Source organism: Arthrobacter cupressi (assembly GCF_900099975.1).
Lineage (GTDB): Bacteria > Actinomycetota > Actinomycetes > Actinomycetales > Micrococcaceae > Arthrobacter > Arthrobacter cupressi.
In genome coordinates this window covers 1-112,284 of sequence record NZ_FNEI01000013.1, presented here as the reverse complement: position 1 = coordinate 112,284, position 112,284 = coordinate 1, and the positions used below count along the sequence as shown (strand labels likewise).

Here is a 112,284-nt window from a genome sequence, read left to right as displayed (position 1 = left end):
CGATCGCCATCGCCGCCCTGGAGAAGGGTATCCACGTCCTGAGCGAGAAGCCGATCGCACGCAACGGGGTCGAAGGCCAGGCCATGGTGGACGCGGCCCGCAAATCCGGCCGCGTGCTGGACGTGGCCTTCAACCACCGCCGCCGTGGCGACATCCAGGCACTCAAGTCCGTCATCGACCAGGGCGAACTCGGCCGTCCGTACTACGCCAAAGCCGCGTGGCTGCGCCGCCAGGGCATCCCTACGCTCGGCAGCTGGTTCACCAACCCGGAACTTGCCGGCGGCGGGCCGCTGGCCGACATCGGTGTCCACGTCCTCGACTACGCCCTGCACCTGCTGGGCGAGCCGAAGGTGCTTGCGGTCTCCGCCAGCACCCACGCAGAGCTTGGCCCGCGCGGCCTGGGCGGCAACGCCAACTACAAGGCCACCGCCAATTCCAACAAGTTCGAGGTGGAGGACTTCTCCTCCGCGTTCCTGCGGCTCGAAGGCGGCGCCACCCTGGTCATCGAAGCGGGCTGGGCCAGCTACCGGCACCCGGACGACGAGATCAACTTCCTCGTCTACGGCACCGACGGCGGCGCCGAACTCAAGGTGGCCGGCTACGCAGAACCGGAGAAGAACCAGCTCCACGTCTTCAAGGACAACGGCGTGGAGAACGCCGACTACGTGCCGAAAGTCGGCCGCGACGGCATGCATCAGCAGGTGGTGGAGGACTTCGTGGCCGCGGTCCGCGGCGGGGAAGCGGAGTGGGGCCGGCACGACGGCTCGCTGGCCCTGAACCGTGCGCTGATCATCGACGCCTGCTACCAGTCCGCGCTCGAAGGCCGGGAGGTCCGTCTCTGATGGCCGACCGCAAACTGAACATCGTCGTCTGGAACGAGGGCGTCCACGAGGCCAACAACCACCCGGCCACCATGGCCGAAATGTACCCGGAGGGCATGCACGGGGCCATCGCGGGCGGCCTGCGGACCTTCTACCCGGACGCGGACATCACGACGGCGACCCTCGCCGACCCGGAGCACGGACTGTCCGAGGAGGTGCTCGCCCGCACCGACGTGCTCCTGTGGTGGGGCCACATCGCCCACGGCGACGTCAGCGACGAGGTGGTGGAGCGGGTGCAGCGCCACGTGCTTGGCGGCATGGGCCTGGTGGTGCTGCACTCCGGGCACTTCGCGAAGATCTTCACCAGGCTGCTTGGCACCACCTGCTCCCTGAAATGGCGCAACGACGGCGAGCGCGAACTCGTGTGGACAGTCAAGCCATCCCACCCGATCGCGGCAGGCATCGAAAGCCCCATCGTCATCCCCAAGCAGGAGATGTACGGCGAACTCTTCGACATCCCGGAGCCCGATGACCTGATCTTCATCAGCTCCTTTGAAGGCGGCGAGGTGTTCCGCTCCGGCGTGACCTTCTCCCGCGGCAAGGGCCGGATCTTCTACTTCAGCCCGGGCGACCAGGACTACCCGGTCTACCACCAGCCGCAGATCCAGAGGGTGATCGCCAACGGCGTGGGCTGGGTGGCGCAGCCAGAACATTTCCGGGAGGCTCCGGAGGTGTCCAACCCGCAGCGCGGCTGGTACCTCGGCCCGGACAACTAAGTCATCCGCGTCGTCTTGGACAGCGTGATTTTCGACAACGGCGCCCCGGTTTTCGCAACCGGGGCGCCGTTGCCGTGATAGCAAGAAGAGTGATCGAAAAATGACCGGCTTGTTCTCACGCGTCCCGCGCAGCTGGGTGGTCCTGGCCTGCATCGCCCTGATTTCGCTGTGCATGCGCGGCCCGATCGTCTCCGTGGCGCCGGTGCTGGACACCATGCAGGCCGAACTCGGCTTCCCGCCTGTGGTCCTGGGCCTGCTGACCAGCATCCCCGTCCTTTGCTTCTCCCTCGCTTCGCCGGCCGCCGCCGTGGCCGGGCGGAAGTTCGGTGCAGAGTTCGCCGTCACCCTCACCCTGCTGGGCGTCCTGGCAGGCGTGGTGCTGCGCTCGGCCGGGGCACCCGCCGTCGTACTCCTGGGAACCGTGCTGATCGGCCTGGCGATCACCGTGGGGAACATCTGCATTCCGCTGATCATCCGGCGCGACGTCTCGCCGAAGCGGCAAGGCACCGCGATGGGTCTGTACTCGGCGTTCCTGAACGTCGGCGCCTTCCTGACCTCGGTGGTCACAGCACCCATCGCGGAAGTGGTGGGCTGGCGGCCGGCGCTGGCCGCCGTCGGGATTTTCGCGTTGGTGGCGACGGCGGCGTGGGCCATGGCGTTCGGGCCGCGGCGCGCGTTCGTTCCCGTTCCGCTGCCGCCGATGCGGGCGGCCGGCGCCGTGCCGGTGATCGGCGTCTTCTGGATCACCGCCGGGCTGACCGTCGGCTTCGCCGGCCAGGCCTTCTCCTATTACGGCGTCACCACCTGGCTGCCGAGCTTCCTGGGCGACACCCTCGGGATGACGGCCACCCAGGCCGGCGCCGGCGCCTCGATCTTCCAGGTCCTGGCGATCGTGGGATCGCTCGGGGTTCCGCTGCTGGCCAAGTATTGGAGCCCGACGGCGGTGGCCCTCACCGTGAGTGCGCTGTGGGCGACCATTCCCGTGGGCCTGCTGCTGGCGCCGTCGTGGTGGTGGCTGTGGTGCATCGGCGCCGGGATCGCGCAGGGCGGCGGCTTCACCATCATCTTTTCTGCCCTGATCAAAGTGGCTCCCGACATGGCAACGGCCGGCCGGATGTCGGCCCTGGTGCAGGGCGTGGGCTACTTTTTCGCGGCCATCGCCCCGAGCGCCGTGGGCTTCGTACACGAGCAGGCCGGCAACTGGACGCCGCCGCTGCTGGTGATCCTGGGCTCCGTGCTGGCCTTCGCCATCTGCACCACCCTCTCGGTGCGGAGCGCAGGCAAGCGCCGCCCCTCTTAAACCCAAGCGCGAACTGGCAGCAGATGCCCTCTGAATTGGGTCTTAGGGGCATCTGCTGCCAGTTCGCGCTGTATGAAAAGGGTGGTTCCGCCGCCGGGCTGCCTCCCCGGCCTTCGGGGTCACTTGTTGCGAAGAGTGCAGGCAGCCCGGCTGACGGAAATTTCTAGGCGGCGATCAGTTCTTCCTCGCTGGCTTTTTCCTTGGCTTCGGTGAGGAAGCGGGCGTAGGCCGGGATGGTCAGGAAGGTGGGGAAGTCCTCGGCGAGGGTGACTTCTTCGAAGATGCTGCGGGCATCGGTGAAGCGGTCGTCGTCGAAGCGTTCCAGCCGGGCGAACTCCTCATCCAGCAGTTCCTCCACCCATTCGCGGGTGATGATGTCGCCGTGTTCGGTGATCGCGTGGGAGTGGATCCACTGCCACAGCTGGGAGCGGGAGATCTCCGCGGTGGCGGCGTCCTCCATCAGGTTGTGGATGGCCACGGCGCCGTTGCCGCGCAGCCACGATTCGATGTAGCGGATCCCGACCTCGATGTTGATGCGGATTCCCTGCTCGGTGATGTTTCCCTCGGTGGTGGAAATGTCGATCAGCGCGCGGTCGTCGGGTGTGACGTCCTCCCGCGAGCGGTCCAGCTGGTTCTGTTGGTCGCCGAGGACGCCGTCGAACACTTCACGGCACACCGGCACCAGGTCCGGGTGGGCAACCCAGGAGCCGTCGAAACCGTCGGTGGCCTCGCGGGTCTTGTCCGAGCGGACCTTCTCGAAGGACGCCGTGTTGGCGGCCTCGTCCTTGCGGTTGGGGACAGCGGCAGCCATGCCGCCGATCGCCATGGCGCCGCGGCGGTGGCAGGCGCGCACCAGCTGCTCGGTGTAGGAGCGCATGAACGGCTGGGTCATGCTGACCTGTCCGCGGTCCGGCAGGACGAAGCGCGGCCCGCGGGTCCGGAAGTTCTTGATCAGGGAGAAGATGTAGTCCCAGCGGCCGGCGTTCAGGCCTGCGGCGTGGTCGCGCAGTTCGTACAGGATTTCCTCCATCTCGAACGCGGCCGTGATGGTCTCGATCAGCACGGTGGCGCGGATGGTGCCCTGCGGGATGCCGAGCAGGTCCTGGGCCAGCACGAAGATGTCGTTCCACAGCCGGGCCTCGAGGTGGTTCTCGATCTTCGGCAAGTAGAAGTACGGTCCGCGGCCCTGGGCCAGCAGGCGCCGGGCGTTGTGGAAGAAGAACAGGCCGAAGTCCACGATGCCGCCGGCGATCGGCTTGCCGTCGATCAGCATGTGCTTCTCCGGCAGGTGCCAGCCCCGCGGCCGGACCACGATGGTGGGCAGCTCCTGGTCATCGCGCAGCCGGTACTCCTTGCCCTCCGGGGAAGTGAAGTCGATGCGGCGTTCCAGCGCGTCGGTCAGGTTGAGCTGGCCCTGGATCACGTTGCGCCACGTGGGGGTGGAGGAGTCCTCCATGTCCGCCAGCCACACCTTGGCGCCCGAGTTCAGCGCGTTGATGGTCATCTTGCGGTCCACGGGGCCGGTGATTTCCACCCGGCGGTCCTCCAGGCCCGGCGCCGGGGGAGCGACGCGCCAGTTCGGGTCGTTGCGGATGCCCTCGGTCTCGGGCAGGAACCGCGGATCCTGGCCCGAAGCAATCTGTGCCCGGCGCGCGTGCCGGGCCTGCATCAGCTCCTGGCGCCGCTCCGCCGTCGCCCGGTGCAGCTTCGCGACGAAATCCAGGGCGTCCGGAGTAAGCACCTCGCCCTGCCGGCAGATCGGCTGCGCGGTCAGGGTGATGCCATTGATGGTGAAGCTGTCGGTGAAGCTGTTCATGTCGATCTCTCCTCTGAGAAGCAAATGTTCGACGGCGGCTCGGTTGGCTTGGGTGCCGGGCAAGAGCGATCCTCCGCGTGCTATTCCCCATCCCCGTCCTGGGGCCTCGCAAGGCTCGGCCGAGGACGGGGACAGGGCCCCTTTTACGCACGCTTCCGGATCACTTTTGCCCGGCCGCCGGAAAGGCGCCTTACGCACGAGGCCGGAGAGGCCGGTATTGCGGCAGCCTGCGTAAAAGGGGCCCTGCGTCCCGGTCCGTCCTCGCTCAGCGAGGTCGAAAACCGGGACGTGGGGAATAGCAGGCAGAGCAGTGCCGGTCCGCAGGCCGGACGCGAGGCGCAGAACGCAACCAGCCGTCGTCGGAAGTTGGTTAGTGGAACTGGCCTTCTTCGGTGGATCCCACCAGGGCCAGGGTGCTTGCGTTCGGGTTGAGCGCAGTGGCGATGTCGTCGAAGTAGCCGGTGCCGACTTCGCGCTGGTGCTTGGTTGCGGTGTAGCCGCGGGATTCGGAGGCGAATTCCTTTTCCTGGAGTTCGACGTAGGCGCTCATGCCTTCGCGGGCGTAGCCGTGGGCGAGGTCGAACATGGAATAGTTCAGGGCGTGGAATCCGGCCAGGGTGATGAACTGGAAGGTGAAGCCCATGGCGCCGAGCTCGCGCTGGAACTTGGCGATGGTGGCGTCGTCCAGGTGCTTGCGCCAGTTGAACGACGGCGAGCAGTTGTAGGAGAGCATCTGGTCGGGGAACTCTGCCTTGACGGCCTCGGCGAACTTCTTGGCCAGCTCGAGGTCGGGGGTGCCGGTCTCCATCCAGATGAGGTCGGAGTACGGGGCGTAGGCCTTGGCGCGGGCGATGCAGGGTTCGATGCCGTTGCGGACCTTGTAGAAGCCTTCGGCCGTGCGCTCGCCGGTGATGAACTCGCGGTCGCGTTCGTCGACGTCGGAGGTGATCAGGGTTGCGGCCTCGGCGTCGGTGCGGGCGATGACGACGGTGGGGGTGCCGGCGACGTCGGCAGCCAGGCGGGCCGCGTTCAGCGTCCGGATGTGCTGCTGGGTGGGGATGAGGACCTTGCCGCCCAGGTGGCCGCACTTCTTCTCGGAGGCCAGCTGGTCCTCCCAGTGAACGCCCGAGGCGCCGGCGGCGATCATGGACTTCATGAGTTCGTAGGCGTTCAGCGGGCCGCCGAAGCCGGCCTCGGCGTCGGCGACGATCGGAACCAGCCAGTCCTCCACGGTCTGGATGCCTTCGGCGAATTCGATCTGGTCGGCGCGCAGCAGGGCGTTGTTGATGCGCCGGACAACCTGGGGGACCGAGTTCGCCGGGTACAGGGACTGGTCCGGGTAGGTGTGGCCGGAGAGGTTCGCGTCCGCGGCGACCTGCCAGCCGGACAGGTAGATGGCGCGCAGGCCGGCCTTGACCTGCTGCACGGCCTGGTTGCCGGTGAGGGCGCCGAGGGCGTTGGTGTAACCGCCCGTTGGAGCCTCTTCAGTGAGCTGCTTCCACAGCTTTTCGGAGCCGCGACGGGCCAAGGTGTGCTCTTCGGAGACGCGGCCGCGGAGGCGGACGACGTCGGAGGCCGAGTAATCACGGGTGACGCCTTCCCACCGCGGGTTGGCAGCCCATTCGAGTTCCAGCGCTGCGGCCTGCTGCTCAATGTCTTCCTTGGAGGAGGTGGGCGGGGTGGTCTGCTCTGGTTCAAATGCTGCGGTCATGGTCTGTCTCCTTTGACGCTGACTGGGTTTCTTGCCGTGGAACTTTTCCGTGACAACTACTTTTCTGGACTTTCCAAGGGGTTTCCAGAGGAAAATGATGGAAAGAAACGCAGTTCTTCGCGTATCCTCAAAAAATGTCGCCTGCGAGCTGGAACCGCGAAGTTGCCGTCCCGCCGTCGTCCGCTGCCACTACGGAAGTGGACGTCATCAGCCTGGGCCGCCGCGTGCGGCATCTGCGCAAACAGGCCGGGCTCACGCTGGACGAACTGGGCGCCGCCGTCGGGACCGCCGCCAGCCAGTTGAGCCTCATTGAGAACGGCAAGCGGGAACCCAAACTCGGCCTGCTGCAGGGCCTGGCCGGAGCGCTCAACGTGAGCATCGAACAGCTGCTCGGGGCCGAGCCGCCCAGCCGCCGCGCGGCCCTGGAAATCGAGTTGGAACGCTACCAGCGCGGGCCGCTGTACGAGTCCCTCAACCTGCCGAAAATCCGCGTCAGCTCGCGGCTTCCCCTCGATGTGCTGGAGGCGCAGGTGGGGCTGCTGCATGAGCTCGAACGGAAGATGAACGAGCAGGTGGCGACGCCGGAAGAAGCCCGCCGCGCGAACGGCGAGCTGCGTGCCATGATGCGTGAGCGCGGGAACTACTTCCCCGAGTACGAGGCCGAGGCGCAGAAGGTCCTCACGCAGGTGGGGTACAGCGGCGGGCCGCTGAGCCAGCACGTCATCGCGGACATCGCCGAGAAGCTTGGATTCACCCTGCACCATGTGGGTGACCTGCCGCATTCCACCCGCTCCGTGACGGACTTGAAGAACCGCAGAATTTACCTCACGCAGAACCAGCGCCAGGACCACGATCCGCGCTCGGTGTTGCTGCAGGCCCTCGGACACTACGTCCTGGGGCACGAGACGCCCCGCAACTACGGAGATTTCCTGGCCCAGCGGGTGGCCACCAACTACTTTGCCGCCGCCCTGCTCCTGCCCGAACAAACCACGGTGGAATTCCTGCAGCGCGCGAAAGCTGCGAAGGAGATCGCCGTCGAGGACATCCGGGACGCCTTCGCGGTGTCCTATGAGACGGCCGCGCACCGCTTCACCAACCTGGCCACGAAGCACCTGGGCATCACCACGCATTTCCAGAAGACGCACCAGAGCGGCATCATCTACAAGGCCTACGAGAACGACGGCGTGAACTTCCCGCAGGACCACACCGGGGCGATCGAGGGCCAGCCGTCGTGCAAGGCCTGGACCTCGCGAGCGGTGTTCGACGTGCCGGACAAGTTCAGCGCCTACTCCCAGTACACGGACACGCCCTCCGGCACGTACTGGTGCACCGCACGGACCGAGCGCTCGGCGTCGGGCCAGTTCTCGCTGTCCATCGGCGTGCCGTACCAGCACGTCAAGTGGTTCCGGGGGAGGGAGACGACGGCGCGCGCCACCTCGACCTGCCCGGACCCGGTCTGCTGCAAGCGGCCGCCGGCGGCGCTCGCGTCCGAGTGGGCCGGAAACGCCTGGCCCTCGGCCCGCGCGCACTCGCACTTGCTCGCCGCGATGCCGCCTGGCGCCTTCCCCGGTGTGGACGAGACCGAGGTGTACGCCTTCCTGCAGGCCCACTCGGGGTAGCTCGTCTTCGGACGGCGATTCGCGCGAACTGGCAGTTGTTGCCCTTAAATCCGCGAAAACAGGGCATTATCTGCCAGTTCGCGCGGGGGATGCAAAGGGAAGCTCCCGTTTGTACGGCGGGTGCTTCTTTCACATAGGATGCCGTGTGCCCTCCGGGCGCTGCACTCCCCAAAGAAAGAAGTACCCATGTCAGCCGACACCTCCGGCGCAAAAAGCCACGGACCCAAGAAGCTCCGTTCCAGACACGTCACCATGATCACCCTCGGTGGCATCATCGGTTCCAGCCTCTTCGTCGGCTCCGCCAACGTGATTCACGCGGTGGGTCCCGCCGCCGTGATCTCGTACCTGATCGGCGGCCTGCTGGTCTTCCTTGCCATGCGCATGCTGGGCGAAATGGCGGCGGCCCGTCCCGCCGTCGGCTCCTTCATGGAGTACGCCCGCGTCGGCCTCGGCGACTGGGCCGGCTACTTCGTGGGCTGGCTGTACTGGTATTTCTGGGTGGGCGTGATCGCCTACGAGGCCGTGGTGGGCGGCTCCATCCTGCACGGCTGGGTCCCCTCGATTCCGCAGTGGATCTTCTCGGTCCTCCTGCTCCTGGTCTTCACCGGCGCCAACCTGGTGTCCCTGCGCTCCTTCGGCGAAACCGAATTCTGGCTGGCCAGCATCAAGGTGGCAGCGATCGTGGTCTTCCTGGTGGTGGGCACGCTCTTCGCCCTCGGCCTATGGCCCAATGCCCAGTTCGCCGTCCCTAACCTCTGGGAGCACGGCGGCTTCATGCCCGAAGGCTTCGGCGCCGTGATCGGCGGCGTGGCGATCGTGATCTTCTCCTACTTCGGCACGGAAATCGCAGTCATGGCCGCCTCCGAATCCGAGGACCCGGCTAAGGGCGTCCGGCAGGCCACCAGCACGGTGATCTGGCGGATCCTGATCTTCTTCGTCGGCGCTGTGCTCCTGATCGTCACCATCGTGCCGTGGAACCAGCTGCCCGACCCCAAGGAAAAGGCACCGTTCGCCCACCTCTTCAGCCTCTACGGCTTGCCCGGTGCCGACGTCGTGATGAGCGCCGTCATCCTCACCGCCGTGTGTTCCGTGCTGAACTCCGGCCTGTACTCGGCGGCCCGCATGTTCTCCTCCATCGCCCAGCAGGGCTACGCTCCGAAGATCATCGCCCGCAAGTCCGCCGGCGGCATCCCGGTGGCCGCCGTGATCGCCTCCACGCTGGGCGGATACGCCGCCGTGATCATCAACTTCGCGGCACCGGATTCGGGAATCTTCGACTTCATCATGAACTCGGCCGGCCTGGTGGCACTGTTCGTTTACGCCTTCATTGCCCTGACCCAGCTCCGCACCCGGGCCCGGATGACCCCTGAGGAAACCGCGGCCCTGAAGCTGCGCATGTGGCTGCACCCCTGGCTGGGCATCCTGGTGATCGCCGCCGTCGTCGGCATTGTGGTGGTCATGCTCTTCTCCGGCGATTCCGGACGCACGCAGGTGTGGACCTCCCTGGTGTCCGTGGCCGTGCTGGCCATCTTCTGGCCGCTGGTGAACAAGAAGCTCAAGGCCCGCCGCGCCGCGGCTGAAAAGGACGAGGCGGCCGAAAAGGACGAGGACCCGGTGGGCGCCTCGAAGTAACGATGGCGGGCCGGGGTATGCGGAATTGCAAGCGAAGCGAGCCGCAAACGTGACCGGCTTTCCATGGCCTCGCCGGGTGGTGGCTGCTTGACTGAAAGCAGCCACCATCGCGGGAGGTCCACCATGAAAACCAAGCCCTTTGCCAGGCTGCTCGCCTTGGGAACCGCAGGGTTGCTTACCGCAGCGTTGCTGACCTCCTGCGCTCCGCCGTCGGCCCCGGCGCTGCAGAAGGCCGACGTCGGGAGGGCCGCCGTCAGCAGTTCCGCGTACCCCGGGGAACTGGCCGCCCACCGCGCTTCCTCGCTGAAACTCGGCACCACGCTGATCGCCGACGGCGGCGAGGAACGCAACGGCAACGTCGTCTCCTCGCCCGGCAGCCTGCTGATCGCCCTGTCCATGCTCCGCGCCGGAGCGTCAGGGGCCACCGCCGCGGAGATGGACACGGTGCTCGGGCTGCCCGCCGCCGCCCGCGACGAGTCGATGAATGCGCTGCTCGCCTCCCTGGAAAAGTACGACGGCGATCCCGGCTCGGTGGACGAGGACAACCCGCCGCGCAAACCGGTCATGCATGTGGCCAACGGACTGTTCATCCACAAGGACACCCCGACGGGCCAGGCCTACCTGGACACCTTGGCCCGGCACTACGGCACCGGGGTCTACCCTGTGGACTTCCGCAACGCCGCGGTGACCGAGTCGGCGATCGATGCCTGGGTGGACAAGAACACCGGCGGACGCATCAAGAAGGCCCCGGTGAAGTTCGACCCGGAGGACACCTTCAGCCTCCTGAATGCCGCCTATTTCGCCGCGGCCTGGAACATGCCGTTCGACCCCGAGAACACCCGTGACCGCCCCTTCACCAAGGCCGGCGGCGAAATGATCAACGTGCCCACCATGGAAGGAACCGTGAACGTGGCGTACGCGAAGGACACGGGCTGGCAGGCCGTCGACCTGCCCTACGCCGAGGGCTTCGCGATGCGGCTCGTGCTGCCGGATGCCGGCACGCCCGGGCGAACAGCGCTCCCTTCAGCCACCCTCGACGCCGGGACGCTCGCCGAGGTAGCGGCGGCACTGGAGCACGCATCGCCGTCGCCGGTTGAGGTCAAGCTGCCCAAATGGGACCACAAGAGCAAGTTCGACCTGAAGAAGATGCTCATCCGGATGGGGCTGAAGGAAACCTTCAGCACCGACACCGGCTTCAACGCGATCCAGGCGGGAATGTTCCTCACGGCGGCGGCGCAGGCGGCCAACATCACGGTGGCCGAGAAGGGCACGGTTGCCGCGGCCGTCACGCAGATCAACGCCCGGGACTCCGCCGCCGTGATGCCGCCGCGCAGCATCAGCTTCGACCGGCCGTTCCACTACCAGATCGTGCACCTCGAAACGGGCCTGCCCCTGTTCATGGGTCAGGTGGCGGACCCGCGGTAGCCCGCGTGCCGCTAGCGCGCGCCGCCCGGTTTCAGCCGTGCAGCCTACGGTACGCGCGCTCCGCCGCCGGGTGCAGGGGGATGCCCGCCGTGTTGATCAGGGTGTCCGGGCTAAGGAACTGCACTCCGGCGCTGGTCTGCGGGACAAGGCCGGCAGCGTGGTTCACGAGCAGCTCCACGGTCCGCTCCACGGTGCGGCTGTCCAGGTCCTGCCGGCAGAGCAGGAGGTTGGCAACGCCCACGGTCCACACCCCGGGGGCACCGGCGTAGCTGTTTTGCGGGATGAGCACGCGGTCGTAGAAGGGTCCATAGCGGGAGCGCATCGGACGGATGAGCGCCGAGAGGTCCAGGAAGGACAGGCCGAGGTCTTCGTTCAGTGCCGATATCGCCGCAGTGGGTACGCCCCCGGACCAGAACAGAGCGTCCACCGTTCCCGCCCGCAGCGCCGCCAGACCCGTGTTCAGCCCCAGGCTCCGTTCCGCGGGCGGGTGCTTCGAAAACGCCTCCCGCCCGGCGCCTGCCCCGAAGGTTTCCAGGATCCTGCGCGCCGTCAACGACGTCCCCGAACGGGTCTCGCCCGTGCCTACCGTCCTGCCGGCGAGCTCGCCAAGGCTCCGGATCCCGCTGTCCTGGCGCACGATGCAGTGCACGTAGTTCTCGTAGACCTTCCCGACGGCGGCCATCGCCTCCGAGGTGTCCGTTGCGGGGGCGGTTTGGGCGGCGGCGTCGGCCAGGGCGACCGCGAACGTCGCCTTCCCTGCGCGGAGCAGTTCCAGGTTTTCCAGGCTTCCTCCGGTGACGAGCGGTTCCGCCTCTCCGGCCACGCCTTCCCGCCGCAGGGCAGCGGCCAGCAAGGTGGCGAACTCAAGGTAGAAGCCGCCGCTTTCGCCGCCGGCCACCGTGATGTTTTGCAGTCCGCCGCCCGGGGTGCAGGCCGCGAGCGCGGGTAAGGCCAGCCCGGCCAGCCATGCGGAGAGGCCGGCCCTGAGCGCAGTTCGCAGCGCGGCCCGGCGGGACATGTCCGCTCGTGGTTCAGGCGTTGTTGGCTCAGCCATCGCCGGCCCCTGAATGTGATGCCGCCCCCGGGAACTCAAGCCGCGCACGGAGCCCGCCGCCGGGGTTCTCCTCCAGCACCAGCCGGCCGCCGTTGGCCTTCGCCAGCCGGTCCACGATCGTCATGCCCAGCCCGGTGCCGCGGACGCCCAGGTGCTCCGGCGACCGCCAGAAACGCGAGGTGGCAGCAGCCCGGTCTTCGGCACTCAGGCCGGGGCCGCCGTCGGACACCTCGATCGAGACCGCACCGTCCCGCCTGTTCAAGGCCACCGTGACCGTTGACCCGGGGGCGTATTTGATGGCGTTGGCGAGGAGTTCGTCCACCATGTGCGCCAGTTCGGCGGGCTTGCAATGCAGCCTCAGCGCTGGGCGGTCCAGTCCGGGGCCGGGGTGCAGGCGCAGGACGACGCCGGCCGCTTCCGCGGCGGGCCGCGCCCGGTCCGTCTCTTCCTGGAGCACCGCGAAGGGATCGATGTCGGGGACCTCCGCGTCCGGCCCGGCGGAAGCGGCGCCTTCCGAGGCCCGGTGTTCGGCGGACGCGAGCCGCAGCACGCCGTCGAGGATTTCCTCCACCCGTTCCAGTTCGGCGGTGACGTCCGCCGCGGCGGCCTGCTCCTCGGCTGAGCGGAGCTTGAGCTGCAGGAGGTCCAGGCGCAGCCGCAGGGCGCCCACGGGATTGCGTAACTGGTGCGAGGTGTCGGCGATCAGCAGCCGCTGCGACTCCATGCTCTCGCTGACGGTCTGCGCCATCCGGCTGAAGCTGCGGCTCAGCTCCCGCAGTTCCGGCGGTCCCGCCTCGGGCAGCCGCTCGGTCTTCCCGCGGGCGGCGAGTTCCTGCGCGGCGGAGTTCAGGCGATGCACCGGACGCAGCACCCAGGCTGTCACCCGGGCGGCGCCGAGCAGGAGCAGCAACCAAAGCACCACCGCGCCCAGGCCCACCAGGAGGTACCGTTCGCGCAGCTGCTGCCGGGCGGCGTCGAGCTTCACCTCCAGCACGGCCTCGCCGAGCACCTGGCTCGCCGGCCCGAAGGAGCGGGAAATGTACGCCGGGCCCGAGCCGAAGGCTTGCACCGGCGGCAGGGTGGTGTGGCTGAGGTTCAGGCTGGCCTGCCCGACGGCGTTGCGCACCTCCGCCCGGTCCTCGCCGAGGCCGCCGGACTGCAGCGTTCCGGACGGCAGGCGGATGAGGACACCCTCGCCGTACAGGGCCGAGTAGCGGTCCATGTCGCCCTCGAGTTGGCTGGAATCGCCGTCGAGGGCGGCGTCGTAGGCGAGCTGGGCGAAGCGGTTGAGCGCCGACACCCGGTTGATCTGCACCTCCTGGGCCAGTTCGCGGCTCGCCGAGCTCAGGATCGCCGCGGCGACCACTACCACCAGGAGCGCGGCCAGCACTCCCAGGGTGCCCAGAACCCGCAGCCTCACGCCGGTTCCGCCTCGATCCGGTAGCCCACGCCGCGGACGTTGATGATGAAGCCCGGCAGCCCCAGTTTGGAGCGCAGCCCGGTCAGGTGCACGTCCAGCGAGCGGGATGAGGCGAGGAAGGCGTCGCCCCAGAGCGCGTCGAGGATCTGTTCCCGGGTTACCACCGAGCCGGCGTTCCGGGCGAGCAGTGCCAGGAGGTCGAACTCCGTGGCGGTCAGCTGTAGTTCGCGGGAGCCGACGACGGCGACGCGGCGGTCGAGGTCGACGTCGAGTTCCCCGATGACCAGGGAATGCGGACGGGTGCCGGCCGCCCGGGCGACCCGCCGGGTGACGGCTTCGATGCGGGCCAGGAGTTCGACGAGCTTCACCGGTTTCACAAGGTAGTCGTCGGCGCCCAGGCGCAGGCCCAGGACCACGCTGCGTTCGTCGTCCCGGGCCGTGAGGATCAGGATGGGGGAGTCGGTCACTTGACGGAGCTTGCGGAGCAGCTCGAGGCCGTCGATGTCCGGCAGGCCCAGGTCCATGAGGATCACTTCGTAGTCCCGGTGGACCAGGAGCGCGTCGGAGCCGCGCGCCACGCGATGCGGCTTGTGCCCGGCGGAAAGGACGGCCGCGACCAGTGCCGATGCCATCGCATCGTCGTCCTCGACGATCAGCACGTGCATTGCCTGGGTCCTCTGTATTCGGGTGGTTTTCCGCGGATTCTTCCGCAGGGCGCTCCGTTTGGACCTTACCCCTTCCGCTGCGTTTTCGCTGCCGGGACGGTGGACGTCCGGGCTGGCGGCGATTCCTAAGGAAGTGTTAGGAAAAGCCCTCCGGCGTTGGATGTGCCCGGAATCACGCACTAGCTTGGCGGATGGACTTAAGCAGCAAACGGTTGCCGATGGCGGCGCCAGGCAAGGAAGGTTCATCGATGAGCACCCAGCACACAGCGCCCTTAGGCGAATCGGCGCAGAACGAGTCGGCCCAGAACGAATCGGCACAAACCCGCCGCGCCGTTGGCAACATCCTCAAAGGCTCCGCGGGCAACCTGGTGGAGTGGTACGACCTGTACGTCTACACGGTCTTCGCCGCCTACTTCCAGGCCCACTTCTTCAACTCCAAGGACGAGCTGCAGGCGGGCCTCGAAGCAATGGCGGTCTTCTCGACGTCGTTCCTGATGCGTCCGATCGGCAGCTGGTTCTTCGGCCGTTACGCCGACCGAAAGGGGCGCAAGGCCGCGCTGACCCTCAGCGTGACCATGATGTCCATCGGTTCCTTCGGCATAGCCATCCTGCCCACCACCCAGGAAATCGGCATCTGGGCCCTGGTCCTGCTGATCTTCATCCGGGTGCTGCAGGGCTTCTCGGTGGGCGGCGAATACGGCACCAGCGCCACCTACATGTCCGAGGCCGCCACCGCCAAGCGCCGTGGCTTCTTCTCCAGCTTCCAGTACGTCACCCTGGTGGGCGGCCAGATGCTCGCCCTGCTGGTGCTGGTGATCCTGCAGAACACCATCGGCAAGGACGCCCTCACCGAATGGGGCTGGCGCGTTCCGTTCGCGATCGGCGGCGTGGCAGCGCTCGTGGTTCTTTGGCTGCGCCGCTCCATGGAGGAGACGGTCTCGGCCGATCAGATCCGTGCCGCGCATGTCCGGGTGGAGGGCGAAGCCCAGCCCGGGACCATGAAGCTGCTGTTCACCAGGCACTGGAAGCCGCTGCTGGTCTGCATTGGCGTCACCATGGGCGGCACCATGGCCTTCTACACCTACACCAACTTCATCCTGAAGTTCATGAACGATACCTCCGGCATCGCCAAGACGGACACCTCGGTCATCAACTTCTGGGCCCTGTTCATCTTCATGCTGCTCCAGCCGGTCTACGGCCTCATCTCGGACAAGATCGGCCGCAAGCCGCTGCTCGTGTGGTTCGGCGTGACCGGCGTGCTCTTCACCTGGCCGCTGCTTTCCACCCTGGCCGGCACCAAGGATCCGTTCACGGCATTCCTGCTGATGATGGGCGGGCTGCTGATTGTCGGCGGCTACACCTCCATCAACGCCCTGGTGAAGGCCGAACTCTTCCCGGCGTCCATCCGCGCCCTCGGCGTCGGCCTGGGCTACGCGATCGCCAACTCGCTCTTCGGCGGCACGGTTCCGCTGATCGGGGCCGCGTTCCAGAAGACCGGCCGCGAGGACCTCTTCTTCACCTACGTGACCGTGGCGATCTTCCTGTCCCTGCTGGTCTACGTCTTCGCCCTGAAGAACAAGAAGTCCACGCACCTGGACGCGGAGCAGGGCGAGGCCTTCGGTGCGCGTTCCGGCCGCAGCGACGGCGTCCGCGACGGCGACGACGACAAGAAGGATCTGGTCAACGCCTGAGTGGGGTCCGAGCGCTACTCTACGGTGCCGTTGTCCGGGCTCCCTTGCCCCAGGTCGTCCGCCACCTGGTGAAGGTCCCGAACCCAGCCAGGAGAGCGACTCGGCACCCCCAGTCCGGCTTCAAAGTTCGAAAGGGCTTCCGCGATCCTCTCCAATGCCTCTGAGAGATTGGCCTTGACCGCGGCATAGCCTTCATCCGAACGCGGATCAGACGACGCAAGGCGCAGCTGTTCCGCACCGGACTTGATGATGAGTGAAGCTTCGTACTCATTCACGCTCTTATCCCCCGTGTTTTCGATGGTGGCCGCAGCGCGGACTACCGGCCGATAGTCAGTCGAAGTGGATTTCCGCGGCAGATGAGCGCAGCGCTTCGAGGCGGTGTTCCTCGATAAGGCTCAAGGCATCCAGTTCCTCTGCCCGGCTGATCCGTTCAAGCAAAGCCTGTTCGGAAATTTCGCGGAGAATGGTGCCCACAAGGCGTGCCAAGCCGGCCTTGAGCTCCTCCAGGTTGGTGTTGGTTATAAGGAGCCGCCGGTCCGAGACGAGCAGTTCGACGTCACCGTAACCGGATTCGTCGAGGCGCCGGGACACGTCAATGCCGTGAAGAAGGTCCAATTCCCTGGGCTCCGGCCGACGGGAGAAAACCGCCGGGACGGTGTAGAGGGCGGGGCCCTTCGCGGTGCCGAGGTCATGCGGCAGGGCCGAAGCGAGTACGCCGCTGAGGCTAAGGAGGCTGGCGGATTGAACGGGCTGGGACTGGGTGGTGGTCATGGCTGCGCCAAAGTTTCTCTGGGATGCGCTGTCAGATCCGCGAAAACGTGGGTACGGCGGCGGCTTCAATTAGGGGTCCGAAGCCGGACCACTTAGGGGAGGGCGCCACCCTTAGGTCGTTCAGCGGTTGCTGTACGGTCATGGCCGCCTTCGTTGTCCCAGATTTCCACAGCGTCCTCATTGATGTGACCGGAGGTCTCATCAATGGTCTTCACGGGCGCATTTTTAGGGCCGGGCTCATTGCTCGGGGAACCGGATGTTTCGTCGCGACGTCCCGACATGTACCAAGTCTACTCTTCGAATGCCGCGCGTCCCGCCGTGGAGTTGGTCAGAGATATTTGTGTGTTTTGGACGCCCTTCAGAATAGGCATACGCCGCTCTTCCCCGGCTGGGCGAACAGGGAGACAATGAACTGCGCCGTAACGTTCAAGCGTGCAGCTCAAGCAAATCGCTTGTGGACCATTCCAGCCCGCAGAACGGAGACATGATGCAAGCTGATCAGGAGCACCCGGTGGTCATTTTGGACGCGGCCGAGTCATGGGATCTGCTGGCCGGGTCAGAACTTGGCCGTTTGGCTGTCAGTGTCGGAGACCAGCCGGAAATCTTCCCTATCAACTATCTGGCTCATGACGGAGTGGTTCTCTTCAGAACGGCCCAGGGCAGCAAACTCGTCAGCCTGACAATCAACCGTTATGTGGCGCTTGAGACCGACGGCTACACCGCAGATACGGCTTGGAGCGTCGTCGTCAAGGGAACCGCGCGTGCATTGGACCGGGATATTGACATTGACGTGGCGGCGAAGCTGCCGCTGCATTCCTGGATCCCCACGATCAAGTATGTCTTTGTCGAGATCACGCCGGATCAGATCACCGGCCGCAGGTTTGCCCGTGGGCCGGAACCTTGGCGGTGAAGCACCGTCCGGCACTTCCCGTCCGGTGCGGTTTGACCGGATCGTCGTGATATTCAATCCCGCCAGTGGCCGTGGTTCGGGACATCTGGCCGGAGCGCTGTGCGAGGAGCTGGCTCGCAGGCTGCCCGGGATGCCGCTCAGCCTTGAGGAGACGGCCTTCGCCGGGCATGGGAGGGTGCTGGCACGCGAAACAGCTTCCTCAGGCCGTCCCTTGATCGTCTCAGTCAGTGGCGATGGCGGGTATAACGAGGTAATCAATGGCGTGATGGATGCCGGTGGCAGTGCAGTTTGCGCTGTCATGGCCGGCGGCAATGCCAACGATCACCGCCGTAGTACCCGCCAGATGCCGCTGATCGAGGCAATCGTTGCCGGCGAACTGCGCCGGATCGATCTTCTGCGGTTGTTCGTGGGGGAAGGGCCTGAGGCATGGTCGAGGTATGCCCACTCGTATATCGGATTTGGACTGACGCCGGCGATGGCCATTGGTATGAAGGAAGGGAGCAAGGGAAGCTTCAGGGAGCTGGTCTCGGTGATTCGTTCCTTTTCCGGACTGAGGCCCGTGGAGATCGGCCGCATGGATGGCGCCCGCGCCAGTTTCGATAGCCTGGTTTTGGCCAACATCCCTCACATGGCCAAATACGGCAGGATCAGCCAGACGGCCGAATCCAACGACGGAAGATTCGAGGTCATCATGCTGCCGCATGCCCGCAAGTGGCGGATTGTCCTGATGGCTCTCCGGGCAGTCACGATCGGCCTGGGTGCGCAACAAAGCGTCAGCCGATACGAATTCGTCACTCTTGATCCGATTCCGCTCCAGATCGACGGTGAAATCCTGCAGATCGACGCCAACACATCCGTACTGATCGAGGCCCGGTACCAAGCCTTGCTCACGCTAGGGTAGGCCACCCGCCCCGTCGTCGGCCCAGGGCGCCAGCCCAGCGAACGGACTTAGTCAAAGGAAATCTCGTGCGCCAATGCCTCGATTTCCTTCCGTCTGGCATCGTCAGCCTTGCTCTTCAATAGGGCTGCGTCGTCGCGTTGCTCCTGCTCAAGTCGCATCTGATCACTGATTTCCCGGACAAGGGAGCCAAGCACGGAAGCCAAGCCGGACTTCAGCTCTTCCAGGCTGGTGTTTACGATCTCCAGCCGACGGTCATCGATCACGAGGCTGATGTGACCGTAGCCCAGCTCCGCCAGCCGCTCGTGCGTGGTCGGACCTTGAATCGAGCGGGCCTCAGCCGGATTGACCCGCCGGGAAAAAACCGCCGAAACGGTGTACCTTGGCGGAACCTCATGCCCATACACTTCCCGGGACACGGCCACCACCGATGTGAGCCGCAGTGTTGATCCCGGCGAATCGTCCTTCGTTTGCCCCTGCGTTGAAACGTTAGTGTTCATTGCTCATCTTCTCCTGCCAGTACGTGCAACTTTCGCGGGTTAAGGAACTGCCTCAGCACCGAGGGTGTTTCCAAGGCTGGCTCCATGAACAGGGCTTAGCCCCGTTTGTGGAGCATCCGCACTTTGCGGGCGTTGGAGCGGAGCTGGATGATCCGTGCTGCGCCGGCGATGGCTACGAGTATCCCTCCGGTGACGCTTGCGATGAACAAGGCCATTCCCACGGAGAGGCTGCCCTCGAGGCCGAGGAACATTATCCTGGCGGGCTCCTGGTTCTGCAGGATAAAGATGATCAGCAACACCAGCAGGATCAGCGCGGTGACGACGGCCACCCAGACCACTCCGAATCGGGTTGGTTTGGGCCTTGCCTCGGAAGAACCAGGAATGGCAGTCTCTGGCGGCGATCCCTTTGGAGGTGTCCGCTTCGGTGGCCTCCGTCCAGGCGTGACCGGTTCCGATGCCATGATTGATCACTTTCCTCTCAGTGCAGTCGGTCCTTTGCTGCAACGTGGCGGATACTGTCTTGCCGGGCTTAGCGTGGTCTGGAGCTGCCGGCCGCGGGACATTCGAAGGGACCGCCGGCGAAGAGGCCGACGGAGTTCAGGTAGCGAACCACGATCACGTAGGAGCCGATGAGGCTTGTTTCGGTGTAGGGGATTCCGAGCTGCCTGCAGGTGGAACGCACGAGCGCCGAGGCGCGGCGGAGGTACGGGCGCGGCATATCCGGGAACAGGTGGTGCTCTATCTGACGGTTCAGCCCCCCCATGAGGGCGTCCATGAACCAGCCGCCGGAGATGTTGCGTCCGGTGAGTACCTGCCGCTGGAGGAAGTCTGCCCTGCTGGATGCCGCCAGGATGGGCATGCCCTTGTGGTTCGGAGCGAACGAAGCGCCCATATAGAACCCGAAGACACCCACTTGGACGCCCAGGAACGCGAACGCCATGCCCAGGGGCAGCATCAAGAAGACCAACACGGGAACCACCAGCAGCCGCATCACGATGAGCGGGATCTCGACCCAGCGGTGATCCACGCTCCCGCGGCGGAAAAGGTACTTGAGCGAGTCGACGTGAAGACTCAAACCAAGGAAAAGCAGCAACGGGAAAAGCAGCCACCCTTGCCTGCGCGTCACCCGAACCATGAAACCGTACCGGGTAGCCGCGGTCTGCGGATGGAAAGCGATCGCTCCGGTGCGGATATCCGGATCCTTGTCGATCATGTTGGGGTGGTTGTGGTGGCGGGTGTGTTTCTGCGTCCATATGGCGTAGCTGATTCCCACCAGCCCGGTGCCGATCAGTCGCGCAGACCATTCATTCATGATCTTTGATGCGAAGATCTGACGGTGCGCGGCCTCATGCGCCAGGAATCCAAATTGGGTCAGCACCACTCCCATACCAGCTGCAGTCAGCAGTTGGAACCACGTGTCCTCCAGGAGAATCAACCCGACCCAGGTGCCGGACCACGCGGCCAGCAAGGTGATGAACAGGGCGATGTAGAAGCCCCGCCGGCGCCGTAGAAAGCCGTCGTGCCGAACCTGTTTCAGGAGCGTGACGTAACTGTTGACCATGTGGTTCGGGGACTGGCGCCAAGGATCATCGGCCCGGGAAGGTGTCTTTTCCATCATGTTCACCCGATCGCGGGGCAGTGCGACACTCTGCAACTTGCACTTCTTACCCCTTCCCCAAAGGATACGCCCGCGAGGATTCGGGAGGAACGGTCCGCCGTTTTGGCGGCGGACCTTAGGGCCGGATCCTTTTGTGCCACATCCCGGGGCGCACAGTAACCTTGGGACGTCCAGTGCTAATACAGCGGGGCGCCGTGACGTCGACCGGTGCCTGCGCGAACCACTACGAACGGATATCCAGTGACCTCGCCTTCCGGCAATTCCTCCTTGAACAGCCCTGCCCCGAGCATTCAAGCAAAAGCCTCGCCGCGCTTCGCCTCGATCGGTTCCCCGTATTTCGCCATCATGCTGGCGGTCATGGCCGTGGTGCTGATCCTGTCGAACATCGGCGCATCCAAGGGCGTGGTCCTGGGCCCGATCGTCACTGACGGCGGCTTCTTCCTGTTCCCGCTGGCCTACATCCTCGGTGACGTGGTGAGCGAGGTGTACGGCTTCAAGGCTGCCCGGAAGGCGATCATCACCACCTTCGCGCTCTCAGTCTTCGCGTCCCTCTGTTACTGGATCATCATCGTCCTGCCGGGTTTCGGTGACGAGTACGGCACAGCCAAGCAGGCCGCCATTGAAGGAGCGCTCGGCCCCGTGCCGCTTCTCGTGCTCGCCTCGCTCCTGGGCTTCTTCGCCGGACAGACCATCAACTCCTGGGTCCTCGTGAAGATGAAGGAACGCAGCGGCGAAAAGTCCCTGTGGGCCCGGCTCATGGGGTCCTCGGGTGCCGGGGAATTCGTGGACACCCTCATCTTCTGCAGCATCGCGGCGTCGGTGATCGGCATCGCGGACTTCGGCACGTTCACCAACTACGTGGTGGTGGGCTTCGTCTACAAGACCGCCGTCGAGTTCCTCTTCGTGCCGGTAACCTCGCTGGTGATCCGCTGGGTGAAGAAGCGCGAACCGAGTTACGGGGCCGCTTGATTCCCCCGTTGAGGGCTCACTCGTGGCGGCCTATTCCGGGAAGAACCCGCCACGAGTGAGCACTCAGTGGTAGTACCTTGCCAGGGTCTCGGCCTTGAACTCGAAGAAGTCGCCGGATTCGATGGAGTGGCGGGCGTCGTCCACCATCCTCACTACGAAGCGTTCGTTGTGGATGGAGATCAGCGTGGCCGAGAGCATTTCCTTGGCCTTGAACAGGTGGTGGATGTAGGCGCGGCTGTAGTTCTGGCAGGTGTAGCAGTCGCAGCCGTCCTGCAGCGGCCCGAAGTCCGCCTTGTACTTCGCGCCGGACAGGTTGAAGCGGCCGTCCGCCGTGTAGAAGGCGGAGTTGCGGGCCACCCGGGTGGGGGAGACGCAGTCGAAGGTGTCCGCGCCGTTTTCGATGGCCGTGAAGATGTCGTCCGGCTCGGAGATGCCCAGCAGGTGCCGCGGCTTGTTCTCCGGCAGTTCCTCGTTGCACCAGCGCACGATCGTGCCCAGGTTCTCCTTCTCCAGGGCGCCGCCGATCCCGAAGCCGTCGAAGTCCATGGCACCGAGGTCTCGGCACGCCTTGCGGCGCAGGTCCTCGTACTGGGCGCCCTGGATCACGCCGAACAGGGCCTGGTACGGCTTGCCCGCGCGGGACAGCGTGAGCCGCCGATGCTCAACCACGCAGCGCTCGGCCCAGCGGCGGGTGCGTTCCAGGGACTCTTCCTGGTAGGCGCGGGAATTCTGCAGGGTGGTCAGCTCGTCGAAGGCGAACATGATGTCCGCGCCGATCTGGTGCTGCACCTGCATGGAAATCTCCGGCGAGAAGCGGTGCTTGTCTCCGTTGAGGTGGCTCTTGAACCAGACGCCCTCCTCATCCACGTGGGCCAGGCGTTCCTTGCCGGGTGCCACGGCGTCGTCCGGGCCGGCGGCGTCCACGGACTTCATGTCGATGACCTTCTTGAACCCCGAGCCCAGGCTCATCACCTGGAAGCCGCCGGAGTCCGTGAAAGTTGGCCCGTCCCAGTTCATGAACGCGCCCAGGCCGCCGGCGGCGTCCAAAATCTCCGGGCCCGGCTGCAGGTACAGGTGGTAGGCGTTGGCCAGCACGGCCTGCGCGCCGAAGCCGCGGATGGACTCGGGCAGCACGGCCTTCACCGTGGCTTTGGTCCCGACGGCGATGAACGCCGGTGTCTGGATGGTCCCGTGCGGTGTGGTGATGGTTCCGGTGCGGCCGAGGAATTCGCCGCCGTTGGCGTCGCGCTGCTCCGGTGACGGTGCGCAGCTTTCGGAGAGGCGCGTGCCGACCGTGAACGAGAACGCTGACTGGTGCTTCGCGAACGGAACGGACCCCATGGAACCGTGGGCGGGAGACCCATGAGCAGGAGAACCGGGGACGGCGGGGGCGTCGGGCAGGACGGAATCGGTTGGCACCGTTACAGTCTGCCAGCCGATTGCCGGGAAGTGTCAGTGCGCGGGCACCTCTGTGGGGTAGTTCTCAGCCTTCCAGGCATCCCAGTGGGAACGGATCGATTCCAGCTGGCGCGCCCCGAGGTCGTACGTGGAGGCAATTACCAGCGCGCCGCCGTCGGGCCTCTTCTCCGGGATCGCCTGCTGTTCGGCCACGATCAGCAGGCCGTCTCCATGCTCGGCGTAGCCGTGCACGGTGACCCCCACCTGGTGGCGGGTGCGGAACCAGACCTTGCCGAAGATTGCCTCTCCGGTGGGCAGGGTCAGGTCGTACTCCTCGCCCGGTTTGGGGAGTTCGTTCAGGCCAAGCTTTTCGATCGCCGATCCGCCGCCGCCCAGGGTGACCACATGGGTGCGCCGGTGCCCGTGCGGGTGCCGTTCAAGGGCGAAACGCAGCTGGTGGAGGAACGTCAGCCACCCTTGGGTGATGTCCTCGTCCCAGTCGGCCCACTCGGAATTGTGGTCCAGGGCGGTCCGGGTGACCCGCACTTCGGTGCCGCCGGAGACCGGGTGCAGCTCGAACTCGTCCCCGCCGTTCACGGTGAGGCTGGTGTGGTCCGGGCCCTCGACCACATCGGGGCTGAAATAGATCTGGTTGATCTCATCGCTGAGTTCATCGCTTTCCCAGCCGTGCCACTGGGCTACCCGCGACGGTTCGCGCAGCATGGTCCAAACTTGCTGCGCGTCGGCATTAACCACAACGCTCAGATTGTTCGTCATGGCCCCGAATCTACTCCCGATCCGGTGGCGGCAACAGCCTTGACACGGCCGCCGGGGTAGCCCGGCCTGGCATGAGCACGGCTAGGTACGGACAGCTTCGAGCTCGTTGGCGAGGCGGTGGTCCAGTTCGCTCGGCCGCAGCGTCTCCGAACCTCCGTGGGCCCGCAGGAACAGCAGCGATTCGAAGCGCAGCAGGCGCCATTCGCGTTCGGCTTCGCGGTTGCCGTTGTCGATGGAGCGGAAGATTTCTTTGTCGTACAGGTTCGGCTCGTTCAGCGCCCGCTGACGGACGCGCGCGGCGATCCTGGCCCGGAAAGGATCGGTCTCCAGCGAATCCGGGACCTGGAGCAACTGGGCGTAGACCGCGGCGCGTTCCTCCTGCCCGAGTTCGCGGCAGATGAAGCTGGACAGGGCCAGCGCACGTTCCACCGAGGCCCAGCGGTCCCGGTTGCCGTCGAAAGGCAGCACGTTCAGCAGGTCAGCAACGGCGAGGGCGTTGTCCGGATCCTGGAGCTGGATGAACAGATCGTGCGCGAGGTCGCTGATGTCGCGCAGGCAGCTGCCGGACTTGGTGTTGACGCCCTTGACCAGGCGCTCGCTCAGCACGGCCACGCCGTTCCGGCCCGGGTGCGCCTCGGCCGCGGCGGCGATCACGGACTCCGGAGTGCCGGAAGGTGCCGGGATCAGGGCCAGCTGAGCCGCCGTCGGGCCGTTCAGCGACGGGGGTGCGGCCGGAAGCGGCGGGACGACGACGGCGGTCGCCGAGTCCGCGGTGAGCCCATCCTCAGGTGGGTCGTCCCCGGGAGCCTCGCTGCCGGCGTCGGGCGCCTCACCGGCGGGTTCGTTGACAACGTCTGCGGACCCGGTGACAACAGTGCCAGCGGAAACAGTGCCGGGTTCGTCCACCGGGACGGCCGAGCCGAAGGCGATGCGGGTGCGGACCCCGTCCGCGGTGGTCGCGATGACGAGGGCCGGCACGCCGAAGTCGTCGTGTTCGAGCTCGATGCCGGTGATCTCCTCCGCGGGGCCGTTGCCCGGGAGGTAGAGGTAGTCACCGGTCTGCAGGGCCCCAGCCTGCTTTTCACGGTATTGCTGATCGGCCGGGCTGTGGGTCATCGCCAAAAATCCTTTGCTTGGGGTCCGCCCACCAGTCTATAGAACGGGCACCCCCGGGCGCGGGAGGCTTTCCGGCCATGTGGAAAGCCGCGGAAATGGGAGGGGCGGCGGTTAGAGCCCGACCCCGGCGAAGGCGAGGGCCTGGCGCACCAGGTTGCCGCGGCCGCCCTCGAACTCCTGCTGGACTTCCTCGCTGAGCACTTCCTCCGGCGTCATCCAGGTCAGCTCGAGGGCGTCCTGGCGGGGATCGCATTCGCCGGTCACCGGGATCACGTAGACCAGGGACACCGCGTGCTGTCGGTCGTCGGTGAAGCCGGTCTGGGAGGGGGCGGGGAAGTATTCGGCCACGGTGAACGGCACGGGGCTGATGGGCAGCTGAGGGAAGGCCAGCGGGCCCAGGTCCTTTTCGATGTGGCGCAGCAGCGCGGCCCGGATGGTTTCGCGGTACAGCACACGGCCGGAGACGAGGTAGCGCACCATGTTGCCGTCGGCGTCGCCCTGCAGGAGCGTGCCCACCTCGTTGACGAAGCCCAGCGGATCCAGCCGCACCGGCACCGCCTCCACGTAGACCATGGGGAGGCGGCCGCGCGCCTCGAACAGGTCCTCGTTGGACAGCCAGCCGGGGTTGGGGTCAGGGGTGCGCACGCTCATGCTTAATTTCTACCGTATCCGCCGCCCGGCGGGCCGTGTTTGGCGGCAGGCCGTGCCGAAAGCGAACGGTCTTGGGGGGGCCATGCCGTCAGTCCTGCGGGGACGCCGGGAACCCGTCAGCGGAGAGACGCTTGGCCAGGCGGTGCTCCGCGGCGGTGAGTTCCGCTGTTTGGCTTGTCAGCAGGGTCCACCGGGACTGGCTGCCGTCGGGTCCTTCCATGGTGCCTTGGCGCAGGGCCCTTTCGATCAGGCGCCGGACTTCGTCTTCATGTGCAGGCTCGGTGGTGAAGACCGTCCGCAGCCGCAATCTCGGCCCGTCCAGGTCCTGGCTGGTGTGATGCGCGGCAAGCGGGCACGGCGGCGGATGCTCCCACCGTCCACACAAGGCCACCGTGATCTTCGCTCCCGGTGCTCCCGTATCCGAATCTGAACTCAGCATCACGGTGGCTTCATGGACGAAATGTCCCGTCATGGGGAAACGGTCCTAGACCTGGGTGGAGAGTTCGTGCCGGGTCAGGCTCAGGTACGCCTTCCCTTCTTCGACGCGGCTGATGGTGTCCGCAGCCGCGTACGCATCGCCGGCCAGGAAACCGCGGGCATCAATCTTGATGTAGCCGGAATGGAACAGCCGGCGCGCCATCAGCTCAGGGACTTTGGGCTCCCGGCCGAAGACGGAGTTCAGCCCGAGCGTGAGCAAATCCGGCTCGGAACTGACCACGGCTTCTTCGAACAACTCCGCCTTCTCGTTGGGCGGAACGATTTCCTCGACCCGGCCGATGACCTTCCCCGAGCCATCAACCACCGGCATCCCCTTCGAAATGGAATCCAGTATGCCCACGATCGTCCTCCTCTGCTGCCCGCATGGCACCCTCCGCCATGGTTGCCACGCGCGCCACAGGGATCCGGTGCCGCACCGTGGACAATTTCATTACGTCACCGCCACGCCGGATGGTCAAGGGCCCGCGGAGCCGTTCCAGCTCTCCGGCGATGGTGCTGGCGGTTGTCCTCATGCCCGCGCCGTTTCGCGGACGCGGACCAGCTTCCGGTTCACGAATTCGTCCATTCCGTAACGGCCCAGTTCGCGCCCGACGCCGGACCTCTTGACGCCGCCGAACGGCAGTTCCGCCGAGCTGCCGCCGGCCTCGTTGATGTGGACCATGCCGGCCTCGATCCGGTCCGCCACCAGGGCCGCACGGTCCTCGTCCACGGAGTGCACGGAGGCGCCCAGGCCGAAGGGGGTGCCGTTGGCCACCCGGACGGCCTCGTCCTCGTCGCGCACCCGGAACACCATGGCCACGGGACCGAAGAGTTCCTGCCGGTACGCGTCCATGGACTCGGTGACACCTGCCAGGACCATCGGCTTGAAGTAGGCGCCGGGCCGGTCCTGCCGCCCGCCGTCCAGGAGCACTTCGGCGCCCTGCAGCACGGCGCGGTCCACCTGGACCTGCAGGGACTCTGCGGCCGCCGCGGAGGACAGGGGGCCAAGAGCGGTTCCTTCATCCGTGGGGTCGCCCGGCTCCAGGGCGGCGGTAGCGGCGACGAAACGGGACACGAACTCGTCGTACACCTCGTCCACCACGATGAAGCGCTTGGCCGCGTTGCAGGCCTGTCCCGCGTTGAAGGTCCGGCTGCCCACGGCGAGCTTGACCACCTGGTCCAGGTTGCCGCCGTCGAGCACGATGAACGGGTCCGAGCCGCCCAGCTCCAGCACCACCTTCTTCAGCTCCGCACCGGCGGCCGCGGCCACCGCCGCACCGGCCCGCTCGGACCCCGTGAGGGACACGCCCTGGACGCGGGGGTCCGCGATCAGGGCCGCCACCTGCTCATTGCTGGCGAAGAGGTTCACGTACGCGCCGTCCGGGGCGCCGGCGTCGCGGAAGATCTCCTCCATGGCCAGCGCGGACTCGGGGCATTGGGGCGCGTGCTTGAGCAGCACCGGATTGCCGAGCATCAGGTTGGGCGCCGCGAAGCGGGCCACCTGGTAGTACGGGAAGTTCCACGGCATGATGCCCAGCAGCACGCCCAAGGGTTCCTTGCGGACCACGGTGCGGCCGCCGGCCACGGCGTCGATGGACTCCTCGCTGAGGAAGCCGGGGCCGTTGTCCGCGTAGTAGCGGTAGATCGACACCACGATGTCCACCTCGCCGCGGGACTGGGCGATCGGCTTGCCCATCTCGCGGGTGATGATGGACGCCAGCTCCTCCCGGCGCTCGGCGTGCAGCCCGGCCACCCGGTGCAGCAGTGCGGAACGCTCCGCAGGGCTCAGCGCCTTGAGCGGACCCCGGGCAGCCTCGGCGCGCGCTGCGGCTTCTTCGATCTGGGCGTCCGTGGCGGACGGGTAGACGGCTTCCACCGTTCCGGTGGCGGGGTTGGTCACCTTGTACATGCTGGTTCCCTTTCGTGAGGGGGTTACGGTGCTCATGGTGCTCTGTCTCACGGCGCGCTGAATTACGGTTCCAGGAGGGCCTGGTCGGCGACGACGTGGATGAGGGCGCTCACCCGGCGGGTCAGCACGGCGTCCAGGGCGCGTTCGACGGCGTCTGCCGCCTCCTTGTCGCTGCGCACCGTTTCGCCGTGGCCGCCGAAGGCCCGGGAGAGGGCCGCGAAGTCGGGGTTCGCCAGTTGCGTGCCGCTGACCCGGCCGGGGAAGTGCTTTTCCTGGTGGGCGCGGATGGTGGAGTACTGGCTGTTGTCCAGCACGATGGCCAGCAGCGGCGCTCCGTACTGGGCGGCGGTAGCCAGTTCCTGCCCGTTCATGAGGAATTCGCCGTCGCCACAGACGGCCACGGCCAGGCGGTGCGGGTTTTCCAGGACGGAGGCGACGGCGGCGGGGATGGAGTAGCCCATGGAGCCGTTGCGGGTGGCCAGCTGGGAGGGGAACACCTCGGTGGGGAAGAAGCGCTGCGCCCAGAGGGTGTGGTTGCCGGCACCGAGCGTGTTGACGGCGTCATGCGGCAGGCGCGCGACCAGTTCCCGCATGACCGTGCTCATGTGCGCGGTGCCTTCGGCGGTGGGCGGCAGGGCGGCGTCGTCCGCGATTTCGGCGTAGGCGAGGTGCGCCGCGTGCCCGGCGCCGGTCCAGCCCGCCCAGTCGCCCCGGCGGCCCAGATCCGCGGCGTCGCCGAGTACCTCCAGGGCTGCAGCGACAGCCACCGGGGAGGCGAGGACGTGGGAGCTGATCGCGCCGGAACGGCCCCGGAGGGTGGAATCGATGGAGACGAGGTGGTTGACGGCGTCGGGACGCTGGCGGAGGGTGAAGCCGTCCGTGGCGACGTCGCCCGGCACGGCACCGATTGCGACGACGACGTCGGCCACTTCGAACATGCGTGCCACCGTGCCGTTGCGGCTGTAGCCGAGCGAGCCCAGGTTGACGGGGGACGAGAACGGGATGCGGTCCGAGGCATGCCAGTCCTGGGCGACCGGCAGGCCGTTGCGCTCGGCGAAGGCGGTGATGGCTGCGGCGGCTTCGGTGGTCCAGCGCTGGCCGCCGACGAAGAGAAGGGGCTTCTCCGCGCCACGCAGGGCGTCCAGGAGGGTGCGCAGTTCGGCGGGGGAGACGGCGCCTTCGGCCACCGGGACCGGCGGGGTCAGCGCTCCGCTGAACTCCTTGGTGATGACATCCTCCGGGAGGCCGACCACCACGGGGCCCGGCCGGCCTGACTTCGCGGCGAAGAAGGCCTCCGCCACCACTTCGGAGGCCCGTCCGGGCTCGTCCAGGGTGAAGACGCGCTTGGCCTGGGTTCCGAACCATGCGTTGGGGTCGAATTCCTGGAAGGACTCGCGCATGCGGTCGGCGATCGGCACGAGGCCGACGAACAGGACCATCGGCGTGCCGTCCTGCCACGCGGTGTGCAGGGCGATGAAGGCGTTGGCGGCGCCCGGGCCGCGGGTCACCATGGCCACGCCCGGCTCGCCGGTGATCTTGCCGTGGGCCTCGGCCATGTAGCTGGCACCGCCCTCCTGGCGGACTACGACGGTCTCGATGTCCGCGCCGTGCAGGCCGTCAAGGACAGCGAGGTAGCTTTCACCGGGAACGGCAAAGACGCGCTTGACGCCGTGCAGGGCGAGCGAATCGACGATCGCCTGGCCGGCGTGCTGGGGTTTGGGGCTCACGGGGTTCTGCTCCACATCACTGGGGGAATGCTTGTTCCCAACCAGTATCTGGAGCCGCAAACCATGCCGTCCAATACCTATTCCGCAGGGTTTTCATGCCTGTTTGGCATGAGACCGGGCTTCTAGAACATCGATTGCTCCGTCAGTGTCGTTCTGAGGGTCCAAAACGACAGTTACGGAGCAATCGACGGGGGAGGGGCTCACGCGCCCAGCGCGATCCCCTCGGCTTGGAGGAAGTCGCGGATGCGCAGGGCGAGTTCCTCGATGACGGCTTCGGCGTAGTGGCCCGGGAGCCAGGCCACGTGCAGGGCCAGGCCAAGGGGGCGGGCTCCTGAGTCATCGTCGTCGAGCACCAGGATGGGGTGCGCGCCGTAGAGCGGCCGCTCGGTGGAGAATCCGACGCCGTGCCCGGCCACGGCGAGCGCCATGATGCTTTGCCCGTCGTCGCATTCGGTGACGCTGCTGAAAGTGACGTCGTGCCTGCTCAGGGCGTCGTCGAGGAGGAAGCGGCTCACGCTGTGGTGCGAGGTGAGGATGGCGGGCACGCCGGCGAATGCGGACAACGGAAGCTGCCGGACGCCGTCGCGCGCCCATTCATGGTCCTTCGAGACATAGGCGCGCACCGGCATCCTGCCCAGGGGAACATGCCGGAGGTCGCCGTCCGGCGCCTGCGGGGACACTGCGAAATCACAGCCCTGGCGGAGGGACTCCGTCATCTCGAAATGGCTGGTCTCCCGGGCCACCAGCTGCGGATCAGCCGGCGTCATGGTGGCGATGAACGGAGCCAGGAAGGTCCGGAGGGAGGCGCTGGTTGCCGCGACGGTCAGGCGTTCCACCTTGCCGGTCCGCAGCAGGGTGGCGGCGCTTTCGAAGTCCAGGGCCTCCACCACCAGGCGGCGGGCGGCGGGCACCAGGGCCCGGCCCGCCGCCGTCAGGGCAAGGCGGCTGCCTTGGGGTTCGAAGAGCTCCAGTTTGAGTTCCCGTTCCAGGGTCTTGATCTGGCGGCTCAGGGCGGGCTGGGCCATGTGCAGCTTGTCCGCCGCCCCGGTGACCGTGCCGTGGTCCACCACGGCCAGGAAGTACTGCAGCCGGCGAAGATTCATGAAGCCCATCTTGCCTCAGCCCGCCGCTCAGGTGGCCAGCAGGCCATCCAGTGCCTCCCCGGAACGGATCCGTGCGAGCAGGTCCGGCTCCGCGGCGTCGGACGCTTCGGCCAGCGGCAGCACCCCGGACAGTACCTCGGGCGGTAAAACCGCCACGCCGTTGTCGTCCGCGACGACCAGGTCGCCGTAGGCGATCCGCACACCTGCAATTTCCAGCTCGACGCCGGACGTCGAGCCGGTGGTCCCGTGCCGTTTGGTGGTGAGGCAGCTGGTGCCGCGGGCGTGGACGCTCAGGCCGGAAGCCTTGAGGTCGGCCAGGTCGGTCACGGACCCGTCCACCACCACGCCTACGGCGCCTTGCGCGCCGATCGCGGCCGCCGTGACGGCACCGAGCGGGGCGTGCCCATGGTCGCCGGACATGTCCACCACCAGAAAGTCTCCGGGCTGCAGGCCCAGGATGGCCCGGTTCACGGCGAGGGCGTCCTGCCCGGCAATCCGCACGGTCCGAGCCCGGCCGGCCACCGTCCCGCGTCCTGCCAAGCGGCGGATCACCGGAGGCAGGAAACCATCCTCCAGGAAGTGCCCCAGGGTGGGGACGCTGATGCGGGACAAGCGGTCCAGGAACTCCGCGGTCATGCCGCGCCCCCGCTGCCCGCCCGCACGGCGCCCGCCTGCACGGCCACGCAGTCGATCTCCAGGGCGACGCCCCAGAGGCTCACGCACACGGTGGTCCGGGCGGGCCGGTGCCCGCCGAAGAACTCGGCGTAGACCCGGTTGTAGGGTTCCAGCTGTTCGGGGGCGGTCAGGTAGCCGTTGCATTTGACCACGTGTTCCAGCCCGGATCCGGCCTCCGCCAGGACGGAGCGGAGGTTCTCCAGGGTCCGCCGGACTTGCGCCTCGAAGTCCTCCGGCTGGTCGGCCAGGCCGCCCGGGCCGGAGGGCAGCTGCCCGGTGACGAACACGAAGCCGTTGGCGGCGACCGCCTGGGAGAAGGGGCCGACGGCGGGCGCGAGCCCGGGTGTCCCGGTGACGCGCTGCATCAGGCTTCCTGCCTGGCGGCCGGGGCTTCGTCCACGGCGTCGATGTTGCCGTAGCGGGTCTCGCTGAGGATGAACAATGCCACGAGGGAGAGCCCTGCGGCGGCCAGGATGTACCAGGCGATCGATGAGCTCTGGCCGGTCAGGCCCAGCAGCCAGGTGGTGATGAAGGGCGTGGCAGCCGAACCCAGCAGGCCGGAGAGCATGTAGGCAACGGACAGGCCCGAGTAGCGGACCTTGGAACCGAAAAGCTCCGCCAGGAAGGTGGCGATCGGGCCGTAGTTGGCGCAGAACGCGGTCATCATGGCCAGGTAGGCCACGAACAGCAGGGCCACGGACTTGGTGTCCATGAGCCAGAACATCGGGAAGGCCAGGACGGCCTCGGCGGCGACGCCGGCGTAGATGATCGGCTTGCGTCCGTACTTGTCGGAGAGGCGGCCGAAGAACGGGATAAGGACCAGGCCGAGGGCGCAGGCGGCCAGGACCACCCAGAGCATGAGGGTTTCCGAGTGGCCCAAGGTCTTCTTGCCGTAGGACACGCCGGAGGCCACCAGCAGGGTGAAGGTGCTGCCCGTGGAAAGCGTGGCGACGCCACCGAGGACCACCTGCTTCCAGTACTTGGCCATGAGGGCCGCGAAGGGGATCTTGGCCTTGGCGCCCTGGGACTTGACGGCCTGGAAGGACGGGGTTTCCTCGATGTTCAGGCGGATGTAGATTCCCACAGCCACCAGCAGCACGGAAGCCAGGAACGGGATGCGCCAACCCCAGCTGTGCAGGGCGTCTTCGCTGACCATGGAAGCGACCAGCAGGAACGCGACATTGGCGATCAGGGTTCCGGCGGGGACACCCACTTGGACAAGGGAACCGAAGAAGCCGCGGCGGGCCGGGGGAGCATGCTCAACGGTCATCAGCACGGCGCCGCCCCATTCGCCGCCGAGGGCCAGGCCCTGGATCACCCGGAGCAGGAGCAGCAGCAGCGGAGCCATCACGCCGATGGCGCTGTAGTCCGGCAGGAGGCCGATGGCGAAGGTGGCTGCGCCCATGGTCAGCAGGGAAACCAGGAGCATGGACTTGCGGCCCAGGCGGTCGCCGAAATGTCCGAAGACAATGGCGCCGACCATGCGCGCCACATAGGCCGAGGCAAAGGTGCCGAAGGCCAGCATGGTGCCCACGATGGGATCGAAGCTGGGGAAGAAGATCTTGTTGAAGACCAGGGCCGAGGCGGTGCCGAAGACGAACAGGTCGTACCACTCGACGGTGGTGCCGATGACGCTGGCGAAGGCGATCTTGTTCATTTTCCGCTGGTCCAGGCGCTCCGCGCGGACCGTGCCGGAAAGCACCGGTGATGAGGGGGCAGGGGATGTCATTGGGAACTCCAGGGGTTTGGGAGTGGGATACCTCACTATTCCCGGAGCCGTCAGATGCTGTCTAAGACCTAACTTGGATCATCTCCATGCCGATCCGGCATGGATTGCCCGGTGCCGACGGGAAGGGGTCAGGCCCAGGCCACCACGAGCCGGGCCGCCTGCTCCGGCACTGTGAGATCGATGCCCGTGACCTCCTGGAACCTGGCCATGCGGTTCAGGATCGTGTTGCGGTGGCAGAAAAGCGCCGCCGCCGTGGCGGTCACGTTCCCGGTGGCAAGGATGGAGCGCGCCGTCTCCTCGAGGCGCTCGCGCTCGTTGGGACGGCAGCTTTCCAGGGAGCGGTCGACGGCGGCCCGGAGCGGGAGCCGGGCGTCGTCCAGCAGCCGCCGGGCTACCCGCGGCCACGCTGTCCCGGTGTCGAGGGGACCGTCGTCGCCCTCATGCGCCACCCGGGCAAGCGCCTCGGCTTCGACAGCTGCTTCGCGGACGCCGGCCAGCCCCGGTATCGAGGAGACCAAGCCACACGGGATCCTCGACAGTCCCGGAGGCAGCGGAGATCCGCTGGCCGGAACTTTCCAGAAGCCGTAGACCACGTCGCCGGATTCGTAGACATACACCCTGAACCGCGCCGCCGGAGCCACCCCGAGGGTGCGGAGTACGGCGCCGGCCTCGCCCCTGGCCGCCGCGAGGGAGAGTTCTGCCCCGGGGGCCAGATCGAGCGCTGTCCCGATTCTCTGCAGCGTCTCCGGTCCATGCCCGCCGGGGGCGAAAAGCTGGGCGATGAAGTCCCGCTCCACCACGGCCTCTTCCTGGGCCATGCGCACCCGCTCGTCGAGGTAGCCGTTGCGGGTCTGAGTGGCGTACTGGTCCACCAGGTTCCAGACCTCCTCCACGCGGGAGTTCAGTGCCGCTCCGTCCGCAGGATCCACCAGTGCCAGCAGTTGCGCCCAGATCACGGGGAAGTCCAGGCGGACGGCGGACATCAGCGATTCGGGGGGAATGCCGGCCCGGGCCCGCCGGCCGCCCAGTTCGCGGGCCGCCCCGGCGAGTTCGCCCTCGAGTTCCGTGCCGCCCCGGCGCAACGCCGCCACCAACTGCTCGAAGGTGCGCTCGGCCGTGGCAAGCAGTTCCTCCCTGGTCACCCCGCCGCTCGCGTACTCCGGTATCCCCGACACCTTGTCCACGAAGCCCGCGGCCATCTCCGGCACGTGCGCGGCCAGCCGGACCAGTAGCCCGTCCCAGCCCTCGTCGGGGCTCCACCGTGACGGGCCCAATTTCGAAGAATTGTGCATTTACACATTCTATGCGGTCATTCCCGCGGCGAATCCCTAGAGATTTTGGGTAAACAACCTGCAAGCATGGAGGGAGAACCTGCCTGAGACCCGAATCACAGGCCTTGAACTCCCTGGAGCCCCCAATGAGTATTTCCTCTGCGACCCCGGTCATCGACGAGAAGGTCACCAAACGCGTGGCCCTCGGCGCCCTGGTCGGCACCGCCCTTGAGTGGTACGACTTCTTCCTCTTCACCACCGCCTCGGCGCTGGTCTTCAACATCCAGTTCTTCGCCACCAAGGACCCCATCCTGGCCGGCATCTTCTCCTTCGGCACGCTGGCGGTGGGCTTCGTCGCCCGACCCGTGGGCGGCCTGATCTTCGGCGCGCTCGGCGACAAGGTGGGCCGCAAGAAGATCCTGATGATCACGATTGTCGGCATCGGCGTGGTCACCGGCCTCATCGGCCTGCTGCCCACCTACGCCGCTATCGGCGTCGCCGCCCCGGTCCTGCTGATCCTGCTGCGCATCGTCCAGGGCCTCGCCGTCGGCGGCGAATGGTCCGGCGCCATGATCATCGCAGTGGAAAACGCACCGGTGGAGAAGCGCGGCCGCTACGGCGCCATGCCGCAGCTCGGCTCGCCCATCGGCACCATCCTGTCCTCCGGCGGATTCGCCCTGCTCGCCTTCCTGCTGAGCAAGGACAGCTTCGACGACTGGGGCTGGCGCATCCCGTTCCTGCTGGCCATCCCGCTGCTGCTGGTCTCCCTGTGGATCCGTTCCCGTCTCTCCGAATCGCCCGAGTTCGAGGCCCTCATGGAGGAAGGCGAGACCGAACACGCCCCCATCCGCGGAGTGCTCGGCAGCTCCTGGAAGCAGGTCCTCGTCGGCGCGGCCACGGCCATGCTGGGCGTGGGCGGCTTCTACCTTGTCACCACCTTCGTGGTCTTCTACGGCACCACCGTCCTGAAGCTCGACCGCAACCTCCTGCTTGCCGCCACCCTGATCGCCGCGGTCTTCGAGGTCTTCATCCTGATCGGCGGCGGGCGCATGGCCGAGCGGTTCGGAGCCAGCCGGGTCGTGATCACCGGCGGCCTCCTCTCCGCGATCCTGGCCTTCCCGGTCTTCCTGGCCGTGCAGTCCAAGGATCCCTTCCTGGTGATCTTCGGCGTGACCCTCGGCGTGTGCGCCCTGTCCATCCCCTACGCGGTGTCCGGCGCTGTCCTCACCGGGCTTTTCCCCACCCGCACCCGTTACACAGGCGTGGCCATTTCCTCCAACCTTGCCGGCCTGCTCAGCGGTTTCGTCCCGATGGTCGCCACCGCAACCCTCGCCGCGAGCGGCAACTCCTGGGTCCCCAGTGCCTGGCTGCTGATCGGTATCTCGCTCCTCACCGCCGTGGCCGGCCTGGCCATCCCCTCGCTGAGCATCAAGCAGCAGGGCCTGAAGGCCTGAGCTGCCTGGACCGGACGGCAAGCTGAAGTAACTGGAGAATCCTGTGGACCTGGACCTTGTCCTGCACAACGCGGACATCATCACGATGGACCCGGCCCGGCCGTCGGCGCGCTCCCTCGGTGTGCTGCACGGCCGGGTGGTAGGGCTCGACGGCGACATTGCGGGCCTGGGTGCCCGGCACGCCGTGGACCTCGGCGGACGGACCCTCGTGCCCGGCTTCATCGACGCCCACTGCCACACACCGTGGTTCGGGCTGGGGCTGCTGGAACCGTCCGTGGACGGGTGTTCCACCCTCGCCCAGGTGCTGGAGGTCCTGGCTGCGGCGGCACCCGCCGCAGCAGCCGGCGACGACGGCTGGCTGATTTCCTCCGGCTTCAACCACGACCGCTTCGGCGGGCAGTTCCCCTCCCTGGCCGAACTGGACGCCGCCACCGGTGCCGTGCCGCTGTTCCTGCGCCACAACTCCGGCCACCAGGCGCTGGTGAACACGGCCGCCATGAAACTGGTGGGCCGCTACGAACCGGGTTCCCCGGACCCGGTGGGCGGGCGGATCGTGCGCGACCCGCACGGCCTGCCCACCGGCGTCGTCGAGGAAACCGCGCAGGAAATCTTCCAGCAGGCCTTCCAGCCCCGGCCCCTTTCCCGGCTCCAGCAGGCCGTGGAGGAAGCCACCAGGATCTACGCCTCCCAGGGCATCACCAGCTTCACCGACGCCGGAATCGGTGCCGGCTGGATCGGGCAAAGCCCCGTGGAACTGGCAGCCTTCCAGCGGGCCGCTGCGGCCGGAACCCTCAAGGCCAGGGCGCAGCTGATGCCCGTCCTGGATGCCCTGAAACCGGTCCACGGGCACTCCACGGACGGCCTCGGAACGGGCCTTGACCTGGGGATCCATTCCGGCTTCGGCTCGGACATGCTGTCCCTGGGCCCGGTCAAGGTGTTTCTGGACGGCTCGCTCCTGAGCCGGACCGCCGCCGTCACCGAACCGTACTGCAACCACCCGCACGGTTCCGGTAGTCACGGAACCAGTGGCTACTTCCAGGAAGACCCGGAGCAGTTGCGCGAACGCATCGAGGCCGCATACCGCTCCGGCTGGGCCGTGGCCGCCCACGCCATCGGAGACCGCGCGATCGACCTGGCCCTGGACCTGTTCGAGGAGCTCCAGTCCCGGTACGGCCGCAACGCCCTGCCCAACCGGATCGAGCACGCCTCCGTGGTCCGCCCGGACCAGCTGCCGCGCCTCGCCGAGGCCGGCATCGCCGTGACCCCGCAGTCGAGCTTCTTCGCCGAGGGCGGGGACAACATGGCCGCCTCGCTGGGCGAGGAACGTTCCGCCTGGGCCTACCGGGCGGCGTCGTTCCTCGACGCCGGAACCATGGTGGCCGGCAGCTCCGACCGGCCTGTGGCCGACGGCGACGTGCTCCGCGGCATGCAGGCCTACGTGGACCGGCGCACCGGCTCGGGACGGATCTTCGGGAACCCGGACGAACGGCTCAGCCGTCGCCGGGCCCTCAGCCTCTACACCACCCAGGCGGCGGCAGCTACCGGCGCCTCCACCTCAAAAGGCTCCTTCACCCCCGGAAAGCTGGCCGACGCCGTCGTGCTTTCCGGCAGCCCCCTGGAGGCCTCCGAGCTCACCGACCTCACCGTTGAAGCGACGCTGCTTGGCGGCGTCTCCAGCTACTCACGCATTAAGGAACTGCACTCATGACTACCCGCACCGCCCCCTCCGCCGACGACTTCCTGGCCGACTTCCGCACCATGAGCGGCTTCGGCGCCACCGCCAACGGCGGCGTGGACCGGCAGGCCGCCAGCCAGGCCGACGCCGCGCAGCGCACCTGGTTCCGCTCCATCCTCGAGGCCCGCGGTTTCACGGTCCGCTTCGACAGGATCGGGAACCAGTGGGGCCTGCTGGAGAGGGTGCCGGGAGCCCCGTTCGTGGTGGTCGGTTCGCACATGGACTCCCAGCCGACCGCCGGCAGGTACGACGGCGCATACGGCGTCCTCGCCGCGGCGCACGCCGCGTTCCGGCTCGCCTCCGCCTGGGACAGCAACGAGCGCACCGCGCCGAAGTACAACGTGGCGGTGGTGAACTGGTTCAACGAGGAAGGCAGCCGCTTCAAGCCGTCCATGATGGGATCCTCCGTCTACACCGGCAAGCTCGCGCTCGCCGACGCGCTGGCCGTGACAGACCCGCAGGGCGTCACCGTGGGCGAGGCGCTGGGAGCTCACGGTTTCCTCTCCGACTGGGAGGGCCCGGAGGCCGCGTTCTGCGCGGAGATCCATATCGAACAGGGCCGCTCCATGGAACGCGACGGCGTGACGATCGGCCTGGTCCACTCCAACTGGGCAGCGAACAAGTACGAATTCGTGGTGCACGGGGAGCAGGCGCACACCGGCTCCACCGTGATCGCCGACCGGCACGACGCGCTCCTCGGTGCGTCCCTGCTGGTGGTAGCCGCCCGCGAGATCGCGGACGCCTTCCCCGGCAAGGTCCACACTTCGGTGGGCCAGTTGGACGTCCACCCGAACTCGCCCGTCGTGGTGCCAAGCCGGGTGCAGCTGCTCCTGGACCTGCGCAGCGCCGACGAGGACGCCCTGGCCGAAGCCGACGCCATGCTGCACCGCCGAGTGGCCGAAGCCGAGAAGGCCGCGAGCGTGCAGGTGGAGCGGCGCACATCGCACTCCTGGCCGGTGACCCCGTACCAGCCCGAAGGTGTGGAGCTGGCCGCCAAGGCCGCCGCGGACCTGGGCCTGCCCTACAAGGAAGTGATGACCCTCGCCGGGCACGACTCCACCAACATGAAGGACCTGGTGCCCACGGTGATGCTGTTCGTGCCGAGCGTGGACGGCATCTCCCACAACGAGCACGAGTACACCACGGACGAGGACATCGTGGCGGGCCTGGCCATGCTCACAGAGGTGGTCGGGCGGCTCTGCGACGGGGCTTTGGAGGACTAACGCGTCCCTCGTGTGATCCCGTTCCGTGTTAGAAGGGCGGCGGCTTGGATCCCATAGGAGACCATTCCCCGGGTGGACAGGAATCGGGTGGTTTTCCGGTCCATGCAGTGGTTGCCGGCGGCGTGGGCGGCCTGTCGGTGTAGCTCCGGCCGGTGGGACTGTTCCATTCCAGGTTTCCGTTTCCCGTTTGCCTGGTAGTCCATCGGCTGTGGTGTTTGAGCACGTGGTGACGCCGGCACAGCCCGGCAAGATTCCCGGTTTCGGTGGCGCCGCCCAGGGCTGCGTCGTGGGTGTGGTCCAGATCCAGGTCACGGGCCGGGACGCCGCAACCAGGGAAACGGCACCTGCTATCCCGGGCGGTGAGGAGGCGTTTGAGGTCCTCCCCGGGGCGGTACCGGTCGACGGCAAGCACGGCACCGATGATCGGGTCGGTTAGGACGCGGTTCCACGCGACGGCTCGTCCGGCGAGGATCCTGGCGGTGGCGGGGTCGATCGGGTGGCGCCCATCCAGCTCGGCCGCGATCCAGTCATTCCCGACGGCGTTCTCCCGGGCACGATTGCCCGCAGCTGACGCCCCGTATCCCGAAGTCTGGCCGCTGGTCTTCGAAGTTGGTTCGCCGTGGTCCGGGCCCGCCTCGTTGATCAATGTCAGGACGGGAACGGTGACATCCACCCGGGCGGTGATGGCTGCAAGCAGCCCGTCCGGGGTGTCGTGCCCGGTCGGTGCACCGCACAACAACAGGTCAGCTAAGAGGTCGGCGCGCAGCTGGTCCATGCAACGGTTTTCTCCGGCGCCGGTGCCTGGCTCTGCGGTGGCACCGCTTTCACTGATTCGGCCGGAGGCAGCGTGTTCAACGGCGGCCAGCTCGATGTGCGTCTTAGCCATCTGCGTGAGCCGGTCGTGGATCCCGTAGGCCACCGCCGCGGGCAAGGTCGCGGCGAGTTCCGCCATCCCGTCCGGCAGTGGTATGACCCGGACGCAGCGGCCGGCGACAGCCCGTTCGTGCCGGGCGGCCAAGGGCTCGGCCTGGGCTTTTTCTGCTTCCCGCACCGCCAGGCGCCGCACCCGCCCTGGTGCCTGCTGCTCGGCGCAGCCCACCACTGCAGCCTCGTAACGGCCCCGGCCATCGTCATCCATCAGAGCGATCCCGGCTTCCTGGATCACCCGGGCGTGGGCCAGGCTAATCCGACCATCGGAAAGCGCTTGATACGTTGCTGGGAACCGGGCGGCCAGCTCTACGGCCTGGCTTATCTGCCGCTGCACCGTCCGATCACTCATCCGCGTCGCCGCCGCGATCTCGGCGGCCACCGACCGCTGAGCCAGCTCCCTCGCAGGCACCCGCCACCCGGAACCCGGCCCGCCGCCGTCGTTCTCCATCGCGTCCGCCAACTGCGAGGCCATAACCAGCAGCCCTTCACGCACCGCGTGCAAACGCGACTGCACTTGCTCCAGCGACTCCAGCGAGGACACGAGATCGGCCAGCGCATCGACAGGAAGGACCTGCCTCCCCGCTGCCTGGGCAAACCCCGTGCTGTTCTCCATGCACTAATTCAAGCAAGGGGCTACGACAATTTATCCACGTACAAACAGGGGCGACCAAGTCCAAGGCTCAGGCCCGCCGCACCGCCAGTTCCCCGCCGTCCGGCGCTCCCACCAGCAGCGTTCCGCCGTCCTCCCGGACCGCAACCCCCGCTGAGGCGAGCCGGGCCCGCAAACCGTCCAGGCCGCCGTCGTACTCGAATTCGAGCGGGCCTCCCGCCGGCTGATCGCCCGCGCGTACAGTAAGGATCCCGCCGTTCTTGGTGCTTAAGTCCGGCCCGTCCGGGGTGTCCCGGCGGGGCCGTGCGCCGATGTGGCGCAGTTCCTGCGTGGCCCGTTCGACGGCGGGGGTCAGCCAGATTCCGACGACGGCCAGCGCCGGGTCCGCGTCAGCGCAGACCGCGCCGTGGGCGGCTTTGTCCGCGAGGAAACTGAAGCCGTCCTCCGCCGTGACGCGCACGGCGGTGCCGTGCGCGGTGTCGATGACCTCGGCCCGGGTACCGTCGGCCACGGTGCGGCGGGCGAACTCCGCCGGGTCGCCGATTTCGACGCCGAACACCGTGCTGCCGTCCTCCACCGCGCCCGGCGAAACCTGCTGCAGGGCGAGGCGCCCGGAGCCGGCGTCGAACTCCCGGCGGCCGCCGTCGTCCACGGTCTTGATCATGCCCAGGGCAGCCAGCAGGGGTTCCCAGGCCTCGGGGCGGGACGTGAAAACGATGGGTCGGACTCGCAGCATGGCCACCAGCCTACGCGGCAGCCCGGATGTCGGTGGCCGGGGGCAGAATGGGCACATGGCCGTTGAACTCGAAGAACTGCTGGTCAAGGACGCCGCCGAATGGCGGGCGTGGCTGGAGGCAAACCACAGCACCAGCCCAGGCGTCTGGCTGGTCCTGCACAAGAAGGGCGGCAACGTCACCGAACTCGACTACGACGCCGCCCTGGACGAGGCCCTCTGCTTCGGCTGGATCGACGGGCAGGCGAGGCGGCGCGACGCGGAAAGCATGTTCCAGCGGATGACCCGGCGTGGTCCGCGCAGCCCTTGGTCGGAACGGAACACCGGCCATATCGCCAGGCTGGAAGCCGCGGGGAAGATGCACGCCGCCGGCCGGGCCGCCGTCGAGGCCGCGAAGGCGGACGGCCGCTGGGACAGGGCGTATTCCGGCCAGGCGTCCGCGGAGGTGCCCGATGACCTCGCCGCGGCGATCGCGGCGGTTCCGGAAGCGCAGGCAATGTTCGACGTGCTCTCCGGCACAAACCGCTTCGCCCTGATCTACCGGACCGCGTCCGTCAAACGGCCGGAAACCCGGGCCCGGAAGATCTCCGGGTTCGTGGAGATGCTGGCCCGGCACGAGACGCCGTACCCGCAGAAGAAGATGCCGGAGACGCCGCGCGGCTAGTTTGCCAGGCTGGCGGCCGCCTCCAGCGCCATCCACGCCTGCAGTTGGGTCGACAGCTCGACGGCGGAGCCCGGCGGGTAGGTCTTGTCTGCCGGTCGCAGGGGGTCGCTGGAGAAGGTGAGCGGCTCTGTTTCGGCGCGGCCCGCCCAGAAGGCGTCCGCCGTATCCAGCACCATCTGCCGTGCCTGCTGCCGGCCGCTTTCCGGCAGGCGGTTGTCGGCTGCGGCGAGTGCCAGGTAACGGAGCAGGATCCCGGTGAACAGTCCGCCGTCGCCGTCACCGTGGCACTTCACAACGTTGGTTCCGTTCAGGGTCAGGGCCCGGGCGACGGCTTCGATGAGCGCGGAGGCCCTTTGCATGTTCTCCTCGCCGCCGAGTTCCAGCAATGCGCCGAGCACGGGCCCTTGGTTGTAGGTGTAAATGTCGGCCACCAGCACGGTCCCGGTGCCCTGGATCCGCAGGCCGTCCTGGTACAGGCCGCGCTCCGGGTCGAACAGCCTGGCGTTAAGCCAGTCCAGGAGGCGCTGTGCACTCTCACGGCGGCCCGTGCGGGCGTAGTACAGGGCAACCGGCGCGGTGGCCGGGGTGTTCTTGAAGTCGCGCGCGATGTTCCAGAAGGTGCCGCCGCCAAGGTCCTCCGTGGAGGCCGAATCGAACTGCAGCGTGAGGCTTTCGCGGACCCTCGCGTTGCGCCTTCGTCCCGAGCCGCGGCCCGTGTGGCGGCTCTGCTCGGCGAGGTCCTCCAGCCGCAGGGTGGCCAGGGCCAGCCAGGCCATGTCGTCGTAATAACTGTTGACGAAGCGCAGGAAGTTCCGCAGCCGGACGGTGGTGACCAGCCGCGATGCCAGCCGCCCGGCACTCGGGCGGGAGGCGCCGTCGAACTTCACGCCCGCGGCGAGTTCGCGGCGGCCGGTGTCCACCAGGCAGTCCACGTAGTGCGCTTGCCACCAATAGTTCCACGGTTCCAGGAGGGCCCGGAGCGGGTTTTGCGGCCGGACGGACGCGCCGAGGTGCGTTCCGGGGAGGAAGAGGAGCCGCTTGCCGAACGCCCGGGTGACGGAACGGGCGGCGGTGTCGGCGCGGGCTACCAGGTCCTGGGTGTCTTCGGTGGGCATGGTCAAAGGGTAGTCATCCGGCCTGCAAAACGCTGCGCAATCCATGTGATTCAGTTAACATGCATTAACGCAATGGCTGGCATCAAGGAGGATGGATGGACATCAGGGGAGCGGTGGCACTGGTCACCGGCGGGGCGTCAGGTTTGGGGGCCGCAACGGCCAGGAGACTGTTCGACGCCGGAGCTTCCGTGGTGTTGATCGACCTTCGGTCCTCTGCCGGCGAGGCTTTTGCCGCGGAGCTGAACGCTTCCGGCTCCGCTTCCGCGTCCAATCCAAAGGCTGTCTTCGTCCCCGCGGACGTTACCGACGAAGCGCAGGTGCAGGCCGCCGTCGACGCCGCCGCGAATCTCGGCCCGCTGCGCATCGTGGTGAACTGCGCCGGCGTCGCGACCCCTGGCAAGGTGCTGGGCCGCGACGGCGTGCTGCCGCTGGAAAGCTTCAACAAAGTCATCCAGGTCAACCTCGTGGGCACCTTCAACGTCATCCGGCTGGCCGCGGCAGCGATGGCCGCCACCGAGCCCGTGACCACCGAACTCGGCGGCCCGGAGCGCGGCGTCATCATCAACACGGCGTCGGTGGCCGCATTCGACGGCCAGATCGGCCAGCCCGCCTACGCCGCGTCCAAGGGTGCCGTAGCCGCGATGACCCTCCCCGTGGCCCGCGAGCTCGCGCGGTCCCTGATCCGGGTCATGGCCATCGCTCCGGGCATCTTCGAAACCCCCATGCTCGCCGGGCTGCCGCAGGACGCCCAGAACTCCCTGGGCCAGCAGGTCCCGCACCCCGCCCGGCTCGGCCGCCCCGCCGAATACGCCAGCCTGGTGGCGCACATCGTGGAGAACGCCATGCTCAACGGCGAAACCATCCGCCTGGACGGTGCGATCCGGATGGCGCCGAAATGAGCCCGGCCGGCAACGCGGCGGAAGACCTCGCCGGGGAACTGCCCACGGCGGACTTCTTCGACTTCGAATCCCTGCTCAGCGTCCAGGAGCAGCGCAAACTCCAGGAGGTGCGCGAGTTCCTGGCCAACGAGGTGGCCCCGTACGCCAAGGACTGGTGGGACAAGGCCGAGTTCCCATTGCACATCCTGCCCAAGCTTGGCGGGCTGCGGCTCAGCACCCCCACCCACCGCGGCTACAGCAACCTCTTTGCCGGTTTGGTCATCGCGGAAATGACCCGGGTGGACACCTCCATCGCCACCTTCTTCATGGTCCACCACGACCTTTTCGTGGAGTCCCTCTACGAGTTCGGCTCCAAGGATCAGCAGGACCGCTATCTCGACGACGCCTCCAACCTGCGCGCCACCGGCGCTTTCGCGCTAACCGAGCCGGAGCACGGATCCGATGTGGCCGGCGGCCTGCAAACCACCGCGCGGCGGGTTTTGGGCGACCCTTCCGGGAGCCCCGACGACGGCGGCGAGCACTGGGTGCTCAACGGCGCCAAGCGCTGGATCGGGAACGGGACGTTCTGCGACCACATGCTGGTCTGGGCCCTTGACGAGGCCGAACTCGAAGCCGGCCGCAAGGTGATCCGGGCCTTCATTGTGGATGGCAACCTGCCCGGGGTGGCGCGCAGCAAGATCGAGAACAAGATCGCCCTGCGCACGGTGCAGAACGCCAACATCACCTTCACGGACGTGCGGATCGCCGAGGCCGACCGCTTCGCCGGGATCAACAGCTTCGAGGACACCAACTATTTGTTGCGCGGATCCCGGCTCATGGTGGCCTGGCAGGCCGTGGGGCAGCAGTTGGCGGCGTTCGACGTCGCGCGGCAGTACGCGCTGGAACGCCTGCAGTTCGGCAGGCCGCTGGCGAAGTTCCAGCTGATCCAGCAGCAGTTGGTGGACATGCTCGGCAACGCGGTGGCCAGCATGGGCATGATGGCCCGGATCGCGCAGCTCCAGGAGGACGCCTACGTTGACGCGAAGGGGGAGCGGCACGGCGGGGCGAGCATGGCCCAGGTGGCGCTGGCCAAGTCCTACTGCAGTGCCCGGATGCGTGAGACCGTGGCCATGGGCCGGTCCATCCTGGGCGGAAACGGGATTGTCACGGACTACCGCATGGCCAAGATCTTCGCCGACGCCGAGGCCATCTACACCTACGAAGGCTCCTTCGAGATCAACTCGCTGATCGTGGGCCGGAACGTCACCGGGGTATCGGCGATCGTGTAATACTGCCGGCCTCAGGCGTGCCGCGGCGCGAATGTCTCCACAACGGCCACCACGCCGAAGGTCCCCAGCACGGTGCCGGTGACCCGGTCGATCCAGCGGCGGAATGATGCGCCCTGCAGCCACTTCCGGAAGAACTGGGCCGCCGAGATGATGGCCACGAACCACACCACGGCCTCCACGTTGCTCACCACGGAAAGCAGCAGGCCCATCCACACGGCGGGCACCTCGGGCACGAGGAACTGCGGGATGACCGCGATGCAGAACATGCCGTACTTCGGGTTGAGCAGGTTGGACACGAAGCCCTTCAGCCAGGTGCGGCGCAGCGGCTCGATGTTCAAGTGGGGAGAGTAGCTCAGGTGAGGGAGGGCGCCCGGCGGGAGGTCGGCGTCGGACTTCTTCAGGGAGGCGCGCCAAAGTCCGATCCCCAGCCACAGCATGTACGCGGCGCCACCCAGGCGCAGCACGTCGTAGGCCACGGTGGAGACGGTGAGCAGGGCCGAAACCCCGGTGGCCGCTGCAGCACCCCAGACGAAGGCGCCGGCGATCATCCCGAAAGCCGCCATGTAAGCGTGGCGGCGGCCCTGGGCGATCGAATACCGCAGCACCAGCGCGGTGTCCGTGCCCGGAATGATGGTGATGAGGGCAGCCAGCGCCGCGTAGCCGAGAAGGGATTCCTGAAGGGTCACCCTCCAAGGATAAGTGGGGTCAGATGATGCGTCCCTTCGGCAGCTTTTCGCCAGCTTCCACGGCCACGTCGATCGAGTTCCCGGACACCGGCATGGGGCAGGTTCCGTACGGCGTGAAGGCGCTGGGGTAGTTGATGGCACGGTTGAAATCGACCACCACGGAACCGTCCGGGCGGGGGCGCGGCACGAAGACCTTCCGCCATTCGTCCGTGGTGTTGCCGTTCGTCTCGTCGTGGAAGGTCACGTTGAGGGCGCCAAGCTTCTCCTCCTCGGCGTGCAGGCGGACCTCGTGTTCGCGGCCCGGGACATGGAAAACCACCTCGCCCACCGAACGGTGCACGCCGTCCACCAGGGGGTTCGCCGTGCTGATCGGCACATCCACAGGTTCCGGGTAGGCCTCGTAGCGGCCCGTAATGACCCAGTCCGGGTTGTAGTCGAAGGTGGGGACGCCGTCGAACTCGGTCAATACCGGGGAGCCGTTGTCCCGGGTGCGGATGGCGTACTTGTCCGCGCGCATGGCCAGTTCCACCACCACCTGCGTGCCGTCCGCCCCGCCGAACTGCACCCACATCAGGGATTCCTCGTCCTGGAGGACTGCCGTGATGGTGCCGTCCACCGGTTCACCGGTCTCCACGAGCGTGAGCCCGTCCGCGGCGCTTGCGGTGAGGGACGCCGTCGTGCCGTTTGTTGACCAGAGTCCCGGGACGAGTTCGACGGCGGACGGCTCGGACTCGAGCCACTGGAAGGACGTGAGGGTCAGCCAGCCGTGCGGGGTCGCGAGGGCGGTGTTGCGGCTGCCGCGGAACCGCTGCCACCGTTCGATCTGGGCGTCGGTGGCGGGTGCTGCTGCGGTCATGGTTCCTCCGGTCTGCTGGGGCTGGCTGCTGCCTACAACCCTGCACCGGCCGGCGGCATTCCCGAAAACGGCACCCCGGCGTACGCTCGGAGCATGGGGATCGATGTGCTGGTGACCGTGCTGATCTGCGTGGGAGTGGTGTTCGCGGCCATTTGGTCCGGGACCCGGATGGTTTCGCGCGGCGGCCTGGCCAAGGGAGCCACAGGCACCTTCGGGAGTGTGCTGGGCATGATCGATCCGGCTACCGGTGCGCCCACCAAAGTGGAAGCGGCGGCTGCCCGGGAGGAAATGAAACAGCAACGCCACCAGGTGTACTCGGAAGGTCCGGGCGGGCACGGTGTGGAGCTCATCGGCGGTAAGGTGACGCTGCCGGAACCCAATAGCAAGCGGCCTTAGTAAGAAACATTGCGGCAGGCCGCGGGCCCTGCGGGTAGGATCTTAAACCAGTAATCCGGCTCACAGTATCCAGCGCAGTGTACGGGCCACCACCATGTCCAAAGGGTACTTTTTCTTATGGTTGACACTGCACATTCCAGCGCCGATCTTGCCGCGGAGCTCCGCGCGGACGTCCGACGGGTTTCCACGCTCCTGGGCGAATCGCTGGTCCGCCAGCACGGTCCGGAGCTGCTGAAGCTCGTGGAGCAGGTCCGCCTGCTCACCAAGGAATCCAAGGAAGCCGCCCGCGGCGGTGCCGACGCCACCGGCCCCTGGAGCGCGCACGACGTCGTCGCCCAGGTCCGCGAACTGCTCGCCTCCCTGCCGCTGGACGAAGCCACCGAACTGGTCCGCGCCTTCGCCTTCTACTTCCACCTGGCCAACGCCGCCGAGCAGGTCCACCGTGTCCGCGGGCTGCGCACCCGCCAGGAAAAGGACGGCTGGCTGGCCCAGGCCGTGGCGCAAATCGCCGGCGAGGCCGGCCCCGGCGTGCTGCAGGACGTCGTCAACGGCCTGGACGTCCGGCCGATCTTCACGGCCCACCCCACCGAGGCCTCGCGCCGCTCCGTTCTGGACAAGATCCGCAAGCTCTCGGATGTGCTCGCCGAGCCCACCGCGGAAGGCACCTCGGCCCGCCGCCGGCAGGACCGCCAGCTCTCCGAAATCATCGACCAGATGTGGCAGACCGACGAGCTGCGCCAGGTCCGGCCCACGCCGGTGGACGAGGCCCGCAACGCGATCTACTACCTCAACAGCATCCTCGGCGACGCCATGCCGGAAATGCTTACGGACCTCTCCGAACTGCTCGGCGAACACGGCGTCACGCTGCCCGCACAGGGTGCCCCGCTGCGCTTCGGTTCCTGGATCGGCGGCGACCGCGACGGCAACCCGAACGTCACCGCCGCCGTCACCCGCGAGATCCTGCAGCTGCAAAACCAGCACGCCGTCCGCCTTAGCATTTCCCTGGTGGACGAGCTGATCTCTGTGCTGTCCAACTCCACCGCACTGGTGGGCGCCGAGCAGGAACTGCTGGACTCGATCGCCGTCGACCTCAAGAAGCTTCCCGGCCTGGATAAGCGCATCCTGGAACTCAACGCCCAGGAGCCGTACCGCCTCAAGCTGACCTGCATCAAGGCCAAGCTGATCAACACTGGCCGCCGCGTGGCCGCCGGCAGCTACCACGAGCCCGGCCGGGACTACGCCACCACCGCGGAGCTCCTCGGCGAACTCGAGCTGCTGGAAACTTCCCTGCGGAAGCACTCGGCCTCGCTCGTGGCCGACGGTGCCCTGGCCCGCGCCCGCCGCACGCTCGCTTCCTTCGGCCTGCACCTGGCCACCCTGGACATCCGTGAGCACGCCGACCACCATCACGACGCCGTCGGGCAGCTTATCGACCGGCTCGGCACCGAGGGACCGTACGCGGAGCTCAGCCGGGAGGAGCGCTTCAAGCGCCTGAGCATCGAGCTGGCGTCCCGCCGTCCGCTGTCCGGCCACCCGATCAGGCTCGACGGCGCCGCGGACGGCACGTACGACGTCTTCCGCAGCATCCGCCAGGCTTTGCAGACCTACGGTCCGGACGTCGTCGAAACTTACATCATCTCCATGACCCGCGGCGCCGACGACGTGCTCGCCGCCGCGGTGCTGGCCCGCGAAGCAGGGCTGGTGGACCTCTTCGGCGCAGCCCCGCACGCCAAGATCGGTTTCGCGCCGCTGCTGGAAACCGTGGAGGAACTGCGGGCCTCGGCCGAAATCGTGGACGAGCTGCTCTCCGACCCGTCCTACCGCGAGCTGGTCCGCCTGCGCGGGGACGTGCAGGAAATCATGCTCGGCTACTCGGACTCCAACAAGGAATCCGGCGTGATCACCAGCCAGTGGGAGATCCACAAGACCCAGCGCAAGCTGCGCGACGTCGCCGCCAAGCACGGCGTGAGCGTCCGCCTCTTCCACGGCCGCGGCGGCTCCGTGGGCCGCGGCGGCGGACCCACCTACGACGCCATCATGGCCCAGCCCAACGGCGTCCTCGAAGGCGCCATCAAGTTCACCGAACAGGGCGAGGTCATCTCGGACAAGTACTCCCTGCCCGAGCTGGCCCGGGAGAACCTGGAACTGTCGCTGGCAGCCGTCATGCAGGGCTCCGCGCTGCACCGCACCCCGCGCACCTCCGACGACCAGCGCGAACGCTACGGCGAGGTCATGGAGACCATCTCCGACGCCGCCTTCGAACGCTACCGCTCCCTGATCGACGACCCCGAACTGCCCGCCTACTTCCTGGCCTCGACGCCGGTGGAGCAGCTCGGCTCCCTGAACATCGGCTCACGCCCCTCCAAGCGCCCCGACTCCGGCGCCGGGCTGGGCGGCCTGCGCGCCATCCCGTGGGTGTTCGGCTGGACCCAGTCCCGCCAGATCGTGCCGGGCTGGTTCGGCGTGGGATCCGGCCTGAAGGCCGCCCGCGACGCCGGACGCAGCGACGAACTCGCCGAGATGATGGACCGCTGGCACTTCTTCCGCTCCGTCATCTCCAACGTCGAAATGACCCTGGCGAAGACGGACATGGACATCGCCGGCCACTACGTCTCCTCCCTGGTCCCGGCCGAGCTGCACCACCTGTTCAAGGCCATCCGGGCGGAGTACGAGCTCACCGTGGCCGAGGTGGAGCGCCTCACCGGCGAGTCCGAGCTGCTCGAAGCCCAGCCGACGCTCAAGCGCTCCCTGGAAATCCGCGACCAGTACCTCGACCCCATCAGCTACCTGCAGGTGGAGTTGTTGCGCCGCGTCCGCGAAGCCTCCATCTCCGGCGCCGAGATCGACGAACGCCTGCAGCGCGCCATGCTCATCACCGTGAACGGCGTGGCTGCCGGCCTGCGGAACACGGGGTAACCGCTCTCAAGCGCGAACGTACAGTTGGGGCCCTCTTTTCCGCGTTTTCTGGGCCCCAACTGTACGTTCGCGCTCATGCAGCGGTGGCTATTAGGGTTGAACGGTGCCGTCTTTCCAAGCCAAGTTGAAGATCACCGGGCTTCGGCCTGGGAATGCTCCCGAGTCCGTCATGGCCGCTGCCAAAGAGGCGCTTGGAACGCGGCACCATGTGGAATCGGACCAGCTGGGCATCGTGGGCGGGGTCCCGCAGATCGTGCTGCGTTTCCTCGTGGAGGCGCGCGACTACCAAGGCGAGAACAGCGAAGCCCGGCTCTCGGCCGAGATGATGCGCGACGCCGTCGAACGCGTTGCGCTGACCGGTTCCCTGTCCGTGCTGCGTCGCAGCCGCGGCAAGTGGGCGCCCGTCTGAGGTCGGATAGGATCTCAAGAATGCCCGTTCTTGATCCATCCCTCCCGCTCGACACCCTCCCGCAGATGCTCCTCGATGTGGGCGCGATCGAGCGCAACATCGCCATCAAGGAGGCTTGGACCCGCCGCCACGGCATGGTCCTCGCACCGCACATCAAAACCACGATGACCGGGGAGATCGTGCGGCGGCAGCTGCCCGGGTGCTGGGGCGTTACCGTCGCCACGACAGCCCAGGCCGCGAAGGCCGTGGAGTGGGGCGCCACCCGGATCCTGATCGTCAACGAGGTGCTGTTCCGCGGGCACCTTGAGCAGTTGCGTTCCATGCTCGAAGGATCCCCGGAGCTGGAGATCTACGCGCTGGCGGACTCGGCGGCGGGGGTTGCCGCCGCGGCGGAGGTGTTCCGTAAAGCTGACCGGCCCCTGAAAGTGCTGATCGACGTCGGCATCACCGGCGGGCGCACCGGTATCCGTGCGGCGGAGGAGGCCGGGCCGCTGGCGGCGCTGGTGTCGGAAGCCGGCGGCCTGCTGCTGGCCGGTGTCAGCGCCTACGAGGGCGTGGCCCCGAACGCGCGCACCGAGGAGAACCTGGCCGCCGTCGACTCCCACTGCCGCCTGGCCCGCGATATCTTCGAGTCGCTTGAATTCGAGGTGGAGCAGCCGGTCTTCACCGTGGGCGGGTCCGCGTTCCAGGACCGTGCCGCGATGTTCCTGCCGCAGGGCGCGGTGAACGTGTTGCGCTCGGGCTGCTACGTGGTGCACGACCACGGCACCTACGCGGGCGTGTCCCCGGTGCCTGGCCTTGAGGCGGCCGCCGTGGTCCGGGCGCTCGTGGTGTCCGCTCCGGAGCCGGGCCGTGTGATTCTGAACGCCGGCAAGCGCGAACTGGCGTACGACGCCGGGCTGCCGGTGATCGTGGCGCATTACCGCGGCGGGGAGCTGCTTTCCGGCGGGGAGCGTTCGGCGGCGATCCTCACCAAACTGTTCGACCACCACGCGATCGTGGACGGCGCCGACGGTTTCGCGGTGGGCGATGTAGTGGACCTCGGCATCTCCCACCCCTGCTCGGTGTTCGACCGCTGGCGCGAGGTGATCGCGGTGGCGGCGGACGGCGCCGAGGTCTGGAAACCGGCGTTCTAGGGTTCCGGAGGAATATCCAGCGGCTCGTCCACGGGGGAACGGTTGCCGCGCCTGCGGGTAACGATGACGCCCACCACGATGCCGATCACCAGCCCCGCGCCGACCCCAATCAGCGAGCTTGCCCAGAACGGCAATTTCGTGGTGGATCCGGCGAAGTAACCCAGCCCGGTCTGCCAGACTGCCCAGAGCATCCCGCCGAGGGCGGCGCACAGGCTGAACCCGCGGGCGGAGACGTCGGCAATCCCGGCCGCGGCCGACGTCGCGAGCCGACCTCCCGGGATGAAACGGGCGCCGATGATCGCGCCATAGGTGGAGGAACGGCCGGCCTTGGCGATGGCCTCATGGATGCCGCGGTGGACCCGGCGCCCCCATCTCCAGCGGTCCAACACGTGGCTGAGGCGGCGCTTGAACAGTTGGAAGACCACGATGTCGCCCAGCCACGAGGCACTCGCCGCCACCAGGCCGACCAGCCAGGGGTTGACGGTTCCTTCGGCGGCCAGCGCGCCTCCCGTGATGACCGCCATTTCGGAGGGAACGGGCGGGAACACGGCGTCGCCCAGCACCATGGGGATGATCCAGAGATAGATCGCGGCTCCCCAGCCCTCGGCCGTGCTCATGTCCATGCGCACAAATTACCGCACTTCCGGGTCGCCGGGCCTGCGCGAACTGGCAGCAGATGACCCCAAATCCGCAAGTATTGGTCATCTGCTGCCAGTTCGCTTCGGGGCATGCGGTGCAAGACTGGGAACATGCGCATTGAACTTGTACAAGGCGACATCACCACGCGCGCCGTCGACGTAATCGTCAACGCCGCCAACTCTTCATTGCTCGGCGGCGGGGGAGTGGACGGAGCCATCCACCGGGCGGCCGGGCCGGAGCTCCTGGCGGCCTGCAGGGAACTGCGCCGCACGGACTTGCCGGACGGGCTGCCGGTGGGTGCCGCCGTCGCGACCCCGGGCTTCCGGCTCCCCGCCCGCTGGGTCATCCACACAGTGGGCCCGAACCGGCACGCCGGGCAGACGGATCCCGCTCTGCTCGCCTCCTGTTTCCGGGAGAGCCTGGAGCTCGCCGAATCCCTGGGCGCGCAGTCCGTGGCGTTCCCCGCGGTGAGTGCCGGCGTGTACGGCTGGGATGCGCGTGAGGTCGCAGAAACAGCGTTCGACGCCGTGACCACCTTCGCTGCCTCATTTGAGGAGAGCGGGGAGGACACCGCCGTGGACCTCGTGGAGTTCGTGCTGTTCAGTTCGGAGATGGTGGATGTTTTCCGGCAGGTGCGGGAAGGCGGCCCTGTGTGGGGCTAGACCTGGTTGTCCTCGCCCGACGGGCCGCTGGCTGACTGCCTGCCGCACGCCTTAACCCGCCTGCGGCGCCGCGCTTCCGGCCGTCGTCGTGGCCTGGGCGTGGCTCAGAAGCCGGCCCGCCCGGAAATACCAGTAAGGCCACAGCACCCAGCCGGTGGCGCCGAGGGCAACGCCGATTCCGGTGACCGTCCAGCGGAGCGCGTCCGGGCCGGGCAACACGTATCCCAATCCCGTGAGCGGCAGGCCGAGCAACAGGGCAGCACCGATGAACTTGCCCAGGCGGCCGAAACTCCGCGGGAAGTTCCGGCGCTTCAGGAGTTGCCGGTGGGCCAGGAAGAACCACAACGCCTGCACGGTCATGGCCGAGACCGAGGCGATGGTGGAGGGCACGAATTCGAGCACCCGGAAGACCAGCAGGAAGGAACTGGCCGAACCCGCCACGCTCGCGGCGACGACCACCCACTTCAAGGTGTCGTTGCCGCTTCCGGCCGGCAGCCTGCGATGGACCTGCAGGATCACCGGGATGACGAGGAGGTTGAAGGCGCCGCCGATCGCGTCGTTGGTGGTGCCGAAAATGTATGGCCCGCCCTTGGGAACTTCGATCGCGTACATGGCGGCCAGGGTCGCGACCCCCGCCACTCCGGCCGCAGCCGCGGTGTACGCGAACGCGGACGCGGTCCGGTCGCCGGGAAGTTCGGGGAGTTGGGCGCTGCTGTGGTCCTGCATGGATCCTCCTGGAATCCAGTGCGGCGCTGGCCGCAAACGATGGACGGACCCCAGCAGTCCCATGGTATTCCTGCGTGTGGGGGATGGGCAGGGGATTATCGGTGGAAGGCGATATGGCGATGTCCCTGACGGCGGTCGCGACGTTCCTTCCCGGTTGCATCCCGAACCCGGGGCAAGGCGCGGGGCAGTTTCCGCGGAATTCCGGGGTTTCGGCTTACGTGAGACGGAAGCAAGTGGGGAGGAGCGTCGGCTCGCGGTCCTCGGAGCCTCCACAACAACCAGCGTGGCCATCCGGGACCGATATCAGCGCGGCCACAACGTTCGTCCTTCACTCCAGGTCCTTGTTATCCGCGCAAGTTCTTAGTTCGCGAGAACCTGGAACATCACGTGGTCCTGCGCCTACCGCGCCTCGCTCAGCTCCAGCCGGCTGCGGTACTCCACCGGCTGCTTGCTGATCGGGTCCACGAAACGGATGCCGCGGGCCAGCAACTGAAGCGGCTTGGAGTAGTTGTCCGGTGCCTTGTCCAGGAGCTCGGGGTAGAACGCGTCGTTCACGATCCCCAAACCCAGCGACGCCATGTGCACGCGCAACTGGTGCGTCTTTCCGGTGTGCGGCTCCAAACGGTACAGCGCCCGGCGCCCGTGCGTTCCGGCGTCGAACGTCTTTAGCTGCTCGATGCGCGTCTCGGTGTTCGGCTCGCCCTCAACCACCTCGGCCAGCAGGTAGTCGCGCGACTTCACCATGCGGTTGCGGACCAGGGCGGGGAAGACGACGGCGGGATGTCCCGCCGCGGGCTCCGCGGCGGAGACGCACTCGTACTCCTTTTGGACCTGGCGCTTTTCGAACAGCACCTGGTATTTGCCGCGGGTATCCGGGTTGGTGGAGAGCAGCAGCACGCCGGCGGTCATGCGGTCCAAGCGGTGCATGGGGATGAGGTCGGGCAGGCTCAGTTGGTTCCGGAGCCGCACCAGCGCGGTTTCCTGGATGTAGGTGCCGCCCGGGGTGGTGGGCAGGAAGTGTGGCTTGTCCACCACCAGCAGGTGCTCGTCCTGGTGCAGGATGTTGATCTCCACCGGCAGCCGCGTCTCCTGCGGCAGCGTGCGGTAGTACCAAATGAAGGTGTGGTCCTCGAGCCTCGTGTGCCGGTCCAGCAGAACCCCGCCCTCGCCCACGATCTCGCCGGCGTCGAAGCGGTCCTCGATGCCCTGCGGATCGATGTGGCCCCAGCGGTGCATCATGTAGTCCATCGCGGTGTCCCACGGCCCCTCGTCCGGCAGGCGCAAGCGGGTGGCGTTCACGCCGTCGCGCACGGGAAGGGGGGATTGCATCACCGGACAATTCTACGTGGTGGTCCGGCGCCTGCCCGAGCCCACTGGCGCCCCTCCTGACGCCGCGCGCCTGACGCCGCGCGCCTGGCGCCGCGCGCCTGACGCCGCCCGCCCGGCGCCCCCTCCTGGCACCGCCCGCCCGGGCGTAGGCTGGCCGCATGACTGCTTTCCGGATGGACCATGTTGGTGTGACCGTGCAGGACCTCGACCGGGCGATCGCCTTCTTCAAGGCCCTCGGCTTCGAAATGGAGGGACGGCAGGAAGTCGGCGGGCCGTGGGCGGACCGGGTCAACGGCCTGGACGGGACCGAGGTGGACATGGCGATGATGATTCCGCCGGGCGGCGGCACCAAGCTGGAGCTCGCACGGTTCATCTCGCCGGACCCCGTGGGGGAAACGGACCGGCCGGTGAACTCCTTCGGCTTCAGCCACGTTTGCTATGAGGTGGAGGACGTCGACGCCGTCATCGCCCGGGCGCGCGACGCCGGCTACGGGCTGGTCCGGGAGCTCGTGAATTATCAGGACGTTTACCGCCTGGCGTATATCCGCGGGCCGGAAGGCCTGCTCGTCGAGGTGGCGCAGGCGCTGTAAGCGGGAGATCCGGGGCCCGCGTCTTCCGACGACAAAAAAGTTCTTGACAAAAAAAGTTGTCGGCGGGGATGATGGACGCATGTTGGACATCGAAGTGATCGAGGACCCTGCCGCCGCGGAAGCGTCGCTGGATCCGATCCGCACCCGCATCCTCCAGGAGCTCGCCGAGCCCGCTTCGGCCACCCAGCTCGCCGCCAAGGTGGGCCTGCCCCGGCAGAAGGTCAACTACCACCTCAAGGCCCTCGAAAGCCACGGGCTGGTGGAACTTGTGGAGGAGAGGAAGAAGGGCAACGTCACCGAGCGCATCCTGCGGGCGACGGCGGCCTCCTACCTGATCTCGCCGGCCGCCCTGGCCTCGGTGGCGCCGGACCCGCGCCGCTTCGCCGACCGCTTCTCCGCGTTCTGGCTGCTGGCGCTCGCCGGCCGGACGGTCCAGGAGATGGGCAAGCTCATCGCCGGCGCCGCGGCGGCGAAGAAGAAGCTCGCGAGCTTCGCGATCGACGGCGAAATCACTTTCCGCACAGCCACGGACCGCGCCGCCTTCGCCGAGGAGCTCGGCGTCGCGGTGACCCGGCTTGTGGACAAATACCACGACGGCGGCAGCGGCACCCCAGCGGGCCGAGCCGGGGCAGGAGCAACCGCAGCGGGCGGACGCAAGCACCGGCTCGTCGTCGTACTCCATCCCGCACTCAAGGCACCCAAAAATCCCACGGAACTCAAGGAAAAGGACCAAGGCAATGACTGACCAGCGCGAATTTGAAATCGTCTTCGACGGCGAAATCCCCGGCACTCCTGAGCGTGTCTGGGAGGCCGTCACCAACGGCACTCCTGGCTGGATGTTCCCCACGGACCAGTGGCCCTCCGTCAAGACCGTCGAGGAGTACCCGAACCATCTGGTCAACCGCATGGACGGCCCGGACGGCTGGTTCAACCAGCTTGAGCACGTCGTCGAACCGCTGGACGGCGGCCGCGCGAAGCTCCACTACGTGCACAGCGGCATCTTCCAAGAGAACTGGGATGAGCAGTACGACGGCGCCAGCAAGCACACCGCCTTCTACCTGCACACCCTGGGCCAGTACCTGCAGCACTTCGACGGCAAGCCCGTGGTGTTCACGGACGTCCAGGCCCCGGCGGCGTCGCAGGCCCCCGACGGTTTTGACCGGCTCAAGAAGGCCCTCGGCGTCGACGGCGTGGCGCAGGGTTCCCCGGTTGAGGTGGACGTCGACGGCGTCGGGCGGCTCAGCGGGGAACTCGACTTCTCCAACGAGCACTTCCTGGGCCTGCGCACCGCCGATGCCCTGTACCGTTTCTTCGGCCGCAACTACTTCGGCTCCACCGTGGGCATGACCGTGCACGACTTCAGCGGCAGGGGCGATTCCGAAGCCACCGCCAAGGCATGGAGTGCCTTCCTGGAGAAGGTGTACGCCTAGGCTGTGTTGCCCAACTGACTCGCAGTTGATGTCGTTTTGAGGCCTCATAACGACAACAATTGCGAGTTACTTGGGTCAGGCGATCGCCGCGGCCTCCGGTTCCTTCAAGGTGCGGCGCAGCTGGGGCGCGGCGTCCAGGCGGTCCTGCGCGGCACGCAGGGCGAGGACCGCCGTCGTGAGCTGCTCTTCCGGGAGGGTGTACGGCACCCGCAGGAAATGCTCGAAGGAACCGCCAACGCCGAAACGCGGCCCCGCGGCCACCCGCAGCCCGAACTCGGGCGCCAGGACTGCCAGGGCGGTGCTCGACGCCGCCGGCAACCTGCACCAGACTGTCAGGCCGCCGCGGGGGCGTTCGAAACTCCATTCGGGAAGGTGCTCGGCCAGCAGGCGGAGCAGGGTTTCGCGGTTGCGGCGCAGCGCCTCGAGCCGGGCGCCCAGCGGTTCGGCGAAGTCGCGTACCAGCCGGGCGGCGGCGAGTTGCTCGACGACGGGACCGCCGAGGTCCATGGTGGTCCGGGTCGCCACGAAGCGGGCGAGCAGCCCTTCCTCCGCGCGGATCCAGCCGGTGCGCAGCCCTGCCCAGTGGGACTTGCTGAGCGACCCGATAGAGACCACCGCGGGGCTGAAGGCGGCCAGCGGGGTGGTCCCGACGCCGTCGAGGTCCAGGGCGCGCAGGGTCTCGTCCACCACCAGGACCGTTCCCGTGCCCGCCGCCTCCCGGACCAGGCGCCGGCGCTGCAGATCGGACATGACGCGTCCGGTGGGGTTATGGAAGTCGGGGAGCAGGTACGCCATCGCTGGGCGCTGCTGCCGCATGGCAGCGACCATGGCGTCCACGTCCCAGCCCGGCCCGTTGCCTGCCAGTGACCCGTTGCCTGGCAGCTGGGTGCCCGGAGCGGCGGCGGGCAGCGGCACCGGAACCGTCCGCGAGCCCGAGGCCCGGATGGCGTCCAGCGCATTAGGGTATGTCGGATGGTCCACCAGGACCTTCTGCTGCCGCCCCGCGAGCGTGCGCAGGATGATGTTCAGCGCGTGCTGCGCGCCGGAGGTCACCAGGATCTGGGACGCCGACGTCGGGACGCCCGCTGCCGTGTAGTGCGCGGCGATCGCTTCGCGCAGCACCGGGACGCCCACGGGATCGTAGCCGAAGCCCGGCAGCAGCGCCGGCAGTTCGGTCAGGGCGTCCGCGAACGCCCGGTGCACCACCTCGCCGGTAGCCGGTAAGGACGCGTATGCGAGGTCCAGGACGCCGTCCGGAGCCACGATTCCCGGAGCCTGGGCCGGGGCCATGCGGTGCGGGAGCTGGGTGCGCGCCCGGCTTCCTTGGCCGCTGCTCAGGAAGCCCTGCTCGCGCAGCCCCGCGTACGCGGCGGTGACGGTGGTCCGGCTGACGCCGAGCGTTTCGGCGAGGGCGCGCTCACTGGGCAGTGCGACGTCCAGCGCGATGCGGCCGTCCAGTACCAGCAGGCGTACGACGTCGGCCAGCTCGCGGTAGGCTGCCGACCCGCCGGTGTTCCACGCGCCGAGGAGGCGGGCCAACGCTGCGGGGCTCAGGGATCCGGAGGGATTCGATGGGGTAAGCACCAGACCAGTATTTCAAACTGGCTATGGAAAGCAATGCCAGTTTTCTTGAATCATGGAGCCATGATGACCCGCAGAATCACCCAGCTCCTGATCGGCCTCGCGATGTACGGAATTTCCCTGGCCATGTTCATCAGGGCAGGCCTTGGCCTGGATCCATGGGACGTGTTCCACCAGGGACTTGCCGGGAAGCTCGGCTGGAGCATCGGCACTGTGGTGGTGGTTGTCAGCTTCCTGGTGCTGTTGCTGTGGATCCCGCTGCGGCAGATGCCAGGCTTCGGAACCCTCGCCAACGCCGTGCTGGTGGGCGTCTTCGCGGACTTGGGCCTGGCGCTGATCCCGGCTTTCTCGCACCTCGGCGGCCAGATCGCCATGCTTGGCGGGGCCGTGCTGCTCAACGGCATCGCGTCCGCCTGCTACATCGGCGCCCGGCTTGGCCCCGGTGCCCGCGACGGGCTGATGACGGGCCTGGCCCGGCGCACCGGGTGGTCCGTGCGGCTTTCCCGGACCTTGATCGAAGTGGTGGTGTTGGGCTCCGGCTGGCTGCTGGGCGGCTCGGTGGGCGTGGGCACGGTGGTCTACGCCCTGGCGATCGGGCCTTTGGTGCAGTTGCTGCTGCCGGTGTTTGTGGTCCCGGAGAAGAGCGTGCGGGAGATGGCAGGAACTTTTGACAACCGGGGGTCTGTCGAGGCTGAGCCCGCCAAGCCCTGACCCGTAAGCAAGGCTCTTCAACGCCCGCGCTTCAACGTCCGGGCGGACTTTCGGATTGGAGGGCGGCCGCCCGGCCGCCCTCCAATCACGCTTTCCGGGACTAGTCGCGGAGAGGTACGCCCCGGGCGTCGCGCTGGAAGTAGCTGGCGCCGGCGAGGATCATGATGCCCTCGACGAAACCCCAAAGGCCGACGAGCCCGAACGTAAAGATGCCAACGACGATCGTCAGGACCAGTTGGATGACGCCGATGGTGGTGTAGCCGAGGTAGAAGCGGTGAATGCCAAGTCCGCCGAGGAAGATGCCCAGCAGGCCGGCAGCGATCTTCGATTTGGGCTGCGGGTAACCGTAGGCCGTGTTCGGCATTTGCGGCTGGCCAACATAGTACTGCTGCTGCGGCACGGGTTGCTGGGCGGCGTAGTGCGGCTGCGGCGGTTGGGGCATGGCTGGCGGAGCCGGGTACTGCGGCTGGCTTTGGCTTGAGGGGTAGGGGGCCGCCGGCGGCTGCGCGTGCCCTTCGTGCGGGGCCGGGTCTTGACCGGGGAGTGGCGTGCTCATGTTGATGCCTTTCGGAAGAATGATCGTGCAGCCAGGGCGACCGGGCGGCAGCCAATGAAAGACATTCCCCCAGAATCCATGTGCCATCACAATAGTGGCGGACATTTCGCCGTTCTTGGTGCTTAGGCGCGGTATTTCTCGCCTGGACTCACGGCGCCGGCTGGCAGCGCGGGCAGAAGTAGATGGTCCGTTCCTCCAGGCCCGGGGACTTCCCGAGCGTGCCGCGGCGGACCGGCGTGCGGCAGCGCAGGCACGGCTGGTGTTCGCGTCCGTACACCCAATAACCCGGGCGCAGGGCCCGCGGGCCCAGCGTGGAGCGCGGCCCGGGCCCGAGGTTGGCTTCGAGCAGCCGCTTGGCGTCGGCCAGGATCGTAGCGGGTTCAGGCACGGCCGCCACGGGAACGGCCGGGTGCACCTTGGAGAGGAAGCACGATTCGCAGCGGTAGATGTTCCCGATGCCCGCCACCTTGGACTGGTCCAGCAGAGCGATCCCGACGGGTGTTTCCGGTGACGCCACCAACCGGCGCAGCGCCTCGTCCGGGTCCCAGTCGGGACCCAGCAGGTCGGGTCCGAGATGCCCCACCACGCGGTCTTCGTCCTCGGTCCGGAGGACTTCCAGGATGCCCAGGGAGAAGCCGACGACGTCGGCCGAGGCCGTGCGCAGCACGCACCTGGCGGTGTGGCCGGGTTTGCGCCACTTGCCTCCCGGAGCATAGACCTGCCAGCTGCCCTCCATCTTCAGGTGGGAATGGATGGTCAGGGCGCGTGACGGGTTGCCGGCGGTGGATTCGAGCACCCGCATCAGAAGGTGCTTGCCCCGCGGCACCACTTCATGCACGGTCCAGCCCGAGAGGTCCAGGGTGGCAAAACGCGGCACCCTGAAATCCGAGGACAGCAGTACTTGTCCAGCCAGGGCCTGGTGCAGTTCCTTGGCGGCACGCCAGACGGAGTCCCCCTCAGGCACGGCCGCCCTCCACGGCTTCGGTGTTTGTTTCAGGCACGGATCCTCAGGCCTTTCGGCGTGGAATAGGCGCCGGCCGCGGCCAGGGCCTCGGCGATGGGCGTTCCCAAGAGGTCCTGGCCGTTGGCCTTTTCCATGAAGAGCCTGTCCACGGCGCCGCGGCGCACCACGTCCACCAGCGCCGCAGCGGCAGCCGCCAGCACGCCGTCGTCATGGCTGAAGGTAAGCAGCGTCTTGCCGCCGCGTTCCACGTACAGTGCCAGCGCGCCGTCGACCATCACCACCAGTGCCCCGGCCTTCCTGCCCGGGCGGTGCCCGGACGCGGCGTCGGCGGACAGGGCGGGCCACGGCAGGGCGGCGCCGTAAGGGTTGGCGGGATCGGTGGCGGCCAGGGCCAATGCGGACGGTTCCTGCTTCTCCGCGCGGGCGTCCTCGGCGAAGGAGCGCAGCCGGTCCACCGTGGCGGGAACGGCGAACTGGGCCGCTCCGAGGTGCTCGATGAAGTACCCGCGGCGGCAGCGGCCGGCTTCCTCCAGCCGGGCCAGCACCTTGTACATCAGCCCGAAGCCGCCCAGGATGTTCTCCGCCATCACCGAGCCGCGGGTGACCACGCCGTAGCGGTCCAGCAGGAGTTCGGCGGTGCCGCGTGCGTGCAGGGTGGGGTCGAGGTCCGGGACTGGGAGGGCGGACCAGCGCCCGACGGCCAAGGGCGGCGTTGCCGCTGCCGCTCCGGAGAGCGACCCGTAGCGGCCGCCGGTCAGGCCGGGCGACGCAAAGCCGCCGCCCGCACCGATGCCGTGGGCGCGGCCGATCCGGCCCAGCCGCAGCGAACGGGCCCGGGGCGGCCGCGCGACCTGCTTGTGGGCCGTCCGGCCGCCGGCGATCAGGGCCCGCACCGGCGCGAAGGTGTCGCCGGTGATGCGCCCGGCCCACACCAGGTCCCACAGCGCAGCCACCACGGCGTCATCGCTGAGCACCGCGTCCATGCCACCCGCGACGTCCGTGAGCTGGCGGAAGAAGTACGCCCCGCCGCCGTCGCGCAGGTGCCCGAGAAGGCGCAGCTGCGCATCCGCCGGCTCGAACTCGGGGTCCGGGCTCAGCGTCAGCTCGGCGGAATCGGCAACGTGCAGGCTGACCCAGCCATCGTTGCCGGGCAGCGAACCGGCCCCCGACCAGAGGAGTTCGCCGGCTGCCATGAGTTCGTCCAGCATGGCCGGCTGGTAGTCGGACACCCGGCTGGCCAGCACCAGCGGCTCCCACGCCGACGCCGGAACGGGCACACCGGAAAGCTGGTCCACCGCCGTCATGATGCCGTCCAGGCCGCGCAACGCCGTGCCGGCGCGGGACCTGCCGGGCTGGCGTACGTTCTGCCAGTCGGGCAGGAAGCGGCCGTACGCGGCGGCCTCCACGGGCTCGACCTCGGCCCGCAACGCCGCCAGGGAACGACGCCGAAGCTTGCGGAGCACGTCCGCGTCGCACCATTCGCTGGCGGGCGGCGGAAGCAGGGACGCCGCAGGGGTGCCGGCAGCTTCCGGCGAGGCGCCGCCGTCGGGCATTTCTGCGGCCCCCGGGCCGGGAGTTCCCGCAGGTTCGGCGGCCACCGGGTGCGGCCTGAACTCGCCTTCCACCACGCGGCCGTCGGCGGCCAGCCGTTTCAGGGCGGTGCGTACGACGGCGGGCCCAAGCCCAAGGCGCGCGGCGGCCTCTTCCGCGGTGAACGGGCCGTGGGTCCTCGCGTAACGTGACACGAGGTCGCCCAGGGGATCGGCCACCGGCTCAAGGAAAGCCAGCGGCACACCCATCGGCAGGGGAACGCCCACGGCATCCCGGAGCCGGGCCGCGTCCTCGATGGCCGCGTGGCGTTCCACCCCGCCCAGCGCCACGGTCAGCGTACGGTTTGCCTTGCGCAGGGCGGCAAGATGCGATGCGGCCACCTCCAGGGAACGCACGTCTGCAACTGTCCCGGCAGAACCGGCGTCCTCGAGGCGCGCCGCCACCTCCGCCGTGTCCAGCGGCCCGAGCAGCCGCAGCAGGTCCGCGACCCCTTCAACACCGCGGACGCGGCGGTCCGGGGCGAGACGCTGCAGTTCCAGTTCGGTGCTTTCGATGACCTTGGGGTCGAGTAGTTCGCGCAGTTCCACCCGGCCCAGCAGTTCGTTGAGCAGGGTCGAATCGAGGGCCAGGGCGGCGGCGCGCCGCTCGGCCAGCGGGGAGTCGCCCTCGTACAGGTACTGGGCCACGTAACCGAAGAGCAGCGACTTCGCGAAGGGCGAGGGCTGCTGGGTGGTGGTCTGCACCAGGCGCAGCTCCCGGCGCTCGATGGCTCCGGCGATGTCCTTCAGTGCCGGGAGGTCGTAGACGTCCTGCAGGCATTCGCGCACGGTTTCGAGCACCACGGGGAACTGGGGGTACTTCTTCGCCACGTCCAGCAGCTGGGCTGACCGCTGCCGTTGCTGCCACAGCGGCTGCCGTTTGGCCGGGTTCTGCCGTGGGAGCAGCAGCGCCCTCGCGGCGCACTCGCGGAAACGCGAGGCGAACAGGGCGCTGCCGCCCACCTCCGCCGTCACGATCTGCTCAAGCTCGTCCGGTTCGAAGAGGAACAGCTCCGCGCCCGGCGGTTCGTCCTCCATCATCGGCACCCGGAGCACGATGCCGTCGTCGGCGGCCATGGCGGAACCGTCCAGGCCGTAGCGCTGCTGCAGCCGCTGCCCGACGGCGAGGGCCCACGGCGCGTGCACCGGCATGCCGAAGGGGCTGTGCAGCACCACCCGCCAGTCGCCCAGTTCGTCATGGAAGCGTTCGACCACCAGCGTGCGGTCGTTCGGGACCACTTCGGTGGCCTCCTGCTGCTCCCGCAGGTACTGGAGCAGGTTGCCGGCGGCGAAGTCGTCCAGGCCGCTGGCCTTGCAGCGCTCCAGCGCCGGGGCGGGATCGGATGCGGAAAGTTCCCGGACGAAGGCACCCAGCGCCCTGCCGAGGTCCACCGGCCTGCCCAGGGAATCGCCCTTCCAGAACGGCAGCTTCCCGGGCTGGCCGAACGCGGGGGAGACCAGCACACGGTCGTGCGTGATGTCCTCGATCTTCCAACTGGTGGCTCCGAGGGCGAAGATGTCGCCCACGCGGGATTCGTAGACCATTTCCTCGTCCAGCTCGCCCACGCGGCGCCCGCCCTTGGGAGCTTTCGACGCCGTTCCCGGCTCCTGCCCGGACCCTGAACCCGAGCCGCCGGTTCCTTCGTTTTCCGTACCGATGATGTACACGCCGAAGAGGCCGCGGTCCGGGATGGTGCCGCCGGAGGTGACGGCGAGCCGCTGGGCGCCGGGGCGTCCTTCGATGGTGCCCGCGTTGCGGTCCCAGATGATGCGCGGGCGCAGCTCGGCGAACTCGTCCGACGGGTACCTGCCCGAGAGCAGGTCCAGGGTGGCCTCGAAGGCGGAGCGCGGCAGCGTGGCGAACGGCGCCGAGCGCCGCACCGTGGCAAACCAGTCCTCGACGTCGATGCTCCCCAGCGCGGCGGCGGCGACGGTCTGCTGGGCGAGGATGTCCAGCGGGTTCGCGGGGATGTGCAGCCGTTCGATCTTGCCGCCGAGCATCCGTTCCACGGTGACCGTGGTGTGGACGAGGTCCGCCCGGTGTTTCGGGAACAGCACGCCTTCGGAGATCTCGCCCACCTGGTGCCCGGCCCGGCCCACGCGCTGCAGCCCGCTGGCCACCGACGGCGGCGACTCCACCTGGATCACCAGGTCCACTGCGCCCATGTCGATGCCCAGCTCCAGGGACGACGTGGCTACGACGCAGCGCAGGCGGCCCGATTTCAGGTCGTCCTCGATCATGGCCCGCTGGTCCTTGGACACGGAGCCGTGGTGCGCCCGGGCCAGCACAGGATCCGCGCCCTGGGTGCTGCCGGCCTGGGCCATCATGTGCGCCGGGGTGGCGGTGGACGTGCCGGGCAGCGGCGGCGTCCCCGGCGGTTGCAGCGGCGGTTGCAGCGGCGGCGTCCCGGGCGGCTCCCCGAAGTCCGGCGCGTACCCGCCCGCACCGGAGAAACTGCCGGCATCGGAAAACACGTCCACGGGCATGAGCTGGCGCTCCGCGTGGATCTCGTTCAGCCGGGCCGTGAGCCGCTCGGCCAGGCGCCGGGAGTTGGCGAAGACGATGGTGGACTGCCGGGAAAGGACCAGGTCAACGATCTTCTCCTCAACATGCGGCCAGATGGAGGCCTGCGGCTGCAGCCCGGACGCCGGACCGGAATCGAAGGCGCCGGCCGCGCCCGCGAGGTCCGACATGTCCTCCACAGGAACACTGACGGCGAGCTTCCAGTTCTTGGTGAACGCCGGGGCCACGATTTCCACCGGCGCGGAGGACGACAGGAACTGGGCCACCAGCTCCCGCGGCTCCACGGTGGCGGACAGCCCGATCCGCTGGGCGGGTTTGGGAAGCAGGGCGTCGAGCCGCTCCAGGGACACAGCGAGGTGTGCCCCGCGCTTGGTACCGGCCACGGCGTGGACCTCGTCCACAATCACGGTGTCCACATCCATCAGGGTTTCCCGTGCCCGCGAGGTGAGCATCAGGAACAGGGATTCGGGCGTGGTGATGAGGATGTCCGGCGGGTGGCTGAGCAGCGTGCGGCGCTCGGCCGCCGTCGTATCCCCCGAACGGACCCCGACGCTCACGATCGGCGCCGGCAGGCCCAGGCGTTTGGCAGTCTGGGTGATGCCGATCAGGGGCGAACGGAGGTTTCGTTCGACGTCCACGCCCAGGGCCTTGAGCGGGGAAATGTACAGGACGCGGGTGCCGCGCTTCGGCTTTCCTTTTGGCGGCGTCTCGTCTTCCTGCGGGGCGTCCTGCACCGGGGCAGCGGCGGGCGCCAGCAGCCTGTCCAGTGCCCACAGGAACGCGGCGAGGGTTTTGCCCGAGCCCGTGGGCGCGACCACCAGGGCTTGGGCACCCGAGGAAATGGCACGCCAGGCGCCGTCCTGCGCGGGGGTCGGGGCAGTGAACGCGCCAAGGAACCACTCACGGGTGGCGCGGCTGAACGCCGCCATCACGCCGCCGTGCTGGTTCCCGCCGTGCCGGTCCCCTCCGAACTGCTCCTGCATTTCTCCATCATGCCGCAAGGGGCCGACAAGATAGAGCGGCCGCTAGTTCGCCTGGAACGCCTGGATGGTCAGCAGCTTGACGCTGGCGTTGCTGCAGGCCTCGTGCTGCTGCGCGATGAACACGGATCCCGTGTCCTCGGGCGGGTAGATCCGGAACCCGGCAGCCGCGGCGTGCGTGCAGTCGGGGTAGAGGCCGGCCTGGGTGTAGCGGAGCACGGCGGCGCCCGACTCGCCCGGCTGCAGCAGGAGCTCCACCGGGGCCTTGGTGGTGTCGCGGTCGGCGGGTGCCCCGATCGGGCCGGCGGTGGGCCCGGTGACCAGGGAGACGCCGGGGTAGCCCTTGAGGATGCAGGGGGTGGTGCCGGAGTTGGTCAGGATGAGCTTCTGGTAGACGCTGCCCGCTGCGCCGCCGCCTGTCGAATCAACGCTCGGGGTGAGCGAGGTGGACTTGCACAGAGTGGCTGCCGTGGCGGAGGCGCTTCCCGAAGCCGAGCCTGTGGCGCTGGCCGGTCCGGAGGGGCTGTTGTCCGAGGGGCTCTGCGAGGTGCTCGGGGTCGTGGTCGAGGAGGTGGCGGAGCTTGGGTTCTGGCCCTGCCCGCACCCGGCCAACATCAGGAGCGTGGCTGCCGCCGTCGTGAACAGGAAGGCCTTCGTGGCACGCGCAGTAGTCATGCGCCCAGCCTTGCGGCGGCAATTGCCTGAGTCAACCACGCCACGGCTGCGGGCACGGAAATGGCGCCCGGATCGTGATGTTCCGGGCGCCATCCTTGCAGGCGTGACCGAAGTGGCCCACCTTTTGCCTGCCTAACCGCGACCTGGTCCTTGTTTTTCGGCTTCGGGAGGCGAAAGACGGGCTATTTCAGTCAGGCCGACTTCTTCTTCCGGAAGAACGCGGCGCCGCCCAGCCCCAGCCCGGCCAGCCCGGCAACCAGCCCGGCCCAACTGCGGGCGTCCGCGCCGCCAGCGGACGAACCGGAGTCGGACGAACCGGACACAGAGGCTGCCTGCTCGGCTTCTGCGCCCGAAGCTGCAGCAGCGCCGTGGTCACCGTGCCCGGCCGCCGCGGTGACCGTGAACGACGGCGCCGGGGCCTCCAGGCTGTGCGGGTCCTGGCCCTCCTTGGGCAGTTCCTTCCAGTCGGTCTGGCCCTTGACGCAGTTCTGCAGGGTGGGGAAGTAGAGGGTCTTGCCTGCGGTGTCGGGAAGCTTCACGGAGAGGACCAGCGCGTCGCGCAGGTGCGGATCCAGCGGGGCCTTGGCCGTGTACACGATCTTGCTGGTGCGCTTGGTGATCGAGGTGCCGTCCGCCTGCTTCCGGGGCTCCGCGAGTGTCTCCGTGACCTTCTCGACCGTCCAGTTCGGGTTCACCGTGGGCTGGGCGTCGTTCAGTTCCTGCGGCAGGGTGATGGTCACCTTGGTGGTGCCGGAGGTGTCGCAGCCGTGCGGGATGCCGAAGGTCAGCAGTGCGTAGGAGTCTGCGGCGGTCTTGTCCGGGTTCACCGAGACGTGGGCAGAGGCGCCCTGCATGCCGGCGAGCATCAGGACGGCGGTGCCGCCGGCAACTGCGGCGGCGGAGAGGGTGCGGCGAAGTACGGAAGTGGTCATGGTTGTGCCTTTCAGGATGCGCGGATGCGCCGAAATACGGGGGAGTGCCCGTCACCGTGAAAGGGGGTGCCGGGCGGAGTCAGGAGAGGACGACGACGGCGGGCGGGCCGCGTCTGCTGTCCTGCCTGAGGTTCCGCCAGGGGCGGGGGACGAACGCCGAAGATCCGCGTGCCGGCGCCGGGCGCGTGCCGGCGTCGGGCAGGAAGAGGGGCGCGAGGACGCGCCACAGCGGGCGGAGCCACGCGGCCAGCTGCCACAGGGCCTGCTCGCCCTTGGCAAACAGCAGCGCCGAGGCGGCGGTCGCGAGGACGTGGCCGGCCAGCATGAACCAGCCCAGCGAGGTGTCCAGGCCGTGCAGGTGCTGTGCCGTGTCGCCGACCACCGGCAATTGCGCAGTGTGGTGCACATGTGCTGCCTCAATGGCGGGGCTGGCCGAGGTGACGGGGCCGAGGGCTGTGAAGGCTTCGTGCAACACCACCTGGCCGCCGCCCAGCAGGGCTCCGAAGGCCGGGAAGCCGAGTTTGAAGCGGGTGGCGAGGGTGGTGGCGAGCCCGGTGAGGGCCAGGATTCCCAGCAGGATCGGCAGGGCCGGCAGGACGCCGCCGGCGATCACGTGGGCGCCGGCTGCAAGGGACAGCACTGCCAGCGCCAGGACGCCCGAGCGCAGGACGTGGAATGGAGCCTTGCCGGGAACGGTCCGGGAGGATGCCGTGGCAGCAGTGGGCACGTGGTCCTCCCTGTCTGGCGGCTTCAATATGACCCGTCGATTCTACAGTGTGGCCGGGCTGGGTTCAGTCGTGCGCATCCACGCGGACTTTCGTTGCGCAGGCGTCACACGTGCGCAGCGAAACCCTGGATGGGGGCGCCGGACCGTGGCCGTTGTCTGCTGCTGAATCAACGTCCGCGGCCCCGGGCGGCGGGACTGCGGAAGCCTGCCGGGCAAGCTCAGGCATGGGTGGTGCTCCGCGGCCAGCGGTACTTGCCCGCAAAGGTGGGCTGCGGGGGAGGCGGAATCCTGGTCTTGTTCGAGCCGGGCCTGCGCCGCCGGAGTTCCAGGGCCAAACTTTCCTGCCCGCGGGCCATCGCCCAGCGGTGGTTCGCCGCGAACGCGGGCTTGAACAGGAAACCCAGGCGCCGGATCAAAGGCTTCGAAGCGGTCACCCGCCAGTCGTAACTGATGACGGTTTCTGGTCCGTCCTGTTCGAACGTCCACCGGCCGGTGCCGCTCAGGTCGCCGGTGGCGGTCAGGGCGAAGCCGTGCTCGGTGATGGGTTCGGTGACGGTGAGTTTCCACCGCAGGGTATAGGGCAGCCAGCCCTTGGTATGCAGCATGAAGCTCTTGTCCGTGCCGTCCGGGTTGCCGGGGTCCAAGGGCGTCACGCGCAGGTACACCGAGGGCCACCAGCGGGCCAGCGTCCCGGCGTCGCCCAGGATGTCGACCACTTCCCGGGGTGTCCCCGCCACGCGCCAAACGGTGAGGAATCTGTACTCGTTGGAGGCACCCCGGGCGGCAGTCATGGAGCTACCCGCGCACCGTGACGGTGAGCCGTTGGACCGCGTTGTTCGCCAGGCCCTGGTAGTTCCACTCGGGCTGTTCGGGTTGGGTCAGGCCGGAGCTGTCGCTGGCGCGGCAGGCCAGCTCATGCGTGCCGGGGGACGCGATCCAGGGGAAGGTCCAGCCGCGCCAGGCGTACGGCCCGACGGCAGGCTCCAGCTCAGCCTCCGCCCAGACCCCGTCTACGCGCACCTCCACCTTGTCCACGCTGCCGTGCCCGGACCAGGCCCTGCCGCGCAACTGCACCGGTCCGGCGTCGACGAAGCGTTCCCGGGTGAAGAAGTCCGGAATGCCCGGCGGCACCATCAGCGCCCGGGGCCTGATCCGCTGCACAGGCTCGCCCAGTTCCTCCGCGGACTGGGTGAGGTGGTAGGCCGGAGTCTGCTGGTAGCCCTCGAAGGCGTGGTCGATCGCCTCGATCGAGCTCAGCCATTTGACGCTGGTCATCCCGTACCAGCCGGGCACCAGGAGCCGGAGCGGGTAGCCGTGTTGCGGCGGCAGGGGCTGGCCGTTGACCTCGTAGGCCAGCAGCACGTCGCCGGACATCGCGTCGGCGACGCTCAGGCTCCGGGCGTACGAGTGTTCGATCCCGCCCTGGATCCCGCGGTCCGCCCCCGTGAAGACGAGTTCGACGGCGTCAGCCGGGATCCCGGCGTCGTGCAGTAACGGCGCGAGCGGCGTTCCCGTCCATTCCGCGGTGCCGAAGCCGCCCCGGTCCCACGGCTGGCTGACCGGTCGCGGCTCCATCAGGGAGCGGCCGTTGCCGGCGCATTCCAGGGTGACCGGAACAGTGCGCCGCTCACGGTGCCGGAGCTCGGTGAGCGTGTATTCGCGCGGGTGCTCCACCAAACCGCCGATGCGCAGGCGCCAGGCCGTGGGATCGAGCTTGGGGATGTCGAAGTGGATCAGCAGGTAGTGCATGCCGATCGGGGTCACGGGCCACTGGAGCATTTCCAGGGGCTGGGCATGGTTGCGCGAAGCGAGGTGGAGTTCTTCGCGGGTGAGGGGTCCGTCCGTGGGCGCACCCGGTAGGGGAGAGGCAGCAGCTGCTGGCCGGGCAGCGGTGGTTCCGGCGGTGTCCGCCGGCTGGGGCCGGGACTCGACGCTCATGCACCAAGTATGGGCGCCATGGCGGGGCTCCGGTACCCCGCGCTGATACCTTGGGGACCAGCCGAACCCCCAGGAGTCCTTGCATGGCGCGACCCACCCAGCCGCTGATTTCCGTCGACGCCGTGGTCACGGCCGCCCTCGAACTCATCGACGAAAGCGGGGACTTCAGCCTGCCCAAGGTGGCGCGGAAGATCGGCGTCAGCCAGTCCTCCATCTACAACCACGTGTCCGGACGCGAGGAAATCCTGGAACTCATCCGGGGCCGGATCACGGAAGGCAGCCCGGTCCCTCCCGCGGGCACGCCGTGGGATGAGGTGCTCCGCCTGGAAATCCGGGAGTACCGCGAGAGTTTCGCCCGGCACCCGCGCACGGCTCCTTTGCTGGTGATGCAAACCGTCCGGCACGCCAAGGTCATCGCCTTCTACGAGCGGTTGTCCACGGCGCTGGAGGAGGCAGGCTTCGCGGGGACCGACGTCGCCTCGGCCCTGGCGCTGATCGACAGCTTTGCCATCGGTGCCGCCTTGGACCTCGCCGCTCCGGGCAACGTGTGGGAGGTGGAGCCGGGCGGCGGGAGCGCCTTGGGCCGTGCCGTAGAGAACGCTTCCGGACTGGCCGACAGGGCCGGGACGGCCTTTGCATTCGGCCTCGAAATCCTCATCGAAGGGCTCCGACGGCGGGCTGCCGGACTCTGATTCCCTGGCCTGAACGGCGGGGATCTTCCGACCCGTTACAGGGCTGATTTCCTGCAAAGGCTTGTGTGCCCGGGGCCTCAGCCCGCATACTAAACGAAAGCCTTTCGTTTAGTGATCCGGCTCTCAGCCCGGATCCTCCCCGCAGGCCGCAACGGCGCGGCCCCGTCAAGACCCGGAGATTTCCTTGAGCCCTTCCCCAACCCTGGACGCCAGCGGCCGCGTTCCCCTCACGTGGCGCCGCGGCCTCTCGACCTTCGGCATCGGCGTCATCGGTTTCATGGCCGCCAACCTGGTGCCCTTCATGATCATCGCCCTCATGGACGGGCACGGGCTCACGCCCACTGCCGCTGGAACGGTGATGACCGCCTGCCTGCTGAGCACGGCCGTGGGCTGCCTGGTGACCTCGCGCTGGTCGGCCCGCTCCGGCCGCTACCTGGTGGCCCGCGGCGGCCTCCTGCTCGCCGCCGCCGGTTTCGGCGCGGCAGCCCTCGTGCCGCTCACTCCCGTAGCGATTGCCGGCATCATCCTGGGCGGACTGGGCGGCGGCGGTGCCATTTCCGCCAGCGGCGCCGCGCTCGCCGCCCTGCACAACCCGAACCGGATGTCCGGCATCAGCGGCCTGGCCAACCGTGCGATCGTCACGGTCGTCCTCGCGCTCATCCCCCTGTTCGGCACCGGAATGCTGAGCGCCTTCGGCATCCTGGCGCTCCTGGCGCTCGCCTTCGCCCTGACCTCCGGCTGGATGCCGGCCGCCGCTGCGTCCGGCGGTACTGGATTTTCGGGCGGTACTGGAGCGTCCGTCGTCGGGCAGTCACCTGCCGCTGCTCCCGCACCCAAGGCGCCGCTCGTGGTGACGATTGCCGGCTTCAGCCTGCTGGCCTGCTTCGGCCTGTGGGCGCTGGGCGAGGATTCGCTTTGGGCGGTGGCCGGCTCCATGGGCGCCGAGCAGGCCGGAATCGGCGAGCAGGAAATCGGCCTCATGCTCAGCATCTCCACCGCCGGCGGTCTGGTCTTCGGCGCCATCGCCAGCTACCTTGGCGACCGCCTCGGCCGCACCGTCCCGCTCCTGGTGCTCCTGCTGCTGGGCGGCGGACTGAAGCTCGCCGCGGGCCTGGTCCACGATCCCGGGACCTACATGCTGGTGATCATCGCCTGGAACACCGTCTACGCGCTGGCGTTCATGTACGTGGTGTCCGTTGCCGTGGCGCTTGACGTGCGCGGTTTCTGGTCGGCGGCCCTCAGTGGCACGTACCTGATCGGCTCGGCCTTCTCGCCCCTGTTTGGAACTGCCATCGCCGAGACTTTCGGGTACCTCCCGCTGACCGTGATTCTCTGCGCTTTCAGCTTCCTGCTGCTGGTTCCGTTCCTGGTGATTTCCCGGGTGGCGGCCCGGGTGGAGAAGGAGGGCGCCGCCGTCGGCGCCCCCGACCAGTTCAACTCCGACGGCCAGTTCAACCAGGCAGCGATCGTCTAGCCCCAACCAACCGAGAACGTGTCCACCGAAAACAAAGGAATTCCTGTGACCACCCGTACCCTTTACCGCAATGCCCGGATCTTCACCGCAGACGGTCCCGCTTTGGCTGAAGCGCTGATCGTCGACGGCGAGCGGCTGGCCCATGTGGGCAGCGAGGCGGACGCGCGTGAGGTGCTTGGGGGTGACGCTTTTTCCGAGACGGACCTCGGCGGCGCGTTCGTGATGCCCGGTTTCGTGGACGCCCACACCCACATGGTGATGATGGGCGAAACCATGCAGAAGGTGGCCCTGCGCGACGCCGGCAACCTTGAGGAGATCCAGCTCCGGCTCAAGAACGCGGTGGCCGCGGATCCCGCCGCGCCGCGCCTCCTCGGGAGCGGCTGGCTGTTCTCTGCCATCCCCGGCGGTACCCCGACCACGGAGATGATTGACGCCGTCGTGCCGGACCGCCCGGTGTACCTGGACGCGAACGACCTGCACTCGGTGTGGGTGAACAAGGCTGCGCTGGCCGAAATGGGCATCGACAAGGACACCCCCAACCCGCTGGGCGGCATCATCGAACGCGACCCCGAAACGGGGGAGGCCACGGGGCTGCTGCACGAAACCGCCATGCACCAGTACGCCTGGCCAACCCTGGCTTCGCTGACTTCGGACCAGGAACGGGACGCCCAACTGGCCACTGCCTTCGAGCACTACCTTTCCACCGGCGTCACCAGCGGCATCGACATGGCCCTGGGCGAGGACGAACTGGCCGCGATGCGCCGGGCCCTGGAAACCGACGGCGGGACGCTGCCGCTGCGCATCAACGCGCACTGGCTGGTGGCGCCGTCGGAAAACCATGAGGAAAACCTGGCGCAGGTGGCCCGGGCCGCCGAACTGAGCCGCGAGGTCAACACGCCGTGGCTGCGGGTGGTGGGCATCAAGATCATCGCCGACGGCGTGATCGACGGCTGCACGGCCGCCATGAAGGAACCGTATTCGGACGGCAGCAACGCCGACCTCATCTGGGCGCCCGAGTACCTGAACCCGGTGGTGGCTGCGGCCGACGCCGAGGGGCTGCAGATTGCCATCCACGCCATCGGCGACCTCGCCTCCGAGGTGGCGCTGGACGCATTTGAGCACGCCAACTCGGTGAACGGACCGCGGGACCGCCGGCACCGGATCGAGCACATGGAGACCGTGACGCCGGAGAGCATCGCGCGGCTCGCCCGGCTGGGAATTGTCGCGTCAATGCAGCCTGTGCACGCCGACCCGGCCGTCCAGGAAAACTGGCGGGCCATGCTGGGCGATGACCGGATCGAGCGTGCCTACCCGTGGACCGAATTCACCGACGCCGGTGCCGTGCTGGCGCTCGGCTCGGACGCGCCCACCGCACCGCACCCGCCGCTGCCCAACATGTACATTGCCACCACCAGGAAGTCCGCGCTGGACCCGGAGCTTCCCGCGAACCTGCCCAAGTACTCTTTGGAACTGGCCGCCGCGCTGGGCCACGCCACCCGCGACGCCGCCTTCTCCTGCCGCCGCGAGCACGAACTCGGCCGCCTGGCTGCGGGAATGCTGGCGGACTTCGTGGTGCTGGACACCGATCCGTTCGTGGCCGGCGTGGACTCACTGCTCACGTCCTCGGTGGCGCTCACCGTGGTGGGGGGAGAGGTGAAGTTCCGGGCGTAGTTTCTCTTCGGTTATTGGGCGGCGTGGCGGTCACCGGCAAGTGGTCGGTGCGCATGCCCGCCGCCGGTGCCCTCAAGGGCAGCAGTTCCGGCCAAGTGACCGTCCGGGTGGTGGCGCCGGCGCCGAAGCCGACGTCGGCCCGGCCCGCGAGCACGTGGAACTGCCCGGCGTGGGCGCCGATCAAGGGCAACGCACCGAGCGGGATCTACCACCTCCCGGGCCAGCGGTATTACACCCGGACAACTCCGGAAGTCTGCTTCGCCACCGAGCGTGCGGCACAACAGGCGGGCTACCGGAAAGCCAAGGTCTGAGGCGAAGGGTCAAAGATCTACCAGATCCGCCGGCGGCCGCCGCTGACAACAGCGGCGGTCCAAGGATTGGGTTACCACAAGTAGGCACTCACTTGGCTCAGCTCAGCCAATGAAATCGGCAAGGTCTGTGCAGAAATCACGGTTCTCTGTGTCCGAACGGCCGGTATCGGTAATTACGCGCACAAACTCGAGGAACTGGTCGTCGTTAGGGTCCGAGGGCGTTCCACCGTTATCAATTAGGACCTCGCCTTTGAATATCCCCGAGTCCATAAACAGGCGTGTGCCGTCCGGACCGTAGGACTTCTGGACGCCGGACGCGGAAAAGATGATGGTGAACGTACCGTCTCCGTTGTCGATGATGCGTTGATCCTTCTCGGTGGCGACCATTGTTTGGTGGAAGGTTTTGCCGTTGAGAGTGTTGGTGTAGTCGTCTGCCCGCTGGAAGGTAGCCAATGCGTACGGGAGGCCGTCACCGCGCTGGACCAGCAGGAAATTCCCCCGGGCGTCCCAACTGTGAAGCACTGGGAAGTCAACGATCCCGGCACAGAACTCCGGGAACACCTCCTGCTCGATGACCGTTCTCGACTCGGAAAAATGCTCATGCACTATAGGTTGTGCCGATGCAGGAGCGGCCGAGCCGACGGCGAGGCCGATTGCCGAGACGGCTGCCCCGGCAGCGAAAACTGGCTTGTGCTTCATGCGTTCCTCCTCATTTGGTGGCTCGCGGGCGTGAGCCACGGCTGTGGCTTTGTTTTGCTCCGAGAGGTGTGCCGGGCGGTCGAGTGACCGGTAGGTCCGGCTGAGGGAAATCCGTTGAAGGGTGTGCAGGGGCAGCCTGCGGCATGTCGGGATGTTGCGCTTCCGGAGCTGGCAGCAAGGCCGCTCCCGTGCCGTTCACCGGTACTCCTCCACATCACAAAGTGTGTCTGGAGACCGTCAGACGCCGATTTTCCCTTGCTTGAAAAAAGTACTCCCAGGGGGTCCTTCACACCAGAGTGTTAGGCATGCGGAAGCCCTGAAAAAAGTGGTCCCGCGGCCCGGTCAGCGGCTGCGAATCCCGGCCCGCGGGAACCCCGGCCTGACCCTACAAAATGTCTGCGCCCGGTGGGATCCTCAAGCATGGCTAGCAAGCGTCGTAAATCCATTCGTGCGACCGCAGGCGGTGCCGCCGGGTGTGGCCCTTTCGGCATCTTCCTTTTCTTCGGCCTGATTTGGCTTCTCGTCCAGTACTGGTGGGTTCTCGTGGTCGCGGGCGTTGTGGTCGCGATGATCGTGGCACTGGTCAAATCCGCGAAAACCCCGAGACCTCTGGCCACCCCGCGGCCACCGGCCCCGGTCCAGGCGCCCGAGCCCAAGCCGGTTCGGAAGCCCAAGCCAGCTCGGACACCCGAACCGATCCCCCTGGCCGGTGACGAACTTGCGGCGCACATGCGCGCTCTCAAGCACGCAAGTCGCGTGCGGGCGATGCAGGATTGGGACTACGAGTGGATCCTGCTGGCTTTCCCGGGAAAAAGCAGCCGTGAAATCAGTGAGATTGCCAATGCCCATTTCGCCAGGGGACGATCGATTGGCGTCAACTACGGTGACCCGTCCGTCCCGTCGTTCAAGACCCCCAAGCCCGGGCAGCGCTCACCCTAGCGCTATGCCGCCGAAGTGCTTAGGAGTTCCTTCAGGCAGCTCTCGTAGCCGGCCATGATGTCGTTGAAGTGTTGCAGTTGCAGACCGCCGCCGGCGGCGGCCGCCTCCCAGGGGTCGGACATGTCCTGGTCGAGGGAGCACAGCAGTGGTTCGCGGACGACGCCGGCCCGCTCCAGTGTGGCGATCGCCCACGGATGGGCCGGGCGGGCGACGCGGATGCCGGCCGCCGCCAGCGGTTCGGCAAGAAGGTTGCGGGTTACCACCCGCCAGCTCGCCAGATACGGTTCGGACAGCTGTTCGACCAGGTCGCTGTCCTTGCTGTCGTAGGCACGCCACAGGTCATCGGTGAGTGCGTCCCATTCTTCCTCCGGTCGGACCAGCAGATGGGCGGCCCTTACCTGCGCGGTGAGTGCGTTCAGCACGGTGGGTCTCCTTCGTTCAGCTCCCGGAATCCTTGGTCCGCTTCTTTTGGGGCCGCAGTCAGCCTTCGCACTCCACGCAGTAGGAGAGGCCGTCCTTTTCCCTGGCGATCTGGGAACGGTGGCGCACCAGGAAGCAGGAGTTGCACACGAATTCGTCGTTGCCCTGAGGAATGACCTGAACGATGAGTTCCTCTGCAACGATCTCACCGCCGGGGCCGCCGGCGTCGAGTCCGTCTGTTTCGTCCAGCTCCAGCACGACGCTCTTGGCGGTCGGTGCGCCGGCTGTTTGCAGTGCTTGCAGGGACTGTTCCTGCGACTCCTTCACGTCGGAGCGAAGTTCGTCGTAATCAGCTGCCAACTCTCAAAGCCTCACTTTTTCTCAAGGGTGAATCCAGGAAGGAACAACGTACAGGGTGCCCAAGGAATTCCCTAAAGGGTCGGCCCTGCTTTTGCCGGACGGGCCACGGGCGACGACCGTTCCCTGCGGACGGGCTTGGCGGCACCCAAACCCGTGATCCGGACAAAGCAAAAGGCCCCGGTTCCCTTGTAAACAAAGGGAACCGGGGCCTTTTCATGTGGCGGTGACGGTGGGATTTGAACCCACGTTGGCTGTTACACCAAACAACATTTCGAGTGTTGCACCTTCGGCCGCTCGGACACGTCACCAACTGGTCTAGGGTACCGGAGGTGGCGGCAGTTCCCCAAAACGGCCCCTGTGTACGGACGCCGAAGGAGGGAGGACGGCCGCGGAAGAACCCGCGCACCGCCGAAGGCGGTCCTTCCCATGCCCTCCGCCCACGGCTAGATTCATGAGCAGGATGACAGCTCCCAAGAACCGCAACGAAGCGGCAGACCACAACCATGCCACCGCCTATTGGACCGTGGGCCGGGGCAAGGGCGAGCTCCGCGAAGAGGAGTTGCCGGAGCCCAAGGCCAACGAGGCCCTCGTGCGAACCCTCTACTCGGGCATCAGCAAGGGCACGGAACTCCTGGTCCACGGGGGCCACGTCCCGGAAAGCGTCGCCGGAACCATGCGTGCCCCGCACCAGGAAGGCGACTTCCCCTCGCCGGTGAAATACGGGTACCTCTCGGTCGGCGTCGTGGAGGAAGGACCTGCGGACTGGCAGGGCAAAAAGGTCTTCTGCCTCCACCCGCACCAGGACCGCTACGTGGTGCCGCTCGCTGACCTCACGCAAATTCCCGACGGCGTCCCGCCCCGCCGCGCGGTCCTCACCGGCATGGTGGAGACGGCGCTCAACGCGCTCTGGGAAGCCGGGCCGCGGCTGGGAGACCGGGTCGCCGTCGTCGGGGGAGGGCTCTTGGGCGGCACCCTGGCAACGCTCCTGCGGAAGTTCCCGCTGCAGCGCCTGGAACTGGTGGATGTGGACCCGGCCAAGGAGAAAACGGCCAAGGCGCTGAAGATCGGCTTCGCGCAGCCGGGCGCTGCCCAAAATGACTGCGACATCGTCTTCCACTGCTCGGCCACCTCCGAAGGCCTGCGGCGCAGCCTGCAACTGGCCGGCGACGAAGCCCGCGTCATTGAACTCTCCTGGTTCGGAGATTCACCGGTGAGCGTCCCGCTCGGCGAGCACTTCCACGCCCGGCGCCTCTCGATCACGGCCAGCCAAGTGGGCGTGGTGGCCCGCGCCCGCCGCCACCGGCGCAGCACCGCCGAACGCCTCGACCTCGCGGTGCAGCTCCTGGAGGACCCCGCCTTCGACCTCTTCCTCAGCCCGGACACGAGCTTCACCGAACTGCCGCGCACCATGGAAGCGCTCTCCAAAGACAGCGGCGGGAACTCCTGCCACGTGGTCCGCTACCCGGAAGGATAAGTATGTTCAGCCTCACCGTCCGCCGCCATTTCATGATCGCCCACAGCCTCCCGCGGGAATCCTTCGGCCCGGCCCAGGGCCTGCACGGGGCCACCTTCGTGGCCGAGGTCAGCTTCCGTCGCGTGGAACTGAACCAGGACGCCGTCGTGATCGACATCGGCGCGGCAGGAGAACTGCTCCAACAGGTCCTGGACCAGCTGAACTACAAGAACCTGGACGAGCTCCCCGAGTTCGCCGGCCAGCTGACCACCACCGAGGTCCTCGCCCGGTACATCGCCGAACGGCTCGCGGAGAAACTGCCCGACGCCGCCGCAATAGCCGGGCTCGACGTCGTCCTCCGAGAAAACCCCGATGCCTGGGCCGGCTACTCGCTCGAGCTCCCGGGGCCCAGTCAGGTATGAGCGCCATCCGCTTTATCGTGCCCGGCAACATCGAGCACCGCTCCGGCGGAAACCTCTACAACGCCCGGCTGGTGGAGCAACTCGACGCCTTGGGCGTCCCCACCGAGGTGGTGATGCTCGACGGCGCGTGGCCGCCCGGGCGGCCCGAGGACCGGGAGTCCCTCGGATTGGCCCTCCGCGGCCCGGAGCCGGCGATCGTCGACGGGCTCATCTCTGCCGGTGCTCCGGCAGAGATCGCCGCGGCGGTGGAGGCCGGGACGCCCGTCTGGATTCTCTCCCATATGGCCTTCACCGACCACGCCGCGCTTGAAGCGCGGTCCCTGGCCGCCGCCAGAGGGGTGATCTGCACCAGCGCCTTTGCCGCGGCGAAGCTCAAGGAACTGTACGGGCTGGAGCGGATCCACGTGGCGCTGCCCGGCACCCTGCCCGCGGAGCCGGCCGCCGGATCGCAGCCGCCGCATATCGTCTGTGTGGCGGCCCTGCTGCCGAACAAGAGCCAGCTGCTGCTCGTTGACGCACTGGCCCGGCTGGGCAGCTTCCCGTGGACGGCGGCACTCATCGGTTCGCCGGACGCGGACCCTGACTACGCCGCGGAAGTGCGGGCCGCCGTCGGGACCTCCGGACTGGCGGACCGAGTCAGCCTGACCGGCGAACTCCGCGGCGCCGCGCTCGAGGAACAATGGCACGCCGCGGACCTGAGCGTGCTGGTCTCGGCGCAGGAAAGCTTCGGCATGGCCGTGCCGGAATCGCTCGCCCGCGGGGTCCCGGTTATTGTGCGGCGAGGCACGGGAGCCGAGGAAGCGCTTGGGGCGGGCGGTGCCGGAGCGGCGGTGGACCTCGACGGCGGCCCGGCGGCCCTGGCGGAAACGCTCGCCGCCTGGCTCGGGGACACACAGCTGGCCGCCCGGTGGCGCGCTGCCGCGCTTGCCCAAAGGAAAACCCTCCCGGACTGGAAGAGCACCGCCCAGAGTGTCCTCGCCGCGATCCGGTCCTAGGGGTGCGCTACTCCACTTCGAAGCCGGAGAATTCCCCGGTGGCCCGTCCCAGCGACGCCTGCACGCGGTCCACCCGGCCCGGGGCCTTGTCCGAGCGCAGCCAGGCGAGCAGCGCCTCGGCGTCCTCGGGGGTGCCCTCGGCCACCACGAACACCGAGCCGTCCCAGCGGTTCACGGCCTCGCCGGTCAGTCCAAGGCGGCGGGCCTCGGCCATGGTCCGGAAGCGGAAACCGACGCCCTGCACGCGTCCCGTGACGGTCGCCGTGAGCCGGACCTGCTCCTCCGTCATGCCGCCCCCGAACCGTACGGCCGGGTGATCGCTTCGAGGAAGTGCCCGTCCGGGTCCTTGAAGTACACGCCCCGGCCGCCGTCGTTGTGGTTAATCTGCTGCGGCCGGGTCCGGCCGGGGTCGGCCCAGTATGGGATTTCCTCTGCCGCGATCCGGGCGAGGATGCCGTTGAAGTCGTCCTCGGAGACCAGGAAGGCGTAGTGCTGCGGGGCGATCTCACCACCGGCTGTGGCGAAGTCGAAGGCCACGCCGTGCTCCAGTGAAACCGTCATGAAGGACCACATGGCCGTGGGCGCCGGCAGGCCCAGGATCCGGGCGAGGAATTCCGCCGAGAGGTGCTTGTCCCGGGCATAGACGATGGTGTGGTTGAACTCGACGGCCATGGGGGACCTCCTTGGATCCATCCGGACAGGTCCATCTGACTGCCCCGTCGCGGCAAAAGCAAGGGGTGCCGCCGGGGTGCTGGCCGGCCTAGCCGAGCGGCACCTGCGGCATCGGCCGGGCGGCGATCGCGGCGAGGTCCCGCGCCGCTCCGGCCGGCGGGGTGTTCCCGGAGAGCCACGCCGCGCTGAGGCTGCGCCGCATATCCAGCCCTCGCACGGGCACGGCCACGAGCCGGCGCAGGGTGACATCGTCACGGACGGCAAGCGCGCTGAGCACGGCAGGAGCGGTCCCGGCGGCGACGGCGGAACGGACGGCCGCCGTCGTCGGCAGCTCCACGAGGGGAGCCGCCTGCTCCCCGATGCCGGCCGCCGCCAGCAGGTGTTCGAGCGCGTCCCGCGTGCCGCTGCCGTGCTCGCGGGTGACCAGCCCGACGCCGGCCAGTTCGGCCGCGGTGACCGGCGCCTTCCGCCGGGCCCAGGGGTGTCCGGGGGAGACCACCAGGACCAGGTCGTCTTCCTGCACGACGGCGGTGCTCAGCCCGGCGGGCAGTTGCGGGCTTTCGATGAAGGCGATGTCGGCGTCGCCGGAGCGGACCCGCACGGCGGCCGTTTCGCTGTTGGAGACGGCCAGTTCCACCACCGTGGGGATGAGGCCCAGGGACTCCTGCTGCCGGCGCAGGGCCACCAGCCAGTGCGGGAGCAGGTGCTCGGCGATGGTCTGGCTCGCGGCGACGTGCAGTTGGCGGACTGCGTCGGAGCGGAGTGAGGCGATGCCGGCGTCGAGGCGTTCGGCCGCGGCGAGGACATCGGCGGCCCAGCCGGCCACGAGTTCGCCGGCCTCGGTGAGGGAGGAGCCGCGGGGCGTGCGTGTCAGCAGCGCGGCGCCGATCCGGGACTCCAGCGAGCGCATCCGCGAGGACACCGCCTGTTGGGAGAGGCCGAGCCTCTTTCCGGCGGCGGACAGGCTGCCGAGCTCGTCCACCGCGGCGAGCATCTCCAGCGCGGACAGGTCGGGGATGCGGGAGCTGAGCACGGGTTCTCCTGGTATCGCACTGGTTCGCGCGTCGGCGGGCGGGTTGGGGGTACAAGTCCGGCTTGTACCCTGACAAGTGTATGCCCCCTACTTGGATGCATGCGGGCACGGAAGCATGGATGGCATGGGAATTCTGATGCTCGGCGAGGCGCGTCCACCTAAGGTCTTAGGCCGCCGTCGGGTGTTGCGCGGCCTGGAACGGCCGTCCGAGCTGTTCGCGAACCTCGGCCCGAACTGGTTCGCCACCATCATGGGCACCGGCGTCATCGCCACCGCGGGCGCCACCCTGCCGACGCAGTTTCCGGCCCTGCACGCCGTGGCCACGCTGTTCTGGGCCGCGGCTTCGCTCCTACTGATCCTGCTGGCCGCGTCCACGCTGGTGCACTGGATCCGGCACCGGGACACGGCCCGCTCCCACCACCGCCACCCGGTGATGGCGCACTTCTACGGCGCCCCGCCCATGGCGCTGCTGACGGTCGGCGCCGGCACCCTGCTGTTGGGCAAGGACGTGCTGGGGGAGCGCCTGGCCCTGGGGATCGACGCCGTGCTCTGGGCGCTCGGGACCCTCCTTGGCCTGGCGAGTGCCTTCGCCGTGCCATACCTGCAGTTCACGCGCCACCAGGTCACTGCAGCGGATGCCTTCGGGGGCTGGCTGATGCCAGTGGTGCCGCCCATGGTTTCGGCCTCCACGGGTGCACTGCTGTTGCCCTACCTGCCTGCAGGCGACACACGGACCGGCATGCTCATGGCCTGCTACGCCATGTTCGGCCTCAGCCTGCTGGCCTCGCTGCTCATCATTCCGCTGGTATGGCAGCGCCTGGCGGTGCACAAGAACCTCGCCGCGGCCGCGGTGCCGACTCTCTGGATCGTGCTCGGTCCGCTGGGCCAGTCCATCACGGCGGCCAACCTGCTGGGCGCCAACGCCCGCTTCGCGGTGTCCGGAACGCTGCTTCATGCCCTCGAGGCCTTCGGCGTGCTGTACGGCGTCCCGGTGCTGGGCTTCGCGCTCCTCTGGGCTGCCCTGGCTGCCGCGATCACCCTGCGCACCGCCCGCAGCGGCCTGCCCTTCAGCCTCGCCTGGTGGTCGTTCACCTTCCCCGTGGGCACCTGCGTCACCGGCCTCAGCGGGCTCGCCGCGCACACCGGACTGGGCGCGTTCAAGGCGATGGCCGCCGTCGCGTATGTCCTGCTGGTGGGTGCCTGGCTGGTAGTGGCGGTGCGGACGTTCCGGGGGAGCGTGCTCGAGGGGACCCTGTTCGAGGGCACCGGGGCTGTACCGGCGGCCGCCGCCTCGACTGCGGACGCCTAAGCAGCTGCGCCCACGCCGCTATGTCCGGTGCGCCGCGAAGAAGTCCCGCAGCAGCGCCGCGCACTCGGCTTCCCGGACTCCCGGGTAGACCTCCACCCAGTGGTTGAGCCGGCGCTCGCGGAGGATGTCGAACACGGAGCCGGCAGCCCCGGCCTTTTCGTCCCAGGCCCCGAACACCACGCGGGGAATCCGGGCCAGCACGATTGCCCCGGCGCACATGGCGCACGGCTCCAGGGTGACCACCAAGGTGCAGTCCTCCAGGCGCCAGCCGTCCCCGCCCTCGCCCAGTTCCAGGGCATGGCGCTGCAGGGCGGCGGCCGCCTCGCGGATCGCCACGATCTCGGCGTGCGCGGTGGGGTCCCCGTGCGCCTCGCGTTCGTTGCGCCCGGCACCCAGCACGCCGCCGTCGGGCCCCAGAACGACGGCGCCGATCGGCACGTCTTCGGTGTCCAGCGCGCGCCGCGCCTCGTCCAGGGCAAGGCCCATCCAGGCCGCGTGTTCGGCGTGATACGGCTCGGGGATGCTCATGGCTTCAATGATAGTTTTGGACCCATGCGCACACTCGTCGTGGACCACCCGCTCGTTGCCCACAAGCTCACCGTTCTGCGGGACAAGAACACCCCTTCACCGGTCTTCCGCCAGCTCACCGAAGAACTCGTCACCCTGCTGGCCTACGAGGCCACCCGCGAGGTCCGCACGGAGCCCGTGGACATTGAAACGCCGGTCACCAGGACCACAGGCACCGCATTCACCAAGCCCACCCCGCTGGTGGTTCCGATCCTGCGCGCGGGCCTGGGCATGCTCGAAGGCATGACCAAGCTGGTGCCCACCGCGGAGGTCGGCTTCCTGGGCATGGCCCGCGACGAGGAAACCCTGGACATCATCACCTACGCCGAGCGCCTGCCCGAGGACCTCACCGGCCGGCAGATCTTCGTGCTCGACCCCATGCTCGCCACCGGCGGCACCCTGCGCGAGGCCATCAAGTTCCTCTTCAAGCGCGGGGCCTCGGACGTCACCTGCATCTGCCTGCTCGCCGCCCCGGAGGGCCTGGCCAAGCTGGAGGAAGAGCTCTCCGAAGCGAACGTCAAGGTGGTACTGGCTTCCATCGACGAGAAGCTCAACGACAAGGCCTACATCGTTCCCGGCCTCGGCGACGCCGGCGACCGCCTCTACGGCGTGGCCGGCTAGCGAAGCCCGAAAAATCCCTGCCCTGCGGAACATTCACCGCCGAACGGGGCAGGGATTCTTCCGTTAACCCGGGAATTGCCGCGCCGAAGCCCCCTATCGTTTTTCCGGGGGCCCCACTAGCCTGTGGCGCATGGACTGGAAACTGGAACTTGTATTTGTCCCTGTGTCCGATGTGGACCGCGCCAAGGATTTCTACGTCAACAAAGTCGGCTTCAACGCCGATTTCGACGAACGACCCATGGACGGCCTCCGGTTCGTCCAGTTGACTCCGCCGGGCTCTGCTTGTTCCATCGCGATCGGCGAGGGCCTCAGCGAAGCCCCCGCCGGATCGGCCCCGAGCCTGCAGATCGTGGTCAGCGACATCCAGGCCGCCCACGACCAGCTCAAGAACAACGGTGTCGATGTCAGCGAGATCGACATCCAGCCCTGGGGACATTTCGTGTACTTCGCCGACCCGGACGGCAACAAGTGGGCGGTGCAGTACATCCCGCAGCGGCCGAACGGCTGACCCCGGCGAACCACTGACACATACGGCTTCCGCTTGGGCGGACGGCATTCCGGCGGGCAGGATGGACCCATGAGCCTGCCCGCCTCCGCCGAGACAAGCCAAAAAACCAACACCGCCGCTAACGCGATGACGTTCTCCGTCCGCGCTGTCTTGTTCGACATGGACGGCACCCTGGTGGATTCGACGGCGGTCGTTGAAAAGGTATGGGGCGAGTTTGCAGGCCGCTACGGCCTGGACTACGCGGAAATCCTGCGGACCGCGCACGGAGTGCAGGCCAGGGATACTGTGCGCCGTTTCGCCCCGGAAGGGGCCGACGTCGAGGCCCTCACCGCAGAGCTCGGCCAGATGGAGCGCACCAGGACCGAAGGCGTCGTGGCGCTGCCCGGGGCGGAGGCGTTCCTGCGCGCCCTGCCGGCGGACGCCGTCGCGCTGGTCACCTCGGCGGACCGGATGCTCGCGGAGATCCGCATGCGGGCGGCCGGCCTGGAGATGCCGGCGACGGCGGTCACCGCCGAGTCCGTCACGCGCGGCAAGCCGCACCCGGAGGGTTACCTGACGGCGGCCGCCCTGCTCGGCGCCGACCCGGCAGACGTTGTGGTCTTCGAAGACGCCGGGGCCGGGATCGCCGCGGCGCGGGCCGCCGGGATGCGCACCGTGGTGGTGGGCGACGGCGGCGGCCAGGCCGCGGAGGGACTGCCGCGCATCAAGGACTACTCGGCAGTCACCGTCACCCTCGACGCCGACGGCAGCCTGCGGATCCAACTCACTTAGGACCCCGGCTCGTATACGCTGGCCCGGCTGCCCCTCGAAGGCGGACTCCATCCCTCGGGAAACCTGCTGGGCCGCATCCGAACGAGTCCTCGCTCCTGGTACGCACGCACTGCGCCTATTGCAAAGGGTGTCAAGCCCGGCAACAAGTTACAGCTGTGATCCCTCAGATGCGGGCCCTCCCCATGCCGTCGTTTTCGAGACGACGCCGATCGCGTTCGCCCTCCGAGGCATCGTTCCCGGTATGGAGCTCGCGTCCGTTGCTCAGCCTGGCATCGGCGCTGCGATCTGGCTCCATGCCACTGACGCCCAGGCGATTCACAACGCCCTCGCCGCGGGCGGCCACACGATCGTCACGGCTCCGATCGACGGTCCATTTGGTCGTACGTTCACCTTTGCCGATCCCGATGGCTATCACATCACGCTCCACGACCGGAGCTAAGGCGCAGAACGCCGCCCGGCTGGGGTCCACGAATGGAAGTACCCCACGCGGCGCCCGCCGGATCGTCACCGGAACACAAGGACGGCCCGTCCCGGTAGGGACGGGCCGTCAAGGCCTGGGGTCATGTCGAATTGCCATTGTGGCTGCTTCGACAGCTTGCCCCTTTTGAGGCGGAGACTAATGCGGAAACCTTCAGATCGGCGTTTCTTCCAACGCTACGTTCTCTCCGGCGCCTGCATAGTTGGCGTTCTCGGCTGTACTCGGGCGTCGCCGTTTCAGGGCAAAGTAGAGGACCGCGATACCTAGGGCGAAGGGAAGGCCGAAGACAAGTGTCATCCGGAAGGCGTCCACGAAGAGCGTCGTGACCATCACGGCCACCATGAGGCCCGCGCCGATCCAGGACGCCGCAGGGTAGAAGGGCAGCCGGTAGGACAGTGCCTCGCCCTGGCGTTTGGTCACCCTGCGGAAAGCAAGGTGCGTCACGAAGATCAGGAACCAGGTGGCCATGGCGCCGAACATCGACAAAGCCATCATGAACGTGAAGCCGGATTCCGGGTTCAGGGCATAGACGCAAGCCGCCACCGCGATGCCACCGGTGCACAGGATCAACGCGTTTAGCGGGGCGCCGTTTCTGTTGAGCCTGCCGAACACCGCCGGCGCCTGCCCGGCCCGTGACAGGCTGAACATCATGCGGGTGGAGATGTACAGCTGTGAGTTCATGGCCGACAGGGCGGCGATGATCACCACCGCATTGATCAGGGAGTCCGCGAAGGGGATGCCGATGACCTGCATGACCGTGACGAACGGACTGTCGCCTGCGAGGATCTGGCCTACGGGCGCGATAGCCAGAATCAGGGCCAGGGTGAGGATATAGAAAAGGAACAGCCGGAACACCGTCACCTTGAAGGCTTTCTTGACGGCGGTTGCCGGGTCCTTCGCCTCGCCGGCGGCAACAGCGATCATTTCCACGGAGAGATAGCTGAAGATCGCGACGATGACAGCGAACCACATGCCGGAGATGCCGTTGGGGAAGAGGCCGCCGCCGGCTGTGTAGTTCTGGACGCCGTAGTTCGGGTTGCGGCTGCCGAACACCAGATAGGCGGCGAGCAGTATGAAAGCCAGGATGGCGAAGACTTTGACGCTGGAAAAGGCGTATTCCAGAGCGCCGAAGGCCTTGACGTTGAACATGTTGACGGCGATCAGGACGCCCGAGAACAGCAGGACCCAGAGCAGCGGCGGTACTCCAGGGAACCACAGTTTCATGTAGTCCCCAATGGCCAGCACCTCGGTTCCAACCGCGAGCACGATGCAGGACCAGTAGAGGTACTTCACGAGGAAGCCCGCCAGTGGGGATATGTAGTGTTCGGCGAAAGCGCCGAAGGAGCCTGTGGTCGAATGTGCCACGGTCATCTCTGCGAGTGCGCCCATCAGCATGACGGCGATCAGCCCGCCGATCGCGTAGCTCAACAGCACGCTGGGTCCGGCGAAGGAGATCGCAAATTTGCTTCCGAGGAAGAGCCCGGTGCCGATCGCTCCACCCAAGGCGATCATCGTGAGCTGGGGACTGCTCAGTTCACGTTTGAGCCCGTGCTCGCGGTTCTTGATCTGATCGAAGCTGTGTGACAACGCTGTCTCCTTTAGTTCGGCTTCGGAAGCTTCGAAGCCAGCGCCGGGAACTCGGAACGGCCCTCGCGCCTGACCTCTCTGCGCAGTGAGCATATTTGACGATCGCAATTAAGTCGACATATGAGACGTTGCCACCCGTCACCTACAGTTTGGGTGGCCTCTGGCCTACCGCCGAAGGCAAGACAAGGACCGCAGCATCACGGATGATGTCTGCGGTCCTTGGGAATCTTGCGGACTCTGTGCGGACTGCCGGGGAAGCACCCCAACAATCACGAGGGAAAGTCCGGCTCAGTACCAGTTGTTGGCGTAGTGGAAGGACAGCGCTGCGGACGGCGATCCGTAGCGTTCCTTGATGTACTTCAGGCCCCAGCGGATCTGGGTCTTGTAGTTGGTCTGCCAGTCGGCGCCTTCGGAGGCCATCTTCTCGGCCGGCAGGGACTGCACGATGCCGTACGCGCCGCTGGAGGCGTTGGTGGCCGTGGTGGTCCAGTCCGATTCCTTCGTCCACAGGATCCGCAGCGAATCCATCTCGCCCGGACCCCAGCCGAAGGAGGAGAGCAGGCTTGCCGCGTAGGCCTGGGCACCGGCGGGGTCGTTTACCGCGACCGGCTTTGCCGGGGCGGCGGGCTTGGCCGGGGCCACCTTCGCTGCCTGTGGGGCAACAGCTGCCTTGGGGGCGGGCTTGGCGGCAGGCTTCGCAGCGGCGGACGGCTTGGCAGCAGGGGTTGAAGCCGTGGCACTCGGGCTTGCGGTGGCACCTGCTTCGGCCGGGGTCGAGTTGGCGGCCCGGCTGGCGTCGAACGCCTGGTTGGTGGCCTGTCCGGCGGCGCCGGCACCCAGGACGAGGGCCAACACGCCGGCAGTGACGGCGAGGCGCTGGCTGGTGCTGCGCAGGGCAGCGGCTTTCTTCAGAACGGTGCGCGGAGCAGAAACCTCCGCACGACGGCGCCCATGCAGGCGCGACAGATCCTTGGCAGGAGACATGGTGGTTACCTCTCAACGCCTGCGGAGTTAGCTGTCGGGTTCGGATGAGGTCATCCGGCCGCACCAGTGAAAGATTCTGGTCTGCGGCTTCACCCCAAGGACCGGTTCGTGAACGCGAAGCGGTCCGGAGACTCTGGGTCCCCCGTCTCTGCCTGGGTGTTGGGGCGCCGGGGAGTGGCAGAGCTCGGCGTCTGCCCGGCGGTGGCCTGAACTATCCGGCGCACCCTTTCGACGGTACAGGAGCCTGGCGCTTAAGTCACATTTAGGTAACGGACATCACGACGGCGGTGAGTCTCCTTGCGGAGATGCGCTCCGCCGTCGCGTCTTCAGCCTTCTTTCAGGGAATCGGCAGCCGCACCGCGAATTCGGTCCGCCCGGGGCGGGAACTGACCTCCACGGAACCACCGTGCGCCTGCACGATCGATTCAACGATCGACAGGCCAAGACCGGAGCTGCCTTCGGTGCCGGCGCGTGCGGCGTCGGCCCGGGCAAAGCGGGAAAAGATCCGGTCCTGGAAGCCCGGCGGGATGCCGCCGCCGTCGTCGGTCACGGTGATCACGGCGGTGCCGTCGGCCGAGCGCATCACCCCGGTGGTCACGGTGGTTCCGCCGGCGGTGTGCTTGCGGGCGTTGGAGAGCAGGTTGGCCAGGACCTGGTGCAGCTGGGAAGCATCGCCGCGGACCGTGATGGGTTCGTCCGGGAGTTCCAGCTGCCAGATGTGCCCCGGGGCCATGACCTTCTCGTCGCTGACGGTTTCGACCACGAGCTGGGTGAGGTCCACATCGCCGAACTCCGCCGGCTTGCCTTCGTCGAGGCGCGCCAGCAGCAGCAGGTCCTCCACGAGGGCCGTCATCCGTTCGGACTGGCTCTGCACCCGGCTTAGGGACTTGCGGCCGTCCTCGCTGAAGTCCTCGGTCATGCGCAGCAGCTCGGTATAGCCGCGGATGGCGGTCAGCGGAGTGCGGAGTTCATGCGAGGCGTCGGCGACGAACTGGCGCACCTTGGTCTCACTCCGCTGCCGCGCTTCGAGGGCGTTGGAAACGTTGTCCAGCATGAGGTTCAAGGCGTGCCCCACGCTCCCCACCTCGGTACCCGGGTGTGCCGCGGTTTCCGGAACGCGCACCGCCAGGGCCACCTCGCCGGCGTCGAGCGGAAGCCGCGAAACCTTGGTGGCCACCTCGGACAGCTGTTCCAACGGGCGCATGGTCCGCCTGATCACCACTGTCCCGGCAAGGCCGATCAGCACCAGGCCGCCCAGGGACACCAGCACCATGGTCCACACCAGCGAGGCCTCGGTGCCCTGTTTGGCAGCGAGTGGAAGGCCGGTGGCGATGATGTCGCCATACGGGGTCTCCGTCGCCACCAGTCGGTAATCGCCGTTGGACAGGCTGCGGTCCACGTGCGCGCCGTTTCGGGGCAGGCTCAGGAGCACTTGCTCGTCGGCGTCCGAGAGATCGGCCCGGACGCCGTCGGCGTCGATGAAACCGGAACTGCTGACCGTCGAACCGAAGATCCGGGCGTTGAGCGTCCCGGCACCCTGTCCGCGCGCCTCGAGCGGGTCCGGCCGTCCGCTGGGACCTCCCGACGGCGGCCTGCCGAACTCGGTGGCCCGGTGCGCCGCCTGCGACAGCTGTTCGTCCAACTGCTTGGTCAGGAAAAGGTCCATGGAGGCGTAACTGACGATCCCGACGGCGCCGCAGATCGCCACGAGCAACGCCATCGAGACCAGGATTAGCCGGGTGCGCAGATGCCAGGTGGAAGGGTTCAGCCAGCGGCGGCCGGACGGCCGTGTAGCTCCAGAAAGATTGGACATGCCTGTCCTAGTCGGCGGGCTTGATGACGTAGCCCGCGCCGCGCACTGTGTGGATCATCGGCGGGTGCTCGGCGTCGATCTTTTTCCGCAGGTAGGAAATGTACAGTTCCACGATGTTGGCCTGCCCGCCGAAGTCATAGTCCCAGACGCGGTCCAGGATCTGGGCTTTGCTGATGACCCGCTTCGGGTTCTCCATGAGGTAGCGCAGCAGCTCGAACTGGGTGGCGGTAAGCGCGATGTCCTGGCCGCCCCGGGTCACTTCGCGGGTATCGACATTCAGTGTCAGGTCGCCCACCACCAGTTCCGCAGTGTCCATGGCGGCCACGCCCGAGCGCTGGACCAGGCGGTGCAGGCGCAGCAGCACTTCCTCCATGCTGAAGGGCTTGGTGACGTAGTCGTCCCCGCCGGCGGCCAGCCCGGTGATGCGGTCCTTGACGTCGTCCTTCGCGGTGAGGAAGAGAGCCGGAACCTCCGGCGCGAAGGCGCGGATCCTGCCCAACAGTTCCACCCCGTCGAACCCTGGAATCATGACATCGAGCACCAGCACATCCGGGCGGAAGTCCTTGGCGAGCTTGACCGCGGCCGGGCCGTCGCCGGCCACCTCGACGGACCAGCCGGCCATGCGCAGGCCCATGCTCATGAGTTCGGCGAGGCTGGGTTCGTCGTCAACCACGAGGGCGCGGATGGGGGAACCGTCCGGATGGGTGAGGTGCGGAAGGTTGTTGGTGCTCGAGTGCGGGGATGCCATGGGACAAGCCTCCGATCTGGCCGTTTGCCGCAGCTATGCGCTTCCTGTGAACGCCCTGTGAGTCCTAAGCCTAAAGGGCAGGCACCGCGAAGCCGCGGTTTCCGCCTCTCCTTTTACACCTGTCCCGCCAGCCACCGCAGCACCTCCAGACACTCGCGGAAAGGCACCTTCGGGGCTTTTAGCAGAGGTTTCCGGGAAAATTTTCCGGACGGGGCCGAATCCCGATTGGACAAGAGATGTTTCATATCTTGAGATTCAGCCAGGCGCCGAGAATGCGCCACAGGATTCCAAATAGGGCAGCTTGTTCGAAGAATATTCGATTATTGCGCCTAGGGGTGGGATTGTGACGAAGCGAAACCGGTCACATTTGGACATTCTGAAATTGTGATTTGGCACACAATAGTCCGGAGCGTCTCAGGATGTGGACGGATCGGCGCTTTGTTACTTGCAAGTTCCCTTTATTACGTTGCACACTTCAAATGTGAACAAGAACTCAACAGCATCTGCAGCCGCAGCAATCGGAACCAGCGCACCCGCTGGCATCGCGATGAGCTGTTGTCGAATGCACGCCTAACTTCCGACCCCAACAAGTTCCAGGCATTCGTCCCTTGCCCAGCGTCGGGCGCCTTTCCCCAACTCATTGCGGGGACCGTACAAGCATTCGAAGCCGCGATGACGGCCATTCACATTTGAGGTAAGTACTCCCATGTCAGTTGCATCCGGATACGTCCACATCTCCGTCCGAAACGCCAACAAGGCGGCCTCCAACGCCGGCCTGCGCCCCGGCCTGGGCGGTCGCCCCGGCTACGCCCAGCCCGGCCCCGCCGGTGCCGGCCAGGCTCCCGGGTACGTCCCCCAGGGCTACAACCCCAACTCCTACGGACAGCTCCGTGCGGTTCCGGCCAACGAGTCGGCCCCCCTGACTGCTCCCACCCCGGTCCTCGCACCCGCCGAGCGTTCCATCCGCCCCGTCCCCGGCGATAACGTTGCCCGCGGCTTCGTGCTCTACATGGGCATTGACGAAGATACCGCTGCGGCCGCAGGGACTTCCATTGCCAAGCTTGCCCAGGAAATCCGGGCCTACGCCCAGTCCCTGGTGACCGGCGCCGAGAGCTACGCCGCCGTCGCGGTCGCCCCGTCCAGCGCCCCGGGTTCCGCGCTCGACGTCGTTCGTTCCACCTTCGGTGATCCTACCGTCGGCAACCGCCAGCGTTCCGAGGCCGTCCGCCCGCAGCCGCAGCAGGAAGCCCGCCCCTCCGGTGTGCTGATCGACCTCGCCCGCCGCGAAGTGCACCTCGACGGCGAATCCCTGAACCTGACCTTCAAGGAATTCGAGCTCCTGAACTACCTGGTCGAGAACGGCACCCGTACGGTGGGCCGCGATGAACTGCTCGAGGGACTGTGGCGCAACGCCGAGGAAGTGCCCAACGAGCGCACCATCGACGTCCACATCCGCCGCCTCCGCTCCAAGCTCGGCCGCCTCGCCAACACCGTCCGCACGGTCCGCGGCCAGGGCTACCGTTTCTACGAGCACCCCGAGGTCATCGTCTGGGCCGCTCCGGAATACTCGATCTAGCCTTGGCAATGCGCGACGGCGCCCGTTTCCTTTCTGGGGGCGGGCGCTTTCGCTTTCGCGGCATTTCGCCGTGCCTTAGACACCTCCTTCGTTCCTCAGTCGGCGATGCGGCACTACGCGAAACACCGCTTTCGCTGCAGCGCCCTCACGTTGTGGCGGGAGCCGTCGCGCGTTCTGGGCAAGAGAGCATGTGCCTCCACGGCTATAAGGTTGGGGCATGAGTGAGCACCACATCAAGCGCCTGGTGATCATGCGCCATGCCAAGTCGGACTGGCCCATGGGCGTCCCGGACCACGACCGGCCGTTGGCCGAGCGGGGCCACCGGGAAGCTCCGCTGGCGGGCAAATGGTTGCTGAAGCACAAGGTCGTACCGGACTTCATTCTGTGCTCCTCGGCCCTGCGGACCCGCCAGACCTGCACCTGGGTATGCAACGAATTGGGCGAAAAGGCCCCGACGCCGAAACTCGAGAGCGGCCTGTACGCCGCCTCCGCGGTGCGCATGCTGGCGATTATCAACCACGTGCCCGACACCGTGGGAACCCTCATGGTCTTCGCGCACATGCCGGGTGTCCAGGACCTCGCCATGCACCTGGCCTCCCGTGACTCCGACCACGAGGCCTACATGGATGCCGCCAGCCATTACCCCACCAGCGCCTTGACGGTCATGGAGCTGGAGAAGCCCTGGGCCGAGCTGGACGGACAGGACGCCAAGCTCACCCACTTCGCCGTGCCCCGCCCGAAATAGCCCCGCCCGAAATAGCCCCGCGCGAAGCAGCCGGATCCGAAATAGCCCCGCCGGGGTCAGCTCCCTCCGAACCCCTGCGGACCGCGTCGGCGAAAACCACGATGGCGGTCACGGCCTGTCCCAGCCCGAATGATGCCACCACATCGCTCATCCAGTGATAGCCCAGATAGACCCCGCTGAACGCCACCAGCAGCGTGCCGGCCACCGCGGCTGGCGGGGCGAGCACCGCCGTCGAACGCCTGCCTGAACGCGACGCCACGAAATAGGCGAGGGCGAAGAGGACCACCGTGGTCCCGGCGGTATGCCCGGACGGGAAGGAGAGGGCGTCCTCCGGGCCAAGGAGGAAATCCCGGGCCGGCGGACGCGGCCTGGCCACCCATTCCTTCGCGGCTGTGGTGACCACCTCGGTGAAGGCCATCGCGAACAGCAGGACGGCCGGTCGCCATAGTTCGCGGCCGCGGATCCACCAGGCCACGCAGAATCCCACGCAGACCACCGAGATCAGCAGCGGCGATGTCGCGGCGGATACGGCTCCGGCCAGGGCTGTCAGGAACGGGCCGCAGATGCCCAGGAGGGCGTCGTGGACGGGTCCGTCGAGCAGGACAAGGCCTGAGGTGGTCTGCACCTGGGCGTACAGGGTCCAGAACAGGGCGTCGCCAGCCAGCAGGAGTGCGGCCGCCCAGAGGAACAGGGTTCGCTGGGAGCAACGCGGCGCGGGCGGGGAGGCGGGACGTGGCCGGGCGCGTTCCCGGACGGCTTGCTGCATGCCGTTGATGTTCCCAGCCCGCACTGCGCGGAAGCGGGGAACTGGCTGGGTGCCGGCTGGGTCCAGGCCAGCAGTTTCAGCCGTCCAGTTCCGCAGCCGCTTCCCGGAGCAGCCCCACCACGTGGCGGATGCTGGGGCTTGAGCGCATGGTCTTGCGGTAGACGATGCCCACCTCGCGCTGCTGCAGCGGATTCTCCACGGGCACGGCCACCACGCCGTCCGGAAGCTCCGGCCGGCCGAGCCGGGGGACGAGCGCCACCGCCACCCCCTGCCGGACCATCGCGATGTGGGTGGAGAAATCGGGATCGTACATGCGGATGTCGGGCACCTGGCCGAGGCCGGCGAAGATCGCCAGCAGTGCCTCGTTGCAGATGGCGTTGGCGGGGGTGCTGATCCAGGATTGGCCCAGGAGGTCCGAAGCCTCGACGGCGGACCGCCCGGCGAGCGGGTGTGCGGAGTTGAGCAGGACGTCGGCCGTGTCCGTGCACAGCTTTTCGTGGACCATGTTGCCGGGGATGAGCAGCGGCACGGAGTTCCAATTGTGGACCACCCCGAGGTCCGCTTCGCCGGAGGCCACCCGCTGCACCGCTTCGCGCGGATCCTCGGCCAGGACGCGGATGTCCAGGCCGGGCTCGCCGTCGTTCGCCGCGGCGCGGCCGAGCTTGCCCAGCATCGGGCCCACCAGTCCGCGGCAGGCGGTGGAGAACGCCACCAGGCGCAGCACGCCGCTGGGCTTGGCGGGGTCGGCCAGCAGGGTGGCCTGCAGTTCCTCAAGTTCGCCGAGGATGCGGCGGCCGTATTCCGCCAGGGCCATGCCCCGGTCCGTGAGCAGCACCCCGCGGCCATGGCGTTCCAGCACGGCCACACCGCTTTGCTTCTCAAGCTTCTTGATCTGCTGGGATACCGCGGACGGGCTGAAGCCTATGGTCTCCGCGGCGGCGATCACCGAGCCATGCTGCTCCACCGCGACCAGGGCCCGCAGTGCTGCGATGTCAATCATGAAGCAACGGTACATGATGGCATGAAGATTTCACCGCTGGTGCTTCATGGTTGAGGGATGCCACAGTGGGATCGTGAACCTTCGCCACTCCGCCCTCGCCGTCCTGGTCGCCGTCCTCTGGGGACTCAACTTCGTCGCGATCGATTTCGGCCTGCACCCCTCCAACGGCCACGGCGGCACCGCCGAAGTCCCGCCGCTCCTGTTCGTGGCGATCCGCTTCGTGCTGGTGGTCTTCCCCTGCATCTTCTTCATCCCCAAGCCGGACGTCGGCTGGAAGGCGATTGCCGGCGTCGGGCTGTTCATGAGCGCCGGGCAGTTCGGCCTGCTCTACCTCGGCATGGCGCTGGGCATGCCCGCCGGGCTGGCCTCGCTCGTCCTCCAGGCGCAGGTGCTCCTCACAGTGCTGCTCGCCGCCCGCTTCCTCGGCGAACGACCGGGCAGGCGCCAGCTGGCCGGAGTGGTGCTCGGTGTGGCGGGACTGGCGGTGGTGGCCGTCGGCCGGAGCCTCGTGGCCCCGGTGGTGCCGCTGATGATCGTCCTGGCCGCGGCTCTGTCCTGGGCAATCGGGAACGTGATCGTCCGCAAGGCCAGGGCGGCTTCGGGGCTGGGACTGGTGGTGTGGTCCGGGGCGGTCGTGCCCCTTCCGCTCGCCGGCCTGTCCCTGCTCGTGGACGGCCCGGCCGCCGTCGTCGGGACCCTCACGCAGCTGCAGCCGGCCACCGTGCTCAGCGCCCTCTACACGGCCGTGTTCGCCTCACTGCTCGGGTATGGAATCTGGAACCGGCTGCTCAGCCTGTACCCGGGATCGGCCGTGGTCCCGTTCACGCTGCTGGTTCCGGTGGTGGGCATGACCGCCGCCTGGCTGCTCCTCGGGGAGATCCCGACGCCGGCGGAACTGGCGGGCGGCCTGATCCTCCTGGCCGGCGTTGCCGTGGCGGTGCTGCAGCGGCGGAAGGCAGCACCCCTGAAAATCCCCCAACTGGCTCGCAGTTAAGGCCGTTTTGAGGGCGCAAGACGGCCTTAACTGCTGGTTGGTTGGGTCAGCGGCGCCGGGCGGGGGAGCTTTGCCGGGCCGGCTTGGCGGGCGCCTTGGGCTGGGACGCAGCTGCCGACGTCGGACGCTTGGCAGGTGCCGGTGCCACCTTTCCGGAGGGACGCCGGGCGGTGCCCGCCTGCGTGCGACGGGCCGGGGCGGCCGGCGCCGGACGGCGGGCTGTCGGCGGAGCGGGCTTCCGGGCGGCCTGGCGCGAAACGGTCTTCCGGCGGCCCGGCCACATGGCCCCGACGAAGAGAATGAGCAGGGAGCCGCCGCCGGCCGCGAGCGATAGGTAGAAGTAGATGTCGGAGTCCTTGCTGCTGACCGCGCTGCCGAGGGAGTTCTCACTCAGCGTGAAGGCAAGGCCCCACATGCGCAGGAAGGCGATCCCGAAGGCGATGAACAGCGTGGACCCCACGAACGCCGCGGCCAGGACCAGGTAGCGGCGCCGGGCGAGTACCTCGGTGAGGGATGCCAGGTACCCCAGGACCACCGCGCCGAAGAACATGAATAGCACCCACTCTTCGAGCGTGACTGCCGCCAGGACCAGCAAGGCCCCGGCCACCACCGCGGAAATGACCGCGAGTTTTCCACTGTTCCCCATACGACGCATGGAATCCATCATCCTTGAACGGATGCCCGCCCGGCCGCTCCCGCCACACCCCGCCAGGTTGCAGTTGCGTACCGTTATCGCAGCACGTAGCCGCGCATCAGGGTCATCACCGCGGCCACGCTTTGTTCCTTGCTGCGTTCGGGGTTGTAGGTCTGCCGGTCCAGGCCCACCACGAAGATCGCGCCGAACATTGCCGCCTCCAGGCTGCCGCGCGCCACACGCGTGTCCACGGGGTAGCTGCGTGCCACGTTTTCTAGCGCCGCGCCGATCACGGCGATCAGTTCGGCCCGCAGCTCCGCGAACAGCGGGCCCCATTCGTTCGGGGTCTTCCAGTTTTCGCTGACCCACAGCCGGGCGAAGGACGGGTAGTCGTCCATGAAGTCCATGGCCTGGCCCAGCATTGCCTCCATGGCGTCCAGGGGATCGGCATCCGGGGCAGCGATGCCTTGCAGTCGGGCCAGCATGATGTCCACCCCGTGGCGCAGCAGTTGGGCGATGAGGTCCGACTTGCTGCCGAAGTTGTAATAGACCGTGCCCTTCGAGACCCCGGCGGCAGCCGCGATCTCGTCCACCGTGACCCCTGCCGCGCCGCGTTCGCCGATCAGTTCCATCGATGCTTCGAACAAGCGCTGCTTGGTGGCGTTGGTCCGTTCCGGGCGCAGCCGCTTGCCCTCGCCCGCACCGTCATGGCCGGTGCTCATACCGCGATCTCCGGCTTGAGGGTCTTCAGGGTCCAGTACTTGTGCTTGCGCACGGCCAGCGTGGAGAGGGCAGCGCCCAGCAGGGTGTAACCGAGGAGGCCGAGCACGGTGGGCCAGATCATGGACAGGTCCCCGCCGTACACCAGGTGCCGCATGCCGTTCACCACGTAGCCCATCGGCATGATCTGGTGCACCACGTGCAGCGGTTCCGGGGTGGTCTGCCAGGGGAAGGTACCGCCGGAGGACACCAGCTGCAGCACCAGCAGGATCAGCACCACGAACTTGCCGGGCGTGCCGAGCAGGGCCACGATGCCTTGGATAATCGCACTGAACGCCATCGCGGCGGCCAGCATGAACAGCCACATCAGCACCGGGTGCGCCGGGTTCAGCCCGAGCCCGAGGTTCACCACGAGGGTCAGGATACTTGCCTGCAGCACGGAGACCGCGAAGAAGGGCAGCCAGCCGCCGACGGCGATCTTCCAGGACGGCGCGTTCGATGCCAGGGCGCGCTGGGTAATGGGCCGCATGGCCTGCACCAGCATGAACACCCCGATCCAGAGGGCGAGCGTCAGGAAGAACGGCGCGAGGCCTGCGCCGTAGGACCCGGCCTTGGCCTGCGAGACGTTGCTGACGGCCACGGGATCGGCTATCACCTCGGAGACGTCGTTCTTCTGGGTATCGTTCGGGTTCGGGATCTTGCCCGCGCCCTTCACCAGTTCGCTCGCGAGGGTGCGCGATCCGTCGGCGGCATTGGCGGCGCCGGCGTCGAGCTGGGCCGCGCCGTCGTCGAGTTTCGCGGCACCGCCGGCCAGGGCGGCGGCCCCGTCCAGCGCGGTCTGCTGGCCGGCCGCCAGGGTGGCGGCGCCGGAGCTGAGTTGGCCGGCCCCGTCCGAGGCCTGCCCGATCGCCCCGGTCAGGGCCGGGGTTGCCCCGGCAAGCTTCGCAGCGCCGGCGCTCACGGCGGCCGAACCATCGGAGAGCTGCTGGATCTTCGCGGCATCGGCGGCGATCTTTGCCTTCGCGTCGGTGATCGGTGCGGAGCTTGCCGTGGCGTCGTAATCGGCAAGGATCTGGTCCGCCTGTTCCTGGTCGATGATCCCGGCTTCCATGAGCCGCGCGTTGGCGGCGATCACGCGGTCCCGTGCCCCGGCGTCGAACGCTTCCAGCTGCCCGACGACGTCCTGCACCTTGGCGTTCAGCTCGGCGTTTCCGGCGGCCACCTGGGCAGCGCCGTTCGCGAGGTTCTGCGAATCCGCCGGCAAGGTGGCGGTCTTGTTCCTGAGTTCGGTCAGGCCCGCGCTGAGCTGGCCGGCGCCGGTGTTGAGCTGGTTCGCGCCGTCGCGCAGCTTGGTCTGCCCGGCGACGAGCTCGCCCGCTCCGCTGCGCAGCTGACCCGTGCCGTCATGCAGCGAGGTGGCCCCGGTGCTGAGCTTCCCGACCCCGTCCGCCAGGGTGTCCGCGCCGTCCGCGGCCTTCACCACCTGGGCATGGATGGTCCCGAAGCCGGTGAGGAGCTGGTTAGCAGTCTCCACGCCCACCTCCTTGGCCACGGTGGAATGCACGGCGGTGGTGAGCTTGTCCACGATGGTGCTCAGCAGGTAGTTGTTGGCGTCGTTCGTGGTGACGTTGAGCATGGCCTGGTTGGCGGCGTCGAAACTGCCCGGCGAGACGAGGTTGGCCGAGAATTCCCGGGGGATCTTCAACGCGAAGGCGTACTTTCCGCTCTGCACCCCGGCGTCGGCTTCCTCGGCCGTGGCCACCTGCTGCCAGTTGAAGACATGGCCTTCCACCAGCGAGCCGGCCACTTTGCGGCCCGCCTGCAACTCGGTGCCGTCGGAAGAAGTGGCGCCGGCGTCCTGCACCACCAGGGCGGCATCGATCTTGTCCAAGTTGCCGTAGGGGTCCCAGTTCGCGTACAGGTACACGGCGCCGTAGAGCAGCGGGACCATGGTCAGGGCGAGGATGGTCAGCTTGGGCAGCAGCCCGCCGGTCATGCGTTTGAGTTCGGAGCGGGCCAGCCGCAGAACAGTCACTTTGCGGTCCTTTGCAGGGAATCGGTGGAGGTGGGGACGTCGGCGGGGACAGGCGCCGGCTCGTCGCCGGCGGTCTCCTCGGCCGGCTCCGGGACGGCGTTCCCGATCACCGCGGAAGGACCGTCCCAGCCGTCCGGGAGGGCGGAAACGACCGCGACGACGGCGAGCGACCGCCCGGCGTCGTGCGCCAGTTGCTCAAGGCGGGGGAGCCAGTCCGCGGGGTCGGCGCTGTGCCGGTCGGGGGAGTCGAGGACCAGGAGGTCGACTCCGGGATCCGCCAGTGCGAGGGAGGTCAGCAGTTCGAGGCGCCGCTGCGCAGGGAGCTGCTCGATCCACAGCTCGGCGATGTCCTCGAAGCTGTTCACCTTCAGCCAGGGCTTGCTGAGCAGGGCGCCGCGGTACCGGCGCGGGATGAGGGCGAGGTCCTCGGTGACAAGGTCCCGCACGCTGAGGTGTTGTTCGGGCTCGTTGACGCCGGGGGAGTCGAGCAGTGCGCTCGCCGAGCGGATCCGCTTGGTCTTGGAGCTGCCGTCCCAGCGGAGGATGCCGCTTCCCGGCTTCATCCGGCCGCTGAGTGCGAGGGCGAGGGCGGTGCGCTGCTCCTGCCCGTCCCCGCTGGCAAGCAGCAGGCCGCCGCGGCGGATTTCGAGGGAGGTGGGCGGCAGGAGGTCGGCGCGGCGGCCGTTGATCTGGAGTTCCTGTGCGGTGAGCACCGATGGACCTTTCGAGAGCCTGATGTCACCACCAGTCTATTTGAACTGACTGGTCAGTTCAAATAGAGCTCACATGCCGTATTTTTCCAGGAGCCGCAACCACACTTCGCTGAGGGTGGGAAAGGACGGCACCGCATGCCACAGCCGCTCCAGGGGCACCTCGCCCACGATCGCGATCGTGGCCCCGTGCAGGAGCTCCGCCACCCCGGGCCCTGCGAAGGTGGCGCCGAGCAGCACCCGTCTGTCCTCATCCACCACCAACTGCGCCCACCCTTTGTAGTTCTCCGCGTATAGCTGCGAGCCCGAGACGTTGATGGGCAGTTCAACCGTGCCGGCCCGCAGTCCGCGCTCCTGTGCCTGCGCCACGTTCAGGCCCACGCTGGCCACTTCGGGGTCGGTGAAGACGACGCTGGGCACCGCGTGTTCGTTGGCAGTGCTGGTGACCTGGCTCCAGGGCTTCGGCGCGCGGTGCAGCTTCCCTTCGGAGCGGGCAACAATCGCGTCGCCGGTCGCCCGCGCACTGTATTTCCCCTGGTGGGTCAGCAGCGGTGTCCCCGCGGCATCGCCCGCGGCGTACAGCCACAGTCCGCTGGTTCCGTCGCTCGCGGCGCCTTCCACGAGGCCGGTGGAGTCGGTGCTGAGGCGCACCGCCGGCGGGCCGTCCTCGTCCTCCGCTTCCACGAGTCCCACGCTCTCCAGCCCCAGGTTGTCCAGGGACGGCCTGCGGCCGGTCGCCACCAGGAGCTTGTCGGCGTCCAGGACCTTGCCGTCGTCGAGGGTGACGGAGAAGGACTGGTCGTTGGTGCGGACGCTGAGGACCGCAGTGCCCGTGTGGAGGGTGACGCCGTCGGCCCGCAGCCCGGCGGCCACCAGCTCCGCCGCCTCTTCCGGGAAGGCGCTGAGCAGCCGGCCGCGGGCCACCATCGAGACCTGCGATCCCAGCCGGGCAAAGGCCTGCGCGAGTTCCACCCCGGCAACCCCGCCACCCAGCACCACAAAGCGTTCGGGGACTTCGCGGGCCGAGGTGGCGCCGCGTGTTGTCCAGTACGGGGCCGAGCGGAGCCCGGGAATGTCCGGGATGACGGGGGTTGAGCCGGTGGCGATGACGACGGCGTGCCGCGCCTTGAGCGCGTAGCTGTTGCCGTCCACCCCGTCCACCTGGACCTCGCGCGGACCGGTGATGCGGGCGACGCCGCGCACCAGTTCGATCCCGGTGTCGGAGAGCCACTGGACGCCGCCGTCGTCCTGCCACCGGTTGGTGAAGTAGTCCCGGTACTTCAGCACGGGCGCCGGGTCCAGGACCTTCGTGACGGAATCGGCAGCGCCGGGCACGGACTGAGCACCGTGCAGCGCGGTGCCCGGACGGAGCAGGGCCTTTGACGGGATGCAGGCCCAGTAGGAGCATTCCCCGCCCACAAGCTCGGACTCGACGATCGCTGCGGTGAGGCCTCCCCGGATGACGCGATCGGCGACGTTTTCGCCGGCGGCTCCGGCACCGATCACGATGACGTCGAATTCCCGGGAGCGCTCCTCAGTCATGAGAGAAGCCTACGCCTCTCCTTTCTCCGCGGTATCCGGGGCCACGGGCTGTTTTCCGGGCGGAGATGGGACATCCGATATTGTCTTGAGCTGGGCGGGTCCAGCGCACTAAGCTCGCTTCAACACCGTCACCGGACCGGTCCGGACCCCGCACCCGCAGACCGCCCGAACGACGTCCGGACTGCGAGGGGAGCAAGGGTGGAATCGGGCATGGTTCGGCAGGCACGGTACGGCGCACAGACCCGGCTCAGGGCCCTGCAATCGGACATCATGGACCTGATCCTCGAACGGGAACTCGAAGCCGGTGACCCCCTGCCCACCGAGAACGAGCTCGCCGCCTCCCTCGGCGTGGGCCGGAACACGCTCCGGGAATCGCTCAAGGTCCTGCAGGCGATGGGCGTGATCGAGATCCGCCACGGCTTCGGCATGTTCGTGGCGCCCAGCAACTTCGACGCCTTCGCGGACGGTCTGGTGTTCCGCGGCCGGCTGTCTCTGCGCCAGAACGGCGAGGACGCCCTGCAGCTTCTCGGCATTCGGCAGGCACTGGAAACGGGACTCCTGCCGGCCGCGGTCGCCGCGGCCACGCCCGGCCACCTGGAGCGGCTGGCCGAAGCCGTCGAACACCTGGAGCAGCTGGCCCAGGCGGGCGAACACTCCGCCGCGGCCGACGCCGAATTCCACCGCCGCCTGTTCGAACCCCTCGGCAACGAGCTGCTGCAGCAATTGCTCGGCGTTTTCGGGAAGGTCCATCGCAGGATCCAGCTGGAGGCAGGTCCCGCCACGGACGATGCCGCAGCTGTGGCCGCGCTGCACCGGAAGATCTACGACGCCGTCGCCGCGGGGGACGCCGCCGCTGCTGCCGGGCTGCTCGCCTCCCGTTTCGAGGAGCTGCGGGGAAGGATTACCGCGCTCGTGGCCGGCCGCTAAGCCCGCCCGCCTGCCTGCCCGCCCGGCCTCCTGCCTGCCCGACGCCGGCCGGCAGGCACCCGGGCCGGGCACCCGCCGTCGTACTACTTTCCGAGTTTGGACAGGATCGCTGCCAGGGCGGCCTGCACGCCGGTGCTCAGCGTCGGTTCGATCACCGGGGCGAAGAACGGCGAATGGTTCATCGGCACTGGCAGGCCGGAGTCGAGCACTTCCCGGCTCATGCCGCCGAACATCCAGTACACGGAGGGCACCCCGATCGCCTCGGCGAAGGCGCCGAAGTCCTCGCTGCCCATCATCGGCTCCACCACGGCCACCCGATCCTCACCCAGTGCCGCCCGGAAGGCCGTGATGAGTTCCTCGGTGTCGGCAGGCTCGTTGTAGTTGCGCGGGAAGGTGTAGAGCTCAGTGATTTCCGGCTGCGGCGCCCCGGAGGCCTCTGCCTCGGCCAGGATGATCCTGCGGACGGCGGCCAGCACCTGGGCGCGGACGTCCGGCTCCAGGGTGCGGATGTTCAGGGTGAACTCGGCGGTGGCCGGGATGATGTTTTCCTTGAGGCCGGCGTGGAAGGTGCCGACAGTGACCACCGCGGCCTTCAGTGGGTGGATCTCCCGGGACACGATCGTCTGGAGGCGCAGCACCATCTGGGCGCCGAGGACGATGGGGTCGATGGCCACCTGGGGTTGTGAACCATGGGACTGCCGGCCGAAGACGGTGACCTTCAAGGAATCAGCCATCGCCATCGCGTTGCCGACGCTGATGTTGATGGTGCCGGCCTCGTTGCCCATGACGTGCTGGCCGAAGATGATTTCCGGCTGCGGAGCCTTGTCCCATATTCCGTCCTCGACCATGGCCTGCGCGCCGGCGGCGGTTTCTTCGCCCGGCTGGAAGATGAAGACGATGGTGCCGCGCCATGACTCCGTGGCGCCGGCCAGCAGTTCGGCGGCGGTCAGCAGCGTGGTGACGTGGGTGTCGTGCCCGCAGCCGTGCATCACGGGCACTCCGGTGCCGTCGGCCAGCACGCCTCGGGCCGTGCTGGCGTAGTCGAGACCCGTGTCTTCGAGGATCGGCAGGCCGTCCGTGTCCGCCCGGAAGCCGACGACCGGGCCCTCGCCGTTACGCAGCACCCCCACCACGCCGGTGCCGCCGCAGGGGAAGTTGCCGATGCCGAGGGCGTCGAGGCGCTCCGCGATGAAGCGGGCGGTGGCGTGTTCCTGCATGGACAGTTCGGGATTGGCATGCAGGTGCTTGTACATGCTGTGCATCCGGCCCCGGAGCTCGTCGCTGAGCTGCCCGCTGAGTCCGGCGCCGAGCGCGTCCCCGGAGAGGGAACCGGGACGGGTTCCGGGTGGCGTCGCGGGTGGTGTCGCGCGCTGGGAGAGTTTCTCGGGCATGGCCAGGCCTCGTTTCTGTCTGCGTCGGTGCGTGATGCCGCTCAGCGGCCGCCGGCTTCCACCGTATTCAGGAGCGGTGACGCGTTTGCGGAGTCCGGGCCGCCGTCGGGATCTATGACGAAAAAAGACAACGAAAAAGGCCCGCACCGCCGAAGCGGTACGGGCCTTGATTGTGCGCCCAAAGGGATTCGAACCCCTGACCTTCTGTTCCGTAGACAGACGCTCTATCCAGCTGAGCTATGGGCGCATTCTGTGCTTTCACACCGTGGTCCGTTGGGCTTCGCTTTTTCGCTCGCCCCCCGAACCTCAATAAACTTTACGCGAGATCCGCCCATCCGCCAAATCGAAGGCCTGTAATCTAGGCAACTATACCGGTCTATGTGACCTTGCTCACTAAAACGGCCGGTTTTTGGGTCACAATCGTTGATTTTCCGCGGTTTTGCTCCGGGAAGCCCATGAGATCCCACGTCCTAGGCCGAAATGGTCTACTCCGCGAGACCTAGCATTTAGGACACACCACTGACCCCGACGAAGGGAACCGCAATGGGCGACTTGGCGCGACTGCCGCTGCTTGAGAAGGCACCCACCACGCACGCACGCCTGCTGGCCTGGGTTGAGGAAGTAGCTGAACTTACCCAGCCTGACCGCATCCACTGGGTGGACGGCAGCGAGGCCGAAAACAAGGCCCTCACCGATGAACTCGTCGCGGCCGGCACGCTGAAGCCGCTGAACCCGCAGACCTTCCCGAACTCCTTCGCGGCGTTCTCCGATCCGGCAGACGTTGCCCGCGTCGAAGAGCAGACCTTCATCTGCTCCGAGAATGAGCGCGACGCCGGCTTCACCAACAACTGGATGGCCCCGGCCGAGATGAAGCAGAAGCTGCGCGGACTGTTCGCCGGCTCCATGCGCGGCCGCACCATGTACGTCATCCCGTTCGTCATGGGCCACCTGGATGCCGAGGACCCCAAGTTCGGCGTCGAGATCACCGACTCTGCCTACGTGGTGGCCTCGATGCGCATCATGGCCCGCATCGGTACCGACGTGCTTAACCGCATCACCGAGACCGACGCCTTCTTCGTTCCGGCCCTGCACTCCCTGGGTGCCCCGCTCGAGGCCGGCCAGGCCGACGTGGCGTGGCCGTGCAACCCGGAAAAGTGGATCGTGCACTTCCCCGAAGAGCGCTCCATCTGGTCCTTCGGTTCCGGCTACGGCGGCAACGCCCTCCTGGGCAAGAAGTGCTACGCACTGCGCATCGCCTCGGTCATGGCCCGCGATGAGGGCTGGCTGGCCGAGCACATGCTCATCCTCAAGCTCACCTCGCCGGAGCAGAAGACCTACTACGTCTCGGCTGCGTTCCCGTCTGCTTGCGGTAAGACCAACCTCGCGCTGCTTGATCCCACGATCAAGGGCTGGAAGGTCGAAACCCTCGGCGACGACATCACCTGGATGCGCTTCGGCAAGGAAGGCGAACTCCGCGCCGTCAACCCTGAAGCGGGCCTGTTCGGTGTTGCACCGGGCACCGGCTGGGGCACCAACCCGAACGCCATGCGCGCCATTGCCAAGGGCAACAGCATCTTCACCAACGTGGCGCTGACCGACGATGGCGGCGTGTGGTGGGAAGGCATGACGGAGGAAACCCCGGCGCACCTGACCGACTGGCAGGGCAACTCCTGGACCCCTGAGTCCGGAACCCCCGCTGCCCACCCGAACTCCCGCTTCTGCACGCCGATCGACCAGATCGACATGCTGGCCGAAGAGTACTTCAGTCCCGAGGGTGTGGAACTGTCCGCCATCCTGTTCGGCGGCCGCCGCAAGACCACCATCCCGCTGGTCACCGAGGCCCGCGACTGGTCCAACGGCATCTTCATGGGCTCCACCCTGTCCTCCGAGACCACGGCTGCTGCCGCCGGTGCCGTCGGTGTTGTACGCCGCGACCCCATGGCCATGCTGCCGTTCATTGGCTACGACGCAGGCGACTACCTGAACCACTGGGTCAACCTGTCCGCCAAGGCCAATCCGGAGCGCCTGCCGAAGATCTTCCTGGTGAACTGGTTCCGCCGCACGGCCGAAGGCGGCTTCGCCTGGCCCGGCTTCGGTGACAACGCCCGTGTGCTCAAGTGGGCCATCGAGCGGCTGGAAGGCAAGGCCGACGCCGTCGAGACCCCCATCGGTTTCGTTCCGACCGGCGAGTCGATCGACCTCGAAGGCCTGGACATGACGCCGGCCGAGGTCGAAGCGGCCGTACGCGTGGACGCCGCCGAATGGGAGACCGAGCTGGCCTCCATCGAGGAGTGGTTCGCGAAGTTCGGCGAGTCCCTCCCCGCGGCCCTGCAGGCCGAACTGGACGGGCTGAAGAGCCGGTTGGCCTAGTCCCCGCTGCCTTCCCAATCTCGCAAACTCGATTGGGGCCCCTCGGCAGCGTGGGCCCACAGTTGGGCTAGACCACTTATGATGACGGCGGTCCGTCACCTTTTATACGGGAAAGGTGACGGACCGCCGTCGTGCGTTAAGCGCAGCGCGCTAACGTCAGTTGGCGAGCCAGACGTCCGGGCCGAACACTTCGTAATGGATGCGGGTTGCCGGGATGCCGGCGTCGACGGCTTCGTCGCGGATTTTCTTCATGAACGGCAGGGGCCCGCAGAGGTACAGGGACGCGTCCGCGGGGAGTTCGACATCGCGCAGGGACATGAGTCCCGGCTTCGCCCCGTGCTGGGGCTGCTCAAGCCAGAGCTGCAGTTCGGCGTCGATCTTCGCGGCGTCCGCGGTCATCTGCCCGCTCAGCGCCCAGCTGTCCATCGACCGTTCCGCGTGCAGCACCAGGACGTCCCGGTTGGTACCGGCCGCCGCGAGGGAGCGGAGGATGGATGCGGTGGGGGTGCAGCCGATGCCCGCCGAGGCAAGGATCACCGGTCCGTCGCCGTCCCTGAGCGTGATTTCACCGTAGGGATTCGAAATCTCGAGGACATCGCCGGGCTTGACGCCGTTGTGCAGCGCGGTGGAGACCTCCCCGCCGTCGTTGAGCTTGGTGGTGAAAGTCCGGCTGGTTCCTGCGTCCGCCGAGAGCGAGTACTGGCGGACCTGGTGCAGCCCGTCCGGGAGTTGGACCTTGACGCTGATGTACTGGCCCGGACGTGCGGCGGTGACGGGGGTGTCGTCCGCGGGCTCAAGGGTGAAGGTCAGCGCGTCCGCGCCGGCCGGGGACTTGGCGGTCACGCGCCAAGGCGTCCACATCCGGTCGTTGGCCTGCGCCGCGTAGAGTCCCTTTTCGATCTTGATGAGCGCGTCCGCCATGAGCCAGTAGACCTCGGTCCAGGCCTCGGCGATTTCCGGGGTGATGACGTCGGCCAGGTCCGCGCCGATGGCCGCGAAGAGGTGCTCGTAGACCACGCCGTACTGCTCTTCCTTGATTCCCAGGGAGGCGTGCTTGTGGGCGATCCGTGACAGGACGGCCTCAGGGAGCGTGCCCGGGTTGTTGACCAGGTGCGTGGCGAAGGCTGCGATGCTTCCGGCAAGGGCACGCTGCTGTTCGCCGGAGCGCTGGTTGGAGCGGCTGAAGAGCCCGTCCAGGAGTTCCGGGTGTGCCGCGAAAAGGCGCTTGTAGAAGTCGGCGGTGATTTCGCCGATCCTTGACCCGACCAAGGGAAGGGTGGCTTCGATGACAGGACGCGACTTTTTGGAAAGCATGGGTTCTCCCGCGGGTAGGGCCGGACGGGTCGTCCGGGCGGCCAATACTCATATTTGAAATACGAGTATTAATGCCTCAATTTCTACTCCTTGTAGAAAAGAAGCGCAAATCGGTGTCGCGGCTGCGTCAGCGGCCGGGCGTGGGCACCGGGAAATCCGGCCGCAGGCCGATGGATCGGAAAACGGGAGCCATCTGCCGGGCGTGGGGGAGGGAGGAGATCACCACGGGGTCGAGTTCGCGGTAAAAGGCCTCGCGGGCCCGCCCCATGGCGTGCCGCAGGGCGCATTCGGTAATGAGCGGGCAGTCGCCGTTGGCCGACTGGCATTCAGCCGGATCCTGCCTGCTGTCGAGCTGGCGCAGCAACTGGCCCACCGTTGCCCGGCGCCCGGAAGCGGTTAGCTGGGAACCGCCGTTCCTGCCCCGTTCGACGGCGATCAGCCCCAGCTCGCGCAGCTTGGCCAAGGCCTTGCTGACGTGGTTGTACGGGGTTCCGACGGCGTCCGCCACCGCCTGGGTGGTCAGCAGCGCGCCCTCCGGAGCGGCCGCCAGCACCATGACGGCGCGGAGGCTCACGTCGGCGAACGCGTTGATTTTCATGTCTTCAGCTTAGGCGGGTGGTCGGAGATGGCGGGCACGGGCCTAGTCCGCCCAGACCGTCGCTTCGTGGCCGTCCGCCTCAAGCGGACGGAAACGGAAGCCTTCTGCCGTGACGTCATAGGGCACGACGGCGGCCATCAGACCGCCGCCGCGGTGCTCGGCGGCGGCGTGGATTCCGTCCGTGCCGTGCTCGGGAAGGGTGACATCGCTGGCGAACGCCACTGCCTTGTACCCCTCCCGGCCCTGGCGGAGCAGTTCGATGACGTCGCTGAGCATCGCCTCGGCGTCGATGTTTCCTTCGGCGTCCGGCTCGCCGGGCGAGATCATCACGAGCCGCAACTCGCCGTCCTCGGCCAGGGTGACGCCGAACGGCAGGAATCCGCCGTTCTGTTCCATGTGCTCCTGTGCGGTGCCGAGGGCGGCGCCCAGGACTTCGCGGAGCTCGCGGGAGGCGGTTTCCTGCTGGGCCGGTTCCTGCGGAACGGGGCTGGGTGAGGTGGTGTCAGGCACAGTGCTGCTTCTTCCTTAGGCGCGGACGATTGCCAGCACGCGGTCACGGACCGCGTGCATGGTTTCGGCGTCCTTGGCCTCGGCGTTCAGGCGCAGGAAGGGCTCCGTGTTGGACGGGCGCAGGTTGAACCACCAGCTGCCGTCCTTGGCGCTGAACGTGCTCCCGTCCATGTGGTCGATCTCGATGTCTTCGCCCTCGAAGTCGGCGCGGACGCGTTCGATCGCGCCCGCCTTGTCCTCGATTTCGGAGTTGATCTCACCGGAGGAAACATAGGGCTCGTACTGCCGGCCGAGTTCTGACAGCGGGCCGTCCTGCTCGCCCAGGGCCGCCAGGACGTGCATCGCGGCGAGCATGCCGGTGTCGGCGTTCCAGAAATCGCGGAAGTAGAAGTGCGCGGAGTGTTCACCGCCGAAGACCGCACCTTCCTCGGCCATGACGGCCTTGATGAAGGAGTGGCCCACACGGGTGCGCACCGGGCGTCCGCCGTCCTCCTCGATGAGTTCCGGGACGGCCTTGGAAGTCAGCAGGTTGTGGATGATGACCGGGGCTTCCTCGCCTGCGGCCTTTGCCCGCGCGATTTCACGGCGCGCCACCATGCCAGTAATGGCCGACGGCGAAACCGGCTGACCCTTTTCGTCCACCACGAAGCAGCGGTCGGCATCGCCGTCGAATGCCAGGCCGATGTCCGCACCATGCTCGACGACGGCGGCCTGCAGGTCGCGCAGGTTCTCCGGCTCCAGCGGGTTCGCGGGGTGGTTCGGGAAGGAACCGTCCAGTTCGAAGTACAGCGGGACGATCTCGAACGGCAGCGCCGGGAGCAGGGCATCGCCGAGGACGGCGGGGGTGGTCAGGCCGGCCATGCCGTTGCCGGCGTCGACCACAACCTTGAGCGGGCGGGATCCGCTGAGGTCTACCAGTTGGCGCAGGTATGCCGAGTAGTCCTTCAGGACATCGCGGACGGCAATGGTGCCCGGGGTCCCGCCTTCAGGGATGGCACCTTCGTTCAGGTACTGCTCGGCGAGGGCCTGGATCTCCTTCAGGCCGGTTTCCGAGGAGATCGGCTGGGCCCCGGCCTTGGCCATCTTGATGCCGTTGTACTGGGCCGGATTGTGGCTTGCGGTGAAGGTGGCCCCGGCGGCGTTCAACGCACCGCAGGCGTAGTAGAGCTCGTCGGTGGAGATCAGGTCCAGGAGCTGGACGTCCGCACCGCGGCGGGCGGCGCCGTCGGCGAACGCCTTGATGAACTCGGGCGAGGAGGGGCGCATGTCTCCGCCGACCAGGACGGTTTGGCCGGCAAGGCCAAGGGTGTCGACAAAAGCGGCGCCGACGGCCCGCACGATTTCCGCCGTGATGGTCTCTCCGACGATGCCCCGGACGTCGTAGGCCTTAAAGGAAGCCGAGAGGTCGAAAGTGTTGTTCTGCTCGCTAGTCACGGGCTCAATCCTACTGTGGGCCGCGTGTCCCTTACCCACGGAGGCCGCTTATGTGGACAGGCTCCGGGAAAAGGATGGCTTTTCCACATAGCCAGGCACCCGGCCCATGGCTGTCATGGGCGGCTGGAATACTGAAACCATGTCCCAGGAGCCACGCACCGCAGAAGTCACCCACACCCGCCAGGAAGCCCTGGCGGTCCTCCGCGAGCTTGTCGGGAATCCGGCGGCTGATTTCCATGACGGCCAGTACGAAGCCATCGAGGCGCTTGTCGACGCCGGCCGCCGCGCCCTGGTGGTCCAGCGCACCGGGTGGGGGAAGTCGGCCGTCTATTTCGTGTCCTCGCTGCTGCTGCGGCGTCGGGGGAGCGGGCCCACCCTCATCGTGTCGCCCCTGCTGGCCCTGATGCGGGACCAGGTGGCTGCTGCTGCCCGCGCCGGGGTCCGGGCGGTGGCGATCAACTCCGCCAACCAGTTGGAGTGGGACGCCGTGCATGCGCAGCTCGCCGCCGATGAAGTCGATGTGTTGCTGGTCTCGCCCGAACGCCTCACCAACCCCGCGTTCCGGGAGAACCAACTGCCGGAACTGATCCGCCGCACCGGCCTGCTGGTGATCGATGAAGCGCACTGCATCTCCGACTGGGGTCACGATTTCCGCCCCGACTACCGGCGCATCGCGGACCTGATCGGCCGGTTGCCGGGCACCGTGCCGGTGCTTGCCACCACGGCCACGGCGAATTCCCGCGTAGTCCACGACATCGAGGAGCAGCTCGGCGCAGGGGTGCTCACCATCCGCGGTTCGCTGGGGCGTGAATCGCTGCGGCTCGGCGTACTCAACCTGGCCAATTCGCGGGACCGGCTCGGCTGGTTGCTGACGCACCTATCGGACCTGCCCGGCAGCGGCATCATCTACGCCCTGACCGTTTCCGCGGCCGAGGACACTGCACGGCTGCTGGCCGAGGCCGGCCACGAAGTCCTTGCTTACACCGGACGCACGGATCCGGCAGACCGTGAACGGGCCGAACAACTGCTCAAGGACAACCGGGTCAAGGCACTGGTTGCCACCTCGGCGCTGGGCATGGGGTTCGACAAGCCGGACCTCGGCTTCGTGATCCACCTGGGCGCGCCATCGTCCCCGGTGGCGTACTACCAGCAGGTCGGCCGTGCCGGCCGAGGCGCAGCCAATGCGGACGTCCTGCTCCTTCCCGGCCAGGAGGACAGGGAGATCTGGCAGTACTTCGCTACCGCCTCCATGCCTTCGGAGGAGAAGGCCTCGGCCGTGCTGCAGGTGCTCGGCGAAGCCGGGGCGGCGCTGTCCACTGTGGCCCTTGAGGCCCGGGTCGATCTGCGCCGCACGCCCCTTGAGCTGCTCCTGAAGGTCCTCTCCGTGGACGGTGCCGTGGAACGGGTGGGCGGCGGCTGGCGCTCCACGGGACAGCCTTGGTTCTACGACGCCGAACGCTACGCCCGGATTGCCGAGGCGCGGGTCGACGAGCAGGACTCCATGATCATCTACGAGGACACCGCGGGCTGCCGGATGGAGTACATCACCGCCGTCCTCGACGACGAGTCCGCCCGCCCGTGCGGGCGGTGCGACAACTGTGCCGGGCGCTGGTTCCCCTCCGATATCGCAGCCGAGGCCTCCGACGCAGCCAGCCGCACCCTGAGCCGCGTTGGCGTCGCCGTCGAACCCCGCCTCCAGTGGCCCAGCGGCATGGACCGCCTGGGCGTGCCTGTGAAGGGCCGGATCAAGGCGGAAGAGGCCATAGCGGAGGGACGTGCACTGGCCCGCCTGAGCGACCTTGGCTGGGGCGGTGCCTTGCGGGAACTGTTCGCTGCGGGCACCGCGGACCGCGAAGTGGATCCGGCCATGCTGCAGGCCTGTGTCCAGGTGCTCAAGGAGTGGGCCACCGGGACTGCCGGGCAAGGCGCCTGGAGCGGGCAGGAGCGCCCGGCGGCCGTGGTCAGTGTGCCCTCGCGCGGCAAGCCGTCGCTTGTGGACTCTCTGGCCCGGGGCATTGCCGGCATCGGACGGATGCCCTACCTCGGTTCACTCCAGCTTCAGCATGGCGGACCGGCCGGTGGCCGGGGAGGTAACAGCGCCTACCGGCTTGCCGGCGTCTGGGACCGCTTGGTGGTGGGCCCGGAACTGGGGGAGGCGCTGAGCCCGCTCGCCGGTCGGAGCATCCTGCTGGTCGATGACCTGGTGGACAGCCGGTGGAGCGTGACGGTTGCCGGACGCGCCCTCAGGCAGGCCGGAGCGGGCGCGGTACTGCCCCTCGTGCTGGCCCAGGCGGGATGACTCTCCAGGCTGGCTGACCGGGGCGGGCATACCGCCCCGAGTACGCAAAAGGCCCCGGTCAAGGACCGGGGCCAAACGCGGAGACGGGGGTGTGTGATTTCAGGACATCGTTTACACCTGTGGCGGGACATCGTTGACGGGTGATAGTTGACTGCTGTGGCGGGACATCGTTGACGGTCT

The 112,284-nt window shown here is 67.7% G+C and carries 107 protein-coding genes, 2 tRNA genes, 1 pseudogene and 1 riboswitch (1 of these 111 only partly in view); of the genes and pseudogenes, 44 read left to right on the top strand and 66 right to left on the bottom strand.

What is annotated here, in order from left to right; translation table 11 throughout:
- The 3 genes from BLP88_RS14795 to BLP88_RS14785 form a co-directional block, all read left to right on the top strand.
- A protein-coding gene (locus tag BLP88_RS14795) for a Gfo/Idh/MocA family protein (protein ID WP_074590390.1) crosses the window boundary here: on the top strand, positions 1-842 show its 3' portion. Its footprint begins 259 nt before the window's first position; 842 of the gene's 1,101 nt are visible here — the last part of the coding sequence; its start codon lies beyond the left edge, outside the window; its stop codon occupies positions 840-842.
- On the top strand, positions 842-1,597 hold the full coding sequence (locus BLP88_RS14790; protein WP_074590388.1) for a ThuA domain-containing protein: 756 nt from the start codon (positions 842-844) through the stop codon (positions 1,595-1,597). The genes BLP88_RS14795 and BLP88_RS14790 overlap by 1 nt, the downstream gene beginning before the upstream one ends.
- Before the next feature lie 100 nt (positions 1,598-1,697).
- Positions 1,698-2,897 carry an MFS transporter gene (locus BLP88_RS14785; protein WP_074590386.1) on the top strand — a complete coding sequence of 400 codons (1,200 nt, stop codon included), beginning with the start codon at positions 1,698-1,700 and terminating at the stop codon, positions 2,895-2,897.
- 163 nt (positions 2,898-3,060) lie between these two features.
- Here BLP88_RS14785 and aceB read toward each other — a convergent pair whose 3' ends face one another.
- Both aceB and aceA read right to left on the bottom strand, forming a co-directional pair.
- Entirely contained in the window at positions 3,061-4,713 is a 1,653-nt protein-coding gene (gene aceB, locus BLP88_RS14780) for a malate synthase A (RefSeq protein WP_074590384.1), read from the bottom strand.
- Positions 4,714-5,083: 370 nt separating this feature from the next.
- Positions 5,084-6,424, bottom strand: a complete 1,341-nt coding sequence (gene aceA / locus BLP88_RS14775) for an isocitrate lyase (RefSeq protein WP_074590383.1) — start codon at positions 6,422-6,424, stop codon at positions 5,084-5,086.
- 134 nt (positions 6,425-6,558) lie between these two features.
- On the opposite strand from aceA, the gene BLP88_RS14770 reads away from it, so the two are divergent.
- The 3 genes from BLP88_RS14770 (at position 6,559) to BLP88_RS14760 (ending at position 11,100) form a co-directional block, all read left to right on the top strand.
- Positions 6,559-8,043, top strand: a complete 1,485-nt coding sequence (locus BLP88_RS14770) for an XRE family transcriptional regulator (RefSeq protein WP_074590381.1) — start codon at positions 6,559-6,561, stop codon at positions 8,041-8,043.
- A 186-nt stretch (positions 8,044-8,229) separates the two neighbouring features.
- The gene (locus tag BLP88_RS14765; protein WP_074590379.1) at positions 8,230-9,675 is read left to right on the top strand and encodes an amino acid permease; all 1,446 of its coding nucleotides are present in this window, start codon (positions 8,230-8,232) and stop codon (positions 9,673-9,675) included.
- A gap of 123 nt (positions 9,676-9,798) precedes the next feature.
- Complete coding sequence (locus BLP88_RS14760) at positions 9,799-11,100, top strand: serpin family protein (protein WP_074590378.1); 1,302 nt, start codon at positions 9,799-9,801, stop codon at positions 11,098-11,100.
- Positions 11,101-11,131: 31 nt separating this feature from the next.
- Here BLP88_RS14760 and BLP88_RS14755 read toward each other — a convergent pair whose 3' ends face one another.
- From BLP88_RS14755 to BLP88_RS14745, 3 genes are read right to left on the bottom strand one after another with little or no spacing between them, the layout of a single operon-like run.
- The gene (locus BLP88_RS14755) at positions 11,132-12,154 is read right to left on the bottom strand and encodes a TAXI family TRAP transporter solute-binding subunit (RefSeq protein ID WP_245679884.1); all 1,023 of its coding nucleotides are present in this window, start codon (positions 12,152-12,154) and stop codon (positions 11,132-11,134) included.
- Positions 12,147-13,574, bottom strand: a complete 1,428-nt coding sequence (locus BLP88_RS14750; protein WP_074590376.1) for a sensor histidine kinase — start codon at positions 13,572-13,574, stop codon at positions 12,147-12,149. Before BLP88_RS14750 ends, BLP88_RS14755 begins: the two co-directional genes overlap by 8 nt.
- Complete coding sequence (locus BLP88_RS14745) at positions 13,571-14,239, bottom strand: response regulator transcription factor (protein WP_074590375.1); 669 nt, start codon at positions 14,237-14,239, stop codon at positions 13,571-13,573. Before BLP88_RS14745 ends, BLP88_RS14750 begins: the two co-directional genes overlap by 4 nt.
- 248 nt (positions 14,240-14,487) lie before the next feature.
- Between BLP88_RS14745 and BLP88_RS14740 the strand changes: the two genes are divergently transcribed.
- On the top strand, positions 14,488-15,930 hold the full coding sequence (locus BLP88_RS14740) for an MFS transporter (protein WP_074590374.1): 1,443 nt from the start codon (positions 14,488-14,490) through the stop codon (positions 15,928-15,930).
- A 14-nt stretch (positions 15,931-15,944) separates the two neighbouring features.
- Here BLP88_RS14740 and BLP88_RS14735 read toward each other — a convergent pair whose 3' ends face one another.
- From BLP88_RS14735 to BLP88_RS19240, 3 genes are all read right to left on the bottom strand, one after another.
- Complete coding sequence (locus BLP88_RS14735; protein ID WP_074590373.1) at positions 15,945-16,205, bottom strand: hypothetical protein; 261 nt, start codon at positions 16,203-16,205, stop codon at positions 15,945-15,947.
- Positions 16,206-16,260: 55 nt separating this feature from the next.
- Entirely contained in the window at positions 16,261-16,701 is a 441-nt protein-coding gene (locus tag BLP88_RS14730; protein WP_074590371.1) for a hypothetical protein, read from the bottom strand.
- 92 nt (positions 16,702-16,793) lie between these two features.
- A complete protein-coding gene (locus BLP88_RS19240; protein ID WP_257028205.1) occupies positions 16,794-16,916 on the bottom strand; it encodes a hypothetical protein in 123 nt (40 codons plus the stop codon).
- 239 nt (positions 16,917-17,155) lie between these two features.
- Between BLP88_RS19240 and BLP88_RS14725 the strand changes: the two genes are divergently transcribed.
- Positions 17,156-17,611: a pyridoxamine 5'-phosphate oxidase family protein gene (locus BLP88_RS14725; protein WP_245679883.1), complete on the top strand. Its 456-nt coding sequence runs from the start codon at positions 17,156-17,158 to the stop codon at positions 17,609-17,611.
- Positions 17,589-18,512 (top strand): diacylglycerol/lipid kinase family protein, encoded by a 924-nt coding sequence (locus BLP88_RS14720; RefSeq protein ID WP_245413264.1) that lies wholly within the window; start codon positions 17,589-17,591, stop codon positions 18,510-18,512. Before BLP88_RS14725 ends, BLP88_RS14720 begins: the two co-directional genes overlap by 23 nt.
- 47 nt (positions 18,513-18,559) lie before the next feature.
- On the opposite strand, the gene BLP88_RS14715 is transcribed toward BLP88_RS14720, so the two are convergent.
- From BLP88_RS14715 to BLP88_RS14705, 3 genes are all read right to left on the bottom strand, one after another.
- The gene (locus BLP88_RS14715; RefSeq protein WP_074590368.1) at positions 18,560-19,009 is read right to left on the bottom strand and encodes a hypothetical protein; all 450 of its coding nucleotides are present in this window, start codon (positions 19,007-19,009) and stop codon (positions 18,560-18,562) included.
- 95 nt (positions 19,010-19,104) lie between these two features.
- Complete coding sequence (locus BLP88_RS14710; protein WP_245413265.1) at positions 19,105-19,338, bottom strand: LapA family protein; 234 nt, start codon at positions 19,336-19,338, stop codon at positions 19,105-19,107.
- A gap of 200 nt (positions 19,339-19,538) precedes the next feature.
- Positions 19,539-20,627 carry a fatty acid desaturase family protein gene (locus BLP88_RS14705; protein ID WP_373366909.1) on the bottom strand — a complete coding sequence of 363 codons (1,089 nt, stop codon included), beginning with the start codon at positions 20,625-20,627 and terminating at the stop codon, positions 19,539-19,541.
- Positions 20,628-20,867: 240 nt separating this feature from the next.
- On the opposite strand from BLP88_RS14705, the gene BLP88_RS14700 reads away from it, so the two are divergent.
- Positions 20,868-21,596, top strand: coding sequence for a queuosine precursor transporter (locus tag BLP88_RS14700; protein WP_074590367.1), 729 nt, complete (start codon positions 20,868-20,870; stop codon positions 21,594-21,596).
- Positions 21,597-21,659: 63 nt separating this feature from the next.
- Here BLP88_RS14700 and tgt read toward each other — a convergent pair whose 3' ends face one another.
- From tgt to BLP88_RS14635, 13 genes are all read right to left on the bottom strand, one after another.
- The gene (gene tgt / locus BLP88_RS14695) at positions 21,660-22,937 is read right to left on the bottom strand and encodes a tRNA guanosine(34) transglycosylase Tgt (RefSeq protein WP_074590365.1); all 1,278 of its coding nucleotides are present in this window, start codon (positions 22,935-22,937) and stop codon (positions 21,660-21,662) included.
- Positions 22,938-23,048: 111 nt separating this feature from the next.
- Positions 23,049-23,771 (bottom strand): SRPBCC family protein, encoded by a 723-nt coding sequence (locus BLP88_RS14690; RefSeq protein ID WP_074590363.1) that lies wholly within the window; start codon positions 23,769-23,771, stop codon positions 23,049-23,051.
- A gap of 81 nt (positions 23,772-23,852) precedes the next feature.
- A complete protein-coding gene (locus BLP88_RS14685) occupies positions 23,853-24,887 on the bottom strand; it encodes a DUF6707 family protein (protein ID WP_074590362.1) in 1,035 nt (344 codons plus the stop codon).
- 111 nt (positions 24,888-24,998) lie between these two features.
- Entirely contained in the window at positions 24,999-25,538 is a 540-nt protein-coding gene (locus BLP88_RS14680) for an NUDIX hydrolase family protein (RefSeq protein WP_074590360.1), read from the bottom strand.
- 88 nt (positions 25,539-25,626) lie between these two features.
- Positions 25,627-26,010 carry a hypothetical protein gene (locus BLP88_RS14675; RefSeq protein ID WP_074590358.1) on the bottom strand — a complete coding sequence of 128 codons (384 nt, stop codon included), beginning with the start codon at positions 26,008-26,010 and terminating at the stop codon, positions 25,627-25,629.
- Positions 26,011-26,022: 12 nt separating this feature from the next.
- Positions 26,023-26,376 carry a hypothetical protein gene (locus tag BLP88_RS14670; protein WP_074590356.1) on the bottom strand — a complete coding sequence of 118 codons (354 nt, stop codon included), beginning with the start codon at positions 26,374-26,376 and terminating at the stop codon, positions 26,023-26,025.
- A gap of 168 nt (positions 26,377-26,544) precedes the next feature.
- Entirely contained in the window at positions 26,545-27,960 is a 1,416-nt protein-coding gene (locus BLP88_RS14665) for an NAD-dependent succinate-semialdehyde dehydrogenase (protein WP_074590354.1), read from the bottom strand.
- A 26-nt stretch (positions 27,961-27,986) separates the two neighbouring features.
- On the bottom strand, positions 27,987-29,651 hold the full coding sequence (locus BLP88_RS14660; RefSeq protein ID WP_074590416.1) for a thiamine pyrophosphate-dependent enzyme: 1,665 nt from the start codon (positions 29,649-29,651) through the stop codon (positions 27,987-27,989).
- Between the two features lie 200 nt (positions 29,652-29,851).
- The gene (locus BLP88_RS14655) at positions 29,852-30,754 is read right to left on the bottom strand and encodes a LysR family transcriptional regulator (protein WP_175453575.1); all 903 of its coding nucleotides are present in this window, start codon (positions 30,752-30,754) and stop codon (positions 29,852-29,854) included.
- A 27-nt stretch (positions 30,755-30,781) separates the two neighbouring features.
- Positions 30,782-31,390 (bottom strand): RraA family protein, encoded by a 609-nt coding sequence (locus tag BLP88_RS14650; RefSeq protein WP_074590351.1) that lies wholly within the window; start codon positions 31,388-31,390, stop codon positions 30,782-30,784.
- Positions 31,387-31,794, bottom strand: a complete 408-nt coding sequence (locus BLP88_RS14645) for a RidA family protein (RefSeq protein WP_074590349.1) — start codon at positions 31,792-31,794, stop codon at positions 31,387-31,389. The genes BLP88_RS14650 and BLP88_RS14645 overlap by 4 nt, the downstream gene beginning before the upstream one ends.
- Complete coding sequence (locus BLP88_RS14640) at positions 31,794-33,158, bottom strand: MFS transporter (RefSeq protein ID WP_245679882.1); 1,365 nt, start codon at positions 33,156-33,158, stop codon at positions 31,794-31,796. Before BLP88_RS14640 ends, BLP88_RS14645 begins: the two co-directional genes overlap by 1 nt.
- Before the next feature lie 128 nt (positions 33,159-33,286).
- Positions 33,287-34,450: a helix-turn-helix domain-containing protein gene (locus BLP88_RS14635; RefSeq protein WP_074590347.1), complete on the bottom strand. Its 1,164-nt coding sequence runs from the start codon at positions 34,448-34,450 to the stop codon at positions 33,287-33,289.
- A gap of 125 nt (positions 34,451-34,575) precedes the next feature.
- Between BLP88_RS14635 and BLP88_RS14630 the strand changes: the two genes are divergently transcribed.
- From BLP88_RS14630 to BLP88_RS14620, 3 genes are read left to right on the top strand one after another with little or no spacing between them, the layout of a single operon-like run.
- Positions 34,576-35,883 carry an MFS transporter gene (locus BLP88_RS14630; RefSeq protein ID WP_074590346.1) on the top strand — a complete coding sequence of 436 codons (1,308 nt, stop codon included), beginning with the start codon at positions 34,576-34,578 and terminating at the stop codon, positions 35,881-35,883.
- 43 nt (positions 35,884-35,926) lie between these two features.
- Entirely contained in the window at positions 35,927-37,591 is a 1,665-nt protein-coding gene (locus BLP88_RS14625) for an amidohydrolase (RefSeq protein WP_074590344.1), read from the top strand.
- Entirely contained in the window at positions 37,588-38,841 is a 1,254-nt protein-coding gene (locus tag BLP88_RS14620; protein WP_074590343.1) for a M20 family metallo-hydrolase, read from the top strand. Before BLP88_RS14625 ends, BLP88_RS14620 begins: the two co-directional genes overlap by 4 nt.
- A gap of 28 nt (positions 38,842-38,869) precedes the next feature.
- Here the strand turns inward: BLP88_RS14620 and BLP88_RS14615 are convergent, their stop codons facing one another.
- A complete protein-coding gene (locus tag BLP88_RS14615) occupies positions 38,870-40,384 on the bottom strand; it encodes an HNH endonuclease signature motif containing protein (protein ID WP_074590341.1) in 1,515 nt (504 codons plus the stop codon).
- A gap of 67 nt (positions 40,385-40,451) precedes the next feature.
- Positions 40,452-41,117, bottom strand: coding sequence for a hypothetical protein (locus BLP88_RS14610; RefSeq protein ID WP_074590339.1), 666 nt, complete (start codon positions 41,115-41,117; stop codon positions 40,452-40,454).
- 55 nt (positions 41,118-41,172) lie between these two features.
- On the opposite strand from BLP88_RS14610, the gene BLP88_RS14605 reads away from it, so the two are divergent.
- Positions 41,173-41,778, top strand: coding sequence for a YdeI/OmpD-associated family protein (locus tag BLP88_RS14605; protein ID WP_074590338.1), 606 nt, complete (start codon positions 41,173-41,175; stop codon positions 41,776-41,778).
- Here the strand turns inward: BLP88_RS14605 and BLP88_RS14600 are convergent.
- Positions 41,775-42,893 carry a glycoside hydrolase family 76 protein gene (locus BLP88_RS14600; protein WP_074590412.1) on the bottom strand — a complete coding sequence of 373 codons (1,119 nt, stop codon included), beginning with the start codon at positions 42,891-42,893 and terminating at the stop codon, positions 41,775-41,777. The two genes, BLP88_RS14605 and BLP88_RS14600, sit on opposite strands and share 4 nt — an antisense overlap.
- Positions 42,894-42,988: 95 nt before the next feature.
- Between BLP88_RS14600 and BLP88_RS14595 the strand changes: the two genes are divergently transcribed.
- The gene (locus tag BLP88_RS14595; protein WP_074590336.1) at positions 42,989-43,792 is read left to right on the top strand and encodes an SDR family NAD(P)-dependent oxidoreductase; all 804 of its coding nucleotides are present in this window, start codon (positions 42,989-42,991) and stop codon (positions 43,790-43,792) included.
- Complete coding sequence (locus tag BLP88_RS14590) at positions 43,789-45,060, top strand: acyl-CoA dehydrogenase family protein (protein ID WP_074590334.1); 1,272 nt, start codon at positions 43,789-43,791, stop codon at positions 45,058-45,060. Before BLP88_RS14595 ends, BLP88_RS14590 begins: the two co-directional genes overlap by 4 nt.
- Positions 45,061-45,071: 11 nt before the next feature.
- Here the strand turns inward: BLP88_RS14590 and BLP88_RS14585 are convergent, their stop codons facing one another.
- Positions 45,072-45,746, bottom strand: a complete 675-nt coding sequence (locus BLP88_RS14585) for a LysE family translocator (protein ID WP_074590332.1) — start codon at positions 45,744-45,746, stop codon at positions 45,072-45,074.
- 19 nt (positions 45,747-45,765) lie between these two features.
- The gene (locus BLP88_RS14580; protein ID WP_074590330.1) at positions 45,766-46,602 is read right to left on the bottom strand and encodes a DUF1684 domain-containing protein; all 837 of its coding nucleotides are present in this window, start codon (positions 46,600-46,602) and stop codon (positions 45,766-45,768) included.
- A gap of 93 nt (positions 46,603-46,695) precedes the next feature.
- Here BLP88_RS14580 and BLP88_RS14575 point away from each other — a divergent pair, with 93 nt between their 5' ends.
- The 4 genes from BLP88_RS14575 to BLP88_RS14560 all read left to right on the top strand — a co-directional run bounded on the left by BLP88_RS14575 (position 46,696) and on the right by BLP88_RS14560 (position 51,459).
- A complete protein-coding gene (locus BLP88_RS14575; RefSeq protein ID WP_074590328.1) occupies positions 46,696-46,998 on the top strand; it encodes a hypothetical protein in 303 nt (100 codons plus the stop codon).
- 117 nt (positions 46,999-47,115) lie between these two features.
- Positions 47,116-49,914 carry a phosphoenolpyruvate carboxylase gene (gene ppc, locus BLP88_RS14570; protein ID WP_074590326.1) on the top strand — a complete coding sequence of 933 codons (2,799 nt, stop codon included), beginning with the start codon at positions 47,116-47,118 and terminating at the stop codon, positions 49,912-49,914.
- 103 nt (positions 49,915-50,017) lie between these two features.
- Positions 50,018-50,323, top strand: coding sequence for a hypothetical protein (locus BLP88_RS14565; RefSeq protein ID WP_074590325.1), 306 nt, complete (start codon positions 50,018-50,020; stop codon positions 50,321-50,323).
- Between the two features lie 20 nt (positions 50,324-50,343).
- Positions 50,344-51,459, top strand: a complete 1,116-nt coding sequence (locus BLP88_RS14560; RefSeq protein WP_074590323.1) for an alanine racemase — start codon at positions 50,344-50,346, stop codon at positions 51,457-51,459.
- On the opposite strand, the gene BLP88_RS14555 is transcribed toward BLP88_RS14560, so the two are convergent.
- Positions 51,456-52,082, bottom strand: a complete 627-nt coding sequence (locus tag BLP88_RS14555) for a DedA family protein (protein WP_074590321.1) — start codon at positions 52,080-52,082, stop codon at positions 51,456-51,458. The genes BLP88_RS14560 and BLP88_RS14555 overlap by 4 nt on opposite strands.
- Positions 52,083-52,208: 126 nt before the next feature.
- Between BLP88_RS14555 and BLP88_RS14550 the strand changes: the two genes are divergently transcribed.
- On the top strand, positions 52,209-52,760 hold the full coding sequence (locus BLP88_RS14550) for an O-acetyl-ADP-ribose deacetylase (RefSeq protein WP_074590319.1): 552 nt from the start codon (positions 52,209-52,211) through the stop codon (positions 52,758-52,760).
- Between the two features lie 51 nt (positions 52,761-52,811).
- Here BLP88_RS14550 and BLP88_RS14545 read toward each other — a convergent pair whose 3' ends face one another.
- Positions 52,812-53,486 (bottom strand): hypothetical protein, encoded by a 675-nt coding sequence (locus tag BLP88_RS14545; protein ID WP_074590317.1) that lies wholly within the window; start codon positions 53,484-53,486, stop codon positions 52,812-52,814.
- Positions 53,487-53,885: 399 nt separating this feature from the next.
- Positions 53,886-54,815, bottom strand: a complete 930-nt coding sequence (locus BLP88_RS14540; RefSeq protein WP_074590315.1) for an RluA family pseudouridine synthase — start codon at positions 54,813-54,815, stop codon at positions 53,886-53,888.
- 158 nt (positions 54,816-54,973) lie between these two features.
- On the opposite strand from BLP88_RS14540, the gene BLP88_RS14535 reads away from it, so the two are divergent.
- From BLP88_RS14535 to BLP88_RS14525, 3 genes are all read left to right on the top strand, one after another.
- The gene (locus BLP88_RS14535; RefSeq protein ID WP_074590313.1) at positions 54,974-55,405 is read left to right on the top strand and encodes a VOC family protein; all 432 of its coding nucleotides are present in this window, start codon (positions 54,974-54,976) and stop codon (positions 55,403-55,405) included.
- 79 nt (positions 55,406-55,484) lie between these two features.
- The gene (locus BLP88_RS14530; protein WP_074590312.1) at positions 55,485-56,150 is read left to right on the top strand and encodes an ArsR/SmtB family transcription factor; all 666 of its coding nucleotides are present in this window, start codon (positions 55,485-55,487) and stop codon (positions 56,148-56,150) included.
- Positions 56,143-56,835 carry an SRPBCC family protein gene (locus tag BLP88_RS14525; protein WP_074590310.1) on the top strand — a complete coding sequence of 231 codons (693 nt, stop codon included), beginning with the start codon at positions 56,143-56,145 and terminating at the stop codon, positions 56,833-56,835. Before BLP88_RS14530 ends, BLP88_RS14525 begins: the two co-directional genes overlap by 8 nt.
- A gap of 75 nt (positions 56,836-56,910) precedes the next feature.
- Here BLP88_RS14525 and yczR read toward each other — a convergent pair whose 3' ends face one another.
- Complete coding sequence (gene yczR / locus BLP88_RS14520) at positions 56,911-58,419, bottom strand: MocR-like transcription factor YczR (protein WP_074590308.1); 1,509 nt, start codon at positions 58,417-58,419, stop codon at positions 56,911-56,913.
- Positions 58,420-58,479: 60 nt separating this feature from the next.
- Between yczR and yczE the strand changes: the two genes are divergently transcribed.
- Positions 58,480-59,127, top strand: a complete 648-nt coding sequence (yczE, locus tag BLP88_RS14515) for a membrane protein YczE (protein WP_074590306.1) — start codon at positions 58,480-58,482, stop codon at positions 59,125-59,127.
- A gap of 100 nt (positions 59,128-59,227) precedes the next feature.
- On the opposite strand, the gene BLP88_RS19045 is transcribed toward yczE, so the two are convergent.
- The 8 genes from BLP88_RS19045 to BLP88_RS14475 all read right to left on the bottom strand — a co-directional run bounded on the left by BLP88_RS19045 (position 59,228) and on the right by BLP88_RS14475 (position 70,012).
- Entirely contained in the window at positions 59,228-59,683 is a 456-nt protein-coding gene (locus BLP88_RS19045; protein ID WP_245679881.1) for a TM2 domain-containing protein, read from the bottom strand.
- A 148-nt stretch (positions 59,684-59,831) separates the two neighbouring features.
- Positions 59,832-60,647, bottom strand: coding sequence for an Fpg/Nei family DNA glycosylase (locus BLP88_RS14505; RefSeq protein ID WP_074590302.1), 816 nt, complete (start codon positions 60,645-60,647; stop codon positions 59,832-59,834).
- Between the two features lie 29 nt (positions 60,648-60,676).
- On the bottom strand, positions 60,677-65,689 hold the full coding sequence (locus tag BLP88_RS14500) for a DNA glycosylase AlkZ-like family protein (protein ID WP_139163407.1): 5,013 nt from the start codon (positions 65,687-65,689) through the stop codon (positions 60,677-60,679).
- A 96-nt stretch (positions 65,690-65,785) separates the two neighbouring features.
- A complete protein-coding gene (locus tag BLP88_RS14495) occupies positions 65,786-66,415 on the bottom strand; it encodes a DUF4232 domain-containing protein (protein WP_084111252.1) in 630 nt (209 codons plus the stop codon).
- 191 nt (positions 66,416-66,606) lie between these two features.
- Complete coding sequence (locus tag BLP88_RS14490; protein ID WP_074590299.1) at positions 66,607-67,347, bottom strand: YcnI family copper-binding membrane protein; 741 nt, start codon at positions 67,345-67,347, stop codon at positions 66,607-66,609.
- Positions 67,348-67,426: 79 nt separating this feature from the next.
- Positions 67,427-68,074, bottom strand: a complete 648-nt coding sequence (locus tag BLP88_RS14485; protein WP_074590298.1) for a hypothetical protein — start codon at positions 68,072-68,074, stop codon at positions 67,427-67,429.
- 218 nt (positions 68,075-68,292) lie between these two features.
- Complete coding sequence (locus tag BLP88_RS14480) at positions 68,293-68,865, bottom strand: SRPBCC family protein (protein WP_074590296.1); 573 nt, start codon at positions 68,863-68,865, stop codon at positions 68,293-68,295.
- A 4-nt stretch (positions 68,866-68,869) separates the two neighbouring features.
- Positions 68,870-70,012 carry a sulfite oxidase gene (locus BLP88_RS14475; protein ID WP_074590294.1) on the bottom strand — a complete coding sequence of 381 codons (1,143 nt, stop codon included), beginning with the start codon at positions 70,010-70,012 and terminating at the stop codon, positions 68,870-68,872.
- 83 nt (positions 70,013-70,095) lie between these two features.
- Here BLP88_RS14475 and BLP88_RS14470 point away from each other — a divergent pair, with 83 nt between their 5' ends.
- The 4 genes from BLP88_RS14470 (at position 70,096) to BLP88_RS19040 (ending at position 74,160) form a co-directional block, all read left to right on the top strand.
- Positions 70,096-70,704 carry a TetR/AcrR family transcriptional regulator C-terminal domain-containing protein gene (locus tag BLP88_RS14470; protein WP_074590292.1) on the top strand — a complete coding sequence of 203 codons (609 nt, stop codon included), beginning with the start codon at positions 70,096-70,098 and terminating at the stop codon, positions 70,702-70,704.
- A gap of 184 nt (positions 70,705-70,888) precedes the next feature.
- On the top strand, positions 70,889-72,178 hold the full coding sequence (locus BLP88_RS14465; RefSeq protein WP_217635154.1) for an MFS transporter: 1,290 nt from the start codon (positions 70,889-70,891) through the stop codon (positions 72,176-72,178).
- A gap of 45 nt (positions 72,179-72,223) precedes the next feature.
- Positions 72,224-73,849 carry an amidohydrolase gene (locus BLP88_RS14460; protein ID WP_245679880.1) on the top strand — a complete coding sequence of 542 codons (1,626 nt, stop codon included), beginning with the start codon at positions 72,224-72,226 and terminating at the stop codon, positions 73,847-73,849.
- Between the two features lie 23 nt (positions 73,850-73,872).
- Positions 73,873-74,160: a sunset domain-containing protein gene (locus BLP88_RS19040; protein WP_217635153.1), complete on the top strand. Its 288-nt coding sequence runs from the start codon at positions 73,873-73,875 to the stop codon at positions 74,158-74,160.
- 102 nt (positions 74,161-74,262) lie between these two features.
- On the opposite strand, the gene BLP88_RS14450 is transcribed toward BLP88_RS19040, so the two are convergent.
- On the bottom strand, positions 74,263-74,859 hold the full coding sequence (locus tag BLP88_RS14450) for a hypothetical protein (RefSeq protein ID WP_074590288.1): 597 nt from the start codon (positions 74,857-74,859) through the stop codon (positions 74,263-74,265).
- A 420-nt stretch (positions 74,860-75,279) separates the two neighbouring features.
- Here BLP88_RS14450 and BLP88_RS14445 point away from each other — a divergent pair, with 420 nt between their 5' ends.
- Positions 75,280-75,798, top strand: coding sequence for a hypothetical protein (locus tag BLP88_RS14445; protein ID WP_074590286.1), 519 nt, complete (start codon positions 75,280-75,282; stop codon positions 75,796-75,798).
- A 2-nt stretch (positions 75,799-75,800) separates the two neighbouring features.
- Here BLP88_RS14445 and BLP88_RS14440 read toward each other — a convergent pair whose 3' ends face one another.
- The 3 genes from BLP88_RS14440 to BLP88_RS14430 all read right to left on the bottom strand — a co-directional run bounded on the left by BLP88_RS14440 (position 75,801) and on the right by BLP88_RS14430 (position 76,886).
- The gene (locus BLP88_RS14440) at positions 75,801-76,220 is read right to left on the bottom strand and encodes a hypothetical protein (RefSeq protein ID WP_074590284.1); all 420 of its coding nucleotides are present in this window, start codon (positions 76,218-76,220) and stop codon (positions 75,801-75,803) included.
- Between the two features lie 58 nt (positions 76,221-76,278).
- Positions 76,279-76,578: a DUF4193 domain-containing protein gene (locus tag BLP88_RS14435; protein WP_074590282.1), complete on the bottom strand. Its 300-nt coding sequence runs from the start codon at positions 76,576-76,578 to the stop codon at positions 76,279-76,281.
- Between the two features lie 218 nt (positions 76,579-76,796).
- Positions 76,797-76,886, bottom strand: a tRNA-Ser gene (locus BLP88_RS14430).
- A 143-nt stretch (positions 76,887-77,029) separates the two neighbouring features.
- On the opposite strand from BLP88_RS14430, the gene BLP88_RS14425 reads away from it, so the two are divergent.
- Genes BLP88_RS14425 through BLP88_RS14415 form a run of 3 tightly spaced genes read left to right on the top strand, consistent with a single transcriptional unit; the run spans position 77,030 to position 79,448 of the window.
- Positions 77,030-78,052 (top strand): zinc-dependent alcohol dehydrogenase, encoded by a 1,023-nt coding sequence (locus tag BLP88_RS14425; RefSeq protein ID WP_245679879.1) that lies wholly within the window; start codon positions 77,030-77,032, stop codon positions 78,050-78,052.
- Positions 78,053-78,054: 2 nt separating this feature from the next.
- The gene (locus BLP88_RS14420) at positions 78,055-78,453 is read left to right on the top strand and encodes a 6-pyruvoyl trahydropterin synthase family protein (protein WP_074590278.1); all 399 of its coding nucleotides are present in this window, start codon (positions 78,055-78,057) and stop codon (positions 78,451-78,453) included.
- On the top strand, positions 78,450-79,448 hold the full coding sequence (locus tag BLP88_RS14415; protein ID WP_084111250.1) for a glycosyltransferase family 4 protein: 999 nt from the start codon (positions 78,450-78,452) through the stop codon (positions 79,446-79,448). The genes BLP88_RS14420 and BLP88_RS14415 overlap by 4 nt, the downstream gene beginning before the upstream one ends.
- Before the next feature lie 7 nt (positions 79,449-79,455).
- Here BLP88_RS14415 and BLP88_RS14410 read toward each other — a convergent pair whose 3' ends face one another.
- The 3 genes from BLP88_RS14410 to BLP88_RS14400 all read right to left on the bottom strand — a co-directional run bounded on the left by BLP88_RS14410 (position 79,456) and on the right by BLP88_RS14400 (position 81,153).
- Positions 79,456-79,737, bottom strand: a complete 282-nt coding sequence (locus BLP88_RS14410) for an acylphosphatase (RefSeq protein WP_074590276.1) — start codon at positions 79,735-79,737, stop codon at positions 79,456-79,458.
- Positions 79,734-80,120, bottom strand: coding sequence for a VOC family protein (locus tag BLP88_RS14405; protein WP_074590274.1), 387 nt, complete (start codon positions 80,118-80,120; stop codon positions 79,734-79,736). The genes BLP88_RS14410 and BLP88_RS14405 overlap by 4 nt, the downstream gene beginning before the upstream one ends.
- Positions 80,121-80,208: 88 nt before the next feature.
- Entirely contained in the window at positions 80,209-81,153 is a 945-nt protein-coding gene (locus tag BLP88_RS14400) for a LysR family transcriptional regulator (protein WP_139163405.1), read from the bottom strand.
- A gap of 124 nt (positions 81,154-81,277) precedes the next feature.
- Here BLP88_RS14400 and BLP88_RS14395 point away from each other — a divergent pair, with 124 nt between their 5' ends.
- Positions 81,278-82,462, top strand: coding sequence for a TDT family transporter (locus BLP88_RS14395; RefSeq protein WP_074590401.1), 1,185 nt, complete (start codon positions 81,278-81,280; stop codon positions 82,460-82,462).
- Positions 82,463-82,480: 18 nt separating this feature from the next.
- On the opposite strand, the gene tadA is transcribed toward BLP88_RS14395, so the two are convergent.
- On the bottom strand, positions 82,481-82,990 hold the full coding sequence (gene tadA / locus BLP88_RS14390) for a tRNA adenosine(34) deaminase TadA (protein WP_074590273.1): 510 nt from the start codon (positions 82,988-82,990) through the stop codon (positions 82,481-82,483).
- A gap of 24 nt (positions 82,991-83,014) precedes the next feature.
- Between tadA and upp the strand changes: the two genes are divergently transcribed.
- The 4 genes and pseudogenes from upp to BLP88_RS14370 form a co-directional block, all read left to right on the top strand.
- Positions 83,015-83,650, top strand: a complete 636-nt coding sequence (gene upp, locus BLP88_RS14385; protein ID WP_074590271.1) for a uracil phosphoribosyltransferase — start codon at positions 83,015-83,017, stop codon at positions 83,648-83,650.
- A gap of 130 nt (positions 83,651-83,780) precedes the next feature.
- Positions 83,781-84,158: a VOC family protein gene (locus BLP88_RS14380; protein WP_074590269.1), complete on the top strand. Its 378-nt coding sequence runs from the start codon at positions 83,781-83,783 to the stop codon at positions 84,156-84,158.
- Between the two features lie 69 nt (positions 84,159-84,227).
- Positions 84,228-84,929: an HAD-IA family hydrolase gene (locus BLP88_RS14375; protein ID WP_074590267.1), complete on the top strand. Its 702-nt coding sequence runs from the start codon at positions 84,228-84,230 to the stop codon at positions 84,927-84,929.
- Between the two features lie 163 nt (positions 84,930-85,092).
- Positions 85,093-85,368 (top strand): annotated as a pseudogene (locus BLP88_RS14370) (VOC family protein); the annotation flags it as partial.
- 192 nt (positions 85,369-85,560) lie between these two features.
- Here BLP88_RS14370 and BLP88_RS14365 read toward each other — a convergent pair.
- The 4 genes from BLP88_RS14365 to BLP88_RS14350 form a co-directional block, all read right to left on the bottom strand.
- The gene (locus tag BLP88_RS14365; RefSeq protein WP_245679878.1) at positions 85,561-86,994 is read right to left on the bottom strand and encodes an amino acid permease; all 1,434 of its coding nucleotides are present in this window, start codon (positions 86,992-86,994) and stop codon (positions 85,561-85,563) included.
- Positions 86,995-87,282: 288 nt separating this feature from the next.
- Positions 87,283-87,978: an aggregation-promoting factor C-terminal-like domain-containing protein gene (locus BLP88_RS14360; protein WP_074590264.1), complete on the bottom strand. Its 696-nt coding sequence runs from the start codon at positions 87,976-87,978 to the stop codon at positions 87,283-87,285.
- A gap of 2 nt (positions 87,979-87,980) precedes the next feature.
- Positions 87,981-88,155: riboswitch (cyclic di-AMP (ydaO/yuaA leader) on the bottom strand.
- A 160-nt stretch (positions 88,156-88,315) separates the two neighbouring features.
- Complete coding sequence (locus BLP88_RS14355; RefSeq protein ID WP_074590263.1) at positions 88,316-89,791, bottom strand: sensor histidine kinase; 1,476 nt, start codon at positions 89,789-89,791, stop codon at positions 88,316-88,318.
- A gap of 7 nt (positions 89,792-89,798) precedes the next feature.
- The gene (locus BLP88_RS14350; RefSeq protein ID WP_074590261.1) at positions 89,799-90,539 is read right to left on the bottom strand and encodes a response regulator transcription factor; all 741 of its coding nucleotides are present in this window, start codon (positions 90,537-90,539) and stop codon (positions 89,799-89,801) included.
- 706 nt (positions 90,540-91,245) lie between these two features.
- On the opposite strand from BLP88_RS14350, the gene BLP88_RS14345 reads away from it, so the two are divergent.
- Complete coding sequence (locus tag BLP88_RS14345) at positions 91,246-92,115, top strand: winged helix-turn-helix domain-containing protein (protein ID WP_074590259.1); 870 nt, start codon at positions 91,246-91,248, stop codon at positions 92,113-92,115.
- 217 nt (positions 92,116-92,332) lie between these two features.
- Entirely contained in the window at positions 92,333-92,860 is a 528-nt protein-coding gene (locus tag BLP88_RS14340) for a SixA phosphatase family protein (RefSeq protein WP_074590257.1), read from the top strand.
- On the opposite strand, the gene BLP88_RS14335 is transcribed toward BLP88_RS14340, so the two are convergent.
- Together BLP88_RS14335 and BLP88_RS14330 are read right to left on the bottom strand one after the other, a co-directional pair.
- Positions 92,829-93,626, bottom strand: a complete 798-nt coding sequence (locus BLP88_RS14335; protein WP_074590255.1) for a phosphatase PAP2 family protein — start codon at positions 93,624-93,626, stop codon at positions 92,829-92,831. The two genes, BLP88_RS14340 and BLP88_RS14335, sit on opposite strands and share 32 nt — an antisense overlap.
- A gap of 76 nt (positions 93,627-93,702) precedes the next feature.
- A complete protein-coding gene (locus tag BLP88_RS14330; protein ID WP_074590398.1) occupies positions 93,703-94,626 on the bottom strand; it encodes a LysR family transcriptional regulator in 924 nt (307 codons plus the stop codon).
- Between the two features lie 73 nt (positions 94,627-94,699).
- On the opposite strand from BLP88_RS14330, the gene BLP88_RS14325 reads away from it, so the two are divergent.
- Entirely contained in the window at positions 94,700-95,620 is a 921-nt protein-coding gene (locus BLP88_RS14325; protein ID WP_074590396.1) for an EamA family transporter, read from the top strand.
- Positions 95,621-95,666: 46 nt separating this feature from the next.
- Here BLP88_RS14325 and BLP88_RS14320 read toward each other — a convergent pair whose 3' ends face one another.
- The 5 genes from BLP88_RS14320 to BLP88_RS14300 all read right to left on the bottom strand — a co-directional run bounded on the left by BLP88_RS14320 (position 95,667) and on the right by BLP88_RS14300 (position 101,261).
- A complete protein-coding gene (locus BLP88_RS14320) occupies positions 95,667-96,275 on the bottom strand; it encodes a hypothetical protein (protein WP_245679877.1) in 609 nt (202 codons plus the stop codon).
- A 74-nt stretch (positions 96,276-96,349) separates the two neighbouring features.
- Positions 96,350-96,976, bottom strand: a complete 627-nt coding sequence (locus tag BLP88_RS14315; protein WP_074590252.1) for a TetR/AcrR family transcriptional regulator — start codon at positions 96,974-96,976, stop codon at positions 96,350-96,352.
- Positions 96,973-99,009 carry a YhgE/Pip family protein gene (locus BLP88_RS14310; RefSeq protein ID WP_074590251.1) on the bottom strand — a complete coding sequence of 679 codons (2,037 nt, stop codon included), beginning with the start codon at positions 99,007-99,009 and terminating at the stop codon, positions 96,973-96,975. Before BLP88_RS14310 ends, BLP88_RS14315 begins: the two co-directional genes overlap by 4 nt.
- A complete protein-coding gene (locus BLP88_RS14305; protein ID WP_084111246.1) occupies positions 99,006-99,722 on the bottom strand; it encodes an ABC transporter ATP-binding protein in 717 nt (238 codons plus the stop codon). The genes BLP88_RS14310 and BLP88_RS14305 overlap by 4 nt, the downstream gene beginning before the upstream one ends.
- Positions 99,723-99,791: 69 nt before the next feature.
- A complete protein-coding gene (locus BLP88_RS14300; protein ID WP_074590249.1) occupies positions 99,792-101,261 on the bottom strand; it encodes a dihydrolipoyl dehydrogenase family protein in 1,470 nt (489 codons plus the stop codon).
- A 210-nt stretch (positions 101,262-101,471) separates the two neighbouring features.
- On the opposite strand from BLP88_RS14300, the gene BLP88_RS14295 reads away from it, so the two are divergent.
- Positions 101,472-102,188: a FadR/GntR family transcriptional regulator gene (locus BLP88_RS14295; protein WP_074590247.1), complete on the top strand. Its 717-nt coding sequence runs from the start codon at positions 101,472-101,474 to the stop codon at positions 102,186-102,188.
- A gap of 83 nt (positions 102,189-102,271) precedes the next feature.
- On the opposite strand, the gene BLP88_RS14290 is transcribed toward BLP88_RS14295, so the two are convergent.
- Positions 102,272-103,450 carry an amidohydrolase gene (locus tag BLP88_RS14290; RefSeq protein ID WP_074590395.1) on the bottom strand — a complete coding sequence of 393 codons (1,179 nt, stop codon included), beginning with the start codon at positions 103,448-103,450 and terminating at the stop codon, positions 102,272-102,274.
- A 302-nt stretch (positions 103,451-103,752) separates the two neighbouring features.
- Positions 103,753-103,826: transfer RNA gene (locus BLP88_RS14285), tRNA-Arg, on the bottom strand.
- Positions 103,827-104,122: 296 nt separating this feature from the next.
- Here BLP88_RS14285 and BLP88_RS14280 point away from each other — a divergent pair.
- Entirely contained in the window at positions 104,123-105,949 is a 1,827-nt protein-coding gene (locus BLP88_RS14280) for a phosphoenolpyruvate carboxykinase (GTP) (RefSeq protein WP_074590245.1), read from the top strand.
- A gap of 156 nt (positions 105,950-106,105) precedes the next feature.
- Here the strand turns inward: BLP88_RS14280 and BLP88_RS14275 are convergent, their stop codons facing one another.
- The 4 genes from BLP88_RS14275 to BLP88_RS14260 form a co-directional block, all read right to left on the bottom strand.
- Positions 106,106-107,263, bottom strand: a complete 1,158-nt coding sequence (locus tag BLP88_RS14275; protein ID WP_074590243.1) for a globin domain-containing protein — start codon at positions 107,261-107,263, stop codon at positions 106,106-106,108.
- Positions 107,264-107,390: 127 nt separating this feature from the next.
- A complete protein-coding gene (locus BLP88_RS14270) occupies positions 107,391-107,861 on the bottom strand; it encodes an RrF2 family transcriptional regulator (protein WP_074590241.1) in 471 nt (156 codons plus the stop codon).
- A gap of 42 nt (positions 107,862-107,903) precedes the next feature.
- Complete coding sequence (locus tag BLP88_RS14265; RefSeq protein ID WP_074590239.1) at positions 107,904-108,371, bottom strand: hypothetical protein; 468 nt, start codon at positions 108,369-108,371, stop codon at positions 107,904-107,906.
- 15 nt (positions 108,372-108,386) lie between these two features.
- On the bottom strand, positions 108,387-109,805 hold the full coding sequence (locus BLP88_RS14260) for a phosphomannomutase/phosphoglucomutase (protein WP_074590237.1): 1,419 nt from the start codon (positions 109,803-109,805) through the stop codon (positions 108,387-108,389).
- A gap of 139 nt (positions 109,806-109,944) precedes the next feature.
- Here BLP88_RS14260 and BLP88_RS14255 point away from each other — a divergent pair, with 139 nt between their 5' ends.
- Positions 109,945-112,104, top strand: coding sequence for a RecQ family ATP-dependent DNA helicase (locus BLP88_RS14255; protein ID WP_074590393.1), 2,160 nt, complete (start codon positions 109,945-109,947; stop codon positions 112,102-112,104).
- Positions 112,105-112,284: the final 180 nt, after the last annotated feature.

Coding starts and splice junctions, on each gene's coding strand:
- BLP88_RS14555 (WP_074590321.1), bottom strand. CDS start 52,082: ATGGACATGAGCACGGCCGAGGGCTGGGGAGCCGCGATCTATCTCTGG.
- BLP88_RS14665 (WP_074590354.1), bottom strand. CDS start 27,960: ATGAGCACCGTAACCCCCTCACGAAAGGGAACCAGCATGTACAAGGTG.
- BLP88_RS14545 (WP_074590317.1), bottom strand. CDS start 53,486: ATGCAGGACCACAGCAGCGCCCAACTCCCCGAACTTCCCGGCGACCGG.
- BLP88_RS14345 (WP_074590259.1), top strand. CDS start 91,246: ATGTCAGTTGCATCCGGATACGTCCACATCTCCGTCCGAAACGCCAAC.
- BLP88_RS14580 (WP_074590330.1), bottom strand. CDS start 46,602: ATGACCGCAGCAGCACCCGCCACCGACGCCCAGATCGAACGGTGGCAG.
- BLP88_RS14560 (WP_074590323.1), top strand. CDS start 50,344: ATGCCCGTTCTTGATCCATCCCTCCCGCTCGACACCCTCCCGCAGATG.
- BLP88_RS14355 (WP_074590263.1), bottom strand. CDS start 89,791: ATGTCCAATCTTTCTGGAGCTACACGGCCGTCCGGCCGCCGCTGGCTG.
- aceB (WP_074590384.1), bottom strand. CDS start 4,713: ATGAACAGCTTCACCGACAGCTTCACCATCAATGGCATCACCCTGACC.
- BLP88_RS14530 (WP_074590312.1), top strand. CDS start 55,485: ATGTTGGACATCGAAGTGATCGAGGACCCTGCCGCCGCGGAAGCGTCG.
- BLP88_RS14425 (WP_245679879.1), top strand. CDS start 77,030: ATGAGCAGGATGACAGCTCCCAAGAACCGCAACGAAGCGGCAGACCAC.
- BLP88_RS14470 (WP_074590292.1), top strand. CDS start 70,096: ATGGCGCGACCCACCCAGCCGCTGATTTCCGTCGACGCCGTGGTCACG.
- BLP88_RS14595 (WP_074590336.1), top strand. CDS start 42,989: ATGGACATCAGGGGAGCGGTGGCACTGGTCACCGGCGGGGCGTCAGGT.
- BLP88_RS14290 (WP_074590395.1), bottom strand. CDS start 103,450: ATGCACAGCATGTACAAGCACCTGCATGCCAATCCCGAACTGTCCATG.
- BLP88_RS14270 (WP_074590241.1), bottom strand. CDS start 107,861: ATGAAAATCAACGCGTTCGCCGACGTGAGCCTCCGCGCCGTCATGGTG.
- BLP88_RS14575 (WP_074590328.1), top strand. CDS start 46,696: ATGGGGATCGATGTGCTGGTGACCGTGCTGATCTGCGTGGGAGTGGTG.
- upp (WP_074590271.1), top strand. CDS start 83,015: ATGCGCACACTCGTCGTGGACCACCCGCTCGTTGCCCACAAGCTCACC.
- BLP88_RS14650 (WP_074590351.1), bottom strand. CDS start 31,390: ATGACCGCGGAGTTCCTGGACCGCTTGTCCCGCATCAGCGTCCCCACC.
- BLP88_RS14540 (WP_074590315.1), bottom strand. CDS start 54,815: ATGCAATCCCCCCTTCCCGTGCGCGACGGCGTGAACGCCACCCGCTTG.
- BLP88_RS14600 (WP_074590412.1), bottom strand. CDS start 42,893: ATGCCCACCGAAGACACCCAGGACCTGGTAGCCCGCGCCGACACCGCC.
- BLP88_RS14715 (WP_074590368.1), bottom strand. CDS start 19,009: ATGAACACTAACGTTTCAACGCAGGGGCAAACGAAGGACGATTCGCCG.
- BLP88_RS14610 (WP_074590339.1), bottom strand. CDS start 41,117: ATGCTGCGAGTCCGACCCATCGTTTTCACGTCCCGCCCCGAGGCCTGG.
- BLP88_RS14675 (WP_074590358.1), bottom strand. CDS start 26,010: ATGACGGGACATTTCGTCCATGAAGCCACCGTGATGCTGAGTTCAGAT.
- BLP88_RS14280 (WP_074590245.1), top strand. CDS start 104,123: ATGGGCGACTTGGCGCGACTGCCGCTGCTTGAGAAGGCACCCACCACG.
- ppc (WP_074590326.1), top strand. CDS start 47,116: ATGGTTGACACTGCACATTCCAGCGCCGATCTTGCCGCGGAGCTCCGC.
- BLP88_RS14760 (WP_074590378.1), top strand. CDS start 9,799: ATGAAAACCAAGCCCTTTGCCAGGCTGCTCGCCTTGGGAACCGCAGGG.
- tgt (WP_074590365.1), bottom strand. CDS start 22,937: ATGGGGTCCGTTCCGTTCGCGAAGCACCAGTCAGCGTTCTCGTTCACG.
- BLP88_RS14495 (WP_084111252.1), bottom strand. CDS start 66,415: ATGACTACTGCGCGTGCCACGAAGGCCTTCCTGTTCACGACGGCGGCA.
- BLP88_RS19045 (WP_245679881.1), bottom strand. CDS start 59,683: ATGAGCACGCCACTCCCCGGTCAAGACCCGGCCCCGCACGAAGGGCAC.
- BLP88_RS14330 (WP_074590398.1), bottom strand. CDS start 94,626: ATGATTGACATCGCAGCACTGCGGGCCCTGGTCGCGGTGGAGCAGCAT.
- BLP88_RS14490 (WP_074590299.1), bottom strand. CDS start 67,347: ATGACCACTTCCGTACTTCGCCGCACCCTCTCCGCCGCCGCAGTTGCC.
- BLP88_RS14320 (WP_245679877.1), bottom strand. CDS start 96,275: ATGCGTCGTATGGGGAACAGTGGAAAACTCGCGGTCATTTCCGCGGTG.
- BLP88_RS14655 (WP_175453575.1), bottom strand. CDS start 30,754: ATGAATCTTCGCCGGCTGCAGTACTTCCTGGCCGTGGTGGACCACGGC.
- BLP88_RS14535 (WP_074590313.1), top strand. CDS start 54,974: ATGACTGCTTTCCGGATGGACCATGTTGGTGTGACCGTGCAGGACCTC.
- BLP88_RS14340 (WP_074590257.1), top strand. CDS start 92,333: ATGAGTGAGCACCACATCAAGCGCCTGGTGATCATGCGCCATGCCAAG.
- BLP88_RS14705 (WP_373366909.1), bottom strand. CDS start 20,627: ATGATGGAAAAGACACCTTCCCGGGCCGATGATCCTTGGCGCCAGTCC.
- aceA (WP_074590383.1), bottom strand. CDS start 6,424: ATGACCGCAGCATTTGAACCAGAGCAGACCACCCCGCCCACCTCCTCC.
- BLP88_RS14645 (WP_074590349.1), bottom strand. CDS start 31,794: ATGCAGCGCGTCACCGGGACACCCGGGCTCGCGCCCGCCGTCGGCCCC.
- BLP88_RS14405 (WP_074590274.1), bottom strand. CDS start 80,120: ATGGCCGTCGAGTTCAACCACACCATCGTCTATGCCCGGGACAAGCAC.
- BLP88_RS14790 (WP_074590388.1), top strand. CDS start 842: ATGGCCGACCGCAAACTGAACATCGTCGTCTGGAACGAGGGCGTCCAC.
- BLP88_RS14630 (WP_074590346.1), top strand. CDS start 34,576: ATGAGTATTTCCTCTGCGACCCCGGTCATCGACGAGAAGGTCACCAAA.
- BLP88_RS14500 (WP_139163407.1), bottom strand. CDS start 65,689: ATGGCGGCGTTCAGCCGCGCCACCCGTGAGTGGTTCCTTGGCGCGTTC.
- BLP88_RS14300 (WP_074590249.1), bottom strand. CDS start 101,261: ATGACTGAGGAGCGCTCCCGGGAATTCGACGTCATCGTGATCGGTGCC.
- BLP88_RS14350 (WP_074590261.1), bottom strand. CDS start 90,539: ATGGCATCCCCGCACTCGAGCACCAACAACCTTCCGCACCTCACCCAT.
- BLP88_RS14395 (WP_074590401.1), top strand. CDS start 81,278: ATGGGAATTCTGATGCTCGGCGAGGCGCGTCCACCTAAGGTCTTAGGC.
- BLP88_RS14550 (WP_074590319.1), top strand. CDS start 52,209: ATGCGCATTGAACTTGTACAAGGCGACATCACCACGCGCGCCGTCGAC.
- BLP88_RS14525 (WP_074590310.1), top strand. CDS start 56,143: ATGACTGACCAGCGCGAATTTGAAATCGTCTTCGACGGCGAAATCCCC.
- BLP88_RS14360 (WP_074590264.1), bottom strand. CDS start 87,978: ATGTCTCCTGCCAAGGATCTGTCGCGCCTGCATGGGCGCCGTCGTGCG.
- BLP88_RS14745 (WP_074590375.1), bottom strand. CDS start 14,239: ATGCACGTGCTGATCGTCGAGGACGACGATGCGATGGCATCGGCACTG.
- BLP88_RS14755 (WP_245679884.1), bottom strand. CDS start 12,154: ATGGCTGAGCCAACAACGCCTGAACCACGAGCGGACATGTCCCGCCGG.
- BLP88_RS14785 (WP_074590386.1), top strand. CDS start 1,698: ATGACCGGCTTGTTCTCACGCGTCCCGCGCAGCTGGGTGGTCCTGGCC.
- BLP88_RS14765 (WP_074590379.1), top strand. CDS start 8,230: ATGTCAGCCGACACCTCCGGCGCAAAAAGCCACGGACCCAAGAAGCTC.
- BLP88_RS14295 (WP_074590247.1), top strand. CDS start 101,472: ATGGTTCGGCAGGCACGGTACGGCGCACAGACCCGGCTCAGGGCCCTG.
- BLP88_RS14605 (WP_074590338.1), top strand. CDS start 41,173: ATGGCCGTTGAACTCGAAGAACTGCTGGTCAAGGACGCCGCCGAATGG.
- tadA (WP_074590273.1), bottom strand. CDS start 82,990: ATGAGCATCCCCGAGCCGTATCACGCCGAACACGCGGCCTGGATGGGC.
- BLP88_RS14640 (WP_245679882.1), bottom strand. CDS start 33,158: ATGACATCCCCTGCCCCCTCATCACCGGTGCTTTCCGGCACGGTCCGC.
- BLP88_RS14685 (WP_074590362.1), bottom strand. CDS start 24,887: ATGACCCACAGCCCGGCCGATCAGCAATACCGTGAAAAGCAGGCTGGG.
- BLP88_RS14770 (WP_074590381.1), top strand. CDS start 6,559: ATGTCGCCTGCGAGCTGGAACCGCGAAGTTGCCGTCCCGCCGTCGTCC.
- BLP88_RS14275 (WP_074590243.1), bottom strand. CDS start 107,263: ATGCTTTCCAAAAAGTCGCGTCCTGTCATCGAAGCCACCCTTCCCTTG.
- BLP88_RS14680 (WP_074590360.1), bottom strand. CDS start 25,538: ATGAGCGTGCGCACCCCTGACCCCAACCCCGGCTGGCTGTCCAACGAG.
- yczE (WP_074590306.1), top strand. CDS start 58,480: ATGATGACCCGCAGAATCACCCAGCTCCTGATCGGCCTCGCGATGTAC.
- BLP88_RS14375 (WP_074590267.1), top strand. CDS start 84,228: ATGAGCCTGCCCGCCTCCGCCGAGACAAGCCAAAAAACCAACACCGCC.
- BLP88_RS14415 (WP_084111250.1), top strand. CDS start 78,450: ATGAGCGCCATCCGCTTTATCGTGCCCGGCAACATCGAGCACCGCTCC.
- BLP88_RS14380 (WP_074590269.1), top strand. CDS start 83,781: ATGGACTGGAAACTGGAACTTGTATTTGTCCCTGTGTCCGATGTGGAC.
- BLP88_RS14590 (WP_074590334.1), top strand. CDS start 43,789: ATGAGCCCGGCCGGCAACGCGGCGGAAGACCTCGCCGGGGAACTGCCC.
- BLP88_RS14620 (WP_074590343.1), top strand. CDS start 37,588: ATGACTACCCGCACCGCCCCCTCCGCCGACGACTTCCTGGCCGACTTC.
- BLP88_RS14730 (WP_074590371.1), bottom strand. CDS start 16,701: ATGACCACCACCCAGTCCCAGCCCGTTCAATCCGCCAGCCTCCTTAGC.
- BLP88_RS14255 (WP_074590393.1), top strand. CDS start 109,945: ATGTCCCAGGAGCCACGCACCGCAGAAGTCACCCACACCCGCCAGGAA.
- BLP88_RS14315 (WP_074590252.1), bottom strand. CDS start 96,976: ATGAGCACCGGCCATGACGGTGCGGGCGAGGGCAAGCGGCTGCGCCCG.
- BLP88_RS14410 (WP_074590276.1), bottom strand. CDS start 79,737: ATGACGGAGGAGCAGGTCCGGCTCACGGCGACCGTCACGGGACGCGTG.
- BLP88_RS14445 (WP_074590286.1), top strand. CDS start 75,280: ATGGCTAGCAAGCGTCGTAAATCCATTCGTGCGACCGCAGGCGGTGCC.
- BLP88_RS14420 (WP_074590278.1), top strand. CDS start 78,055: ATGTTCAGCCTCACCGTCCGCCGCCATTTCATGATCGCCCACAGCCTC.
- BLP88_RS14475 (WP_074590294.1), bottom strand. CDS start 70,012: ATGAGCGTCGAGTCCCGGCCCCAGCCGGCGGACACCGCCGGAACCACC.
- BLP88_RS14450 (WP_074590288.1), bottom strand. CDS start 74,859: ATGAAGCACAAGCCAGTTTTCGCTGCCGGGGCAGCCGTCTCGGCAATC.
- BLP88_RS14690 (WP_074590363.1), bottom strand. CDS start 23,771: ATGACGAACAATCTGAGCGTTGTGGTTAATGCCGACGCGCAGCAAGTT.
- BLP88_RS14635 (WP_074590347.1), bottom strand. CDS start 34,450: ATGCACAATTCTTCGAAATTGGGCCCGTCACGGTGGAGCCCCGACGAG.
- BLP88_RS14740 (WP_074590374.1), top strand. CDS start 14,488: ATGAGCACCCAGCACACAGCGCCCTTAGGCGAATCGGCGCAGAACGAG.
- BLP88_RS14615 (WP_074590341.1), bottom strand. CDS start 40,384: ATGGAGAACAGCACGGGGTTTGCCCAGGCAGCGGGGAGGCAGGTCCTT.
- BLP88_RS14335 (WP_074590255.1), bottom strand. CDS start 93,626: ATGCAGCAAGCCGTCCGGGAACGCGCCCGGCCACGTCCCGCCTCCCCG.
- BLP88_RS14480 (WP_074590296.1), bottom strand. CDS start 68,865: ATGACTGCCGCCCGGGGTGCCTCCAACGAGTACAGATTCCTCACCGTT.